The organism is Burkholderia sp. D-99 (genome assembly GCF_011605345.1).
Taxonomy (GTDB): domain Bacteria; phylum Pseudomonadota; class Gammaproteobacteria; order Burkholderiales; family Burkholderiaceae; genus Burkholderia.
Genome location: NZ_JAAOXM010000002.1, coordinates 1,254,603 through 1,366,010, shown reverse-complemented (window position 1 = coordinate 1,366,010; position 111,408 = coordinate 1,254,603). Strand labels below are relative to the sequence as shown.

At 67.8% G+C, this 111,408-nt stretch carries 103 protein-coding genes and 1 pseudogene (1 of these 104 cut by a window edge); 44 read left to right on the top strand and 60 right to left on the bottom strand.

Annotated features, from left to right (window positions below):
* Window positions 1–668, top strand: partial view of a heme ABC transporter ATP-binding protein gene (locus HAV18_RS13365; RefSeq protein WP_166956307.1) — the 3' portion only. It extends 154 nt beyond the left edge of the window; the window shows 668 of its 822 coding nt (coding positions 155–822); the start codon falls outside the window, past its left edge; it ends in the stop codon at window positions 666–668.
* A 111-nt stretch (window positions 669–779) separates the two neighbouring features.
* The gene (locus HAV18_RS13360; RefSeq protein ID WP_166956304.1) at window positions 780–1,166 is read left to right on the top strand and encodes a VOC family protein; all 387 of its coding nucleotides are present in this window, start codon (window positions 780–782) and stop codon (window positions 1,164–1,166) included.
* An 87-nt stretch (window positions 1,167–1,253) separates the two neighbouring features.
* Here HAV18_RS13360 and HAV18_RS13355 read toward each other — a convergent pair whose 3' ends face one another.
* Complete coding sequence (locus HAV18_RS13355) at window positions 1,254–1,865, bottom strand: trimeric intracellular cation channel family protein (protein WP_166956301.1); 612 nt, start codon at window positions 1,863–1,865, stop codon at window positions 1,254–1,256.
* An 8-nt stretch (window positions 1,866–1,873) separates the two neighbouring features.
* Window positions 1,874–3,982, bottom strand: coding sequence for a penicillin-binding protein 1A (locus tag HAV18_RS13350; RefSeq protein WP_166956298.1), 2,109 nt, complete (start codon window positions 3,980–3,982; stop codon window positions 1,874–1,876).
* A gap of 237 nt (window positions 3,983–4,219) precedes the next feature.
* Between HAV18_RS13350 and HAV18_RS13345 the strand changes: the two genes are divergently transcribed.
* Entirely contained in the window at window positions 4,220–5,014 is a 795-nt protein-coding gene (locus HAV18_RS13345) for an aminoglycoside phosphotransferase family protein (protein WP_166956295.1), read from the top strand.
* A gap of 526 nt (window positions 5,015–5,540) precedes the next feature.
* Here the strand turns inward: HAV18_RS13345 and HAV18_RS13340 are convergent.
* The gene (locus HAV18_RS13340; protein ID WP_166956292.1) at window positions 5,541–6,974 is read right to left on the bottom strand and encodes an aldehyde dehydrogenase family protein; all 1,434 of its coding nucleotides are present in this window, start codon (window positions 6,972–6,974) and stop codon (window positions 5,541–5,543) included.
* A gap of 118 nt (window positions 6,975–7,092) precedes the next feature.
* Between HAV18_RS13340 and HAV18_RS13335 the strand changes: the two genes are divergently transcribed.
* Window positions 7,093–8,019, top strand: coding sequence for a LysR family transcriptional regulator (locus HAV18_RS13335; RefSeq protein WP_166956289.1), 927 nt, complete (start codon window positions 7,093–7,095; stop codon window positions 8,017–8,019).
* A 151-nt stretch (window positions 8,020–8,170) separates the two neighbouring features.
* On the opposite strand, the gene HAV18_RS13330 is transcribed toward HAV18_RS13335, so the two are convergent.
* The 5 genes from HAV18_RS13330 to HAV18_RS13310 form a co-directional block, all read right to left on the bottom strand.
* Complete coding sequence (locus HAV18_RS13330; RefSeq protein WP_126226180.1) at window positions 8,171–9,007, bottom strand: bifunctional allantoicase/(S)-ureidoglycine aminohydrolase; 837 nt, start codon at window positions 9,005–9,007, stop codon at window positions 8,171–8,173.
* 868 nt (window positions 9,008–9,875) lie between these two features.
* Window positions 9,876–10,313: a hypothetical protein gene (locus HAV18_RS13325; protein WP_027790397.1), complete on the bottom strand. Its 438-nt coding sequence runs from the start codon at window positions 10,311–10,313 to the stop codon at window positions 9,876–9,878.
* Between the two features lie 378 nt (window positions 10,314–10,691).
* Window positions 10,692–11,351, bottom strand: coding sequence for an isoprenylcysteine carboxylmethyltransferase family protein (locus HAV18_RS13320; RefSeq protein ID WP_166956286.1), 660 nt, complete (start codon window positions 11,349–11,351; stop codon window positions 10,692–10,694).
* Between the two features lie 156 nt (window positions 11,352–11,507).
* Window positions 11,508–11,672 carry a hypothetical protein gene (locus HAV18_RS13315; RefSeq protein WP_166956283.1) on the bottom strand — a complete coding sequence of 55 codons (165 nt, stop codon included), beginning with the start codon at window positions 11,670–11,672 and terminating at the stop codon, window positions 11,508–11,510.
* Between the two features lie 260 nt (window positions 11,673–11,932).
* The gene (locus tag HAV18_RS13310) at window positions 11,933–12,352 is read right to left on the bottom strand and encodes an HIT family protein (protein WP_043181059.1); all 420 of its coding nucleotides are present in this window, start codon (window positions 12,350–12,352) and stop codon (window positions 11,933–11,935) included.
* Between the two features lie 297 nt (window positions 12,353–12,649).
* Between HAV18_RS13310 and HAV18_RS13305 the strand changes: the two genes are divergently transcribed.
* The gene (locus tag HAV18_RS13305) at window positions 12,650–13,825 is read left to right on the top strand and encodes a hypothetical protein (protein WP_208101910.1); all 1,176 of its coding nucleotides are present in this window, start codon (window positions 12,650–12,652) and stop codon (window positions 13,823–13,825) included.
* Window positions 13,826–14,017: 192 nt separating this feature from the next.
* Window positions 14,018–15,415, top strand: a complete 1,398-nt coding sequence (locus HAV18_RS13300; RefSeq protein WP_166956280.1) for a serine hydrolase — start codon at window positions 14,018–14,020, stop codon at window positions 15,413–15,415.
* A gap of 81 nt (window positions 15,416–15,496) precedes the next feature.
* Here HAV18_RS13300 and HAV18_RS13295 read toward each other — a convergent pair whose 3' ends face one another.
* From HAV18_RS13295 to HAV18_RS13270, 6 genes are all read right to left on the bottom strand, one after another.
* Window positions 15,497–16,120: a glutathione S-transferase family protein gene (locus tag HAV18_RS13295; protein WP_166956277.1), complete on the bottom strand. Its 624-nt coding sequence runs from the start codon at window positions 16,118–16,120 to the stop codon at window positions 15,497–15,499.
* 367 nt (window positions 16,121–16,487) lie between these two features.
* Window positions 16,488–17,987 (bottom strand): TIGR01777 family oxidoreductase, encoded by a 1,500-nt coding sequence (locus HAV18_RS13290; protein WP_166956274.1) that lies wholly within the window; start codon window positions 17,985–17,987, stop codon window positions 16,488–16,490.
* On the bottom strand, window positions 17,984–18,850 hold the full coding sequence (locus tag HAV18_RS13285; protein ID WP_166956271.1) for a thiol-disulfide oxidoreductase DCC family protein: 867 nt from the start codon (window positions 18,848–18,850) through the stop codon (window positions 17,984–17,986). The genes HAV18_RS13290 and HAV18_RS13285 overlap by 4 nt, the downstream gene beginning before the upstream one ends.
* A gap of 97 nt (window positions 18,851–18,947) precedes the next feature.
* Window positions 18,948–19,418 (bottom strand): DUF2269 domain-containing protein, encoded by a 471-nt coding sequence (locus HAV18_RS13280; protein ID WP_166956268.1) that lies wholly within the window; start codon window positions 19,416–19,418, stop codon window positions 18,948–18,950.
* Complete coding sequence (locus tag HAV18_RS13275; protein WP_166956265.1) at window positions 19,415–20,734, bottom strand: SDR family oxidoreductase; 1,320 nt, start codon at window positions 20,732–20,734, stop codon at window positions 19,415–19,417. Before HAV18_RS13275 ends, HAV18_RS13280 begins: the two co-directional genes overlap by 4 nt.
* Before the next feature lie 88 nt (window positions 20,735–20,822).
* Window positions 20,823–21,356, bottom strand: coding sequence for a GbsR/MarR family transcriptional regulator (locus HAV18_RS13270; protein ID WP_011353812.1), 534 nt, complete (start codon window positions 21,354–21,356; stop codon window positions 20,823–20,825).
* Window positions 21,357–21,516: 160 nt separating this feature from the next.
* Here HAV18_RS13270 and fabV point away from each other — a divergent pair, with 160 nt between their 5' ends.
* A complete protein-coding gene (fabV, locus tag HAV18_RS13265) occupies window positions 21,517–22,719 on the top strand; it encodes an enoyl-ACP reductase FabV (RefSeq protein WP_166956262.1) in 1,203 nt (400 codons plus the stop codon).
* 64 nt (window positions 22,720–22,783) lie between these two features.
* On the opposite strand, the gene HAV18_RS13260 is transcribed toward fabV, so the two are convergent.
* Window positions 22,784–23,488: an SDR family oxidoreductase gene (locus HAV18_RS13260; RefSeq protein WP_059523252.1), complete on the bottom strand. Its 705-nt coding sequence runs from the start codon at window positions 23,486–23,488 to the stop codon at window positions 22,784–22,786.
* 354 nt (window positions 23,489–23,842) lie between these two features.
* On the opposite strand from HAV18_RS13260, the gene HAV18_RS13255 reads away from it, so the two are divergent.
* The gene (locus HAV18_RS13255) at window positions 23,843–24,427 is read left to right on the top strand and encodes a TetR/AcrR family transcriptional regulator (RefSeq protein ID WP_166956257.1); all 585 of its coding nucleotides are present in this window, start codon (window positions 23,843–23,845) and stop codon (window positions 24,425–24,427) included.
* Window positions 24,428–24,503: 76 nt separating this feature from the next.
* On the opposite strand, the gene HAV18_RS13250 is transcribed toward HAV18_RS13255, so the two are convergent.
* Window positions 24,504–25,082, bottom strand: coding sequence for a hypothetical protein (locus HAV18_RS13250; RefSeq protein WP_166956254.1), 579 nt, complete (start codon window positions 25,080–25,082; stop codon window positions 24,504–24,506).
* Between the two features lie 282 nt (window positions 25,083–25,364).
* Here HAV18_RS13250 and HAV18_RS13245 point away from each other — a divergent pair, with 282 nt between their 5' ends.
* Entirely contained in the window at window positions 25,365–26,282 is a 918-nt protein-coding gene (locus tag HAV18_RS13245) for a DMT family transporter (RefSeq protein WP_166956251.1), read from the top strand.
* Between the two features lie 15 nt (window positions 26,283–26,297).
* On the opposite strand, the gene HAV18_RS13240 is transcribed toward HAV18_RS13245, so the two are convergent.
* Both HAV18_RS13240 and HAV18_RS13235 read right to left on the bottom strand, forming a co-directional pair.
* Window positions 26,298–27,083: a YhfC family intramembrane metalloprotease gene (locus tag HAV18_RS13240; protein ID WP_166956249.1), complete on the bottom strand. Its 786-nt coding sequence runs from the start codon at window positions 27,081–27,083 to the stop codon at window positions 26,298–26,300.
* A gap of 11 nt (window positions 27,084–27,094) precedes the next feature.
* The gene (locus HAV18_RS13235) at window positions 27,095–27,625 is read right to left on the bottom strand and encodes a GNAT family N-acetyltransferase (protein ID WP_166956244.1); all 531 of its coding nucleotides are present in this window, start codon (window positions 27,623–27,625) and stop codon (window positions 27,095–27,097) included.
* Between the two features lie 203 nt (window positions 27,626–27,828).
* On the opposite strand from HAV18_RS13235, the gene HAV18_RS13230 reads away from it, so the two are divergent.
* The 4 genes from HAV18_RS13230 (at window position 27,829) to HAV18_RS13215 (ending at window position 29,996) form a co-directional block, all read left to right on the top strand.
* The gene (locus HAV18_RS13230) at window positions 27,829–28,194 is read left to right on the top strand and encodes a helix-turn-helix transcriptional regulator (RefSeq protein ID WP_166956241.1); all 366 of its coding nucleotides are present in this window, start codon (window positions 27,829–27,831) and stop codon (window positions 28,192–28,194) included.
* Window positions 28,166–28,651 carry an SRPBCC family protein gene (locus HAV18_RS13225; RefSeq protein WP_166956238.1) on the top strand — a complete coding sequence of 162 codons (486 nt, stop codon included), beginning with the start codon at window positions 28,166–28,168 and terminating at the stop codon, window positions 28,649–28,651. Before HAV18_RS13230 ends, HAV18_RS13225 begins: the two co-directional genes overlap by 29 nt.
* A 119-nt stretch (window positions 28,652–28,770) precedes the next feature.
* Window positions 28,771–29,247, top strand: coding sequence for an SRPBCC family protein (locus HAV18_RS13220; RefSeq protein ID WP_166956235.1), 477 nt, complete (start codon window positions 28,771–28,773; stop codon window positions 29,245–29,247).
* A gap of 110 nt (window positions 29,248–29,357) precedes the next feature.
* Complete coding sequence (locus tag HAV18_RS13215; RefSeq protein ID WP_166956231.1) at window positions 29,358–29,996, top strand: 2-hydroxychromene-2-carboxylate isomerase; 639 nt, start codon at window positions 29,358–29,360, stop codon at window positions 29,994–29,996.
* Window positions 29,997–30,066: 70 nt separating this feature from the next.
* Here the strand turns inward: HAV18_RS13215 and HAV18_RS13210 are convergent.
* Window positions 30,067–30,195: pseudogene (locus tag HAV18_RS13210) on the bottom strand (LysR family transcriptional regulator); the annotation flags it as partial.
* A gap of 470 nt (window positions 30,196–30,665) precedes the next feature.
* Here HAV18_RS13210 and HAV18_RS13205 point away from each other — a divergent pair.
* Window positions 30,666–31,358, top strand: a complete 693-nt coding sequence (locus tag HAV18_RS13205) for a phosphatase PAP2 family protein (RefSeq protein WP_166956227.1) — start codon at window positions 30,666–30,668, stop codon at window positions 31,356–31,358.
* Window positions 31,359–31,458: 100 nt separating this feature from the next.
* Here the strand turns inward: HAV18_RS13205 and HAV18_RS13200 are convergent, their stop codons facing one another.
* From HAV18_RS13200 to HAV18_RS13190, 3 genes are all read right to left on the bottom strand, one after another.
* Window positions 31,459–32,118 (bottom strand): glutathione S-transferase family protein, encoded by a 660-nt coding sequence (locus HAV18_RS13200; protein WP_166956224.1) that lies wholly within the window; start codon window positions 32,116–32,118, stop codon window positions 31,459–31,461.
* A 125-nt stretch (window positions 32,119–32,243) separates the two neighbouring features.
* The gene (locus tag HAV18_RS13195; RefSeq protein ID WP_166956221.1) at window positions 32,244–33,314 is read right to left on the bottom strand and encodes an MBL fold metallo-hydrolase; all 1,071 of its coding nucleotides are present in this window, start codon (window positions 33,312–33,314) and stop codon (window positions 32,244–32,246) included.
* 124 nt (window positions 33,315–33,438) lie between these two features.
* Window positions 33,439–34,092, bottom strand: coding sequence for a peroxiredoxin (locus HAV18_RS13190; RefSeq protein ID WP_166956216.1), 654 nt, complete (start codon window positions 34,090–34,092; stop codon window positions 33,439–33,441).
* A gap of 292 nt (window positions 34,093–34,384) precedes the next feature.
* Here HAV18_RS13190 and HAV18_RS13185 point away from each other — a divergent pair, with 292 nt between their 5' ends.
* Window positions 34,385–35,290 (top strand): HTH-type transcriptional regulator ArgP, encoded by a 906-nt coding sequence (locus HAV18_RS13185; protein ID WP_021164296.1) that lies wholly within the window; start codon window positions 34,385–34,387, stop codon window positions 35,288–35,290.
* Window positions 35,291–35,616: 326 nt separating this feature from the next.
* Window positions 35,617–35,829 (top strand): DUF1059 domain-containing protein, encoded by a 213-nt coding sequence (locus HAV18_RS13180; protein WP_166956213.1) that lies wholly within the window; start codon window positions 35,617–35,619, stop codon window positions 35,827–35,829.
* A gap of 115 nt (window positions 35,830–35,944) precedes the next feature.
* Here the strand turns inward: HAV18_RS13180 and ltaE are convergent, their stop codons facing one another.
* The 3 genes from ltaE to HAV18_RS13165 all read right to left on the bottom strand — a co-directional run bounded on the left by ltaE (window position 35,945) and on the right by HAV18_RS13165 (window position 38,024).
* Window positions 35,945–36,958, bottom strand: a complete 1,014-nt coding sequence (ltaE, locus tag HAV18_RS13175) for a low-specificity L-threonine aldolase (protein ID WP_166956210.1) — start codon at window positions 36,956–36,958, stop codon at window positions 35,945–35,947.
* A gap of 156 nt (window positions 36,959–37,114) precedes the next feature.
* Window positions 37,115–37,684: a YMGG-like glycine zipper-containing protein gene (locus HAV18_RS13170; protein WP_166956207.1), complete on the bottom strand. Its 570-nt coding sequence runs from the start codon at window positions 37,682–37,684 to the stop codon at window positions 37,115–37,117.
* 13 nt (window positions 37,685–37,697) lie between these two features.
* Window positions 37,698–38,024, bottom strand: coding sequence for a hypothetical protein (locus HAV18_RS13165; protein ID WP_166956204.1), 327 nt, complete (start codon window positions 38,022–38,024; stop codon window positions 37,698–37,700).
* 512 nt (window positions 38,025–38,536) lie between these two features.
* Here HAV18_RS13165 and HAV18_RS13160 point away from each other — a divergent pair.
* From HAV18_RS13160 to HAV18_RS13150, 3 genes are read left to right on the top strand one after another with little or no spacing between them, the layout of a single operon-like run.
* On the top strand, window positions 38,537–39,949 hold the full coding sequence (locus HAV18_RS13160; RefSeq protein ID WP_166956201.1) for a cytochrome ubiquinol oxidase subunit I: 1,413 nt from the start codon (window positions 38,537–38,539) through the stop codon (window positions 39,947–39,949).
* Window positions 39,950–39,978: 29 nt separating this feature from the next.
* Window positions 39,979–40,986, top strand: a complete 1,008-nt coding sequence (cydB, locus tag HAV18_RS13155; protein WP_166956198.1) for a cytochrome d ubiquinol oxidase subunit II — start codon at window positions 39,979–39,981, stop codon at window positions 40,984–40,986.
* Window positions 40,958–41,137: a hypothetical protein gene (locus HAV18_RS13150; RefSeq protein WP_166956194.1), complete on the top strand. Its 180-nt coding sequence runs from the start codon at window positions 40,958–40,960 to the stop codon at window positions 41,135–41,137. Before cydB ends, HAV18_RS13150 begins: the two co-directional genes overlap by 29 nt.
* Before the next feature lie 152 nt (window positions 41,138–41,289).
* Here the strand turns inward: HAV18_RS13150 and HAV18_RS13145 are convergent, their stop codons facing one another.
* A complete protein-coding gene (locus HAV18_RS13145) occupies window positions 41,290–41,985 on the bottom strand; it encodes a hypothetical protein (protein WP_166956191.1) in 696 nt (231 codons plus the stop codon).
* A gap of 100 nt (window positions 41,986–42,085) precedes the next feature.
* On the opposite strand from HAV18_RS13145, the gene HAV18_RS13140 reads away from it, so the two are divergent.
* Window positions 42,086–42,991, top strand: a complete 906-nt coding sequence (locus tag HAV18_RS13140; RefSeq protein WP_243771618.1) for a LysR substrate-binding domain-containing protein — start codon at window positions 42,086–42,088, stop codon at window positions 42,989–42,991.
* Window positions 42,992–43,158: 167 nt separating this feature from the next.
* On the opposite strand, the gene HAV18_RS13135 is transcribed toward HAV18_RS13140, so the two are convergent.
* Window positions 43,159–43,353 (bottom strand): YqaE/Pmp3 family membrane protein, encoded by a 195-nt coding sequence (locus HAV18_RS13135; protein ID WP_059684201.1) that lies wholly within the window; start codon window positions 43,351–43,353, stop codon window positions 43,159–43,161.
* A gap of 154 nt (window positions 43,354–43,507) precedes the next feature.
* On the opposite strand from HAV18_RS13135, the gene HAV18_RS13130 reads away from it, so the two are divergent.
* Entirely contained in the window at window positions 43,508–44,644 is a 1,137-nt protein-coding gene (locus HAV18_RS13130) for a hypothetical protein (RefSeq protein WP_166956185.1), read from the top strand.
* A 78-nt stretch (window positions 44,645–44,722) separates the two neighbouring features.
* Here the strand turns inward: HAV18_RS13130 and HAV18_RS13125 are convergent, their stop codons facing one another.
* Window positions 44,723–46,396, bottom strand: coding sequence for an alkaline phosphatase family protein (locus tag HAV18_RS13125; protein ID WP_166956182.1), 1,674 nt, complete (start codon window positions 46,394–46,396; stop codon window positions 44,723–44,725).
* Window positions 46,397–46,712: 316 nt separating this feature from the next.
* On the opposite strand from HAV18_RS13125, the gene HAV18_RS13120 reads away from it, so the two are divergent.
* Window positions 46,713–46,937, top strand: a complete 225-nt coding sequence (locus HAV18_RS13120; RefSeq protein WP_166956178.1) for a hypothetical protein — start codon at window positions 46,713–46,715, stop codon at window positions 46,935–46,937.
* Between the two features lie 59 nt (window positions 46,938–46,996).
* Here HAV18_RS13120 and HAV18_RS13115 read toward each other — a convergent pair whose 3' ends face one another.
* Window positions 46,997–50,785, bottom strand: a complete 3,789-nt coding sequence (locus HAV18_RS13115) for a DUF748 domain-containing protein (protein WP_166956175.1) — start codon at window positions 50,783–50,785, stop codon at window positions 46,997–46,999.
* Between the two features lie 148 nt (window positions 50,786–50,933).
* Window positions 50,934–52,370, bottom strand: coding sequence for a DUF1254 domain-containing protein (locus tag HAV18_RS13110; RefSeq protein ID WP_166956172.1), 1,437 nt, complete (start codon window positions 52,368–52,370; stop codon window positions 50,934–50,936).
* A gap of 386 nt (window positions 52,371–52,756) precedes the next feature.
* Here HAV18_RS13110 and HAV18_RS13105 point away from each other — a divergent pair, with 386 nt between their 5' ends.
* The 3 genes from HAV18_RS13105 (at window position 52,757) to HAV18_RS13095 (ending at window position 56,548) form a co-directional block, all read left to right on the top strand.
* Window positions 52,757–52,957, top strand: a complete 201-nt coding sequence (locus tag HAV18_RS13105; protein ID WP_347814752.1) for a toxin HicA — start codon at window positions 52,757–52,759, stop codon at window positions 52,955–52,957.
* Complete coding sequence (locus HAV18_RS13100; RefSeq protein ID WP_166956166.1) at window positions 52,954–53,277, top strand: type II toxin-antitoxin system HicB family antitoxin; 324 nt, start codon at window positions 52,954–52,956, stop codon at window positions 53,275–53,277. Before HAV18_RS13105 ends, HAV18_RS13100 begins: the two co-directional genes overlap by 4 nt.
* Before the next feature lie 184 nt (window positions 53,278–53,461).
* Complete coding sequence (locus HAV18_RS13095; RefSeq protein ID WP_166956163.1) at window positions 53,462–56,548, top strand: heavy metal translocating P-type ATPase; 3,087 nt, start codon at window positions 53,462–53,464, stop codon at window positions 56,546–56,548.
* A gap of 396 nt (window positions 56,549–56,944) precedes the next feature.
* Here the strand turns inward: HAV18_RS13095 and HAV18_RS13090 are convergent, their stop codons facing one another.
* The 4 genes from HAV18_RS13090 to HAV18_RS13075 form a co-directional block, all read right to left on the bottom strand.
* Window positions 56,945–57,424 carry a GNAT family N-acetyltransferase gene (locus tag HAV18_RS13090; protein WP_166956160.1) on the bottom strand — a complete coding sequence of 160 codons (480 nt, stop codon included), beginning with the start codon at window positions 57,422–57,424 and terminating at the stop codon, window positions 56,945–56,947.
* Between the two features lie 166 nt (window positions 57,425–57,590).
* Entirely contained in the window at window positions 57,591–57,746 is a 156-nt protein-coding gene (locus HAV18_RS13085) for a hypothetical protein (RefSeq protein ID WP_006481665.1), read from the bottom strand.
* A 175-nt stretch (window positions 57,747–57,921) separates the two neighbouring features.
* Entirely contained in the window at window positions 57,922–59,697 is a 1,776-nt protein-coding gene (locus HAV18_RS39895) for a flagellar hook-length control protein FliK (protein WP_243771616.1), read from the bottom strand.
* Between the two features lie 92 nt (window positions 59,698–59,789).
* Window positions 59,790–60,488: an MgtC/SapB family protein gene (locus HAV18_RS13075; RefSeq protein WP_166956158.1), complete on the bottom strand. Its 699-nt coding sequence runs from the start codon at window positions 60,486–60,488 to the stop codon at window positions 59,790–59,792.
* Between the two features lie 114 nt (window positions 60,489–60,602).
* Between HAV18_RS13075 and HAV18_RS13070 the strand changes: the two genes are divergently transcribed.
* Complete coding sequence (locus HAV18_RS13070; RefSeq protein ID WP_166956156.1) at window positions 60,603–61,712, top strand: AGE family epimerase/isomerase; 1,110 nt, start codon at window positions 60,603–60,605, stop codon at window positions 61,710–61,712.
* On the opposite strand, the gene HAV18_RS13065 is transcribed toward HAV18_RS13070, so the two are convergent.
* Window positions 61,685–63,304: a methyl-accepting chemotaxis protein gene (locus HAV18_RS13065; protein ID WP_166956153.1), complete on the bottom strand. Its 1,620-nt coding sequence runs from the start codon at window positions 63,302–63,304 to the stop codon at window positions 61,685–61,687. The two genes, HAV18_RS13070 and HAV18_RS13065, sit on opposite strands and share 28 nt — an antisense overlap.
* A gap of 271 nt (window positions 63,305–63,575) precedes the next feature.
* On the opposite strand from HAV18_RS13065, the gene HAV18_RS13060 reads away from it, so the two are divergent.
* Window positions 63,576–64,019 (top strand): PaaI family thioesterase, encoded by a 444-nt coding sequence (locus HAV18_RS13060; protein ID WP_034181638.1) that lies wholly within the window; start codon window positions 63,576–63,578, stop codon window positions 64,017–64,019.
* A 93-nt stretch (window positions 64,020–64,112) separates the two neighbouring features.
* Here HAV18_RS13060 and HAV18_RS13055 read toward each other — a convergent pair whose 3' ends face one another.
* From HAV18_RS13055 to HAV18_RS13040, 4 genes are all read right to left on the bottom strand, one after another.
* Window positions 64,113–64,394 (bottom strand): type II toxin-antitoxin system RelE/ParE family toxin, encoded by a 282-nt coding sequence (locus HAV18_RS13055; RefSeq protein WP_166956151.1) that lies wholly within the window; start codon window positions 64,392–64,394, stop codon window positions 64,113–64,115.
* Entirely contained in the window at window positions 64,384–64,632 is a 249-nt protein-coding gene (locus HAV18_RS13050; RefSeq protein WP_166956148.1) for a type II toxin-antitoxin system Phd/YefM family antitoxin, read from the bottom strand. The genes HAV18_RS13055 and HAV18_RS13050 overlap by 11 nt, the downstream gene beginning before the upstream one ends.
* 137 nt (window positions 64,633–64,769) lie before the next feature.
* Window positions 64,770–65,828, bottom strand: coding sequence for a CaiB/BaiF CoA-transferase family protein (locus HAV18_RS13045; protein ID WP_166956145.1), 1,059 nt, complete (start codon window positions 65,826–65,828; stop codon window positions 64,770–64,772).
* A gap of 86 nt (window positions 65,829–65,914) precedes the next feature.
* Entirely contained in the window at window positions 65,915–66,682 is a 768-nt protein-coding gene (locus HAV18_RS13040; RefSeq protein ID WP_166956143.1) for an IclR family transcriptional regulator, read from the bottom strand.
* A gap of 134 nt (window positions 66,683–66,816) precedes the next feature.
* On the opposite strand from HAV18_RS13040, the gene HAV18_RS13035 reads away from it, so the two are divergent.
* The 7 genes from HAV18_RS13035 to HAV18_RS13005 all read left to right on the top strand — a co-directional run bounded on the left by HAV18_RS13035 (window position 66,817) and on the right by HAV18_RS13005 (window position 74,339).
* A complete protein-coding gene (locus HAV18_RS13035) occupies window positions 66,817–67,599 on the top strand; it encodes a crotonase/enoyl-CoA hydratase family protein (RefSeq protein ID WP_166956140.1) in 783 nt (260 codons plus the stop codon).
* An 80-nt stretch (window positions 67,600–67,679) separates the two neighbouring features.
* Window positions 67,680–68,900: a CaiB/BaiF CoA-transferase family protein gene (locus HAV18_RS13030; RefSeq protein WP_166956138.1), complete on the top strand. Its 1,221-nt coding sequence runs from the start codon at window positions 67,680–67,682 to the stop codon at window positions 68,898–68,900.
* The gene (locus tag HAV18_RS13025; RefSeq protein WP_166956136.1) at window positions 68,897–69,697 is read left to right on the top strand and encodes an enoyl-CoA hydratase/isomerase family protein; all 801 of its coding nucleotides are present in this window, start codon (window positions 68,897–68,899) and stop codon (window positions 69,695–69,697) included. The genes HAV18_RS13030 and HAV18_RS13025 overlap by 4 nt, the downstream gene beginning before the upstream one ends.
* An 86-nt stretch (window positions 69,698–69,783) precedes the next feature.
* Window positions 69,784–70,836 (top strand): porin, encoded by a 1,053-nt coding sequence (locus HAV18_RS13020; RefSeq protein WP_166956133.1) that lies wholly within the window; start codon window positions 69,784–69,786, stop codon window positions 70,834–70,836.
* Between the two features lie 10 nt (window positions 70,837–70,846).
* Window positions 70,847–72,169 carry an MFS transporter gene (locus HAV18_RS13015; protein WP_166956131.1) on the top strand — a complete coding sequence of 441 codons (1,323 nt, stop codon included), beginning with the start codon at window positions 70,847–70,849 and terminating at the stop codon, window positions 72,167–72,169.
* A 38-nt stretch (window positions 72,170–72,207) separates the two neighbouring features.
* Window positions 72,208–73,362, top strand: a complete 1,155-nt coding sequence (locus HAV18_RS13010; RefSeq protein WP_166956128.1) for an acyl-CoA dehydrogenase family protein — start codon at window positions 72,208–72,210, stop codon at window positions 73,360–73,362.
* Window positions 73,363–73,400: 38 nt separating this feature from the next.
* A complete protein-coding gene (locus tag HAV18_RS13005; RefSeq protein WP_166956126.1) occupies window positions 73,401–74,339 on the top strand; it encodes an alpha/beta hydrolase in 939 nt (312 codons plus the stop codon).
* Window positions 74,340–74,397: 58 nt separating this feature from the next.
* Here HAV18_RS13005 and prpF read toward each other — a convergent pair whose 3' ends face one another.
* From prpF to prpB, 4 genes are all read right to left on the bottom strand, one after another.
* A complete protein-coding gene (gene prpF / locus HAV18_RS13000) occupies window positions 74,398–75,591 on the bottom strand; it encodes a 2-methylaconitate cis-trans isomerase PrpF (RefSeq protein WP_166956123.1) in 1,194 nt (397 codons plus the stop codon).
* A 24-nt stretch (window positions 75,592–75,615) separates the two neighbouring features.
* Complete coding sequence (gene acnD, locus HAV18_RS12995) at window positions 75,616–78,213, bottom strand: Fe/S-dependent 2-methylisocitrate dehydratase AcnD (protein WP_166956121.1); 2,598 nt, start codon at window positions 78,211–78,213, stop codon at window positions 75,616–75,618.
* Between the two features lie 81 nt (window positions 78,214–78,294).
* Complete coding sequence (gene prpC, locus HAV18_RS12990) at window positions 78,295–79,467, bottom strand: 2-methylcitrate synthase (protein WP_166956119.1); 1,173 nt, start codon at window positions 79,465–79,467, stop codon at window positions 78,295–78,297.
* 115 nt (window positions 79,468–79,582) lie between these two features.
* Window positions 79,583–80,476, bottom strand: a complete 894-nt coding sequence (gene prpB / locus HAV18_RS12985) for a methylisocitrate lyase (protein WP_166956116.1) — start codon at window positions 80,474–80,476, stop codon at window positions 79,583–79,585.
* Between the two features lie 170 nt (window positions 80,477–80,646).
* On the opposite strand from prpB, the gene prpR reads away from it, so the two are divergent.
* Window positions 80,647–82,629: a propionate catabolism operon regulatory protein PrpR gene (gene prpR / locus HAV18_RS12980; RefSeq protein ID WP_166956114.1), complete on the top strand. Its 1,983-nt coding sequence runs from the start codon at window positions 80,647–80,649 to the stop codon at window positions 82,627–82,629.
* A 47-nt stretch (window positions 82,630–82,676) separates the two neighbouring features.
* On the opposite strand, the gene HAV18_RS12975 is transcribed toward prpR, so the two are convergent.
* Window positions 82,677–83,318 carry an ABATE domain-containing protein gene (locus HAV18_RS12975; RefSeq protein ID WP_166956784.1) on the bottom strand — a complete coding sequence of 214 codons (642 nt, stop codon included), beginning with the start codon at window positions 83,316–83,318 and terminating at the stop codon, window positions 82,677–82,679.
* A gap of 250 nt (window positions 83,319–83,568) precedes the next feature.
* On the opposite strand from HAV18_RS12975, the gene HAV18_RS12970 reads away from it, so the two are divergent.
* A complete protein-coding gene (locus HAV18_RS12970) occupies window positions 83,569–83,952 on the top strand; it encodes a VOC family protein (protein ID WP_166956113.1) in 384 nt (127 codons plus the stop codon).
* A 193-nt stretch (window positions 83,953–84,145) separates the two neighbouring features.
* Here HAV18_RS12970 and HAV18_RS12965 read toward each other — a convergent pair whose 3' ends face one another.
* Window positions 84,146–84,994 carry an ureidoglycolate lyase gene (locus HAV18_RS12965; protein WP_166956111.1) on the bottom strand — a complete coding sequence of 283 codons (849 nt, stop codon included), beginning with the start codon at window positions 84,992–84,994 and terminating at the stop codon, window positions 84,146–84,148.
* A 665-nt stretch (window positions 84,995–85,659) separates the two neighbouring features.
* Between HAV18_RS12965 and HAV18_RS12960 the strand changes: the two genes are divergently transcribed.
* Entirely contained in the window at window positions 85,660–86,481 is an 822-nt protein-coding gene (locus tag HAV18_RS12960; protein WP_166956109.1) for an IclR family transcriptional regulator, read from the top strand.
* 185 nt (window positions 86,482–86,666) lie between these two features.
* A complete protein-coding gene (locus tag HAV18_RS12955) occupies window positions 86,667–87,218 on the top strand; it encodes a hypothetical protein (RefSeq protein ID WP_039349620.1) in 552 nt (183 codons plus the stop codon).
* A 654-nt stretch (window positions 87,219–87,872) separates the two neighbouring features.
* Here the strand turns inward: HAV18_RS12955 and HAV18_RS12950 are convergent.
* From HAV18_RS12950 to HAV18_RS12930, 5 genes are all read right to left on the bottom strand, one after another.
* On the bottom strand, window positions 87,873–90,230 hold the full coding sequence (locus HAV18_RS12950; protein ID WP_166956107.1) for a GNAT family N-acetyltransferase: 2,358 nt from the start codon (window positions 90,228–90,230) through the stop codon (window positions 87,873–87,875).
* Between the two features lie 604 nt (window positions 90,231–90,834).
* On the bottom strand, window positions 90,835–91,134 hold the full coding sequence (locus tag HAV18_RS12945; RefSeq protein ID WP_166956105.1) for an H-NS family nucleoid-associated regulatory protein: 300 nt from the start codon (window positions 91,132–91,134) through the stop codon (window positions 90,835–90,837).
* Window positions 91,135–91,237: 103 nt separating this feature from the next.
* Window positions 91,238–91,510: a hypothetical protein gene (locus tag HAV18_RS12940; protein ID WP_166956103.1), complete on the bottom strand. Its 273-nt coding sequence runs from the start codon at window positions 91,508–91,510 to the stop codon at window positions 91,238–91,240.
* A gap of 61 nt (window positions 91,511–91,571) precedes the next feature.
* Window positions 91,572–92,099 (bottom strand): BON domain-containing protein, encoded by a 528-nt coding sequence (locus tag HAV18_RS12935; protein ID WP_166956102.1) that lies wholly within the window; start codon window positions 92,097–92,099, stop codon window positions 91,572–91,574.
* Window positions 92,100–92,153: 54 nt separating this feature from the next.
* Complete coding sequence (locus HAV18_RS12930; RefSeq protein ID WP_166956099.1) at window positions 92,154–93,632, bottom strand: sigma-54-dependent Fis family transcriptional regulator; 1,479 nt, start codon at window positions 93,630–93,632, stop codon at window positions 92,154–92,156.
* A 316-nt stretch (window positions 93,633–93,948) separates the two neighbouring features.
* Between HAV18_RS12930 and HAV18_RS12925 the strand changes: the two genes are divergently transcribed.
* Window positions 93,949–95,352, top strand: coding sequence for a GntP family permease (locus tag HAV18_RS12925; protein ID WP_166956096.1), 1,404 nt, complete (start codon window positions 93,949–93,951; stop codon window positions 95,350–95,352).
* A gap of 250 nt (window positions 95,353–95,602) precedes the next feature.
* On the top strand, window positions 95,603–95,866 hold the full coding sequence (locus tag HAV18_RS12920) for a DUF4148 domain-containing protein (protein WP_166956094.1): 264 nt from the start codon (window positions 95,603–95,605) through the stop codon (window positions 95,864–95,866).
* Between the two features lie 54 nt (window positions 95,867–95,920).
* Here HAV18_RS12920 and HAV18_RS12915 read toward each other — a convergent pair whose 3' ends face one another.
* A complete protein-coding gene (locus HAV18_RS12915; RefSeq protein ID WP_166956091.1) occupies window positions 95,921–96,286 on the bottom strand; it encodes a 5-carboxymethyl-2-hydroxymuconate Delta-isomerase in 366 nt (121 codons plus the stop codon).
* A gap of 73 nt (window positions 96,287–96,359) precedes the next feature.
* Window positions 96,360–97,955 carry a thioredoxin family protein gene (locus tag HAV18_RS12910; protein WP_166956089.1) on the bottom strand — a complete coding sequence of 532 codons (1,596 nt, stop codon included), beginning with the start codon at window positions 97,953–97,955 and terminating at the stop codon, window positions 96,360–96,362.
* A gap of 94 nt (window positions 97,956–98,049) precedes the next feature.
* Between HAV18_RS12910 and HAV18_RS12905 the strand changes: the two genes are divergently transcribed.
* The gene (locus tag HAV18_RS12905) at window positions 98,050–98,253 is read left to right on the top strand and encodes a hypothetical protein (protein WP_166956086.1); all 204 of its coding nucleotides are present in this window, start codon (window positions 98,050–98,052) and stop codon (window positions 98,251–98,253) included.
* Here HAV18_RS12905 and HAV18_RS12900 read toward each other — a convergent pair.
* Window positions 98,237–98,737, bottom strand: coding sequence for a GNAT family N-acetyltransferase (locus HAV18_RS12900; protein ID WP_166956083.1), 501 nt, complete (start codon window positions 98,735–98,737; stop codon window positions 98,237–98,239). The two genes, HAV18_RS12905 and HAV18_RS12900, sit on opposite strands and share 17 nt — an antisense overlap.
* A 574-nt stretch (window positions 98,738–99,311) precedes the next feature.
* Here HAV18_RS12900 and HAV18_RS12895 point away from each other — a divergent pair.
* The 3 genes from HAV18_RS12895 (at window position 99,312) to HAV18_RS12885 (ending at window position 103,337) form a co-directional block, all read left to right on the top strand.
* Window positions 99,312–101,651, top strand: coding sequence for a phosphocholine-specific phospholipase C (locus HAV18_RS12895; RefSeq protein ID WP_166956080.1), 2,340 nt, complete (start codon window positions 99,312–99,314; stop codon window positions 101,649–101,651).
* Between the two features lie 269 nt (window positions 101,652–101,920).
* On the top strand, window positions 101,921–102,190 hold the full coding sequence (locus HAV18_RS12890) for a hypothetical protein (protein ID WP_011353737.1): 270 nt from the start codon (window positions 101,921–101,923) through the stop codon (window positions 102,188–102,190).
* A 154-nt stretch (window positions 102,191–102,344) separates the two neighbouring features.
* Window positions 102,345–103,337 (top strand): DedA family protein/thiosulfate sulfurtransferase GlpE, encoded by a 993-nt coding sequence (locus tag HAV18_RS12885; protein ID WP_166956077.1) that lies wholly within the window; start codon window positions 102,345–102,347, stop codon window positions 103,335–103,337.
* A gap of 54 nt (window positions 103,338–103,391) precedes the next feature.
* Here the strand turns inward: HAV18_RS12885 and HAV18_RS12880 are convergent, their stop codons facing one another.
* The 7 genes from HAV18_RS12880 to HAV18_RS12850 all read right to left on the bottom strand — a co-directional run bounded on the left by HAV18_RS12880 (window position 103,392) and on the right by HAV18_RS12850 (window position 111,257).
* On the bottom strand, window positions 103,392–104,849 hold the full coding sequence (locus tag HAV18_RS12880) for an OprD family porin (RefSeq protein WP_166956074.1): 1,458 nt from the start codon (window positions 104,847–104,849) through the stop codon (window positions 103,392–103,394).
* 160 nt (window positions 104,850–105,009) lie between these two features.
* Window positions 105,010–106,029, bottom strand: coding sequence for an ABC transporter ATP-binding protein (locus HAV18_RS12875; protein ID WP_166956071.1), 1,020 nt, complete (start codon window positions 106,027–106,029; stop codon window positions 105,010–105,012).
* The gene (locus HAV18_RS12870; protein ID WP_166956068.1) at window positions 106,026–107,018 is read right to left on the bottom strand and encodes an ABC transporter ATP-binding protein; all 993 of its coding nucleotides are present in this window, start codon (window positions 107,016–107,018) and stop codon (window positions 106,026–106,028) included. The genes HAV18_RS12875 and HAV18_RS12870 overlap by 4 nt, the downstream gene beginning before the upstream one ends.
* 1 nt (window position 107,019) lies before the next feature.
* Window positions 107,020–107,922, bottom strand: coding sequence for an ABC transporter permease (locus tag HAV18_RS12865; protein WP_166956065.1), 903 nt, complete (start codon window positions 107,920–107,922; stop codon window positions 107,020–107,022).
* Window positions 107,923–107,935: 13 nt separating this feature from the next.
* Window positions 107,936–108,874: an ABC transporter permease subunit gene (locus tag HAV18_RS12860; RefSeq protein WP_027790317.1), complete on the bottom strand. Its 939-nt coding sequence runs from the start codon at window positions 108,872–108,874 to the stop codon at window positions 107,936–107,938.
* 11 nt (window positions 108,875–108,885) lie between these two features.
* On the bottom strand, window positions 108,886–110,496 hold the full coding sequence (locus HAV18_RS12855) for a peptide ABC transporter substrate-binding protein (RefSeq protein ID WP_166956063.1): 1,611 nt from the start codon (window positions 110,494–110,496) through the stop codon (window positions 108,886–108,888).
* Window positions 110,497–110,675: 179 nt separating this feature from the next.
* Window positions 110,676–111,257, bottom strand: coding sequence for a cupin domain-containing protein (locus HAV18_RS12850; RefSeq protein WP_166956782.1), 582 nt, complete (start codon window positions 111,255–111,257; stop codon window positions 110,676–110,678).
* Between the last annotated feature and the right edge of the window lie 151 nt (window positions 111,258–111,408).

Below are 111,408 nucleotides of genomic sequence, written 5' to 3'. Positions count from 1 at the left end.
CCGGCAGCGTCGCGCCGACCGGCGTGCGCGTGACCGGCGACATCACGCTGAACGGCGAGCCGCTCGCGCGCATCGACGCGCCGCGCCTTGCGTGCCTGCGCGCGGTGCTGCCGCAGGCTGCGCAGCCGGCCTTTCCGTTCAGCGTCGACGAAATCGTGCTGCTCGGCCGCTATCCGCATGCGCGGCGCAGCGGTGCGACGTCGCACCGCGATCGCGACATCGCGTGGCGCGCACTCGAACGCGCGGGCGCCGATGCACTCGTCGGCCGTGACGTCACGACGCTGTCGGGCGGCGAACTTGCGCGCGTGCAGTTCGCGCGCGTACTCGCGCAGCTATGGCCCGACGACGACGCCACGGAAAGCGGCCCGCGCTACCTGCTGCTCGACGAGCCGACCGCCGCGCTCGATCTCGCGCACCAGCACCGCTTGCTCGATACCGTGCGCTCGGTCGCGCGCGAATGGCGGCTCGGCGTGCTCGCGATCGTCCACGATCCGAACCTCGCCGCGCGCCACGCGGATACGATCGCGATGCTCGCCGACGGCACGATCGTCGCGCACGGCACGCCGCGCGACGTGATGACACCCGCGCATATCGCGCAGTGCTATGGGTTTTCGGTGAAGATGGTGGAAACCGGCGACGGTGCGCCGCCGGTGATGGTGCCCGCGTAGCGCGGGCGCGTGCCGCATGGGCATGGCGTCGCGCGACGTCATGCATGATCGACAGCAACGATTTTTACAACGCATCATTCGCGCTTCGCGCATCCCGTCAAGGAGACCCACGTGCCGCTTCCGATGACCCGCATCATCCTGTACGTCCAGGACGTCGCGTTGCTCAAGACGTTCTACCAACGGTATTTCGATCTGCCCGTCATCGAGGAAATCGAAAACGAGTGGGTCGTGCTCGGCGCAGGCACCATCGAGCTCGCGCTTCATCTCGCCGGCCCGGCGTTCCGCCACGCAGTCCCTGCCGATGCGAAAGCGCACGCGGAAACCAGTCACGTGAAGTTCGTGTTCTCGATCGGCCAGGACATCGGCGTGCATCGCAACCGGCTGGCCGGCGACGGCGTGACGGTGCGCGATCTCAAGCGCTATGACGGGTTCGCGTACACGCTGTACGACGGCATCGATCCGGAAGGCAACGTCTTCCAGGTGATGCAGGCCGACTGACGTTCCGGCCGGCCCGGGCGCTCACCCGAACGCCCGGGCCGGCGCCGCTCGCGCCGTCACCCGCCGCGCGGGTGGCGAGCCCCCTTCTCAATGCTCGAGGTCCGCCGCGCCGTACGTCCGCATCTTCCAGCCGAGCCGCACGGCGAGCATCCGCATCGAGAACCCTGCCGCCAGTGCGACAACCGTCGCGATGCCCGCATCGATACCGAGGTGCTGCATCCCGACATACAGCGCGCCCGTGACGAACGCGACGCTCGCATAGAGTTCCTCGCGCAGGATCAGCGGCATCTCGTTGCACAGCAGATCGCGCAGCATCCCGCCGCAGACACCCGTAATCGCACCGGCCAGCACGACGATGATGGGCGCGGTGCCCGTCGATGCACCGATGTCGCAGCCGATGATCGTGAAGGCGGCGAGGCCGATCGCATCGACGGTGACGAACAGCGTCTTCATTCGCGCGACATGCCGGGCGACCCAGGATGCGACGGTTGCCGCGACGAGCGTGATCACCAGATATTCGGGATGCGCGATCCAGCCGAGCGGATAGTGGCCGAGCAGCACGTCGCGCACGGTGCCGCCGCCGAGCGCCGTCACCGCGCCGACGAGCGCGAGCCCGAAGCGGTCCATCCCGCGCCGCATGCCCATCAGCGCCCCCGACATCGCTTCCGCGACGATCGCAATCAGATAAAGCGTATGCATGGTGCGCGTCAGTCGTCGGTACGAAACAGGTCGAGCACGCGTTCGCGCTCGGTCGCGTCGACGGCCGCGGGCATCGGCTCGTCGGATTTGCCGCTGCCGGCCGGTGCATCGGGGGCATCCGCCGTCGCCACACCGCCGCACGCGAACCGGCTGCGAATGTACGACGGCACGTCGGCCGTGCACGTGCCGCGCGTGTATTCGGCGTAGACGAAATCGCCGTCGACGAGCGCGACGTCCTGTGGCGGCGTCGCGTCCACCGGTGTACGTCCGTCGACGGCCGTCTTCATGTAGTCGAGCCAGACCGGCAGCGCCAGCGTCGCGCCGGTCGCACGCCCCATCGGACGCGGCGTGTCGTAGCCGAGCCACGCGACCGCGACGATGCCCGACGAGTAGCCGGCGAACCACACATCCTTCGAGCCGTTCGACGTGCCCGTCTTGCCGGCCGCGTCGTCGCGGCGCAGTGCGAGCGCACCGCGCGCGGTGCCGGCCTTCACGACGTCGCGCAGCATGCTGTCCATCATGAATGCGTTGCGCGCCGACACGACGCGCGCGCCTTCAGGCATCGTCGCCTCGTACATCGCGCCGCCGTGACGCTGCTTCACCGACAGGATCAGGCGCGGCTCCATCCGCGTCCCGCCGTTCGCGAACACGCTGTACGCGCTCGCGAGTTCGAGCGGCGTCACCGCGCCCGCGCCGAGCGCGAGCGGCAGCGACGCCGGATTGCGCTGCGCGTCGAAGCCGAAATGCACCGCGTGCTGCTGCACGTAGCGCGCGTCGGTGGCCTGCATCAGGCTGACCGCGACCAGGTTCTTCGAGCGCACGAGCCCGCGCCGCACCGGGATGAAGCCCTCGTAGTTGTTGGCGAAATTGCGCGGACGCCACGGCCGCGCGCCGGTTTCCTCATGGGTGAGCGTGCGCTGCGTATCGTCGACGAGCACGCCCGGGAAGTAGCCCTTCTCCAGCGCGGCCGAATAGACGAACGGCTTGAAACTCGAACCCGGCTGGCGATACGCCTGCAGCGCATGGTCGAACACGTTGCGGTTGAAATCCGCGCCGCCGACGAGCGCGAGCATGTCGCCGGTGGCCGCGTCGAGCGATACGAGCGCGCCTTCGAGCCCGTTGCGCGCGTCGCGCTTCGCGGCCGGCTGCCGGCTTAGCGTGCGCTGGAGCGCGGCTTCGGCCGCGCGCTGGTCGCGCATCGAGATCGTCGTCGTCACGTCAAGGCCGAGCGTATAGGCGTCGTCGTGAAAGCGCTCGACCATCATGCGGCGCGCACGTTCGGCGACGTACGGCGCGGCGACGATCCCCGGCGGCGGCGTGGTCGCGAGCGCGATCGGCGCGTCGACGGCCGCGCGGTACGTCGCGTCGTCGAGCTGGCCGAGCGCATGCATCCGCCCGAGCACGTAGTTGCGCCGCGCGGTCGCGCGCGCCGGATTGACGACCGGGTTGAACGCGGACGGCGCCTTCGGCAGCCCCGCGAGCACGGCCGCCTCGCCCGCGTTCAGCGCGTCGAGCGGCTTGCCGAAATACACGTTCGCGGCCGCTGCAAAACCGTACGCGCGCTCGCCCAGATAGATCTCGTTCATGTACAGCTCGAGCAGCTTGTCCTTGCTGTATTCGCGTTCGAGCTTGGTCGCCATCAGGATCTCGGCGAGCTTGCGGCTCAGCACCTTGTCGCGCGTCAGGTAGAAGTTGCGTGCGACCTGCATCGTGATCGTGCTGCCGCCCTGCCCCGGCTGCCCCGTTACGACGTTCGCGAACGTCGCGCGCGCGAGGCCACCGACATCCACCGCGCCATGCTGGTAGAACTTCGCGTCCTCGGCCGCGAGCAGCGCCTGCCGCATCAGCGGCGGGATGCGTTCGAGCGGCACGAACTCGCGCCGCTCGACGCCGTATTCGGCGAGCAGATCGCCGTCGCGTGAAAAAATCCGCAGCGGCAGCGCGGGACGATAGACGGCGAGGTGCTCGACGGACGGCAGTTGCGTCCAGATGCGCTGGATCGTCCATGCGCCGATGCCCGCGCACGCGAACGTCAGGCCGAGCAGCACGCCCGCGAGCGTGCGCCATACGCGGCGGCGGCGCGGCGGCGGCGGAGGGGATGCGGTGTGGTCGGTCATACGGGCTCCTTCTTCGATGCTGCGACGGCCGGCACGCAATAGGTGCCGACCGGTCACGAAAGGCGCGCATTGTCGAAGGGATCGCGCGAAACCGGAACATTCTTTAGCCAAAGTTTGGCTGGCTAAATTTTATTTAGGAAAGCGTGCCGCGGCCGGTCACGCCACACCTGCGACCGCGTGACGCACCGTCGGACGAACCGCGCTGCACGCGATCCGGTTCGCCTGTAGCATCGTGTGATGTTCGATCGATACCTCGGCCTGTGGGGCCTCGTACCCGACGGCGGCCCAATCCTGACCGCGAGCGGCGGTCTGCTGCCTGTCGTCTGGCAAGCACGGCCCGCGATGCTGAAGGTCGCCACCTGCGACGAAGAGCGTCGCGGCAACGCGCTGATGAACTGGTGGAACGGGCATGGCGCCGCGCACGTGTGGCGGCACGACGGCGACGCAGTCCTGCTCGAACGCGCGCAACCGGCACCGACGCTGGCCGCCTTGTCGGCATCGGGCCACGACGACGACACGATGCGCATCGCATGCAGCGTCGTCGCGCGGCTGCATGCGCATCACGCGCCGGGGCCGGTTTCGGTCGTGCCGCTCGACGACTGGTTCCGTTCGCTGCTGTCGGACGACACCGACAACGACGTGCTGCGCCGCTCGGCGGCGATCGCGCGTGAGCTGCTGGCCGGGCCTGGCGTCGACGAAGTCGTCCTGCACGGCGACATCCATCACGGCAACATTCTTCATTTCGGCGATCGCGGCTGGCTTGCGATCGACCCGAAAGCGCTGCGCGGCGATCGCGCGTTCGACTACGCGAACCTGTTCTGCAATCCCGCGCACGACATCGCGGTCGATCCGGTGCGCTTCGCGCAACGCGTCGTGTGTGTGGCCGAAGCCGCACAACTCGATCGCCGCCGGCTGCTGCAATGGATTCTGGCGTGGGCGGGCCTGTCGGCCGTGTGGCTGAGGGAGGACGACCTGCCGCCCGATACGTCGCTGGCGGTCGCGCAACTCGCCGCACACGCACTGGGCTTGTAGGCGCGCAACGCAGCAACATTTGCCAGTGGCCGTGCATCGTCTGGACGCGCCACATGCGTCTGTTCCGCCTCCGAGGCTTGCCATCACCGGCAGCGCCTTTTCACCTGCGACACGTGTGTGATGCAGCCGCATGAGATGCGCAACCGCCACTGCGCAACGTATAGGGGCGTCGAATGCGAGTGCCGGCTAACGCACCTCTGCTTGGGCTCCCGATCACCGGCGATACATGTGTGATGCAGCAGCATGAGAGACGCAAACGCCCCTGCGCGACGTACAGGGGCGTCGAATGCGAACGCCTGCTAAAGCACCGAGGCTTGGGCTCCCGATCACCGGCGATACATGTGTGATGCAGCAGCATGAGAGACGCAAACGCCCCTGCACAACGTACAGGGGCATCGAATGCGAGTGCCTGCTCACACGCCCCGGCTTGCGCTCCCGATCTCCTGCGATACATGTGTGATGCAGCAGCATGAGAGACGAAAACGCCCCTGCACGACGTACAGGGGCATCTAATGCGAGTGCCTGCTCACGCACCGCGGCTTGCGCTCCCGATCAGGGTCTTGGGCTCCAGATAAGCGCTGATGCCCCACCGGCCCATTTCCCGCCCCAGCCCCGAATGCTTGAAGCCGCCGAACGGTGCAAGCGGCTCATGGGCCAGCGTATTGACGAGCACCCGGCCGGAATCGATCTGCAGCGCCACGCGCTCACAACGTTCTGGGTCCTTGCCCAGCACCACCGCGCTCAGGCCGTAGCGAGTATCGTTGGCAATGGAGATTGCATCGGCATCGTCCTCGTAAGGGATGATGGTCAGCACCGGGCCGAAGATTTCTTCCTGCGCGATCCGCATCCGGTTGTTCGCCCGGGAAAAGACCGTGGGTTTCACGAACCACCCGGCGTGCAGACCTTCCGGCCGCCCCTCACCGCCCGCCAGCAGCACTGCGCCTTCTTCCTGCCCGATACGGATGTAGTGCTGCACCCGCTCCCATTGCTTCGCGCTGACCATCGGCCCGATGTCGGTGCCGGCATCGCGCGGATCGCCGGAGCGCACGTGCGCCACCGCCTGCGTGATCACCGCTTCGAATTCCGCGAGCCGATGGCGCGGCACCAGCACCCGCGTACCCGCGATGCATGCCTGGCCGCTGTTCATGAATCCCGCCTGCAGCACGAGCGGGACGACGGCTGCGAAATCCGCATCGTCGAGCACCACCGTCGGCGACTTGCCGCCGAGCTCCAGCGTCACGCGCTTCATCGTGGCCGCGCCGGCGCTCACCAGATGCTGGCCCACCGCCGACGAGCCGGTGAACGAAATCTTCGCGACATCGGGGCTGCGCGAAATCGCGTCGCCAACCACGTCGCCGCGCCCGTTGACGATGTTGAACACCCCCTTGGGCAAGCCCGCCGCATGCAGCGCCTCGGTGATGACCTGCGTCTGCATCGCACTCATCTCGCTGGGCTTGATGACCGCGGTGCAGCCTGCCGCCAGCGCGGTGGCCAGCTTGTTGCAGATGAACCCCGCATCGCTGTTCCAAGGCGTGATCAGGCCGGCCACGCCGACGGGCGTCATGATCACGCGGGCCGAGCCGGCCTGCTCCTCGAACTTGAACGTCTCCAGCGCGGCGATGGCCTGCCGGATGGTGTCGGCCGGATAGGTCGCCATCCAGCGGCCGCGCTCGACCGGCGCGCCGTATTCGGTCACGACCGCCTCCATCAGGTCGTCTTCCCGCGCGACGACGGCGTCGCGCATGCGCTCGAGCGCGGCGATCCGTTCTTCCCGCGTGGTGCGCGACCAGCCGGGAAACGCAGCCTTGGCCGCGGCGATCGCCCGCTCGGCATCCTGCGTGTCGCCGAGGCGAACCTGGCCGATCACCTGCTCGGTGCTCGGGTCGTGCAGGTCAAACCATTCGTCGCCGTGCGGCGTCACGAATTCGCCGTTGATGTAGATCTGTTCGATGCGTTGCATGGTGCGTACTCCTGTTCGCGTGTCCGACAAGCCGTCATGACACGCAGTCTAGGAAACCATTACTGTTCTGATAAGCTGCCTTATCGCTGATGACTCATCCCGAAAATCAGGACAATCGATGCACCGCACCGGAATGACCGAGCTGGAAGTGGTCCTGGCCGTCGCGCGCCGCGCAAGCTTTCGCGGCGCGGCGCTGGAGCTGGGCATGTCGACGACGGCGGTGAGCAGCGCCGTGGCCGGGCTGGAAGCGCGCCTGAAGGTGCGCCTGTTCAACCGCTCGACGCGCAGCGTGTCGCTGACCGATGCGGGCCAGCGCTACGTGGAGCGCATCGCGCCCGCGCTCGCCGAGATCACGAGCGCCGGCGAGGAAGCCGCCACCGGGCCCGGCACGCCGAGCGGCACACTGCGCATCAACGCGCCGCAGGGAGCCGCGCATCTGTTGCTGGGGCCGCTGTTCCATCCGTACGCGCAGCGTTATCCCGAGGTCCGCATCGACATCGTGAGCGAATCGCGCCTGATCGACATCGTCGCCGAAGGGTTCGACGCCGGCATCCGTCTGGCCGAATCGGTGCCGCAGGACATGATCGCCGTGGCGCTGTCGCGCGATATCCGCATGCTGGTGGTCGCCACGCCCGAGTACCTGAAGCGCCACGGCACGCCGCGCCATCCGCGCGACCTGCTCGAGCACCAGAGCATCGGCATGCGCATGTCCCACGGCGGCATCTATCACTGGGAGCTCGAACGCAACGGGCAGAAGCTGCAGATGGACCTGCCCGTGCGGTTCGCGCTCAATGAACTGGCCGCGATCAAGCAGGCGATCCTGTTCGGGCTGGGCATCGGCTTCATTTCCGAATGGTTCATCGACGAAGAGCTGAAGACCGGCGCGCTGGTGCCGGTGCTGAAGCCGTGGTGCCCGTCGTTCGGCGGGCTGCGGCTCTACTATTCGGGCCATCGCTTCGTGCCCGCGCGGTTGCGCGCGCTGATCGACCTGGCGCAGGAGCTGCGGCTGGTCGATGCACCGTTGAGCGAAGGACGTGCGGGTTGACGCACGGGGCCCGCGCCGTCATCCGGGCACGGCTGAGCTGCGGGCCTTGCAATCGACATGCGCACCCGGGCACCTCGTACAAACGCCGCGCAATGAAAAAACCCGCCGGCATGCACCGGCGGGCTTTCACATTCGACTGCCGACGCGGCGTTTAACGCGCCGGGTTCAGCGTCAGGTTCATGTGACGGTTCACGTCTTTGTACAGCAGGTAGCGGAAGCGGCCAGGGCCACCCGAATAGCATGCCTGCGGGCAGAACGCGCGCAGCCACATGAAATCGCCCGCTTCGACCTCGACCCAGTCCTGGTTCAGGCGATAGACGGCCTTGCCTTCCAGCACGTACAGCCCGTGCTCCATCACGTGCGTTTCAGCGAACGGAATCACGCCGCCCGGCTCGAACGTCACGATGTTCACGTGCATGTCGTGGCGCATGTCGCTCATGTCGACGAAGCGCGTCGTCACCCATGCGCCGTTGGTACCCGGCATCGGGATCGGCTCGACGTCCTGCTCGTTGGTCACGAAGGCTTCCGGCAGCGCAATGCCGTCGACGGCCTGGTAATGCTTGCGCACCCAGTGGAAACGCACCGCGGCATCGCTGACGTTGTGCAGCGTCCAGTCCGCACCCGGCGGAATGAACGCGTAGCCGCCCGGCTTCAGCGTGTGCTTCGTGCCTTGCAGCGTCAGTTCGGCTTCACCTTCGACGACGAACAGCACGGCTTCGGCGTTCTTGTCCTGCTCCGGCTTGTCGCTGCCGCCGCCCGGGTTCACTTCGACGATGTACTGCGAGAAGGTTTCGGCAAAACCCGACAGCGGGCGAGCGATCACCCACAGGCGCGTGTTCGTCCAGAACGGCAGCCAGCTCGTGACGATGTCGCGCATCACACCCTTCGGGATCACCGCGTACGCCTCGGTGAACATCGCGCGATCCGTCAGCAGATCGGTCTGCGGCGGGTGGCCGCCATGCGGCGCGTAATACGTTGTCTTAGACATAGTGCATCCAGGCAATGGGTTGGTCCGGCCCCGGGCTGCAACGGCATCGGGCGGCACGCACGCGCGTGGGGCGCGCAGGCGGCGGCGGGACATCGTTGCCGGGGTGGCTTGAAGGCGCACGCGCCTTCGTTCGGTCGGCCAGGCTTCGCGACGGGTTCGTCCGGTGCATCGGACGCAGCGGCCCATGCTTGTGGGGCCGGCGACCGGGCCGTGGCGCTCGCGTTCATGCGGCGAGGCGCGGCCTGCGGCACGGGTCGACGCCGTACGCGAGCACTGCCGACGATAGCGAAGTCGTTCGCAATCGACCAATTAAATGTTGCGATGGATTCCATTCGATTTTCCACTACCGGCCGGCACCCGCGATACGCGGTGAGGTAGCGCGGCGCGGCGGCCCGGCTATCCGGGAAAACCTGACGGGCGGGACAATGCGCACGGCCGCCAGGACGCTTGAAGCGCAGGCGAGTAACCGCCGCCGTTCCAGTCGCGCACGCGGGTCGCGATACATCTGGTTACGCAGATTGGAGGCAGCGACGCGTGCGAGGCTGCAAAGCCGCTCCGCGCCGATCATGCGCCGCCGTCAGGCCGGAACGGGCCAACGAGGTCGAACGTAACGCGAATGGGGTCGACGCTGCCCGGACGCATTCGGTCGCGAGAGGCGGTGTAGTCGGGAAACGGGGAAATACAGCGAGGAGGGAAACTTGCCTGCCCGTCGATCGGGTATCTGGCCGCGGCTGATGAAGCCGGAAAGCGTTCGCCGGTCTGGTCGGCGATGGCGGCCCGGCGGGCCGCCGGGCCGAATCTCGCGTCGGATGCCGACGCCGTCGACGCGACAGTGCGCCGTTCGCGCACCGTGCCGCGCCAGCGGCGATCAGTCCCAGTCGCGGTGGTGACGATGCTTGCGGTGGCGATAGCCACGATCGCCATGATCGCGTTCGTACGAGCTGCGCGACATGTTGCCGCCGAGCGCCGCGCCGGCGCCGCCGCCGACAGCCGCACCCAGCAGGCCGCCCGTGCGGCCGCCCATCGCGTTGCCTGCCGCGGTGCCTGCGCCGCCGCCGAGGGCGCCGCCGATGATCGCGCCGGTGCGCTCGCGACGGTTCGACGTCACCGCGCCACCCGCGCCGCCGCCGATGGCACCGCCGATCACCGAGCCCGTGCTGCCGCCGAGGGCACCGCCGACCGCTGCGCCGGCTACCCCGCCGAGCGCGCCGCCAAGCGCGTTGTTCATGTCACCAGCCAGGGCCGGCAGCGCAGTCGCGCCGGTCAGCGCGGCGACGACGAGAGCGGGGGCGATTTTCTTCCACATTCCCGTATTCTTCCTTGTTCGCAATCTGGTTATCGAAGGTCCGCTCGGTACGACGATCTGAATCGATCGACGTCGGGTCAGGCATTGTGCCGAACCGCGGACCAATTCATTTCAATGAGCTTGCGGCGAAGAATAGCACCGGTCCCACATCCTTGCCGTGGACATTCTGGTAACAAGTTGTTTACGAATAAGGGACCTGGAACGCCCGCGCCAGAATGCCCGCAAACCCGCGCCGGCATTGGCTCCACGGACTATTCGACCCGGCGGAAAGACTGGCCGCCCACGCGCGGCGTCGCACGTTTGCGACACACGTGGCAACACATCGGGCACGTATCGTGAGCGGACCCCGAAACGACGGCCGGGGAGCAATGAAGAGGGTCAGTACACGCCGGGCAGCAACCGCCAGGTTCGCGCGCAATACGCGTCGTACTCGGCGCCGAATTGCGCACGCAGCAGCGCCTCTTCGGAGCGGATGCGCGCAACGAGCGGCACCAACATCGACACGACCAGCAGCACGCCGACGCCCGAACGGAACGCGAGCGCCCAACCGACCGAATTGACGAGCAGGCCGAGATAGCTCGGATTGCGAATGCGGCGGTAGATGCCGTCGGTCACGAGCGTATGGCCCGACTGGATCGCGACGAGCCCGCTGAAGCGCTTGCCGAGTACGAATACGGGCCAGATGCGCAGCCCGCCGCCCGCGATGTACAGCGCGACGCCGGTCCAGCGCACCGCATCGCCGCCGAAGGTCCAGAAATCGAGCCGGTCGGTCAGTGCGGGCAGGTACGCCAGCAGGAGCCCGCTCACCCCGAACGCCGCGAGCACCCAGCGGTTGTCGCGGTTCTCGCGCTCGCCGCTGCTCAGGTTGGCTTCGGTGAACATCGCCGCGACGACCATCGCGAGTGTCGCGACGGCGACGACGGTCAGCGGCGGATGCGAGAAGAAGGCAGCGAACCCGCCGCTGCCGAGCACCGCAAGCCCGAGATAGACGAGCGTGGAGATGCCCGACAGGGCGGCGACCTTGCGGGTGACTGTCATGGTTGCCTCACCGGAATGCGCTTTCCTGTGAAGTATAGGAACCGCGCACACGTCGCGTAGCGCGCCGCCGTCATGCGGTGCGCGAATCCGCGCGCATCGTCCGGCGCAACGCGGCGCACCTGACCGATGCGGCCAGGGCCCGCGCCCGGTGCCGGATCAGCGGATACGGAAGTTGCCGCCGATCCCGACGCTGACGGGCGGCGCGTAATACGCCGGCGCATAGCCGTAGTAGGCCGGCGCGGGCGCGTAGCCGTACGGCGGCGCGATGTAGCAGCCGGACAGGCCGCCGATCAGGGCAAGCGTAATGAGAAGTCTGGACATGGCTCGATTCCCGGCGCGAAAGACGAATGGCACCTCGCGAAAGCCGCGCCGCCGCGGGATGCGCCGGCCGGCACGAAGAGGCAATCCGCCCTTCCTGTCGCTCGATGAAGCAATGCGCCGAGTCTAGCGCCGGGTGGGCCGGGCCGAGTTTCGCCGGCGGTTACACGTGTTACCTCGCATGACCGCCGAAACAGGCGATGGCGCGGCAGCCGGCGTGCCGTACCGCGCCATGCTGCGCCGCGCCGTGCGTAATCGATGCGTTACACGAAGCGCGCGCGAATGCGCTGCGCGAGCGCTTCGAGCGTCGCCGCGTCGGCGATCTCGCGCGCATGCATCCGCAACTCGGCACCTTCCCAGCGCGGGATTACGTGAAAGTGCACGTGCGGAACCGTCTGGCCGGCTGCCGCGCCGTTGAACTGGCCGATGAACACGCCGTCCGGCTCGAGCGCCGCGCGCACCGCCGCCGCGACGCGCTGCGTCATGCGGATGCCGGCCGCGGCTGCGTCGCCGGACAATTCGAAGATCTGCGCGGCCGGCTCCTTCGGGATCACGAGCACGTGGCCGTCGGCCTGCGGCATCAGATCCATGATCGCGAGCGTCGCGTCGTCTTCAGCGACCTTCACGCACGGCAGTTCGCCGCGCAGGATTTTGGCGAACGGGTTGTTGTTGTCGTAGGACATGGCGTATTCCGATGAGGGTTGGACCGGGAGAGCGGGAGAGCAATGCCGGACGATTATCGGCCGACGGCGGGTCGGATTTCAACTTGTCAGGCCGGGTCCGCCCTTGCGGCGAACAATGAACGCCGGTGCGCACGCAACGTGCTGTAACAGATTGGAATATCCGGCCGTCGCCATCCGTTCATTTCAAGCGCGGGTTCGCGCGACAACCGTACGACCGCGAACCCGCGCCGGACACCCGTCGGCTGCGCAGGCCGGCAGCCGGGATGACTGATCGCGATCATCAACCGGAGTCATGCCATGGACCCTCTCCCCTCCTGTCGTTCACCCGCCGCGACTATGTTCGCGGTTGATCCGCCCGTGCTCGCGCGCGCGCGGCGCACGCTTGCGCACACGCTATGCCGCGCGGCTTGCGGCGCCGGGCTGGTCGCGTTGTCGTCGGCTTTCGCGTGGGCCGGCGGCAGCGACATCATCTTGCCGACCGCGTCGGTCACCGCTTCGACCGTGCCCGCCAACGGCGATGTCAATCCCTACGGCATCGCGTTCGTGCCGCGCGGCGTGCCGACCTGGAGCACGCTGAAACCCGGCGACGTCGTCGTGTCCAACTTCAACGCGGCGTCGAACACGCAAGGCACCGGCACGACGATCGTGAAGCTGTCGCCCGGCAAGACGCCGGCGACGTTCTTCCAGGGCAGCAATCTCGGCCTGACGACCGCGCTCGCGGTGCTGCGCAGCGGCTTCGTACTGGTCGGCAACGTCCCGGCGCCGGACGGCAAGACCGTCGTCCCCCCGGGCTCGCTGCTCGTCATCGGCCCGCAAGGCAATCTCGTCAAGCAACTGGTCAGCTCGACGCTGCTCGACGGGCCGTGGGACATGACCGTGATCGATCGCGGCCAGCGCGTGACCGCGTTCGTCTCGAACGTCCTGAACGGGACGGTCTCACGCATCGAACTGGCGATCGGCAACGACGGTGTCACGATGCTGCCGGGCTCGCGCGTCATCGCGTCAGGCTACGTGAATCGAACCGATCCCAATGCACTCGTCGTCGGCCCGACCGGCCTCGCGTACGACCCGAACATCGACGTGCTGTATGTCGCCTCCACCGGCGACAACGCGGTGTTCGCGATCCAGAACGCCGCGTCGACGAATCGCAACAGCGGCGTCGGCCGGATGATCTACTTCGACGCAGTGCACCTGCACGGCCCGCTCGCGCTGGCGCTCGCCCCGAACGGCCATCTCGTGACCGCGAACGGCGACGCGGTCAACGCCGACCCGCTGCAGCCGAGCGAGATCGTCGAATTCACGGTGGACGGGCGCTTCGTCGCACAGATTCAGGTCGACTCCGTGGCGGGGGCCGCATTCGGCATTGCGTTCGGGCAAGGCAGCAAAGGCCAGCCGCAATTCGCGGCCGTCGACGACAACACGAATACCGCGACGGTCTGGACCCTGCGCTCCGACAACAACAACGCGCAGTGACGCGCCACTTGAACGGGCCGCGCGGGGCCCGTTCGACATCGGCGATCGACACATTCGATTCGCACACGCCGGGCAATCTGCGTGCCGTCGACGCCGCCCGGCATCGCAAGCCCTCGCGATTGCCACCGCCGGCCTGAACCTGCGACACTGCCGGTTCATGTTCTGCCTGCAGACAACCGAGGACGCCCGCGCATGACGATCCCCCTCAAGAAGCTGATCCTGCGCGGCGTCGCGCTCGCGGTCATCGCCGCGATCGGCTACACGGGCCACATGCTGTCCCGGCTCGCGCCGATCGCGACCGGCTATGCGGCGAAGGCGCTGTGTTCCGGCGTGTACGTATCGGGCCGCCCCGCCGCGTCCGTGATCGACGTCGACATCATGGCCGGCGTGCATCCTCTGCTGAAACTGGTACGCCCGTCGATCGATCCCGACCATCGTCGCGCCGTGGCGACCTTCGCCGGCTTCGCCGGGCGCGAAGCCGAGTTCCGGCCCGGGCTCGGCTGCACGCTCGCGATCGGGCCGTCGTCCGGCGCGTTGCCGGCCGCGCTGCCGCCCCTCCCCGATCCACCCGCGCAGCCCGCGCCGGCCACGCCGCCGGCCGGCATCGACGCGCAGAAGCTGCGGACCGCGCTCGACCGCGCGTTCGACGAGCCCGATCCGGCACGGCCGCGGCGCACGCGCGCGGTCGTCGTGATGTGGCGCGGCCAGGTGATCGCCGAACGCTATGCGCCCGGCTTCACGGCCGACACGCCGCTGCCCGGCTGGTCGATGACGAAGACCGTGACGGCCGCGCTGGTCGGCATGCTCGTCGCACAGCACAAGCTGTCGCCCGACGCGGCGGCGCTGCTGCCCGAATGGCGCGGCAGCGGCGATCCGCGTGCGGCCATCACGCTCGACGAGCTGCTGCGGATGACGAGCGGCCTGCAATTCAACGAGGACTACGACGACCCGCTGTCCGACGTCGCGTTGATGCTGTTCACGCAGCCCGATACCGCGCGGTTCGCATCGGCAAAGCCGCTCGCCGCGACACCCGGCACGCAGTGGTCCTACTCGAGCGGCACGAGCGCAATCATCGCGCGCGTGATGCGCGAAGCGCTGGGCGGGAGCGAGGACGACTACCTCGCGTTTCCGCGCCGCGCGCTGTTCGCGCCGCTCGGGATGCGCAGCGCGGTGTTCGAGCCCGACGCGTCCGGCACACTCGTCAGCCCGTCGTACATGTATGCGAGCGCGCGCGACTGGGCGCGCTTCGGGCAGCTTCTGCTGCAGGACGGCGTGTGGGACGGGCAGCGGCTGCTGCCGGAAGGCTGGGTACGCTACCTGACGCGCGCGACACCGCAGTCGGAGCGCCAGGAGTACGGCGCGCAGCTGTGGGTCAAGGTGCCGGAGCCGTTCAACGATCGCGATCCGCATGCGAACGCGATACCGGCCGACGCGTTTCATGCGGTCGGCCATGAAGGCCAGTTCGTGAGCGTGGTGCCGAGCCGTCAACTGGTGGTCGTGCGGCTCGGGCTGTCGCGGCCAGAAGCCGCGTGGAACCACGAGGCGTTTCTCGCGCGCGTGCTCGCCGCGGTGCCGGCGCCCGGCGCGTGACGGCGGGTACGTGGATCGATGAATCAGGCGTGAAGCGGCAGCGATTGCAACACAGCCGCTTCACGCGCTACCTGCCTGGGCTTACGGATTCGCGCTGCCCGCGTATTGCTTGAAGCCTTCGCGCGTTGCGAGACGTTCGATATAGCGCGACACCGCCGGGAAATCCGGATGCTCGAACGGCGTGCCGAACCAGCGGTTCACCGACAGGCCGATCGGAATGTCCGCGAGCGTGAACGTGTTGCCGGCCACGTACGCGCCCGTCGTTTCGAGCTGGGCGTTCAGCACGCGCATGTGCTTCGTCCAGCCTGCGATCGACTGCGCGATGCCGGCCGGATCCTGGTGATCGGGCGATTTGCGCACGAGGCCGAGGAACGCACCGACCCACGAGCGGTTCAGGTCCGCACCCTGCCAGTCGATCCATTGATCGACCCGCGCACGCGCCTGCGGCTCGGCCGGATACAGCGCATCGCCGCCGTAACGGTTCGCGAGGTAGCGAATGATCGTGTTCGATTCCCAGAGCACGAAATCGTCGTCCTTGATGACCGGCACGAGACCGTTCGGATTCAGCGCGAGATAGGCCGGATCATTGGTCGTGCGGAAGCCCGCGCCCCAGTCTTCCTGTTCGAACGGCAGGTTCAGCTCGGTGCACAGCCACAGCACCTTGCGGACGTTGATGGACGGGATCTTGCCGAGGATGTGCAGCATGCAGTCTCCTTGTGAGGTCGGATGCGGAGCATCCGGGGCGCACGACACGCCCCGAACGCATTCACGTCGAATTTATCAGGTTTGCTCCGAGAACCCTCGTCCTTTTCCCCTGGGGAACTTCCTTCGGGCTGCGGGGCGGGGAGTGAAGGGACTGTGGCCAAACTGCTGTTGAAAGTGCACGCGTGGGTTTGCCCCAAATGCGGGACGCCCCACGACCGCGCCATCGACATCGACGCAGCGCGTCACATTTTGGCCGCCGGACCAGCGGCGCCAGCCCATGGAGAAAGCGTAAGTCCCATGTCTCTTTGAGGCGATGTCGGGTCGCATCCAGTGAAGTCGGAATCGCCTTCTCTCAGGGGGAGCGTAGTCAAACACGACCACGCGGCAAACGACATGCCGTACGCGGAAAATCCGCGTGCGGCCGATTCGTCAGGTCACGCAGCGCGTGCTCGGCCGTCGGAAACCGGAACATGAAGCCGTCCTGATGCAGCCGCGCCGGCATCACGCGCTGCCCGTCCAGCAGCAGCTCGGCCATCTCGCCCATCGCGATGCGCAGCGGCGCGGCCGGCACGTGCAGCCAGGCCGGACGATGCAGCACCTTCGACACGACCTGCACGAACTCGCGCTGGGTCAACGGCGCGGGTGCGACCGCGTTGTAGACGCCGTGCATACTCGAATTCGCCATCGCGCGCGCGATGATCCGCAGCACGTCGTCACGGTGGATCCAGCTCATCACCTGCGTGCCGTCGCCGAACCGGCCGCCCATCCCGAAGTAATGCGGCAGCAGCATCGAACGCAACGCGCCGCCGGGCCCGAACACGAGGCCCAGCCGCAGCACCACCGAGCGAACGCCGTGGCGCTCGAGCGCCTGCGCGGACTGCTCCCACCGCCGGCACAGCTCGGACATGAAGCCGGTGCCGGCGCTGCTGTGCTCGTCGAGCCGCTCGTCGGAGGGACGCACGCCGTAGTAGCCGATCGCCGATGACTGGATCCACGTGCGCGGCTTGACCTCGGCGGTCTCGACCCAGCGCATCAGCGATTCCGTGACACCGACGCGGCTGGCGAGCAGCAACGCCTGCCGGCGCTTGCTCCAGCGCGCGCCCAGCACCGGCGCCCCCGCGAGATTGATGACCGTGTCGAAACGCTCGTGCGGCTGCAGTTGCTCGACGGACGTCACGCTGCGCACGCGGCCATGAAACTGGTAGGCCGCGCGCAGCGGATCGCGCGCCAGCAACGTGACCACATGCCCCGCATCGAGCAGCCCGTTCACGAGGGTTTCGCCGATGAAGCCGGTCCCGCCGGTGACGAGCACGTTCCCCGGCGGCTGCCCCGCGAACGGATTGGCGGCCGGCGCGCGTTGCGCGATCCGGCAGGCCGCGATCCCGTCGCGGATGCCCGATACCGTCACGCCGACGGCAAACACGCTCAACAACCCGCCGCGCCAGCCGAGATCGAGCGCCTGCAGCGCGGTCGGCTCGTGCGCCCAGACGGCCAGCTGCATCGCGATCATCCCGAACAGCGCGCCGCCGTTGACGGCCAGCAGCGTGTGCAGCACGCGCTCGGTCGCCGGCAGCTTGCGGCTCTGGTCCTCGACGACGAAATCCCACAACGTCAGACCCACCTCGACGACCACCACCGCCGCGATGGCCGCGACCCAGGCACCGTGAAAGGCGACGTTCGCGATCGACGCGAACACGAGACCGTAAAGCACGGAGCGCACCGCGTGAATCGCCAGCTCGAGCCGCGCGCGCGGGCTGTGCGGCAGATCCTGCGTGAGTTCGTGGTGATAAAGCGTATCGAATGCGCCCATCGCGCCCTGCACGATCAGCAGGTTGAGCGCCCAGTCGTAAGCAGCCAAGGTGTTCATACGGTGTCCCTCCTCCACAGCCAGACGAGTGGCGGCACCATCGCGACGAGTGCCGCCGCGTCGATCGCCACGTGGCCCGAGACACGGGCCTGCAATGAAAACAGCATGTCCTGCGGCGCCCAGATCAGCAGGCCGGCCAGCAGCCATCCCCACACTTCCCGCCGGCGCAGCCGGTTGCCGAGGTGGACGAGCGCCAGCATCCAGACCGACGCGCATTGCACCGTCGCACCGATCAGCGACATCCACCAGATCTGCTGCGCACGCGCCGGTTCGGGCGCCGTGCCCGCCCAGAAATGCAGCTCGATGACGCGGTGATACGCGTCGAGCCATGGCGTGCCGGCAACCCATGGAACGGCAATGCCGACGAGCAGGTGTGCGATCGCTGCGCCGTACATCCAGGTCACTACGATGCGTCGCGCGTCATCACGTGCGGGACGATCCGCCGTATGTTCGGCGGCACGGTCGCTGCCGCACGCCGCCCCGTCGCACGGTGCTTCGGCGTGATAGCCGAGCCAGCGCGAGACGGCATGCCGGTTGCGCGCGAAGCGGCGATACAGCGGCGCCAGCGCACTGCGCACGACCGGCACGCGAAGCAGCCGGACGAGCCAGCGGCGCCCGGTCAGCGCATGGGCGGCCAGGATGCTCTCCACACCGGTCAGCATGCGTCCGTCGGGCAGGCGCGCGTGCAGCTCGCGATTCAGCGCGGGCAGGTCGACGCCCAGCGGCGACGGATCGAAGCCCGGCCCGGCGATATCGACGAAAGCCAGCCGCTGCCGCGCGTCGCGGGCCCCGAGACGCCGTATCTGCGCGACGCATAACGGACATCGTCCGTCGAAGTACAGCACCAGTTCACTTGAGTCCATGATTCGTACTCCTTCTTGTTGTGGCTGGCATCATGAATCGATCCATTGACTGCATTCCGTTGCTTCGAACCGCCGCTCCCGTACGGCGGCGACACGCTTACATCGGCTTGACCACCATCAGGAAATAGATGGTCAGCATCGCGAAGAACGCCGGATAGCCGAGCAGTTCCCAGCGCTTCGCATAGCGCCAGTAGCGCTCCGGCAATGCGGCGGCGCCGTTCGCGTGAGCGAGCTTCGCCATCGCGGCCAGTTCGACCTGCAGCCACACGACCGGCAGCCAGCACGCGCCGGCGATCGCGTACAGCACGATCGATGCGAGCAGCCACGGCGTATGCCAGGGCCAGCCGGCCGTGTGCGCGAGCCACAGCCCCGAGGCCGGCTGGAAGATCACGGCCGGCGTCGTGAACCACCAGTCCGCGCGCACCACGAGGCGCGACACGGCCGCGATCGCGGGCACCGATTGCGTGCGGTTCGCGAAGAACAGGTAGAACGCGGTGCCGAACCCCGTGCCGACCAGCAGCACCGAGGACAGGATGTGAAGCGCCTTGATGACGAGATAGGTATTCATGCTTGTTCTTCTTCTGAAAAAAGGATCAACAGGATCGCGAGAATCGGCACGTTCTTGAGCACGGGCCCGAACGGTTCGGCGAGCAACCCCGGCATCGTGAGCGCGATGACGGCCGAGTACGCGACGATCAGCGCCGCTTGCGCAACCCACAGGCGGCGCGACGGCGCGGCGACGGTTGCGATGCCGAGCGCGAAGTCCAGCGCGCTGGCCGCGTAGAGCGCGATCAGCGCAGGCAGCCCCGTCAGATGTGCTGGCGCAAGCAGCGCGAGGCTCGCGGGCAGCGGATGGATGAACGCGCTGGCGATGGCCGTCCAGATCCACACGATCGCGAGCGCGCCGCGCAGCAACGGACGACGCCACATCGCGAGCGCATCGCGACGCAGCGCGGCGGCTTCCGTGCCGATGAAGCCGTCGATCCCGCGCGGCGGCCGGCCGAGCATGGCCGTGGCGGCGGCCGGATCGCCGGTATTCCCGCCTCGCAGCATCGTCCACGTGTCGCGCGTGAACATCGCGCCCGGCAGCACGCCGAGCAACGCGGCCGCCGCGCCGGCCAGCGGGCCCGGCAGCGTCACGCGGGCCGCCGGCGCAAACCCCAGCGCGGCACGGTAGCGGGCCAGCATCTCGCGGTATTCGACTTCGTCGGTGCCGACCACGTCGATCACCGGGCGGCCGGCCGCCGGCGCATCGCCCGGTTGCACGACGCACCGCGCGACGACTTCGGCGAGATCGTCGACGTGCACCGGGCGCAGCCGCTGATGGCCGCCCGCCGGCAGCACCTGCACGGGCAGGCTCGCGAGCATCCGGAAAAACCGCGCGGACGCGCCGGCCGTGCCATAGACGAGCGCGGGACGCACGATCCGGAAGTCGATCGGCAGCGTCTGCAGGAAACGGTCGGCGGCGTACTTGCTGGCGAAGTAGCGCGTGTCGCCGCGCTCGACACCGAGCGCCGAGATCTGGATCACGCGCCGCACGCCTGCGCGGCAGCACGCGGTAAAGAGTGCGCACGGCGCGGCGCGATGCACGGCGTCGAGCGTCGCGCCGCGCCGATCGGCGAGGATGCCGACCGCATTGATCACTACGTCGACGCCCGCGAGCCGCGCGAGCCACGCGTCGGGATCGATGTCCGTGGCGAAGTCGATCGCGACGTCGCTCGGGCCAACCGCATGACGCACGCCGCGCAGCACGCGATGGCCGCCGGCTTCGAGCTGCGCGCACAGTGCCCGCCCGATGAACCCGTTCGCGCCGCACACGAGGACAGTCATGCTGCGCGCCCCGGTGCGGCCATGCGGGCAAGTCGACGGCAAGACGGTGTTCATTTTCATCCTCTATTTACAGTTATTTCTGTACAAACAGAAATAACAACCCCGAAAAAAGCGGGCTGCCTGCCCGCATTGCGCGTCACGCTTACTTCGACGGCTTGCGCCTGACCGTCTGGCTGATCTTCGCGCCGATGCCGAGCGCCTTCATCAGCGTATCGGGCTTGAGCCGCAGCATCTCGTCCGACCAGGTCGTCAGCGTCTCGACGAACTGCAGCGTGTCGCGGATGCGCTGTTCGGTCTCGCGGCTCTCGTTGGCGATCTCCGGGTTCGTGAGGCAATCGCGCAGCACCGTGAGCGTCGGCTCGATCTCGCGTTGCCGCCGCCCTTCGACGATCAGCTTGAACAGTTCCCAGATGTCGGTCGACGTCTCGAAATGGTCGCGGCGGTCGCCCAGCACGTGCACGACCTTCGCCAGCCGCCACGCCTGCAGCTCCTTCAGGCTCGTGCTGACGTTGGAGCGCGCGACGTTGAGCGTCTCGGCGATCTCGTCGGCTGCGATCGGCCTTCCGGCCAGGTAGAGCAGCGCGTGGATCTGCGAGACAGTGCGGTTGACGCCCCACCGTGAGCCCATTTCGCCCCAGTGGAGAATGAATCGTTCGGCAATCGGTGTGAGTTCCATGCCGTGAAATTTAGGCATTTCAGTTATTTCTGTCAAGAGAGAAATAACCGGACGATCTGCCGGGTTCCGGCCGCGCCCGCCCGCGATCCGCCGCTTCCATTACAATGCGCGGGATTTTTCCGATTTCAGGCCGTTGCCGCCTTTCTCACTAGAGGTTTCCATGATCATCAAACCGCGCGTGCGTGGCTTCATCTGCGTGACGACTCATCCGGTCGGCTGCGAAGCCAACGTCAAGGAACAGATCGACTACGTGACTTCGCACGGCACGATCGCCAACGGCCCGAAAAAGGTGCTCGTGATCGGCGCGTCGACCGGCTACGGCCTCGCCGCCCGGATCTCGGCCGCCTTCGGCTCGGGCGCGGACACGCTCGGCGTGTTCTTCGAGCGCGCCGGCAGCGAAACGAAGCCGGGCACGGCCGGCTGGTACAACAGCGCCGCGTTCGAGAAATTCGCCGCCGAAAAGGGGCGCTATGCGCGCAGCATCAACGGCGACGCATTCTCCGACAAGGTCAAGCAGGTCACGATCGACACCATCAAGCAGGATTTCGGCAAGGTCGATCTCGTCGTCTACAGCCTCGCGGCACCGCGCCGCACGCATCCGAAGACGGGCGAAACCATCAGCTCGACGCTCAAGCCGATCGGCAAGACGGTCACGTTCCGCGGCCTCGACACCGACAAGGAAGTGATCCGCGAGGTCACGCTGGAACCGGCGACGCAGGAAGAGATCGACGGCACCGTCGCCGTGATGGGCGGCGAGGACTGGCAGATGTGGATCGACGCGCTCGATGAAGCCGGCGTGCTGGCCGACGGCGCGAAAACGACCGCGTTCACGTATCTCGGCGAGCAGATCACGCACGACATCTACTGGAACGGCTCGATCGGCGAAGCGAAGAAGGATCTCGACAAGAAGGTGCTGTCGATCCGCGACAAGCTGGCCGCGCACGGCGGCGATGCGCGCGTGTCGGTGCTGAAGGCCGTCGTCACGCAGGCGAGCTCGGCGATCCCGATGATGCCGCTGTACCTGTCGCTGCTGTTCAAGACGATGAAGGAAACCGGCACGCACGAAGGCTGCATCGAGCAGGTGTACGGCCTGTTCAAGGACAGCCTGTACGGCGCGACGCCGCACATCGACGAAGAAGGCCGCCTGCGCGCGGACTACAAGGAGCTTGACCCGCAGGTGCAGGCGAAGGTCGTCGCGCAGTGGAACCACGTGACGAACGACAACCTGTACGAGCTGACCGACTTCGCCGGCTACAAGACCGAGTTCCTGCGCCTGTTCGGCTTCGAGATCGCCGGCGTCGACTACGACGCGGACGTGAACCCGGACGTGAAGATCCCGGGCATCATCGACACCACGGTCTGACGCCCCGGCCCGCCGCTCACGCCGCGCGCGCAGCGCGGGTGGCGGGTTCGCGGTTCCGGCGGCGTCAACGCGGCGCCGGTTCTTCCAGATAGACGCCCGACGACAGCGTGGCCTTCACCTGCCGCGTGAACTCGTCGGTCGACACCTCTTCCTCCCCCGCTTCGATCGCTTCGTACGCCTGGCGCACGACGTCGGCCGGCGTCGCCTTCGGCACGTCGAGGCCCGCCGTCAGGTCGGTATCGATGAAGCCGGCATGCAGCCCGACGACCTGCGTGCGCTGCTCGCGCAGCGAATGGCGCAGCCCGTTGGTCAGCGCCCATGCGGCCGATTTCGACACGCCGTAGCCCGACAGGATCGGCCGGTTCACCCAGCTCGCGACGGACAGGATGTTCAGGATCGCGCCGCCGCCATGGCCGGCGAGGATGCCCGCAAATGCGCGCGACATCGCCAGCATCCCGAACACGTTGGTTTCGAAGTGATCGCGCAATGCGTCGGCCGCACCGTCGTCCGTCAGGCTGCCGAGCCGCGCGATGCCCGCGTTGTTGATCAGCAGCGTGACGTCGCGCGCCGCGTCGGCGGCCGCCGCGACGGCCGCCGGATCGGTCACGTCGAGCTTCACCGGCACGACGCCCGGCAGCGTCACGGTGGCCGGATCGCGCGCCGCCGCATAGACCTTGCGCGCCCCTCTCGCGAGCGCCTGCTTCGCGAACTCGAGCCCGAGCCCGCGATTCGCACCCGTGACGAACACCACTGCACCTTCGATCTTCATGATCCGTTCCTTTCGCATGATGGATCGCATGCGCGCCGGCTCGCCGCGCGCGTGAGATCCGGTGGAAAACCGGGCTGCCATTACGTACCGAACCGGTGCACCGCCGGCAGGCGGCACATCTCCTGCTGCCCGTGGCCCGGCGGCGCCAAAGACGCCGATCGATTGCCGTCCGATGTTCCGGCCGTGGCTTTGCACCCTCCGCCAAGTCGGCTACACTCGATGTCAATGTCGATCGCCATTGTCTTTGCAGTGCATTGTGTTCACGCAACCCGCCCATGTCAATGGTGATCGACATTGTGTTTTTCAATCGACGCGATCGGCAAGACGCGATCTACAAAAATCAGGGAGAGATCGATGGGCGTTTCAAGACAGCAGGCCGCAGAGAACCGGAGCGCGATCGTTGCGGCCGCCGAGCGGCTGTTCCGCGCGCGCGGCGTCGACGCGGTAGGACTCACGGAGCTGATGAAGGAAGCCGGCTTCACGCAGGGCGGCTTCTACAACCACTTCAAGTCGAAAGACGCGCTGGTTGCCGAGGTGATGGAAAAGGCCATGCAGGACCGCGCGGATTCGCCGAACGCCGGCAGTCTCGACGCGCAGGTGGCGTTGTATCTGTCTGCCGCGCATCGAGACAACGTCGAGGCCGGGTGCCCGCTGTCCGGTTTCGCGGGCGATGCGCCGCGACTGACCGATACGGCGCGTGCGCGCTATGCGCACGGCCTCGCCACCTATCTCGATCGGCTGGAACGGATGGTGGCCGTGGAAGGCGGGACGCCGGCGCAGACGCGTCGCGATGCGATCGCGGTCTTCAGCCAGATGGTCGGCGCGCTCGTGCTGTCGCGCGCGATCGCCGGTACCGATCCCGCGCTGGCCGACGAGATCCTCGCCGCAGGGCGGGACACGCTCACCGTAGAGCGCAATGATTCGGGCGCGCCGGCTTAGGCGCTTGGGCGCTTAGGCGCTTAGGCGCGTAATGGCGTGTCGGCTTGAGGGGCTGCGTTTCAGCGCCCTGCCCGCGCTATTCGACCGCCCGCGCGGCCTCCCACAGCGGCTGCCCGCCCAGCGCCGCATGCCACGCATCGAAACGCGCGCGCCACGCTTCGAACGGCTCCGCCAGCGGATGGCGCGGATCGTCACTGAGCGAATACGCCATCCCCTCGATCAGCCAGCGCGGCTTGGTCGCGACCGCCAGGTTGCCGAGCACTTCCGCCTGGCGGTGATGGATCAGCTCGTGCGCGAGAAAGTAGGTCTGCCAGCCGCGCGGAGCGACGACCACGCCGAAATTCCCGAGCGTCAGCGCCGCGCGTTGGCCGAGGCCGAAGGCATCGGCGCACGCGCGGGTCGAACAGAACACAACGCGCGGCGTTCCCTGAAATGCACCCACGGCTGCCGCCACGCGCGCATAGCCGCTGCGATAGAGCTGCCGCGCATCGCCGAGCTTCGCGGCATCGTCCGTGCAGATATCGGCGCTCGGGCACGATACGCCGGGGACCAGCGCGGGCGCGACGACGCGCAGCGGCTTGACGAGCGCATACGCGGCAATCGGCAGCGCGACGAGCAGGCCCGTGAGGGCGAAAGCGACATGGGAGCGTTTCATCGAGGCGGGGGTTCCGGGGCGTCCTGCAGAAATCTTCCTGCGTGAATATATCGGACTGGCGACGTCTCCGGCCCTGCCGGATTCCCGGACGGAGCCCGGCCGCCAGCCTGCGCTCGCCGCGAACGGGGGCGCCCCCGCGCTTGCCGTTGCGATCGGCCATTTTGTTGCAATAAAGACTTTTTGCGACCTAATTCCGCCCAAATAATATATTGGACGCATTACCGGGCGCACCGCATCCTTGCCCTCTGCCGGCTCGCAACGGCCGCACGACAAGGACAGGACATGAACGGAAACGAACGGCTCGCCGGTATCGGCTACGGATTGCTCGCAGCGCTCATCTGGGGCGGCTTTCCGGTCGTCACGCGCATCGGCGTCACGCACTCGGCCCTCGACGCCTACGACGTCGCGTTCATCCGCTTCATCGTATCCGGCACGCTGCTGCTGCCCGTCCTGCTGCGCCGCGGCCTCGGCACGCTGCGCCCGGCGTCGGTCGCGCTGATGGTGACGGGTGCGGGCGCGCCCTACATCCTGACCGTCGCGGCAGCGTTGAGCTGCGCGCCGGTCGGCTACTTCGCGCTGACGCCCGGCAGCATGATCGCGTTCACGGCGATCCTCGGCCGGCAGGTCGCGCATGAGCGGCTGAGCGCCGCGCAGGTCGCCGGCATCGTCACGATCCTGGCCGGCATCGCACTGGCCGCGTCCGATGCGCTGCGCGGCGCGATCGGGCTACCGGCCCTCGTGCTGTTCATCCTCGGTGGCCTGCTATGGGCCGTCTACAACGTGACGACGAAACGCGCCGCCGCCGGTGCGCTGCACGCGACGGCCGTCGTGTCGGTCGGCTCCGCGGTGCTCTACTGCCCGCTCTATCTGGCCATGCGCGGTGGCGCCGTGCTGCATGCGCCGGTCGCAGCCATCGCCACGCAGGCGATCTACCAGGGCGTGCTGATGTCGGTGCTGGCGCTCTACTGCTTCAGCCGGGCCGTCGTCGCGCTCGGCCCGGCGATCGGCGCGACTTTCGCCGCGCTGATGCCGCTCCTCGCCACGCTCGAGGCCATGCTGCTGCTCGGCGAACGGCCACACGCGCCGGCACTGGCCGGCATCGCCATCGTCACGGCCGGCATGGCCCTGAGCCTCGCCAGCCGGTGGCGATCGGCAGATGCGCGGGCCATCCGGCGGCCGAACCCTGCTGCAAACGGCTGAAACGAGCGCTGCCCATCAGGCGATGTGCTCCGTGCTCGCGCCTCCGGCACCCGTCGGCCAGCGGCTCCAGCGAATGCCCAGCAACAGGAGCACGGCGCTGCACGCGAACAGGGTCGCCTCGACCAGCACCGTATCGACATGCCAGTGCCGCGTCAGCAGCACGACGACGAGGTCGAACACGAAATGGAGCGCAATCGCATACGCCAGCCAGCGTTTCGTGCCACGCACGAACGTCTGCAGCACGATCAGCGACAGCCCGACATGCGCGGCCAGCGCGCTCGTGCGTTCAAGCAGCGCGAGCAACGGCGACGCGAACGTCATGCCGGAGAACTGCGACCCGACCAGCGACTGCACGCCCTCGGGCACCACGACACCCGCGTGCGCGAGCAGATAGACCGTGCCGAGCGCGAGAAACCCGACGCCGACCAGCAGCATCGCCTCCAACCCGCCGTGCCCGAGCCCGAGCATCACGGCAGTCGGCGCATCATGCCGCTTCGGCAGCAGATAGCGGAAGGCGACCCAGCGCCCGCATTCCTCGAAGAGCCCGGCCGTCAACGCCGCGAACACGAGCATCGGCAGGTGCCAGCGCGGATCGTGAGCGAGCCAGCGGTACAGCGGAATCTGCCACGACATGCGCAATACCGGCTGGAACACGAAGAAGGTCAGCATGCCGTAGAAAAACACGCGAAGCGGCACCTGCGTGCGGCGCCGCCACGCGGCTGCGAGCCACGCGGGCGCGAGCAGCGCGACCAGACCGGCCGCGAGCGTGAGGAACAGGAGCGCCGGGGCGACGGGATGCATCGCGCACCCTGCTATGCGAGTTGCTTGTGGAAATACGTCGTCGCGCAGAGCGCGCCGTCGGGCATCAACGCAAAGTTCGGCACGACGCCGACGCGCTGCCAGCCGGCCCGCTCGTACAGCCGCTCGGCGTCGCCGCCCGTCACGGTGTCGAGCACGAGCACGGTCTTGCCGGCGTCGCGTGCGGCCGCGTCGGCCGCCGCCATCAGCCGCGCGGCGACGCCCTGCCGGCGCGCGTGCCGCGACACGAGCATTTTCGCGATATCCGCGCGATGCGGCTGGTTCTCGGGCTGCGCGGTGACGACCTGCACGGTGCCGACGATCCGGCCGGCTGCGTCCTCGGCGACGAGCAGGATGCGCTCGCCGTTCGCGACGCCGTTGGCGACGCGGGTCCAGAACGCGACGGCGGTCGGCCGCTCGATCGGCAACATGAAGCTGACGGATGCGCCGCCCTCGACGCAATCGATCAGCACGTCGGACAGCGCATCGACGCAGGTCATCGCTTCGCCCGCGTCGACGCGGCGGACGGTAACAGATTCGGTCATGCCATCTCCGGTAATAGGTGGACCGCCCGCGCGGGTTCGGCGTGCGTCCGGATCGGAAAGAACACCGGCCGATCGTCGCGGCTCGCGCAACGGCAGCAGGCGCGCGGCAACGCCGCACCCGGTCGGCGCGTGTTACCGCCCCATCATCCTACGCGACGAAAATTTCCGTTGCATCGCCGTTCGCTTCTCCTACACTTAGCCACATGGCTAACTTTCAACCCGGCATCAGCGACGTCTTCCACGCCCTCGCCGATCCGACGCGCTGCGCGATCGTCGGCGCGCTCGGCCAGGGCGAGCGGACCGTCTCCGCACTGGCCGAGCCGTTCGACATGGCACTGCCGTCGTTCATGAAGCACGTCGCGGTGCTCGAGCGCAGCGGCCTCGTGCAGACCCGGAAAACCGGCCGCTCGCGCACCTGCGCGCTGGTCGGCAGCCGGCTCGCCGAGGCCGAGGCATGGCTCGCCGCGCAACGCGCGCTGTGGGAAGCACGATCCGATCGTCTCGTCGAATTCGTCGAACGCCGTCACCAGGAGGAGCAAGATGTCAGCCAGCCCCGTCGACCCCGCTGAAGCCCACGATCTCGTCATCACGCGCACGCTGCGCGCGCCGCGCCACGCGCTGTGGCGTGCGTGGACCGACCCCGAACTGCTGAAGCAATGGTGGTGCCCGAAACCGTGGACCACCGAAGTGCGCGCGTTCGACCTGCGTCCGGGCGGCGCCTTCCACACGTACATGCGCGGCCCCGACGGCGGCACGAGCGACAATCCCGGCTGCTTCCTCGAAATCGTGCCCGAATCGCGCATCGCGTTCACGTCGATGCTCGCGGGCGGCTGGCGGCCGCAGGCGCCGTGGATGGGTTTCACGGCGATCATCACGATGGCCGACGACGATGCGGGCAGCCGCTACGAAGCGCGCGTGATGCATCCGGACGCCGCCACGCGCGATCGCCATGAAGCGCTCGGTTTCTTCGAGGGCTGGAACACCTGCATCACGCAGCTCGACGCATTCGCGGCCGCACTGCGCTGAGCGCGGCCGGGTGTGCGGTCATTGCATGCCGCCTCGCACGCGCCTAGGATTCCTGAAGGAAGCATGACGACACGCCGGCCTCCGGCGTGCACCGTCGCGCGCGCTCCGCGGGAGGCAACATGTTGCACATGCACACGCATTCGACCCGGGTCAGCCGGCATCTGAACGCCCCGCGCGGTCGCGTCTACCGCGCGCTGCTCGATCCGCACGCCGTCGAGCAATGGAAGGTGCCCGACGGCATGACGTGCCGCGTGTATGCGTACGACGCGCGCGAAGGCGGCGCGCTGCGCGTGTCGCTGAGCTACGACGCGCCGTCGGCCGGCACCGGCAAGACCTCCGCGCGCACCGATACCTATCACGGCCGCTTCGTCACGCTCGTGCCGGACGAGCAGATCGTCGAGATCGACGTGTTCGAGACCGACGATCCGATGCTGCGCGGCGCAATGACGATCACGATCACGCTGTCCGACGAAGCGGGCGGCACGCGCGTGGACGCCGTGCACGACGGGGTGCCGCCCGGCGTGCCGGCCGCCGACAACGAGACCGGCTGGCAAATGGCGCTGGCGAGGCTGGCGGCGCTGGTGGAGGCCGGGTAGCGGCCCGTTCGCGCCGGTGGCGGGAATGCGGTGCGGCGGCGCGAAACGCCGGCGCGTGCGACACTGCTCCGCACCCGATCCATCCGGACCCGCAAGAGGAGACGCTCCCGATGAACGCCGCGCGCACCGCCACCTGGTATTTCGATTTCGTATCGCCGTTCGCCTACCTGCAGCAGGAACGGTTCGACCGGTTGCCGGCCGCCGCCGTGTTCGAGCCGCGGCCCATCGTGCTCGGCGCGCTGCTCGCACACTGGGGCCAGAAAGCACCGGCCGAAATCGCGGCGAAACGCGTCTTCACCTATCGCCACGCGCAATATCGCGCGGACAAACTCGGCATCGCGTTCCGGATGCCGCCCGCGCACCCGTTCAATCCGATCAAGCCGCTGCGCCTCGCGATCGCGATGGGGAATTCACCCGACGCGATCCGCCGGATCTTCCGGCATATCTGGCGCGACGGCGAGGACGTGTCGACGCCGGAAGGCTTCGCCGCACTTTGCGAAGCCGTCGGCTTTCCGGAAGGCGTGACGGCCGTCGAAGCCCAGCCGGTCAAGGACGCGCTGCGCGCGAACACCGACGATGCGATCGCGCACGGCGTATTCGGCGTGCCGACCTTCGAACTCGACGGCGACCTGTTCTGGGGCGAGGATGCGACCGACATGTTCGCCGACTGCGCGACGTCGCGCGCGTGGCTCGATTCGCCCGAGGTGCGCCGCATCAGTGCGCTGCCCGAAGGGATCCGGCGCGGCTGACGGCGCCGCCGCCGCCGGGCGACGCTCATGGTGCGTCCCGCGTCTCACGTTGCGCAACGCGCGACACGTGTCAGGCGTTGCGCCCTTCGACGAGCCCAGGCACGGCCTCGCGCATCATCGCGGCGAACCGCACGAGCCGCGACGGATAGAACTGCGCATGCGGGTAGGTCAGGTAGACGGGCAGCGGCGCGGCCTGCCAACGTCGCTGGCCGCGCTCGCCGTGCGGATCCGGCGCCACTGAATTTCCGCACCCACGCACATGGCGGGCAGGCCCACCGGGCTTGCCCGCCTTTTCTTTTATTTTCGATCGGTGCTCGCATGACGGTGCGCAGTCTGGCAGATTCGCGCGCATCCGGCGCGAGAAGCACTCATCCCGTGCAAGGTCCGCACCGGCCCGCACGATTGTCCAGTTCAACCAATTATTTTTGTAGCGGCCATGCGCATCGATGCAGAAACATCGGACGAATCGCATGCCCCCCCGCCGCGCGGCGCTCGCCCATCCGGCCCCACCGCACTGCCCCGTTTTATCAGGGGATTCCCGGTATTTTTTCGCATTTTCTTCGAAATAACGGGTGACATACTTGCCCCCCGTTGCGCTCCGGTGCGAGCGCGCTTCCAGATCCTGTCGGCCGCGCGTCATGCATCGGGCGTCCGCCGGGGTCGCACGACATGAACAATTTCGACACCACGATCCAGATATTCCTCACCCACATCACGTTCGGACCGCTGATGAATCACGCGATCCGCGTGATCGCGGGCCTGTACACGTTCAAGGGTTTCGTACTCATTCCCGTGCTGTGCTGGCTGTGGTTCCAGCCGGGCCCGAACCGCGAGCGGCAGCGCGAGCTGGTCGTCGCGACGATCGCGAGCGGACTCATCGCGCTCGCGTTCGGCCGGCTGCTCGCCCAGGTGCTGCCGTTCCGCGTGCGGCCGATCTACAACCCCGAGCTGCACCTGCACTTCCCGTCGGCAGGGCTGCGCGCGGCCACGCTGCAGGCATGGAGTTCGTTCCCGAGCGATCACGCGATGCTGTGGATGGCGATCGCAACCGGCATCTTCATCATCGCGCGCCGCATCGGCATCGTCGCGTTGCTGTATTCGGTCGTCTTCATCTGCCTGCCGCGCGCCTATCTCGGCTTTCACTACCCGACCGACCTGATCGCGGGCGCCGCGATCGGCATCGCGATCGCGTGGCTGCTGACGCGCGACGCGGTCCGCTCGCGCTTCGCGCCGCAGGTGCTGGCGATGATCCGGCGCTTCCCTGCGCCAGCCTATACGCTCGCGTTCCTGCTGTGCTTCGAGCTGATCACGCAGTTCGACGAACTGCTGACGCTCGCGCAGTCGGCCACCCACACGATGTAACGGGGAGACGCCGCGATGCTGCCGCAGTTTTCGTTTCGTCACCCCGGCACGCGATGCCGGCCGTGCGCGGTGGCGGCGCGCCGCGCCACACCTGCGCCGCTCAGTCGCGATCGGGCGCACCCAGCGGAAAGAACGAGCGATACGGCCGCGCCTCGTCAACCGCGCGCGCGAACGACGGCCGCGCCAGCAGACGCTTGCGGTACGCGATCACGTTCGCGAACGACGGATCGATCCGGTGCGTCCAGTCCGCATAGAACAGGAACGGCGCCGCGCCGCAGTCGGCGAGGCTGAAGCGGTCGCCGGCCGCCCATTCTCGATCCGCCATCTTCCTGTCCAGCCACGCATACGACGTGTCGAGCATCGCGCGCGCGTCGGCGACACCGCGCGCATCACGCTCGGCTTGCGGCCGCAACGCGTCGTGCACGACCTTCTGCTGCGGCGTCGACACGTAGTTGTCGAAGAAACGATCCATCATCCGCACCTCGAGCGCCGCATGCGGATCGTCGGGCAGCAGCCGCACGGGGCCCGGATGGTTCAGGCCGAGGTACTCGATGATGATGGACGCCTCGACCACGGTGCGGCCGGCATCGACGAGCACCGGAAAGCGCTTCAGCGGCCACAGCGCGGTCAGCTCCTGCATCGGCTTCGGATCGTCGTGCGCGAGCACGCGATACTCGAACGGCGTGCCTTTCTCGTACAGCGCGGTCAGCACCTTCTGGCAGTAGGACGAAAAGGGATGGGCGTAAAGGGTCGGCATCATCGTGCGGTCTCTCAGGGTTTCGGCGCCGCGTCATGCGGCGCCGCGTGATCGGATACCTTGACGACGAACGGCACCCGGCCGTTTCGACAGCGGTCCGGAAATTTTTTGTCGTGCGACTCGGGCCGTTACGACCGGCCGTCCATCACGACGCGCCCCTCGGCACGCCAGCGCAGCATCCCGCCGCCGAGATTCGCCACCGTATCGAAGCCGGCCTTCAGCAGGATCACCGTCGCCTGCGCGGATCGCCCGCCGGCCCGGCACACGGTCACGACCGGCCGGTCACGCGCGATCTCGCCGGCACGCGCGGCCAGTTCGCCAAGCGGAATCGGCGTCGCGCCGGGCAAGTGGCCGAGCGGGCCCGTGAATTCGTCCGGCTCGCGCACGTCGACGACCTGCACCGCCGGCAGATGATCCTCGAGCCATTGCGGATCGATTTCCCAGAACCCGGCGAACGTATAGACGAGCGGCGCCCAGTCGGGCGCCGCCTGCACGTCGGGCGCGTTCGCGGCGACGCCGCACTGCAGGTTGGCCGGCACCGCGACGTCGATCTGGCGCGGGTGCGCGAGCCCGAGGTTGCGCATGTAGCCCGCGAAATCGTCTTCGCTCAGATCGCCGCCGAGGCGCGGGTTGAAGCGCCGCTCCTCGCCGACGCTCGTCACCGTGAGCCCGCGATAGTCGTGCGCCGGATACAGCAGGCACGCGGCCGGCAGCGTGAAGAGCCGGCCGTGCACCGCACGATACAGCGCGCGCGGGTCGCCCTGCTGGAAGTCGGTGCGGCCCGTGCCGCGGATCAGCAGGCAATCGCCGGTGAACGCCATCGATTCGTCGTCGAGCACGAGGCTGATGCAGCCGCTCGTATGGCCGGGCGTTGCGCGTACGGTCAGGTAGCGTGTGCCGAACGCGCAACGATCGCCGTCGTTCAGGTAACGATCGGCGCCCAGCGCGCCGCTTGCGGCCGAGATCGCGATCGTGCTGCCCGTGCGCTGCTTCAGCAGCCACGCGCCCGTCACGTGATCGGCATGCACGTGCGTGTCGACGGTCGCGACGAGCCGCAGCCCGAGCTCGTCGAGCAGTGCCGCGTCGCGGCGCACCTGCTCGAACACGGGATCGATCAGCAGCGCTTCGCGCGACGCTCGGTCGGCGAGCAGATACGTGTACGTCGACGATTGCGGGTCGAAGAGTTGCCGGAAGATCATCGCGAAGTCGCTCCGTCGCTGGTTGATGCGTATTGTCCGGCCCGCGCCGCCGCCGTCACTGCGGCTGCCGCGCGGGCCACCCCGTCGTGGTCCTGCCCTGCCGGCATCCGGCCGGCACGGCGCGTCAGCCCGGCTGCTTCACGTAGCGCAGGTACGGCTTCAGCGTCCGGAAGCCCTGCGGATACTTCTGCTTCGCCGCATCGTCCGACACCGACGTCGGAATGATGACATCGTCACCGGGCCGCCAGTTGACCGGCGTCGCCACCGTATGCTGCGCGTTGAGCTGCAACGCGTCGAGCAGGCGCAGCACCTCGTCGAAATTGCGTCCCGCGCTCATCGGATAAACGAGCATCGCCTTGACCTTCTTGTCCGGCCCGACGATGAACACCGAGCGCACGGTCGCGTTGTCGACCGCCGTGCGCGCGCCGCCGCTCGCATTTGGATGAATCATGTCGTACAGCTTCGCGACCTTCAGCTCGTCGTCGCCGATCAGCGGATAGTTGACCGCGTGACCCTGCGTCTCGGCGATATCCGCCACCCACTTCCGGTGATCGCTGACCGGATCGATCGACAGCCCGATGATCTTGGTGTTGCGCTTGTCGAATTCCGGTTTGAGCCCGGCCATGTAGCCGAGTTCGGTCGTGCATACCGGCGTGAAATCCTTCGGATGGGAAAACAGGATCGCCCAGTGGTCACCGATCCATTCATGAAAGCGGATCGTTCCCTCGGTGGTCTCCGCGGTGAAATCGGGCGCGTCCTCGCCTAGTCGAATCGACATGTTCGTCTCCGTCAAATGGGAATCGTCACGACGCCCGCGCCGCGGCTTGCGCGCGACGCGCGATCGTCCACGCGCGAAGGGCAGGCATGGCACATGCCGGGTTCCGCGCGTTCATATAGCCTAGTTCAAAATGCGCGCGCTACCGGCATGCGGCGTGCGGCATGCGTCATACCCTGGCCGATTCCAACGACGAATGCGGCACGGCAGCACGATGTGTCGCGACCGGTCGCTGGCGCGGGCTGCCTTACACTAGCGGCTGTTCTCGTCTTACGTTCACAGGAATGCCACCGACATGTCGATGACGATCGATCCGAAGCAGGCCGCCGCGCTGCTGGCCGTCGCCGACACGGGCAGCTTCGAGCAGGCGGCCGTGCGCCTGCACGTGACCGCTTCCGCCGTCACGCAGCGGGTCCGCGCGCTGGAAGCGAGCCTCGGCACGCCGCTCGTGCTGCGCACGCGGCCGTGCCGCCCGACGGTGGCCGGGCAGCGCGTGCTGCAGCACCTGCGCCGCGTCGCACTGCTGCAGGCTGACCTGCAAAGCACGCTCGCGACCGAGCGCGAATCGCCGATCTCGGTCACGATCGCGCTCAATTCCGACAGCCTCGGCACGTGGTTTCTCCCGGCGCTGACCTCCGTGCTCGCGGGCGAGCGCATCCTGTTCGAGCTGATCGTCGAAGATCAGGACCATACGTTCGCGCTGCTCGAAAGCGGGATGGCGGTGGGCTGCGTGACGACCGAGCCGAAGCCGATGCGCGGCTGCCTCGCGACGCCGCTCGGCACGATGCGCTACCGGCTGCTCGCGGCCGCCGCATTCGCGGTGCGCTGGTTCCCGCGCGGGCTGAACCGCACGAGCGCGCGCAAAGCGCCCGTCGTCGCGTATTCGCGGCGCGATACGCTGCAGTCGTCGTTCCTGAAAGAGAAGTTCGGGTTGCCCGAGGGCGCCTACCCGTGTCACTACGTGCCGGGCACCCATTCGCACTTCGCCGCGGTGCGGCACGGGCTCGGCTACGCGATGGTGCCGGAGCCGCTGATCGGCGCCGCGCCGCTCGACGCGCAGGGGCTCGTCGATCTCGCGCCCGCGCATCCGACCGACGTCACGCTGTACTGGCACGCGTGGACCGTGCAGTCGCCGACGATGGCGTCACTGTCCGAACGCGTCGTCGAAGCGGCGCGCCGGCTGCTCGCGCCGCTGCCGTGACGCGCGGGTGAGCAGCACCGCCGATGCGGTGGGCGGTGGGCGGTGGGCGGTGGGCGGTGGGCGGTGGGCGGTGCGCGGTGCGCGGTGCGCGTCGGCGGTGCGCGGTGTGCGGTCTGCGGCACGCGGTCTGCGGCACGCGGTCTGCGGTCTGCGGTCTGCGGTCTGCGGTCTGCGGTCTGCGGCACGCGGCACGCGGCACGCGGTGTGGTACGCCCCGTGGCGAGAAACCCTGCCGCGCCGCCTATACTTTTTCCATCGGCCTCGCGAACGCGCCGCGCGGCCGATCACGCCAATCCGGCCGTTCCCTTTCCCGCAAGGAGAACATCATGTCCCGCCGCTATATCGATTGCCGCGAGTTTCCCAGCGCGACGCATTGCTCGGTCGCGATTTCCGCCGACTCCGACAACGAACTGCTGGAGGCCGCCGTGCAACACGCGGTGCTGGTGCACCAGCACACCGACAGCGCCGAACTGCGCACGCAACTGAAAGCACTGTTCCGCGACGGCACGCCACCCGCCGACGCACCGCGGCCAGCGTAATCCGCCGGCTCGCCCGATATCGACAGACGGATCGCCACGTCGCCCCCGTCGCCTCTTCGCTCCCTGCTTCGCGCCACATCGCGCCGGCGCCTCCCGCCGGCCGGCGCACTCCACCTTACGCGCGGCGCTGCGCGAAATACGCGCCGACCGCGTCGATGAAGGTATCGATGTCCGCGCGCGACACGTCGCAGTGCGTGACGAAGCGCGACGCGTACAGCATCTGCGTGAGGATCCCGCGCTCCTTGAGCCACGCCTCGAGCGGCGCGCAATCGGCTTCGGGGAATTGCGCGAACACCATGTTCGTCGCGTGCGACAGCACCTTCACGGCGTCGATGCGCGCGAGACCGGCCGCGAGATGCGCGGCGTTCGCGTGATCGTCCGCGAGCCGCTCGACGTTGTGGTCGAGCGCATACAGGCACGCCGCCGCGAGAATGCCCGACTGCCGCATCCCGCCGCCGAGCACCTTGCGCCAGCGCGCCGCACGCTCGATCAGCGCACGGTTGCCGACCAGCACCGAGCCGACTGGTGCGCCGAGCCCTTTCGAGAAGCAGATCGACACGCTGTCGAACGGTGCGCACAGCTCGGCGATCGAACGGCCCGACGCGACGGCCGCGTTGCACACGCGCGCGCCGTCGAGGTGCAGCGACAACCCGCGGCCGCGCGCGAACGCGGTGGCTTCCTGCACATAGCCTTCCGGCAACACCTGGCCGCCGATCGTGTTTTCGAGTGCGAGCAGGCGCGTGCGGGCGAAGTGATTGTCGATCGGCTTGATCGCCGCGGCGATCTTCGCGAGCGGCAGCGTGCCGTCCGGCGCGTTCTCGATCGGCTGCGGCTGGATGCTGCCCAGCACGGCCGCACCGCCGCCTTCGTACTTGTAGGTGTGCGCAAGCTGGCCGACGATGTATTCGTCGCCGCGCTCGCAATGGGCCATCAGTGCGGCCAGGTTGCTCTGCGTGCCGCTCGGGAAGAACAGGCCGGCTTCCTTGCCGGCCCGCTCGGCCGTCACCGCCTGCAGGCACAGCACGGTCGGGTCGTCACCCCATACGTCGTCGCCGACTTCGGCGGCAGTCATCGCGGCCAGCATTGCCTGGCTCGGACGTGTCACGGTATCGCTGCGTAAATCGATCATCGCTGAGTCCTGGGTAAACGCGGACCGGAACCGATGCGCCCGGCCCCGCCGAAACGAGACTCAGAGTGTACGCAATTCACGCAGCGTGTGTGTGCCGACGGTCGTGCCGCATCGCGCACTTGCACGCCATGCGGCACGACGCCGCCCGGGCCGCCGTCAGTAGCGCGGCGGCGGCGGCTGGACGCCAGCCGGCGGCATCGGCGGCGCCGCGCGCGGTGCGCCGCCGTATCCGCCACCGCCATATCCACCGCCACCTCCACTCCCTCCCCCCCCTCCGCCGCTCATCCCGCCCGGCACCGGCACGCGGTTGCCGGTCGCGTACATGCATTGCAGGTAGCCGTAGTCGTAGCGGCGCTGGATGTCGTAGGCCGAGCCTTGCGCGGCGCCGGCCCCGACCACGCTGCCCGCGAGCAGCCCCGCGCCGGCGCCGACGGCCGCACCCGTGCCGCCGTTGAACGCCGCACCGGCTGCCGCCCCGAGCGCGGTGCCGACGGCCGCGCTGCCGACCGCGCTCGCGGTCGATGCCTGCCCGGCGCTCACGCCGCCCGATTGCTCGAACGCGTATTGACGGCAGTTCGCATCGTCGGCGCGGAACTGGTCGAACGACTTGCCGGTGCCGGGCAGCGCCATCACGCTTGGCCCGGTCGGCATGTACGCGCACGCGCCGAGCAGGCCGGCCAGCGCCAGCGCGGCCGGCACGCGCAGCGGTCGAAATAGGGATTTCATCGTCGCGCCTCCGTCACTGCGGCCGTGCCGGCACCGATCGCCAGCCCGACTTGCAGGTCTTCACATGCGGGTAGTAATGCTTCGACGCGTCGCAGTAGTACCAGACGTTCGCGTCGCCGTCGTCCTGCGGCTGTCCCTGCTCGACGTACTCGGGCGGCGGCCCCGGGTCGACGGGCACCGCGACGACGGGCGGCGGATAGTAGTAGGGCGCAGGGACGACGGGGTAGTAATACGGGTAGCCGGGGCCGATATAGACCCCGACCCGGGCGGCATGCGCCACGCCGCCCGTCGCGATCGCCACTGCGGCCACCGCGCCCAGTGCGAGCTTCAATCCATTCACGTCACGTTCTCCGGCTGGTGGTTCGTCGATGCGAACCCGACACACCGAACGCTACGCCGCGTGCGATCCGTCATCCATTACGGGCGAGCGCGCCAATGTTGCGCGGCGTTACCAATGTGACAGACCCCATCGGCAGCGGCCCGCCGGCACGACTGCGCGCATTACGCGATAACGCACCGCAACGGTTCGGCCGCGCGCGGGCAACGTGTCGCGCGATGTCGCGCGGTCTCACGCAGCATTTGCGTCCGCATCGAACCGTTCCGATGACGCGACGCGCCATATTGACGCACGTGCGTCAGACCGCCACGCCACGGCTGCGCGCGCGGCAAACAGTCTTCTTGATACGAATCAACGATTTACCCCGGAATCGCGCGCGGCGGGCTGGACATCTGCGACGAGTTGGCGCATTTCGCGGTGCAACATCGCGGCCCATACTCCAGCCAACCCCGACGCCCGTCCGCCGGGGTCCGCCGGCACCCGTCGGCGGGTATCGTCAGCCTCGGTCAACTGGTATGGACACCGCTCTTTCGGCCCTCGATCTGGCCCGCCTGCAATTCGCGTTCACCGTCTCCTTTCACATCGTCTTTCCGGCGCTGAGCATCGGCCTCGCCAGCTTCATCGCCGTCCTCGAATATCGCTGGCTGAAAACCGGCAAGCAGTACTACAAAACCCTCTGCCTGTTCTGGTCGAAGATCTTCGCGGTCGCGTTCGGGATGGGCGTCGTCTCCGGCGTCGTGATGAGCTACCAGTTCGGCACGAACTGGTCGGGCTTCTCGAGCTTCGCCGGCGCCGTCACCGGCCCGCTGCTGATGTACGAGGTCATGACCGCGTTCTTCCTCGAGGCCGGCTTCCTCGGCATCATGCTGTTCGGCTGGAACCGCGTGAGCCCGCGCGCGCACTTCGGCGCGACGCTGATGGTCGCGATCGGCACGCTGATCTCGACGTTCTGGATCCTCGCGTCGAACAGCTGGATGCAGACGCCGCAGGGCTTCGAGATCGTCGACGGCCGCGTCGTGCCGACCGACTGGTTCGCGATCATCTTCAACCCGTCGTTCCCGTACCGCCTGTTCCACATGGCGATCGCCGCATTCATCGTCGCCGCGCTGGTGGTGGCCGCGACAGGCGCCTGGCACCTGCTGAAGGGCCGCCGCGACAAGGGCGTGAAGAAGATGTTCTCGATGGCGCTGTGGCTGCTGCTCGTGCTCGCGCCGCTGCAGGCCGTGATCGGCGACCAGCACGGCATCAACACGCTGAAGCACCAGCCCGCGAAGATCGCCGCGATCGAAGGGCTGTGGGAAACCGAGAAGGGCGGCACGCCGCTGAACCTGTTCGGCATTCCGGACATGAAGGCGGAAACGACCCGCTACGCGGTGAAGGTGCCGCACCTCGGCAGCCTGATCCTCACGCACAGCTGGGACGGCGAGATCCGCGGGCTGAAGGACTTCCCGCCGGAAGACCGCCCGAACTCGACGGTCGTGTTCTGGAGCTTCCGGATCATGGTCGGCCTCGGCTTCGCGATGATCGGCCTCGCGGCACTCGCATGGTTCCTGCGCCGCCGCGGCCGCCTGTATGAATCGAAGTGGTTCCAGCGCTTCGCGATCGTGATGGGCCCGACCGGCTTCGTGTCGCTGCTCGCGGGCTGGGTGACGACCGAAGCGGGCCGCCAGCCGTGGGTCGTGTACGGCGTGATGCGTACCGCGCATGCCGTGTCGCCGCTGTCGGTGCAGCAGGTCAGCTTGTCGATGATGACGTTCGTGATCGTGTACTTCCTCGTGTTCGGCACCGGCGTGTACTACATGCTGAAGCTGATGAAGGCCGGCCCCGCGCTGCCCGACGTGAAGCACGACGACACGCCCGACACGCGCCCCGACCACACCGCGCGCCGCCCGATGTCGGCCGTCGACGAACCGCTCGAGACCGTCTGAGCCCACCCTATCCGCACACGAGAAACCCTATGGACGTCACCGTAATCTGGGCCGCGATCATCGCATTGGGGCTCTTCATGTACGTCGTGCTCGACGGCTTCGACCTCGGCATCGGCATCGTCTTCCCGTTCTTCCCGGACGAGAAGGAACGCGACCTGATGATGAACACGGTCGCACCCGTGTGGGACGGCAACGAGACCTGGCTCGTGCTCGGCGGCGCCGGGCTGTTCGCGGTGTTCCCGATCGTCTATTCGACCGTACTGTCGGCGCTGTACCTGCCGCTGATCTTCATGCTGGTGTGCCTGATCTTCCGCGGCGTGTCGTTCGAGATCCGCGCGAAGGCACGGCGCACGAAGCAGCTGTGGGATCTCGCGTTCATCGGCGGCTCGGCCGGTGCGACGCTGTTCCAGGGGATCGCGCTCGGCGCGTTCCTGCAGGGCATCAACGTGAAGGACGGCGTATTCGCGGGCGATGCCTTCGACTGGCTCACGCCGTTCAGCCTGCTGACCGGCCTCGGCCTGCTCGTGACCTATGCGCTGCTCGGCTGCTGCTGGCTCGTCGCGAAGACAGAAGGCGACCTCCAGCGGCGCCTCCATCGCGTCGTGTGGCCGCTGACGGTCGTGCTGCTCGGCTTCATCGCGGTCGTCAGCCTGTGGACGCCGCTGCAGGATCCGGCCATCGCGCAGCGCTGGTTCGATTCGGGGCTGTTCTGGCGCCTGCTGCCGGTGCCGTTCCTGGTCGCCGGGTGCGCGGTATGGATGCGGCGCGCGGTGCGCGCCCGGCATGACATGACGCCGTTCGTGCTCGCGCTGGCGCTCGTGCTGCTCGGCTATGTCGGCCTGCTCGTCACGCTGTTCCCGTATGCGATTCCTCAGACGATGACGATCTGGGAAGCGGCGGCACCGCGTTCGAGCCAGACCTTCACGTTGGTCGGCGCAGCGGTTATCCTCCCGATCATCATCGCCTACACGACGATGGGTTACTGGGTATTCCGAGGCAAGGTGCGCCATGAAGACCAGCATTACTACCACCACTGATTCCACCGATCGCCAGCCCGATGCGCCGAAGCCGCGCATGCGCGGCTGGATGTGGTTCGTCGTCCTGTGGGCGGGCGGCGTGATCGGCGCCGTCACGCTCGGCTACGCGTTCAAGATCTTCATGAACCTGACGCTGTTTGCGGTGAAGTAGGCACCCACTGCGTTGCACGCCGGAGCGCATGCCGGATCCATTCCGCGCATCCCGCCTCCGGCGCACCCGCCTTCGCTGCCGGCGCGCTGCCGTGGCGATCGCCCTCCCCGGCAGTCACGCGCAGTGTCACAAGCCGGCGCGCACCCTCCCGCTCACCGTTCGCACTTCGTCGTGCACATCGCCTTGTCCACTTCCGTGAAGAACGCCTGGTAGTACTCGGGCTCCATGACGGTCTTGGTACGCGAATCGCCGGCGCTGTCCCACACCGTGCGATCGAATCGTGCACGCACGATCGCGACGTGCGCGTCCTGTCCCGCCCGAACCGTCACGATCGCGGCCACGCGTTCATGATCGGGCTTCGTCGGCAGCATCCCGATGCGCGCCTTCAGCGCGCCGCGCAACAGCTGACGCCACTTCGGGATCAGCGCGTCGCTGCGCCCCGCCTCCACCAGCCCCGAATCGCGATCGACCGTCACCGGCGCGTAACCCTGCGCGCGCAACGCGCCGGCCACCGCGTCGAGCATGCGCGCCTGCGTCGCATCCGCATAGCGGCGGTCGCTGAGCATGCGCAGCGTCTGCTGCTCGGTATCGGTCAGGTCGACTTCGGTCTGGCTCGAGCTGTAGCGCACCAGCGATCCACCGTTGCCGATCTGCCGCTCGTTCTCGGGTTTCGTCGCACATCCGGCCAGCGCCGCGAACAGTCCGGCACAGGCGAGCGCCAGCGCGCCACGGCCGCGCACGGACGGCACCGCAGCCGGGTAGCGCGTCGCACGCCGCGCCGCGCGGCGGAGGCGAATACGGTGGCGAATTCCGGTTGCCCGGGCGTCGGGTGGCGATATGATCGTCATCGGGGCGTTTTCTCCTGTCGGCGCCATGATAGGGAGGCGCCCCGGCCGCCACAAACGACATTTTTTGACCCACTGTGTAGCTTTTCTTCGCGATCTCACGATGCGCCGATTGCCGCCCCTGAACGCGCTGCGCAGCTTCGAAGCTGCCGGCCGCCTGCAGAGCCTCACCCTCGCCGCCGACGAGCTGAACGTGACCCAGAGCGCGGTCGCGCAGCAGATCCGCGTGCTCGAATCGTTCTTCGGGCAGAAGCTGTTCGAACGCGACGGACGCTCGTTGCGGCTCACGCCGCGCGCGCGGCATTACCTCGTCGACGTCGCGAGTTGCCTCGGCCGGCTCGCGCAGGCGACCGGGCAGATGTTCGAACCGGTCGACGGCCATCCGGTGCGGATCAACGCGTCGGTATCGTTCGCGCACGGATGGTTGCTCACGCAACTGGCCGCGTTCCAGGCCGAGCATCCGGACATCGACGTGCAACTCGTCACGACGCCCGACAACGAGCGCGACCAGATCGACGAAACCTGCGACATCGTGGTCCGCCGTTATACGCCGGAGCTGCGCCGCAAGGGGTTCGTGTCGCGGCCGCTGCTCGCGACCGTCGCGGTGCCGGTGTGCGCGCCCGGCCACCCGGTGCTCGAACAGGCGCGTACGCCGGCCGACTTGCGCAACGCGCCGCTACTGCATTACGCGGGCTTGCCGCAGGCGTGGCAATACTGGTTCCACCAGGCCGGCTCGGTCGTCACCGAGACGCTGCGCGGGCCGTTCTATCGTGAGTTCTTCCTGATGACCAAGGCTGCCGCGAGCGGGCTCGGCGTGTGCCTCGCGCCGCGTGCGGTCGTGCGCGACGACCTCGAGCACGGGCGGCTCGTCGCGCTGTTTCCGGAAGTCCACCTGGAAGGGCCGCCGTTTCATTGCCTGTATCGCGACGACGACGATGCGTCGCTGCGCACGTTCGTCGACTGGCTGTTCGCGCGGGCGGAGGCGCTGGAGGGGGTGCCGCCGGGATAGCCGGCAAGGCGCAGGGAAGCGGCAACCAGCGACGCAGCCTGACTGGGATGCGGATGCGCTGCCGTCGACCGGACAGATGCGCAGTCACGTCCTGCTACCTGTTCAGGCTCACCACACCGGGCTTCAATCCCGGTGTGCCGGATCTGCGGTTCGTCGCCCCGGGGAACCTACTTTTGCCCGCGCAGCGCCGCTTCGATCTTGCGATCGGTCTTGTACTGGCTCAGCGCATACACCGACCAGATCGCGGCCGGCAGCCAGCCGATGATCGTGATTTGCAGAATCAGGCAGATGATCCCGGCGATCGGGCGGCCGATCGTGAAAAACTGGAACCACGGCAGCAGCAGGGCAAGCAGAAGGCGCATGAACAAACCTCTCGGTGCGTCGTTGAACGGGTGATGCGTGGCGAATATGCCGGTACCGGCGACAGAATTCAAGCCGTCCGTCGCGATACCCGCCTGCTACACTCGCGCGTCTTCAAGCGAAGCATGACCAGAACAACAACGGAGAAAGAGGGCAATGAACACCCCGTCGTCACACCACGGCCACTCGCGGCCCGCCATCACGCACCCGAAGAAAGCCTGGCACCGCTGCGCGGCCGTCGCGCTCGCCGCCTTCACCGCCGTCGGCGTCGCGCACGCCGAAACGAAGCCGACGACGCGCTACGCGATCAACCTGACCGGCGACAGCGGCAGCGAAATACCGCTGAGCAACGAGCCCTACAGCTGGACCACACACGACGGCAAGGTGTTGGCCGAAGGCGTGACCGATGACAAGGGGCGCGCCGCCGTGGCACGGCAGGCAGGCGAGACGCACTACGTACTGGAGACCGTCAACACCCGCTGGATCTACACGGTCGACAACGCGTGCTGGGCGCGCCGCGACGCCGCCTTCGCCCGCTGCGCGAAGCTGACCGACGCCGTCAACCTGGTCGCGCAGCGCATGGCCGACGACGCGCGCGACGAACAGGCTGCCGCCGCCAAGCGCCGTGATGCCGCGCTCGCCCGTTACCGCGCGGCCGCGGCTGCCAACGACGACGAACTCGTATGGCTGGGCCCGCTGCCGGCCGAATGGTCGAGAGACGACGTTCAGAAACAGCTCGACGACGTGTACGGCAAGATCAAGCACGAGCTCGACAATCTCGGCGATACCGACATCGACGTGTCCCGCTTCGTGTGCAGGTCGCCCGACCAGATCGGCCCGGCACCGGACCAGCAGGCCGTGATCGACTACATGAGCAGCCTGCGCGAACCGGGCTCGACGACGCCCGCGCAGTGGACGGCGCTCGTCGAGGCCGCGCGCAAGGGCAACTGGCTCGCGCGGCTGCAGATCTTCGTCGCGCTCGGCTCGCGCCCGAAAGACGACCTCGTGTCGGTCTACCGGCGTATCCAGCTGATGGCGTGGCTGCAGGCGAACCACGTCGGTGCGCTGTACACCTACTACCTGGGCGAACTCGCCGCAACCGGCTATTTCGAAGGGCCGAGCCCCGGCGCCACGTCGCCGATTCCGTTGTATGCGGCGATGCGCGGCAGCTATGCGGCGATGAAACGCGCGGGCGATTCGCTCATGGCGCGGGACGAGCCGGACGTGCAGGCGATCGGCAAGCGCATGCACGATTGCGCGCTGCAGATGATGCCGGTGCTGTTCGCGAAGTAGACGCGGACAGCACCTCAGGCAGCACACAGGCAGCCCGCCGCGCGGCCGGCGGCGGGCAGTCCTACGGCGTCGCGTGGTTCAGCGACCGATACCGAGCCCCGGCAGCACGCCGGTGTTCTCGGCCACCACCGCATGCAGCAGACGCGGGTCGGCACCGAGCAGCCCGAGGATCGTCGGCGCGACCTGCTTCGTGCCGACGACGTCGGTCACGGTGCGCGCGCGATGGACGCCCGGATACGACACGAGCAGGCCGAGATGGCTGTCGTCCGGCGCGTTGCCGCCGTGCTCTTCGTCCTTCTTCGTGCTCGACGTGTAGATCACGCCCGGATTCGGCTGGACGATGATGTCCGGCGTGCGGCCGTTGGCCGGATCGCCGAAGCGCTCGGCGAGCGCCGCGCCGTACAGGATGTACGCCTGCGAGCCGTCCGCGCAGATCCCCGGCGCGTTGCAGCTCAGGTTCGCCTTCAGCGTCTGGACCACGGCCGTGCGCTGGTTGCGGTCGCGCAGCCAGATCAGGCCGACGTCGTCGGTCTGCACGAAGCCCGTGTCGACCAGGCCCGAACCGTCGTTCAGGTTGCCCGTCTTCGTGTTGTTCTGGCCAAAGTTGCCGTTCGGGTCGAGATAGTTGTTCGCTTCGAGCAGCTTCGTCAGCGTGTCGCCGTTCTTCACGAGCTTCGTGTGATCGGTCGGTGACTGGCCATGCTTCGACGTGACGATCACGGCCGTCGACGAATACAGGTTCGCCTGCTTCAGCGCCGCGACGATATGGCCGATCGAGTTGTCGACGTACGTGATCGCGTTCGCGACCTGCCCGTTCGGCGTGAAATTCGCGTCGAGATAGCCGCCGCCCGTCGCGACCGTCGCCTTCTGCGCGACGCTGAGCGTCTGGAAGTCGGCGCCGAACAGCGTCGGCACCGGCGCGCTCTTCGTGCCCGTCGAGTCACGGCCGTTGATCTGATTGATCAGCGCCTGCACGTGCAGGTTGTCGAAGCGCGCGGTGTGCGAATAGACGTCCGTGTAGTTCGTGCCCGTGGCCGGGTCGATCGAGTTGATCTCGGTGCGCGCGAGATCGTCGACGCCGGTGCCCGACGGCCCGTTCAGCCAGTCGTAGCCCCATGCGTGCTTGTCGGCCCACGCGGTGGTCGCGTTCGGGATGCCGGCCTTCACGGCCTCGAACACCGTGTTGGTCTTCACGTAGTTGTGCGGATAGACCGGCACGCACTTGCCGTTGACCTTCGCGTTCGGGATCGCCTGCGGATTGAATGCGCCGCCGCCGTTCAGATGGACCAGCGCGCCGCCGTTCTCGGCGTCGATGCCGGTCGTCTCGTCGAACACGACGTTCCAGCCCTGCTTGCCCGAGCAGCTCGTGTCGCCCGGCGCGTACAGGTTGCGGTCGTACGACACGTCGTAGAACAGGCCGGCCGTCTTCGGCGAGCCGCCGGTCACGAGCGCGGCGAGGCCCGGAAACGAATCCGACAGGCCGGGCGTATAGGCATTCGTGTACGTCACGCCGCTCTTCGCGAGCACCGCGATGTTCGGGCACGTGTTCGCGCCGACGCAGCGCGCGAGATCCTGCTCGTGCAGGCCGTCGACGCTGATCAGCAGCACGTGCTTCACGACACGGCTTGCGTGGCCGCGGTCCTCGCCCTGACTGTTGCCGTCCTGCTGCGCCGCGTGCGCGCCTGCGCCTGCGAGCGCCAGCGCGCCCGCCACCATCGCCACCAACTTCCGCTGCTTACCAAGGAAAGACATGATTACCCCACCTCATCGATTGATGTTGAACTGCGTGACTTGCCATCAGGCGCGCAAAATATCGCCGGATCGTGGGGCGCTCGCATGAAGCGGGGCTTTCTGTTTTCTGTCAAACGTAACCAATCGCAAGTGACACGAGCCGGTCGCAATGCAAGGTGGCCTGGCGCACGTTGCGACGGGCGCGCTCACCTGCGGGCACCGCGCCGGTGCATCGGTCAATTCGTCCGCGGCGTCACCCGCCGCGCGATTTTTTTTCCGGCTTGGCGCGCGACTATTGGCGTGTGATAAAGGGTTTTCCCTGACCCGGAGCACGAGTATGTCGACCCTGGAAGCCCTCCGGTTCGTGCTGGACGATGCACGCACCCCCGAAATCATTCGCCACCACGTCGTCGACGCGTTGCAGTACGCGTTGCGCAACTACGGACAGGTGTTCACGGCGAAGGAACTCGAATGGCTGGCGCAGTGGGACGACGCGCGTCTGCCGCTGGCCGCGAAGAAGGAATTGGGCAAGCGCGAAGAACCGGCGATCGCCGCGCGCTGAAGGAAGCACGCCGCCGCGCCCGAACGGAGGAACGGACGCAGCGGCGGCGGATGGCCTGCTTACTGCAGGCCGAAGTCGACGCGGGTGGTCGCGCCCTTGTCGTCGATGCCCTTCGCATCGAGCTTCGGCGCGACGACGAACACGCGGCTCGAATCGATCTTCCCGTCGAGGTACTGGCGCACGGCCTGCGCGCGCTGCTGCGCGAGCGCACGCAGCGCGTTGTCGTCGGCCGGCGCATGGTCGGCGAGCGCCTTCTTCATGTCGGCATCGGGCAGCGTCTTCTGCAAGCCGATCATGTTGCGCGGCTTCTTGAAGTCGGCGGCCTTGTACGCGCGCGTCAGGTACTTGCTGTACTCGGCCGGCTCGACCTTCACCGACATCGGGTCGATGCTCTCGCCCTGCCCGACCACGTCCTTCAGCTTCTGCTGGCGCACCAGCCGCTCGACGTACGCGTCGCCGAGGCCCGACGTGTCCTTCGCCGGGTCGACGCGGCCGATCAGGTCGAGACGGATCGACGGCTTCTCGGTCAGCATCTTCACGACGGTGTCGAGCTTCTTCTGCTGCGCATCGTCGAGCTGGTACGAGCCCGGCGCGAATTCGACGTAGCCGAGATCCTCGCCGCCGCTGCCGAACGCATGCGCGAGCAGCGAGAAGGGCGACGTGACGGCCTTCGCGATCAGGTTCAGCACCGCGCGCCAGATCAGCCCGCCGACACTGAACTCGGGATTCGACAGCGAACCCGACACCGGCAGGTTCACGTCGATCTGGCCGCGCGTGTTCTTCAGCAGCGAAATCGCGAGCTTCACCGGCAGCTTGGTCGCCGTGTCGTTCTCCACCCGGTCGCCGAACGTGAGCTGGTCGATGAAGATGTGGTTGTTCGCCTTCAGCTGGTCGTTCGCGAGCTCGTAGTGCAGGTCGACGTTGAGCTTGCCCTTCGTGATCGGGTAGCCCGCGTACTTCGCCGAATACGGCGTCAGGTTGGTCAGCTCGATGTCGTGTGCGGTCGCGGTGAGGTCGAGCGCCGGCTTCTCGATCAGCGGGTTCACCGAACCCTTGATCGAGATCGGCCCGTTGCCCGCGAGGTTCGCGGCGACGTCGACCGGCGCGGACGTCGTCGAATCCGTGCCGAACGCGCCGACCGTGCCCTTGATCGCGACGAGGTTCGCCGTGTAGTTCGGCTTGATGAAGTTGTCGGTGTACGTGACACGGCCGTTCTGCAGCAGCAACTCGCCGAAGTGCATCCGCACCGGGTTCTGCGGCGGCGTCGCGGCCTTCACGACGACCGTCGCCGACGCGGCGGCCGGCGCGGACGCCTGCTGTGCGGCCTGGGCGGCAGCCGGAGGCGTCATGCCCGGCGACAGCGGCACCGGCTCGCCCTTGCTCGCGTCACGCGTGAGCGACTGTGCGGGGCCCGATTGCTTCGCGACCACGTCCTTCAGGTTCAGGCGCCCCTGCGCGTCGAGCAGCACGCGGCCGTAGAAGTTCGAGAACGTCACGCGCGCGGCGTCGACGTCGGTGCCCTTCTCGTCGTAGTTCGCCTTCAGGTTCGTCAGCGCAAGCGAGCGCCAGCCCGCGAACGGGTCGGAGGTCGCCTTGTCGAGCATCCGCACGTCGACGAGCGCGACGTCGCCGCGATAGGTCGCGCGCGGCGCGTCCTTAACCTGCGCGAACGTCAGGTTGCCCTGCGCGTTGAGCAGCGCACTGGCGATCGTCGCGTTCAGCGCGCTGCCGAAGTACGGCTCGAATGCGGCCGCGTCGAGGCGGTTGCCGTTGATCTTCAGGCCGAGCTTCAGCGGCTGCGCGGTCACGTCGCCCGTCACGTTCAGCGAGCCCTTGCGGTTCAGCGTCGCCTTCAACTGCACGGGCAGCGGCTTGGTCATGTCGTCGCTGATCTTCTGCACCGACAGTTCCAGCGGCTTGATCGCCAGCTTCACCGGGCGCGGCGTCGACAGGTCGGTGAAGTTCGCGGACGCATCCTTCACGTTCAGCGCATCGATCCGGTAATGCCACGACGGCGCGGCGGCCTCGGCCTTGCGCGCGACCGTGCGCTTCGGCACCGACGCCTGTGCCGGTTCGGCCAGCGCCGCGAGGTCGATCTTGCCGTCCTTCAGGCGCTGCACGTCGAGCGCGAGCCCGCTGACGTCGACGCTCGCGATCTCCGCGATGCGTGTCGCCACGTCGACCTTCGCGATCTTCGCGCTTGCGTCGGGCAGCACGATCGCGGGCGCCTTCGCGTCGGGCGTCGCGATCTTCAGCGATTTCAGGCTGACCGTGCTGTCGGTGACCTGCGCGGCGAGCGGCGTCTTGCCCCAGTCGGCCGTCGTGTTGACGGTGGCGCCGAGCGTGCCGTCGAGCACACGTGCACGCGTGGCCTCGCCGAGGTATGGCTGCAGCGCCGGCAGCGCGAGGGCAGCGACCGTCAGCTTGCTGTCGGCCTGCTTCTCCGCGAGATTGAATGCGCCTTCGGCCGTCACGTCACCGCCGCGCGACAGCGACGTCGACAGCGTGTATTTCGCGGGCGTCTTGCCCTGCATCGAGAAACCGTCGAGCGTCGCGGCGAGCTTCGTGAGCGACAGCGCGGTCGGCGTTGCCGGCACGCGATCGTCGACGTTGACCGTGCCGCCGTCGATCGCAAAATGACGGATCGTCAGGTCGAGCGGCGGCGCCTCCTTCGCGTCGGCTTCGACCTTTGCGCCGCTGGCGGTGGCTTCTGCAGCGGCAGAAGCGCCCGCGGCGCCCGACGCCGCCGGCTTGCCCTCGGCGGCGTTCGATGCGGCCGGCGGCTGCGCGGCGAGCTTCTCGACGTTCAGCACGCCCTGCTTGTCGCGCGACAGGTCGACCACCGGCTGGTCGATCCGGATCTCGTCGAAGTGCATCGCGTTGCGCAGCGGCTCGAGGCTCGCCGCCGCGACATGCACGCCGCGCGCGGCGAACAGCGGCGCGGCCGCGTGGTCCGTCACCTTCGCGTCGTTCAGGTCGACGGTGCCCGATACGCGCAGCGCGGGCGTCTCGCCGCTCATCACGAAATTGACCTTGAGGTCGCTGCTCAGCAGGCCGCTCGTCACGGCCACCGGCAGCTTCGCCGGCACGTACGAGATCAGCTTCGGCACGTCGAGGCGGTCGAACTTCAGCGCGATCTCCGATTCGCGCGACTGCGCGAACGGCTTGGTCTTGCCGTCGATCGAGATCGGGCTGCCGTCGAAGCGCGCACGCAGCTTCGGCTCGACGAAGATGTCGGTCTTCGATGCCAGCGTCGCGATGTACGGAATGCCGAGCGTCCAGTTGTCGACGACGTGCTTTTCGTTCAGCAGACGATCGTCGAAATCGATCCGGCCGTTGTTGACCTGGATGTTCGACACCGAGAACTGCGTCGGCTTGCTTTCGGGTTTGGGCGACGGCGTCGAGAATTTCTCGATCAGGTCGGTGAAATTGAAGCGCTGCGCATCGTAGCGGACGATATGGAAGCGCGGCGAGTCGAGGCGGACTTCATTGACGATCGGCGCGCCGCGGAACAGCGACGACCACGACGGCCGCACGATGAGCTTCGCGATGTCGATGAAGTCGCCCTGCCCGCCTTTGTCGCCGAGATGGATGCCGTCGGCCTCGAGGTTCAGCGTGTAAGGGTTCAGCGCGATGCGCTGGATCGTCGCGGGCCGGTCGAGCTGCTGGCTCAACTGCTGTTCTGCGATATGGCGGATCAGCGGCGGCGCCGCGAAGAATCCGAGCAGTCCGAAAAGAACGAGGAAGATCAGCAGGCCGATGCCGATGCGCCGGGTCCGGCGCGAGCGTGCAACGCCACCGAGGGCATGGAGGGTCGAGGATACGGTTTCTTTGTCTGCGCTTGCCATGCTTGAATGCCTCGGGAATGGATGCCGGGCCGCACCGGAGAACCGGGCGGCCACGCACGCTATCCCGAAAGTATAGGCTCAGGAGGTGACGGTACGGGATTCGGGCGCCGTCGCGCCCGCCGGTCGGACAACGCCGCCGGTCATCCGTTCATTTCCGGACGACGACGGGCGGCATCCACGATCCGTCGCTCGCCTGCGGCTTCGGTGCGTACAGGCGCAACGCGAGTGCGAAATCGGCGCGCGGCGCCGGCAGCCAGTTGCCCGCATGCGTGCCGCCCGGCGACGCCGACACGACGACGTCGATCGAGCCGTCGTGGTTGCGGCGCAGCCGGTCGCGATCGCCGAGCGAGCGGCGCGCCGACCCGACGTCGGGCAGCGCGCCGTTCGTCGTATAGGGCGTAAGCGTCCAGAACGCACGAACCGGCGGCAGCGCGCCCGGCGCGAAATGCAGCACGTAGCGGTTCGCACCGTTCAGCGGATGGCCGTCGCTGTCGACACGCACGACCGCGAGCGTTTCGTCGTCGCGCGTCGCGGTGCCGAATTGCGTGTAGGCCGCGTACGCACGCAGCGTGTAGTCCTGACCGTACTTGCCGGCCGTATCGCCGATCCAGCTCCAGCCGTTCGCGTTCAGCAGGTTCGACGGCGGTGTCGCGAGCCGCGCGCGCGCCTCGGCGACGCCGGCCGTCGCGGCCGCGAGGCGGTCGCCCGTCCACAGCACCGGATAGCCGGCCGACACACCGATGTCGCCGAGCAACGCCTGCGCGTGCGCGTCGTCGGCCGGCGCCGGGTTGTCCTGCAGCGCCTGCGCGAAGCGCGCGAAGAACGCCTTCGGGTCGAGTGCGGCCACCTGCTCGGCCGGCGTGCCGCCGCTTACCGCCTCGGACGGCGCGCTGCCCGCATGGACCGCGACCGACGCGCCGCGCGCCGCGCCCGTGTAGACGGACAGCGGCACCACACGGATCGCGCGCTGCAGTTTCTTCACGTTCGTCAGGTCGCGCCCGCCGCTCGTCTGCAGCCGGACTTCGAGCCACGCGTTGGCCGACGGGACGTCGATCCGGACCGCGCCCTTCGGCAGCGTGCCCTGCCAGTCCTTCGCGACGAAGGCAATCGTTTGCGATCGCGCGCCGCCGCGTGCGCCGCGTGTGGCCACGCTCGACGACGACCACAGCACGTTCGTCCACATGTCGAGCGCGCGTGCGTCCCAGTAGCGGCCGCGTGTATCGGGCAGCGTGACGATCACCGGTTCGGCGGCGACGTCGAGCCAGCCGGTCGAGTCCAGCGTGTCGACGCCCGGCAGCGGCGGATTGACCGCGCCGATGGGCGGCAGCGCCTGCGCGTGACGCAGCGTGTTGAGCGGCGCCTGCCCCGGTTGCGCACCGTCACCGCCCGTCGCCGCCTCCTTCGCGACGTCCATCAGCACGAGCGGATACGCGTATACATAGGAGTCGGCGACTTCCGCGCGCATCCAGCCGGTTTTCCGCTGGATTGCGTCCGGTTGCGATGCACACCCCGCTAGCAACGCCGCCATGGCCAGCGACGCGCACACGCGCCGTAGGGCAACTGATTCCTGCTGGTTTTCAATCATCGATTACTGGCCGAATATCGTTCTTTTCAGTTAACGCCTTGTGCGACGCGCGAATGGCGAAATCAAGGCACCCCAGCCTGCCCGGATAACCGTTTTGCTACGGTCCATAACGGCGGGCGCTGATGTCAGGCCGGTATCATAGCGCCTACGGGCATCCCCTAATATGCCGAATAGCCGACCAAACGGTAGTGAATTGTCGACAGATTCGAAATAGTTCTGGTGATTCGCAACAAAATCAGAGATGCCCGGGCGACACACGCTCAAGCCGAAACAATCTCGAACGCAGGGGCCGGTTGGTCGATTGACGAATGGTGTCACTAATGACACCATTCGATAGGGCTAGCGTATGGAAGGTCCTCGAACTCATGAGGCGCGAGCCCGCGAACGTGCGATTCAACGACCTGTACAAGGTATGCGAGGTGCATTTCGGAGCGGCCCGCCAATCCGGTTCGAGCCATGCCATTTTCAAGACACCGTGGCAAGGCGATCCTCGCGCGAATATCCAGAATGATCGCGGGAAAGCAAAGGCCTATCAGGTGCGACAGGTCCTCGACGCGATCGATCGACTGAAGGAACAGAAATCATGACTCAAGACCACTTTACGTACCGCGTAACGTGGTCCCCGGAGGACGGGGAGCACGTTGGCCTGTGCGCGGAGTTCCCGTCTCTTTCGTGGCTCGACGCAACGCCGGAAGGTGCGCTGGCCGGTATTCGCCGGCTCGTCGCCGATGTCATTCGCGACATGGCCGCAAACGGAGAAAAGGTGCCCGAGCCGATCGCCGACCGCACCTACAGCGGTGAATTCAAGGTTCGCATCCCGCCGCAGGCACACCGCGCGCTGGTGATCCAGGCCGCCGAGCAGGGCGTCAGCCTGAATCGTCTCGCGAGCGCAAAGCTCTGCGCCTGATCGCGCAGTCGAGCGCAACGGCACGACCCGCCCGGATGTCGGTCTGACATCCGGGCGATTGTTTTTTCCGCGTTGTGACAACCTGTGTGTATCGGCATGCGCTGCCACCGCTTGACCTTCCCATTATGGGAATGTTGATACTGGATCCATTCGCGGCATGAGCCGCGCATTCAGGGAATCCGACATGACTGAATCACTTGCCTCCGCAGCGCTGCACACGATCGAGCTGAGCGTCGACGGGATGCATTGCGGCGGCTGCACAGGCCGTGTGCAACGGGCGCTGGCCGCGGTGCCGGGCGTCGTCGACGCGGCGGTCGACCTCGACGCGCACGCGGCGACGGTGACTGCGCAGGAAGCGGTCGACGCCGCACAACTCGTCGAGGCGGTCGGCGCAGCCGGCTACCGCGCCGCCGTGCGCGCACCGGTGCTCGAAGTCGCCGCGGCTGCGCATGCGCATCCCGTCGACGCATCGCCCACGCCGATGGCCGCAGCCGCTTCGACTGCCGGCCACCCGCTTCCGGCCAACCGCACCGTCGAACTCGATATCGACGGGATGACCTGCGCGTCGTGCGTGTCGCGCGTCGAAAAGGCGCTGGCGAAGGTGCCGGGCGTCACGCGCGCATCGGTCAATCTCGCGACCGAACGGGCTACCGTCGATGTCACGGCCGGCGTTTCCGCCGCACAACTGGTGGAAACCGTGAAACAGGCCGGCTACGGCGCGACGCCGACCGTAACGGATGCACGCTTCACCGCGTTCGCACCTTCCTCGCCTGCTGCGCCCGCCCCCATCGAACTCGATATCGACGGGATGACCTGCGCGTCCTGCGTTTCGCGCGTCGAGAAAGCGCTGGCGAAGGTGCCGGGCGTCACGCGCGCGTCGGTCAATCTCGCGACCGAACGGGCTACCGTAGACGCCGCGCCCGACATTACCGCCGCCCGGCTCGCCGAAGCCGTGAAACAAGCCGGCTACGGCGCGACGCCGGTTGCGGGCGCGGCCATCCCGCCAGCAGCGTCAACCGCCCCCGCCGATCTCGAATTCGACATCGACGGCATGACCTGCGCGTCCTGCGTCGGCCGCGTCGAAAAGGCGCTGGCCGCCGTGCCGGGCGTCGCACACGTTTCAGTCAATCTTGCGACCGAGCGCGCATCGGTGCACGGCGCAGGCGCCCTCGACGCCGCCACGCTGATCGCGGCCGTCACCACCGCCGGCTACCGCGCGTCGCTCACCGCCGCGTCGTCAGCCGGCACCACGGGCGGCGCTGACGCGCAACCGGCCAGCGCCGCGCAGGATCCCGATGCGCGCAAGCGCCTTGAAGCGATTCGCGAACGCGATCTGGTGATCTGGTCTGCGGTGCTGAGCGCGCCGCTTGTCGCGCCGATGCTCGTCGAGCCGTTCGGCATCCACCTGATGCCGAACGGCTGGCAACAGCTCGTGCTCGCATCGATCGTCCAGTTCGGCTTCGGCGCCCGCTTCTATCGCGCGGCCTGGCATGCGGTGAAGGCGCGCACCGGCAACATGGACCTGCTCGTCGCGCTCGGCACGTCGGCCGCGTACGGGCTGAGCCTGTGGATGCTGCTGCGCAACCCCACCGATCCCGGCCACCTGTATTTCGAGGCGTCGGCCGTCATCGTCACGCTGGTGCGCTTCGGCAAGTGGCTCGAATCGCGCGCGAAACGCCAGACCACCGACGCGATCCGCGCGCTGAACGCGTTGCGTCCCGACCGGGCCCGCGTCGTCGAGCACGGCGTCGAGCGCGACGTGCCGCTGGCGCAGGTGCGCGTCGGCACCCGCGTCGGCATCCGTCCCGGCGAGCGCGTGCCCGTCGACGGCCGGATCGTGTCGGGCCGCTCGCACATCGACGAATCGCTGATCACCGGCGAGAGCCTGCCGGTGCCGAAGGACGACGGCGACCCCGTCACGGCCGGCTCGATCAACGGCGAAGGCGCGCTCGTCGTCGAAACCACCGCGATCGGCGCGGAGACGACGCTGGCGCGCATCATCCGCCTCGTCGAATCCGCGCAGGCCGAGAAGGCGCCGATCCAGCGGCTCGTCGATCGCGTGAGCGAGGTGTTCGTGCCGGCCATCCTCGGCATCGCCGTGCTGACGCTGGTCGGCTGGCTGATCGCCGGCGCCGGGACGGAAACCGCGATCCTCAACGCGGTCGCGGTGCTCGTCATCGCATGCCCGTGCGCGCTCGGCCTCGCGACGCCCGCCGCGATCATGGCCGGCACGGGCGTCGCGGCCCGGCACGGCGTACTGATCAAGGATGCGCAGGCGCTCGAACTCGCGCAGCGCACCACCGTGATCGCGTTCGACAAGACCGGCACGCTGACCGAAGGCAAGCCGTCCGTGACGGCGTTCGAAGCCGTCGGCGTGCCGCATGACGAAGCGCTCGCGCTCGCGGCGGCGGTGCAGCGTCAGAGCGACCATCCGCTCGCGCGCGCCGTGGTCGCGGCGCACGACGCCGACGTTGCCGCGCGCGGCAGTGCGGTGCCGTCGGCAGTCGCGGCCGATGCGCGCGCGGTGGCCGGACGCGGTGTGGAAGCGCGGGTCGGCGGGCAATTGCTCGCGCTTGGCAGCACACGCTGGCGCGACGAGCTCGGCATCGCGGTACCGCCCGCGCTCGACGCCCGCGCGGCGGAGCTCGAACGCGCGGGCAACACGATCTCGTGGCTGATGCGCGCCGATGCGCCGCGCACGTTGCTCGCGCTGATCGCCTTCGGCGACACCGTGAAGCCGGGCGCCCGCGACGCGATCGCGGCACTGTCGGCGCGCGGCATCGCGAGCGTGCTCGTGACAGGCGACAACCGCGGCAGCGCGGCGGCCGTCGCGGCGTCGCTCGGCATCGGCGAGGTGCATGCGCAGGTGCTGCCCGACGACAAGGCGCGTGTCGTCGCCGAGCTGAAGCGCACGCACGGCGGGATCGTCGCGATGGTCGGCGATGGCATCAACGATGCGCCCGCGCTTGCCGCGGCCGATGTCGGCATCGCGATGGCGACCGGCACGGACGTCGCGATGCACACGGCCGGCATCACGCTGATGCGTGGCGACCCGGCGCTCGTCGCCGACGCGATCGACATCTCCAGACGCACGTACCGGAAGATCCAGCAGAACCTGTTCTGGGCGTTCGTCTACAACCTGGTCGGCGTGCCCCTCGCGGCGCTCGGATTGCTGAACCCGGTGATCGCGGGCGCGGCGATGGCGTTTTCCAGCGTCAGCGTCGTGACCAACGCGTTGCTGCTGCGGAGATGGAAAGGGCGCGCGCACTGAGGGGGGCGCGCGTGCAGGGCGGCCGAATGGTCGGATGGCGATTCGGCCGTCGGTGTTTGACGGTCGATGCTGGGTGCTGGGTGCTGGGTGCTGGGTGCTGGGTGCTGGGTGCTGGGTGCTGGGTGCTCGGTGCTCGGTGCTCGGTGCTCGGTGCTCGGTGCTCGGTGCTCGGTGCTCGGTGCTCGGTGCTCGGTGCTCGGTGCTCGGTGCTCGGTACTCGGTACTCGGTACTCGGTACTCGGTGCTCGGTGCTCGGTGCTCGGTGCTCGGCGTTCCGCGTTCGGCGTTCGGCGTTCGGCGTTCGGCGAGCAGGGAAGATCGGGAGACTGGCTGGTGCAGGTCGTCGGCGGCGGACCCGGTTGACCGCAAGTGACAGCCGAGCGCCGGCCAACTGATTCAGTCCTGAATGACCGGCTTGATCAAGGTCGTCGTGATCGGCGCGAAACCGCACGCACGATACAGCGCGCGGGCCGCAGCGTTGTGATTGAACACCGACAGCCCGATCTCGGTGACGCCGTACCGGCGCGCCTCGGCATCGAGTGCTTCGAGCGTGCGCGTGGCCCAGCCCTGACGGCGACGGGATGGATCGATGTCGAGATCGTAGATGAACAGCGTGCGGTTCGGCCCTTCGGGCACGATCGCGTACCAGAGGTCACCCACCGCGTCGCCGGTGGCGCCGTCGACGAGCACGACGAGGATCTGGCCGGAGGTACGCAAGCCGTCCGGAAGCAGCGTGTCGAAACAGGCGCGCGCACGGCTGGCCGCGTCTTCGACAGCATTTTGTCCGGATGAGACGAGATCGCGCGCGTAGCCGTCAATGGCTCGCGTGCGGTACGCGTGGAATTCGCTGGCCGTCATCGGCCGCATCTGCAGCATGGTCCGGTCACCGTGAACGGATTCGGACTTCCAGTGTAGCGGGACGGTCGCGCCGGCGCGCGATGCGGCGGCGGAAAACGGGCGGGCGCGGTGCTGCGGGCGCCGCGCTGAAAGCGAATCAGCGAATCAGCGAATCAGCGAATCAGCGAATCAGCGAATCAGCGAATCAGCGACGATACAGGACGATCGGCACGAGGTGCGCGCGGCGCACGCGCTCGGCTTCGGCACGACGCGCAGCGTACGAGTATTCGGCGTCAAGCGGCAGGTGGGGCGACACGAACAGGTCGTCGATCTTTTGCAGCAGGGCGAGGATGAAGCTCATGTGAGACTCCTGACAGATGTAGCTAGGGTTTTCCCTTAAACGGACTCTATTCTAAGGGTTTTCCCTGAACTCTGCCAGCGCACCGCATCAGTTTGCCGCATGCGCACGACGGCCGATCGCCGATGCAGAACGGCGATCCTTGCTCCGTCGGGCTTCCAGGATAGGGTCGAATCGATTAACGCGTGCGGCGGGGGCGCTTCGCGACGGCCGCCTCGCGATTCGCGTTGCGCTGAAGCCGGTCGACTTGCGACAGAAGCGCCTCGTGATGCTCCTCGAGCGTCATCAGCGTTGCCTGCTGCGTCGACAGATCGGCTGCCAGGCGATCGATCCGCTGCTGCTTCGCCGCCACGTCCTGCTTCAGGTGCGCGATCTGCCGCGTCTGCAACACCAGCGCGACGAGCCCGGCCAGCACGACGACGGCCAACGCCAGCAGCAGGCGGTTGACGCGGCGCATCTCGCGATCGGCCGCGCCCGTCAGGCCGTCCACGTCGCCCTGCAGCGCGGCGAGCCGGTCGGTCAGCGGGCGCAGATGCGTATCCGGATCGAAGGCCGGCGCGGCCGGTTGCGCGCGCTCCGCCGACGGCTTCGTGACAAAGGATGCAGCGGAAGTCACTGGCTGCGTGACAGGGGATACGGTGGCGTCGGCTCGCGGCACGGCGTCTGGGGCCTTCGCGAGGTTCGCCGGGTTCGCCGGGTTCGCCGTGTTCGCGGCGATTGACGGCTTGGCCGGCTGCGCCGACGTCTGCGGCTCGACCGTCGACACCGCGTCCGGTGCCGGACTCGACCCGGCCGGCTCTGGCGCCGTGTCGACGCTCGTCACGACCGGCGCAGATTGCTCCGGTGTCGCGCCGCTTGCCCCGGCAGCCGCCCGGCGTTTGCCGCCCGACGACGCACGACGCTCCTTCACGGCGTCGCCGGAGGATCGCCCTTCGCGGGATTTGACGACGGCGGCGACACCCACCTTCTCGACTTCACCGCCAGTCGCTTGCGTTTCGGTCACCTTCGCCGCTGCACCATCGGCCGCTTGCAGCTTGGTCGCCACCAACGTGACGGCGTCGACCGCAAGCACATCGGCGGCCTTCGCTGCGACGCCATCGGCCACGGGAATATCGCCCGCCTTCGCTGCAACACCATCGGCCACGGGAATATCGCCCGCCTTCGCTGCAACGCCATCGGCCACGGGAATATCGACCACCTTCGCTGCAACGCCATCGGCCAGGGGAATATCGCCCGTCTTCGCTGCAACGCCATCGGCCAGGGGAATATCGCCCGTCTTCGCTGCAACACCATCGGCCACGGGAACATCAACCGCCTTCGCTGCAATACCACCGGCCGGCGGGACATCAACCGCCTTCGTTGCAATACCACCGGCCGGAGGAACATCAACCGCCTTCGTTGCAATACCACCGGCCGGAGGAACATCAACCGCCTTCGTTGCAATACCACCGGCCGGAGGAACATCAACCGCCTTCGCTGCAATACCATCGGCCACGGGAATATCAACCGCCTTCGTTGCAATACCACCGGCCGGAGGAACATCAACCGCCTTCATCGCAACAGCACCAGAGGCTGGCACGACGTCGACGACTGCAACCTCCCCACCTTCCACGGCTTCCGCCTGTCCCGCCGCGGCTGACCTCTCCGGCGCGCCGAACCCGACCAGCGGAGCCTGCCGCCCGGAGGCCACATCGTCCGCGATATCGACCGCTGCATCGGCCTGCGCACCCGTTTCGTCGCGCGCCGCAACCGGCGCGCGCTCGCCTGGCTCGAACACCGGATCGCCGAACAGGTCGAGCGTTCGCTCGTCCCGCGACACGTCGCCGGCCGGCGCACTGCCGGACCGTGCCGTCGCCCTCGCGGACGTACTCCCCGCGGCAGCAGCCGAGCGCTGACGGGAACGGGCCGACGAACGATTGGAACGGGAACGAGGCGAGGAAACGGATTCGGTCATGGAGATCGGATAGCGGGGCCCGCGAACACGGAACCGGATGTCGAACGGAATCGGTGGTCGGCCATTGTCGCATGCCCCGTTGCCGATTCAGCCTATTCGTCGCCCGACAGCCCGTTGCCCTCTTCAAAGCGCGTCACGCCCTTCAGCACGCGCAGCTTGTCGCAGATCGCCCGGTATTCGAGTTCCGACACCCGCGCGAGCGCGATGCGCACCTCGTCGTGCTCGCCCGTGTCGTCGGCACGCTGCACGATGAACTGCTTCACGCGCGCGCTGTCGGGGCCGAGCGCCGCATGCAGCGAATCGAAGTTCAGCGAGCCGCTCACGACCGTCAACGCGAGCTGGCGGCGCTGCCGCACCGTGAAATAGCGGCGCTCGAGCGGCTTGATGCCGGCCAGGATGATCAGGATGATGATCGTCGCCGAAATCGACGCGACGTAGAGCCCGCCGCCCACCGCGAGGCCGATCGCGGCGACCGACCACAGGCTCGCGGCGGTCGTCAGCCCGCGCACGATCTCGCCGCGCAGCAGGATCGAGCCCGCGCCGAGGAAGCCGATGCCCGACACGACCTGCGCGGCGATCCGCGACGGATCGAGCACGATGTGCTCGCTGCTGCCGAGCACGTCGGCGAACCCGAACGCCGATACGATCATGATCAGCGTCGAACCGACACAGACGAGCATGTGCGTGCGCAGGCCGGCCGCCCACGACAGACGCTCGCGCTCGAAGCCGATGACGCTGCCGAGCGCCGCCGCGAGAACGAGCCGCATCACGAGTTCCAGGTTGCTCAGCATGCGATTTATCTCCTTTTTTGGTGCCGGCCGCGCGGAATGTTTTATCCTTGGCCCCGGCCGCGCCGATCCTCCGGGCCGCGCCGACACGTTTCGAACCCAGCGCTCAACCCCGTCATGTCCGTTTCCGACTCCGCTTCCGCCCAGGCCGCCCAGCTGCGCCACCATTTCGCGCACGTCGTCTTGCCGATCTGGCGGGGTTCAGGGTTCGACCAGACATTGCAGTTGCCGTTCGAAGCCGTCGATCCGGCCACCCACGCGCCGCTGCCCGTGACCCGTTATCGCGCAATGGCCTGCGCACGGCAACTGTTCGTGTTCGCGCAGGCCGGCGACACCGCGCACGCGGCCACGCTGTTCGACGCGCTGGACCGGCGCTTTCGCGACACGCGCCACGGCGGCTGGATCTACAGCGTCGACGCGCAGGGCGCGCCGCTCGATACGAGCAAGGATCTCTATACGCACGCATTCATCGTGTTCGCGTGCGCCGCGTGGTATGCGGCGTCGGGCGACGCCGCCGCGCGCAAGGCGGCCGAGGAGACCGCCGCGCTCATCCGGGACCGTTTCGCGCCGCGCCCCGGCGACGCGCTGCTCGATGCGGCGCGCCATGCCGATTTCTCGTCATCCGGCAGCGGGGCGCTGCAGAATCCGTTGATGCACCTGACCGAAGCGTGGCTCGCGGCTGCCGATGCATTCGGCGATGCGGCGTTCGACGATGCGCTCGCGCACACTGCGCAGGCCGTCGAGCGCACGTTCGTCGACGCGGCGACCGGCTGCGTGGCCGAGTTGCCGCTCGGCTCGGCAGACAACCGTTTCGAGCCCGGCCATCAGTTCGAGTGGTTCTATCTGGTCGATGCGGCCGGCGCGCGGCTCGCGCAGACCGGGCTCCCCGCCGCGCTGCCGCGCGCGTTCATGTTCGCGGAGCAATATGGCGTCGATCCGCAGACGGGCGGCGTCTGCGCGGCGCTCGACGCGCAGGGCGCGTGCGTCGACGGCACGCAGCGGATCTGGGCGCAGACCGAATACCTGCGCGCGCTCGCGACGCACGGCGGCACGCCGGCCTCCGCGCCGCTCGCGCGGCAGATCGAACGCTTCGCCGCGCGCTTCCTGCATCCGCGCGGCTGGTTCGAGTGCAAGACGGCTGACGGGCAGGTGTCGCGCGCCGACATGCCGTCGACGACGCCCTACCACCTCGCGACCGCCTACGCGGCGCTGCCGGCCGGTTCGTAACCCGTCCCGGCGAACGACGGCGCCGCACGCTCGCCGCGTGCGGCACGTCCGTCGCCCAGTTCGAACACCGACACCGCCTGCATCAGGTGCGCGGTCTGGTCGTTCAGCGACGCGGCCGCCGCCGCGACCTCCTCCACCAGCGCCGCGTTCTGCTGCGTGAGCTGATCCATCTGCGTGACGGCCTGGTTCACCTGCTCGATCCCGACGCTCTGCTCGACCGACGCCGCGGTGATCTCCGACATCGTCTGCACGACCCGCGTGATCGACGACGACACCTTCCGCATCGCGTCGCCGGCGCGCTCGACGAGCTCCGCGCCGCCGTTGATTTGCGCGACCGAATCCTCGATCAGCGCCTTGATCTCCTTCGCCGATTGCGCGCTGCGCTGCGCGAGCGAGCGCACTTCGCCCGCGACCACCGCGAAGCCGCGCCCCTGTTCGCCGGCCCGCGCGGCCTCGACCGCCGCATTCAGCGCAAGGATGTTGGTCTGGAACGCGATGCCGTCGATCACCGAGATGATCTCCGCGATCCGCCCCGAGCTCTGCGCGATGCCGCGCATCCGGTCGATCACGCTGTCGACCACGCCGCCGCCGTGGCTCGTCGCCTCGAGCGCCGCGTCGGCCAGCGCGCTCGCCGCGCGCGCACTGTCGGTGTTCTGCCGGACGGTTGCCGTCAGTTCCTCCATGCTCGCGGCCGTTTCCTCGAGCGACGCGGCCTGGGTGCCGGTACGTGCCGACAGGTCGGCGTTGCCGCCCGCGATCTCGCCCGCGCCGAGGTGGATCGCATCGGACGCGTGGCGCACCGTGCGCACGGTGCCCGCGATGCTCGTCTGCATCGTGGCGAGGCCGCGCAGCATCCGGTCGATCTCGAACACACCGCCTGCCCGCACGACTTCATCGAGCCGGCCCTGCGCGATCCGCTCGAAATGGCGGCCGGCTTCTTCCAGCGGCGCGACGACCGCGCGCCGCGCGGCCGCGTAGATCGCCGCGCTCGCCACGAGCATCGCCACCAGCAGCACGATGCCGACCGACTTGAACCAGAGCATGCCGCCGTCGATCGTGTCGAGCGCCGTGCGGCTCGATGCGCCGCCATAGTCGGTGAACCGGTGCAGCTCGGCGATATAGGCGTCCTGGATGCTCTGCGTCGGCTGGTCGAGGAAGGCCTGGATGTTGTCGGCGTCGAGGAACTGCACGAGTTCGCCCAGCGCGCCGCGCAGCGCGCGATAGCGCTCGGTGAGCGCCGCGACGCGCGCGCGGTTGGTTTCGTCGACCGGCTGCGCGGCCGTCAGCGCGGCGAATGCCTTGTCGGCTTCCGCGAGCGAAGCGCCGGCATGGCGGATGATGTCGTCCGGCTTCGGGCCGCCGCGCACCATCCGTGTGCCGGCGCGCGACAGGTTGATGCGCGCGTCGAGCAGCTGCTGGGTTGCCTGGCTCGCCGCACCGACCTGCGTGATCGCGACGTTCGACAGATCGTCGACGCCGCCGCGCGTCGACGTGAGCGCCCAGAAGCCGAGCGCCTCGATCGCGAACAGGAAGAGACAAAACACGGTCAACACGCCGAGCAGACCCGACGCGAGCTTGATTTTTCCGAACATGGGGGAGATTCCTGGAAAGCGGACGATGAGGCAATGCCCCGGCATTAGCGGCATTTCTTCGTCGGACTTTAGGAACGGACGGCGGCAAAGTTCGCGTTGCCCACGCATTCCCGCGGAATCGCCCGCAAACCGGGAGATCTTCGGTATTCGACGCAATAATCGCGTCGCATCGGGCCGGAATTCGCAGGAAACGCGGACGAATTTCCTTGCTTATCCGCAGCCCCCTTCCTAGAGTTCAGCGCAAGCGGGCACTCATTTCGAAGGAAGTTCGATGACCGACATCACGGATCACGCGCGCGGCGCATTGCGCGCGCAACCGTTCAGCATGCTGCTGGGCACGGAGCTGATGCATATCGGCGACAACGAAGTGTCGCTGTGTCTGCACGTGCGCGACGAACTGCGGCAGCAGCACGGTTTCGTGCACGGCGGTGTCATCAGCTATCTCGCCGACAACGCGCTGACGTTCGCCGGCGCGCTCGTGCTCGGCCCGCGCGTGATCACGGCGGAATACAAGATCAACTACCTGCGGCCGGCCGTGAACGGCACGCTCGTCGCGCGTGCGAAGCTCGTGTATGCGGGCCGGCACCAGGCAACCTGCCAGTGTCATGTGTTCGTCATCGACGGCGATCACGAGCGGCTCGTTGCGATCGCACAAGGCACGATCAACCGCGTCGGTGACGGCAAGATGCCGGATACGCCGGAAGAGACGGCCTGAAGCGATTGTCGGCACGCCGAACGACGTGCGTGAACTCGAAACCAATCCCCCGGCAGGGCAGCAAGACCGCGCAAATGTACAGCGCGTCCTGCTCTAACGTTTCATCGCGGCAAGATAGACGGCATCGCGCTCACGCTGCCCGACTGCGACGACGAGAACGACGACTTCCGCATCGCGCACTTCGTAGACAAGTCGGTAACCGACACTGCGCAGCTTGATCTTGTAGCGATCCGGGTGGCCATTCAGCTTCGCCGATGGGGTGCGAGGATTCTCGAGTCGCTCGGCGAGCCTGGTCTTGAATTGATCGCGAACAGTGCGATCGAGCTTCTTCCACTCCCTCAATGCAGGTTCGAGAAAGGCTAGTTCAAAGGTCATTCAGCTTGACCTTGACGACCTTCTCCTTGGCGCGCGAATCGGCCAATGCATTGTCTTCGATGTCTTCCAGACGTTCGACCATGGCTTCCCACGTCTTCGCCGGGATGCAATAGAACACAGGCTCGTTGTGATTCAGAATCGCGACCGGAAAGCCCTCGCCTGCCGCGACCGTCCCCATCGGGTCCCGTTTCAGCTCCGAAACGCTCGCGGTCACGCTGGCCAGAATGGTGTGAGGCATGTCGACTCCTTCTTCAACAAGGCATCGATCGTACTCCATTTGATGCGAAATTTAGCACCAAAATTAGCACCAATGGTATTCGCCGTTACTGCGTCGAAGCTCGGTTTTGCAAGCACAAGGCCGGATCGACTTGCACACTACGCCGGATCTGCCTCATCCCCCACCAGCGGCAAAAACCGCGGCGCCACGCGCGCCCGCACGTTCCCGTTCTCGTCAGTTCGATAGATCCCGCGTGCAACGTTGTGCGGATGCGCGGCCGCGTCGGCTACGCTCAGCAGCGGCGCGAAACACGCGTCGGTGCCTTCGAGCAGCGCGCGCCAGTGCGCGGACGGCTGCTGTGCAAACACGTCGGCGAAACGCGCCTTCAGCGCCGGCCAGCGCGCGCGGTCGTACTGCGACGCCGGATCGACGTCGGTCAGCCCGAGCCGTTCGACCAGCAACGCATAGAACGGCGGTTCGAGCGCGCCGATCGTCACGCATTCGCCATCCGCGCAGCGATATACGTCGTAGAACGGCGCATCGTGGAACAGGCTCGGCTGCGCGCCGTCGAGCTGCCCGTTCGCGCGTGCCCACAGCGCAAGCGAGCCGAGCATCGACACGATGTCGACGATCGCGCCGTCGACCACGCGCCCCGGCCCGCCACCGCGCACGTCGAACAGCGCGCAGACGATCCCGAACGCGAGGCCGAGCGCGCCGCCCGCATCGCCGACGACGGTCGGCGGCAGCCCCGGCCGGCCGTCGCGCGGCGCGGACAGCGACAGCAGCCCCGTCAGCGCGACGTAGTTCAGGTCGTGCCCGGCCGCGGCCGCGAGCGGGCCGTGCTGGCCCCAGCCGGTCATCCGACCGTACACGAGCTTCGGGTTGCGACGCGCGCAATCGTCGGGCCCGAGGCCGAGCCGTTCCATCACGCCGGGCCGCAAGCCCTCGATCAGCGCATCGGCCTGCGCGATCAGGTCGAGCGCCGCGCCATGGCCGGCCGGTGACTTCAGGTCGAGTTCGACGATCGTCTTGCCTTCGCGCAGCAGGTCACCGTCGCGGGCCTTCAACGCGTCCGGCGCGCTGGTGCGGCCGGCCGGACGCGCGATCAGCGTGATGCGTGCGCCCATCCCGGCGAGCATCCAGCCCGCGAGCGGGCCGGGGCCGAGACCTTCGAATTCGACGATGTGGATGCCGGAAAGCGGCGCGTTCAATGACATGGCGACCTCGCTGAAATACAGCCGGAACAGGAGCGGCGAAACCTCCCGATTCTATGCGAATGCCTGCGCGCGCCGGCCTCGTCCGGCTAGCCGGACGCCGCATCCGGGCGCTGCGCATCCAGCGCCTCCCGCATCGCCCGCACGATCGCGTCGCGACGCGCGTCGATCCGCTCGACGGGCCCGGCCACCCCCATCGCCAGCGGCAGGCCGTTCCAGCCGTCCGCGATCACCATCGAAATCATCGCGGCGCCCTGCGTGACCGTGTGCGCCGAATAGGAATAGCCGAGCCGGCGCGTCTGTTCGACCTTGTCGAGCACGACGTCCTCGTCGATCGTCCTGCCCGACTTCCCGATCCGGCGGATGCTGCGCGACACGAGCCGGCGGATCGTGCTGTCGGGCTGAAGGCTCAGCAGCGCCCAGCCGAGCCCCGACATGCACATCTCGCGACGCGTGCCGATCGGCGCATAAAACTGGATCGGAATCGTATGCGAGCCCTCGACCGCATCGATGTACTGCACGTACAGATCGCTCTGCACCGCGATCACGACCGCCTCGTGCGTGCGTACCGCCAGCCGCTTCGCGACGGCATGCCAGTGCCGCCGGCTGCCGGCCGCCGAATCGACCAGCGCTTCGCCGAGATTGACGAGCCGGGCGGTGGGCGCATACGCATGGGTCGCGTCGTCGTACGCGAGATAACCGAGCGCCTTCATGCTGGTCAGCAGCGCCGCCGCGCTCGACCCCGGATAGCCGCAGCGCGTGGCGATCTCGCGCACGCTCAGCGGCCGCTGCAATGCGCTGAAGAGTTCCAGCACCTCGAACACGCGCGCCGCGCTCTTGACCACGTTTCCGCTCATCCCGCCCTCTCCGCAGCTACCGGGACGGGCCTTCCACATACGTGGAACGGAATTTCCCGCCGCCAACCGTCGTGACGATACTAGGCTTCGGCCCGCGGCGTGAAGTCCCGCGGCACAGAACACACGGAGACACCATGGCAGCCTTTCTGATCCGTGAACGGCAGGGCCCGATCCTGACCGTCACGATGAACCGTCCCGAAACCCGCAACGCCATTTCGGACACCGATGCGATCGACGCACTGACCGAATGCTGCGACGACGCGAACCGCGACGAATCGATCCGCGTGCTGGTCCTGACCGGCGCCGGCACGACGTTCTCGTCGGGCGGCAACGTGAAGGCGATGCGCGCGTTCATGGAATCGGACCCGCACGATCTTGCCGCGATCCGGACCCGCTACCGCCGCGGCATTCAGCGCCTTGCGCAGGCGTTCCAGCAACTCGAAGTGCCGGCCATCGCGGCGGTCAACGGCCCGGCGATCGGCGCCGGCACCGATCTCGCGTGCATGTGCGACATCCGCATCGCTGCCGACCGCGCACGCTTCGCCGAGAGCTTCATCGCCCTCGGACTCGTGCCCGGCGACGGCGGCGCATGGTTCCTGCCGCAGATCGTCGGCGCCGCCGTCGCCGCGGAAATGTCGTTCACGGGCGATGCGCTGGACGCGCAAGCCGCACTGCGCTGCGGGCTCGTGTCGCGCGTCGTGCCCGACAGCGACCTCCTGGCACACGCACATGAACTGGCCGGCCGCATCGCCCGTCACTCGGGCACCGCGTTGCGCCTGACCAAGCGGCTGCTGCGTGAAGGCCGCCACACGAGCCTCGACACGTTGCTCGACCTGTCAGCGTCGTACCAGGCGTTCGCGCACGCGACGCCCGAACATCGCGCGGCGGTGAACGCGCTGTTCGCCGCGCGCGGCTGAACCCGCAACGCATCGCGGCCGTGCAGCCGGCGCGTGCCGGCCTGCCGGCCCATCACATCCACATCGAAGGAGACATCGTCATGACCAGCAGTAAGGAAGGCGCGCTCGCAGGCGTGCGCGTGGTGGACCTGAGCCGCGTCTATGCGGGGCCGTTCTGTGCGCAGACGCTCGCGGACCACGGCGCGGACGTCATCAAGATCGAACCGCCGCAGGGCGACGAAACGCGCGACTGGGGGCCCGCGATGCCGAACGGCCTTTCCAGCTACTACTGGGGGCTCAACCGCAACAAGCGCAATCTCGCGCTCGACCTGTCGCATCCCGACGGACGTGACGTGCTGTTCCGCGTGCTCGAAACGGCCGACGTGCTGATCGACAACTTCAAGCAGGGCACGCTCGAACGCTGGGGCATCGGCTACGACGACTACCTGCGCGAACGCTTCCCGCGCCTCGTTCATTGTTCGATCTCCGGATACGGCACCGACGGCCCGCTCGCGCGGTTTCCGGGCTACGACGCCGTCGCGCAAGGCCTCGCCGGCTTCATGTCGATCAACGGCGAGCCGGGCGGCATGCCGCTCAAGGTGCCGTTTCCGGTCGTCGATTTTGCGGCCGGCCTGAGCGCCGTGTCGAGCATCCTGCTCGCGCTGGTCGAACGGACGTGCTCCGGCCTCGGCCAGCACGTCGACATCGACCTGTTCAGCACGGCGCTGTCGATGCTGCATCCGGTCAGCACGAGCTGGATGGCGACCGGCGAGGTGCCCGTCGCGACCGGCAACGTGTACGGCGCCATCGCGCCGTACGGCGTCTATCCGTGCAAGGACAAGCCGGTCGCGACCGGCGCCGGCAACAACCGCACGTTCGCGCGGCTCGTCGACGCGCTCGGCGTGCCCGAGCTGGCGCGCGATCCGCGATTCGCGACCAACGCGCAGCGCGTCGCGCATCGCGACGCGCTCGACACGCTGCTCGGCCAGCTGACCGCCGAGCTGCGCGCCGACGACGTCGTCGAACGGTTGCTGCAGGCCGGCGTCGCGACAGGACCGGTGAATACCGTCGCGGATGCATTCGGCCACCCGCAGGCCGCGCGCAACGCGATGTTCGTCGACACCGACACGTACACCGGCGCAGGCATCCCCGCCAAACTGTCGCGCACGCCCGGCTCGATACGCCGGCCGCCCCAACCGTTCGCCGCCGATACGGACGCCGTGCTCGGCGCGTTCGGCATCGACGCGGCGCGCCGGGACGCGTTGCGGCAGGCAGGCGTGCTCCACGACACGCGCGCCGACGCCACCGGGAGCACGTCATGACCGCATCCGGCTCGTTTTCCTCGCTGACGGGCGACGACGCGCCGTCGATCCTTCGCAACGACGACGACGGCATCGCGTGGCTGACGATCCATCGCCCGCACGTCGCCAATGCACTGTCCGCCGACGCGATCCGGCGCCTGTGCGACGAACTCGTCACGCTCGACGATGACCCGTCGATCCGCGTCATCGTGATCCGCGGCGCGGGCGAACGCGCGTTCAGCGCGGGCGTCGATCTCGGCGATCCCGAGATACGCGGGATGCAGCCGATGCGCGGGCTCGCTCGCAACGTGCACGAGCTGATCCTCGAACTGCGCAAGCCGACGATCGCGGCAATCAACGGCCACGCCATCGGCGGCGGCTGCGAAATCGCGCTCGCCTGCGACCTGCGGATCGCCGCCGATCACGCGACCTTCGCGCTGCCCGAAGCGCGGGTCGGGATGGGTGCGAACTTCGCGAGCGTGCTGCTGCCGCGCATGCTGCCGCGCGCGATCGCGATGGAGCTGCTGTTCACGGGCCGCCGCTTCGACGCGGACGAGGCGCAGCGCGCCGGCTTGCTGAACCGCGTCGTCCCCGGCGCCGCGCTCGACGACACCGTGCGCGAACTCGCGCAGACGATCGCCGCGAACGCGCCGCTCACGATCCGCCGCATCAAGGAAACCGCGACGCGCAGCCAGGGACTGCCGGTGGCCGCCGCGCTGCGGCTGGACGTCGGCCCCGACGTCTACGCGAGCGAGGACCGGATCGAGGGCGCCCGCGCGTTCCTCGAGAAGCGCAAGCCGGTGTTCAAGGGACGCTGAACCCGGCACGCAAGGCCGCACCACGCGCGCAACCGCTCCCAGAACGCGGGCGCGCCACAAAAAAGACATGGAACGGAGACACCTTCATGCAACGGAAAGCACTCCTGATCGGCGCGTGCGTGCTGTGCGCCACATCGGCGCACGCGTCGTCAGTCACGCTGTACGGGATCGTCGACAGCTACGTCGAATTCGATCGCATCGGCAGCCTGTCGACCCTACGGCAAAGCGGCGGCGGCTCGTCGACGAGCCGGTTCGGACTGACCGGCGTCGAGGATCTCGGCGGCGGCACATCGACGAAGTTCGTGCTGGAAAGCGGCTTCTCGCCGGCCGACGGATCGTTCCAGGGCGGCACGCTGTTCTACCGGCAGGCCTACGTGTCGCTGCAAAACACGCGCTACGGCGACCTCCGGCTCGGCCGGCAATACACGCCCGCGTTCTACATCGTCTATGACGGCGATCCGTTCGGGCTCAACGAACGGCTGTCCCCGCTCGCGCTGCTCGCGACGTCGACGGACACGATCACGAGCAACACGACGCCACCGATTCCGCGCTTCAATCAGGCCGCGTCGTATCTGAGCCCCGACTGGAACGGCCTGCGCGTGATGGCCACGTACGGCTTTCCGACACCGAACGCGCTGTCCACGCAGGCCGGGCGCAACTACGGCGCGGGGCTTCAGTACCGGATCGGCGGGCTCTACCTCGGCGCCGGCTTCCAGGGCGACACGTCGGCCGGCAACCTGGCGCCCGTCGTCTCGCCGTCGACGACGCGCCACTACGTGTTCGCGGCCAACTACGCATTCGCACGCGTCAAGCTGTACGCCGCGTTTCTGTACGGCGTCGGCACGGCGCCGCACCTGCCCGCGTTCTCGACGGCGAGCGTCGGCGCGTCGATCAACGTCGGCGCACTCGATCGCGTGCTCGTCTCGGTCGTGCGCCGCGACGTGAAAGGCTCGGCGAACGACGCGACCGCGCTCGGCGTCGGCTACGACCATCCGCTGTCGAAGCGCACGTCGCTCTACGCGCGCTATCTGTACATGAAGAACGGCGGCGACGCCCGCAACACGATCGTCGTCGGCCTGCAGCCGCAACCGGGCGGCACCGAGCAGGTGTTCGCGCTCGGCATCGTTCACCGCTTCTGACGGAGTGCCCATGACCCCGACCCTTTCCACTCACCCGGCCGCCGTCGACGATCGTGCGACGCAGGCGCTCTACCGCCGGATCTCGCGCCGGCTGCTGCCGTTCCTGATCCTCTGCTACACGCTGTCGTTCATCGACCGGATCAACATCGGTTTCGCGCACGCGCAGATGGCCGCCGAACTGCACTTCTCCGACGCCGTCTACGGGCTCGGCGCGGGCATCTTCTTCATCGGCTACATGGCGTTCGAGATTCCGAGCAATGCACTGCTTGCGCGGATCGGCGCACGCAAGACGATTGCCCGGATCATGGTGCTGTGGGGGCTCGGCTCGGCCGCGACGATGTTCGTGACGACGCCCGCGCAGTTCTACGCGTGCCGCTTTCTGCTCGGCGTGTTCGAGGCCGGCTTCTTCCCCGGCATCCTGTTCTATCTCGGCGCGTGGTATCCGCCGCGGCAGCGCGCGAAGGCGTTCGCGCTGTTCATGACCGCGCTGTACCTCGCGGGACTGATCGCGGGCCCCGTATCGGGCGCCATCCTCTCTTACTTCGACGGCGCTGCCGGCCTGAGCGGCTGGCAATGGCTGTTCGTCGTCGAAGGGCTGCCGAGCAGCGTGCTCGGCCTCGTCGCGCTGCGCTTTCTCGACGACCGGCCGGACGACGCGCGCTGGCTGTCGGACGCCGACAAGGCCGCACTGCGCGCCGCGCACATCCACGCCGAAGCCGGCGCGCCGGACGCGAACACGGCACGGCCGCTGCTTGCGCACCGCGACTTCTGGCTGTTGTGCGCGGCCAATTTCGCGATCGCGGCAGCCGGCTACGCGCTCGTGTTCTGGATGCCCGTGATCCTGCATCGCGGCGGCCTGCATGGCGCGATGCAGATCGGCCTGCTATCCGCGTTGCCCTACCTGTGCGGCATCGTCGGCATGCTCGCGATGGGCTGGCGCACCGAGCGCCGGCGCGAATGGCGCGGGCACGGCGCAGTCGCAATGCTCGCGTGCGCGGCCGCGCTCGCCGGGCTGGCGAGCACCACCGGCACATCGCACCTGATGATCGCGCTCTGCGTCGCGGTCGCCACGCACGCCGCGGCATTGCCTGCGTTCTGGGTGCTGCCGGGGCTCGCGCTGCCGAAGCGCTCGATGGCGGTTGCGATCGCGGCGATCACGATGTCCGGCGCGATCGGCGGGTTCGCGAGCCCGTTCCTGATGGGCGTGCTCAACACGGCCACCGGGTCGATGCGCGGCGGCCTCTATTTCAACGCAGCGCTGCTGGCGGCCGGCGCCATCGCATTGCTCGGCACGCTGCGCACCCGCGCGGTGTCGCGCGCGAACGCCGGCTGACGGCATCGACCTCCCTTTTCTCACACACATCGACTCCCATGAATTTCGACCTTGAACTCGAACACCGGATGATCCGCGACCTCGTCGCACGTTTCGTGCAGGACGAGCTGATTCCGCTCGAAGCGGCGGTCATGGCCCGCGAGGCCGACGGCCAGCGCTTCGGGCTGCTCGACGAAGAACGCGCACACCTCGACGAGCGTTCCCGGCAGCTCGGCCTGTGGGGCCTCGACGCGCCGCTCGACGCCGGCGGCTCGGACCTGCCGGCCGTCGCGATGGTTGGCGTCAACGAAGCGATCGGTACGACCGTGACGCCGTACATCCTGCCGCCCGATTCACCGAACCTGCGGATGCTGTGCGAAGTGGCCGACGACGCGCAGCGCGCGCGCTATCTCGAGTCGTACGCACGCGGGCTCACGCGTGCCGCGATGGCGATCTCCGAGCCGGGCGCCGGCTCGGACCCGGGCGCGTTGTCGACGACGGCCGTGCGCGACGGTGACAGCTGGGTGCTGAACGGACGGAAGATCTGGATCAGCCACGCGCCCGAAGCCGACTGGACGATCGTGATGGCGCTCACCGATCGAAGCAAGGGCAAACGCGGCGGCATGTCGGCGTTCATCGTCGACCGCGATACGCCGGGCTTCGTCATCGAACGGCGGATTCCGATGATCGGCGGGCTGTCGACCTACGAAATCGTGCTGGACGACTGTCGCATTCCCGCCGCGCAACTACTGGGCCAGGAAGGTGCCGGCTTCGCGCCGATGCAGGCACGGCTCGCGAACCGGCGGCTGGAGATGGCCGCATGGTGCATCGGCCGCGCCGAGCGCGCGGTCGCGATGCTGTGCGACCATGCGAAACAGCGCAAGACCTTCGGCGTGCCGCTCGCGGAACGCCAGGCGGTCCAGTGGTGGGTCGCCGACGCGCTCACGCAGATCCACGCGTGCCGCCTCATGACCTACGAAGCGGCCGCGCGCGTGGATGCCGGGCAGGATGCACGCACGCAGATCTCGATGGTCAAGGTGTTCGCCACCGAAATGGCATCGAGCGTCATCGATCATGCGATGCAGACGCTCGGCGCGATGGGCATGACGAAGGAAATGCCGTTGCAGCAGATGGCCAGCGAAGCGCGGCTGATGCGCATCTTCGAAGGCCCGACCGAGGTGCATCGTTGGGTCATCGCGCGCAGCGTGCTCTGACCGCGGTGCACCGCCCACCTTCACGATGGAGCTACGCGTTGGACACCCTGCATCTCGTCGATCCTGAAATCCGCCCGCTGCTCGACACCTGGCCGACCGTCACGCTCGGCCTCGACAACCTCGCACAGTCGCGCGAACGCGTGCTGCCGCTGCCGCCGCCCGACCTTGCCGGCAGCACGCTCGAGCGCCGCACGGTGCCCGGCCCTGCCGGCGCGCCGGACGTCCCGGTCCTCGTCTACCTGCCCGACCATCAAGCGCCCCCGCTCCCGGCAATCGTTCACATGCACGGAGGCGGCTTTGTGCGCGGCAAGGCGAACGATCTCGAGGCGGTGCACCGGTCTCTCGTGACGCAGCTCGGCTGCGCGTTGATCTCGATCGACTACCGGCTCGCGCCGGAGACCGCGTTTCCCGGCGCGATCGAGGATTGCTACGCGGCGCTCGCATGGGTCTTCCGCCATGCCGATACGCTCGGCATCGACGCGGCCCGCATCGGCGTGGCAGGCGAGAGCGCGGGCGGCGGGCTCGCCGCCGCGCTGGCGCTGCTGGCCCGCGACCGCGGCGAATACCGGCTCGCGTTCCAGCATCTGGTCTATCCGATGCTCGACGATCGCACCTGCACGCGCACGCCGCATCCACATGCCGGCGAATTCGTCTGGCACGCGGCCAACAACCGGTTCGGCTGGACCTCGCTGCTCGGTCACGCGCCGGGCATCGACGGCGTGTCGCCATACGCTGCGGCTGCACGCGCCACGCGGCTCGACGGCCTGCCGCCCGCGTTCCTGTCGGTCGGCTCGCTCGACCTGTTCCTCGATGAAAATCTGGACTACGCGCAGCGCCTGCTCCGCGCGGGCGTGCCGACCGAACTGCACGTGCTGCCCGGCGGCGTGCACGGTTTCGACATCGTGCCCGGCGCACGTGTGTCCGAAACGGCGCGCCGACTGAGCCACGACGCGCTGCGCCGCTTCCTGCACGGCTGACTGAAACGACGCGGGCGGCCGAAGCCGCCCGCATCTCCATCGATACCGCCAGCAACGATCAGAACGCGTCGCCCGGCACCCGCACCCAGCCTTCCATCAGCACGCGCGCGCTGCGGCTCATGATCGCCTTCGTGACGGTCCACTCGCCGTTCTCCTGCTGCTGCGCTTCCGCGCCGACGCGCAGCGTGCCCGACGGATGGCCAAAGCGCACCGCGTTGCGTTCGCCGCCGCCCGCCGCCAGATTGACGAGCGTGCCGGGGATCGCCGCGGCCGTGCCGATCGCGACCGCCGCCGTGCCCATCATCGCGTGGTGCAGCTTGCCCATCGACATCGCGCGCACCAGCAGGTCGACGTCGCCCGCGTTCACGCGCTTGCCGCTCGACGCAACATAATCGGCCGGCTTCGCGACGAACGCGATCTTCGGCGTGTGCTGCCGCGTCGCGATTTCATCGAGCGTATCGATCAGGCCCATGCGCAGCGCGCCGTGCGCGCGGATCGTCTCGAACTTCTCGAGCGCCTTCGCATCGCCGTTGATCGCGTCCTGCAACTCGGTGCCCGTATAGCCGATCGCTTCCGCCTCGACGAAGATCGTCGGGATGCCCGCGTTGATCATCGTCGCCTTCAGCGTGCCGACGCCCGGCACCGCGAGATCGTCGACGAGGTTGCCGGTCGGGAACATCGACCCGCCTGCGCCTTCTTCCTCCGCGGCCGGGTCCATGAACTCGAGCTGCACCTCGGCGGCCGGGAACGTGACACCGTCCAGCTCGAAGTCGCCCGTCTCCTGCACCGCGCCGTTCGTGACCGGCACATGCGCGACGATCGTCTTGCCGATGTTCGCCTGCCAGATCCGCACGGTCGCGACGCCGTCGCGCGGCACGCGCGCCGGATCGACGAGCCCGCCGCTGATCGCGAACGGGCCGACCGCCGCCGACAGGTTGCCGCAGTTGCCGGTCCAGTCGACGAATGCCTTGTCGATCGAGACCTGGCCGAACAGGTAGTCGACGTCGTGGCCGGGCCGCGTGCTCTTCGACACGATCACCGTCTTGCTGGTGGACGACGTCGCGCCGCCCATCCCGTCGATCTGCTTGCCGTACGGATCGGGGCTGCCGATCACGCGCAGCAGCAGCGCGTCACGCGCGGCGCCCGGCGCCTGCGCGGCGTCCGGCAGGTCCTGCAGCCGGAAGAACACGCCCTTGCTGGTGCCGCCGCGGATATAGGTCGCGGGAATCCTGATTTGAGGAATATGAGCCATGTCTGTGTTCCCGTTGTGCGCCCGTCAGGCCGCCTGCGACGATTCGAGGAAGTCCTGCGCGAAACGCTGCAGCACGCCGCCCGCTTCGTAGATCGACACTTCCTCGGCGGTATCGAGCCGGCACGTCATCGGCACCTCGACGCGCTCGCCGTTCTTGCGGTGAATCACGAGCGTCAGGTCGGCGCGCGGCGTGCGCTCGCCGATCACGTCGAAGGTCTCGGTGCCGTCGATGCCGAGCGTCGTCCGGTTCGTGCCCGGCTTGAACTCGAGCGGCAGCACGCCCATCCCGATCAGGTTCGTGCGGTGGATCCGCTCGAAGCCTTCGGCGGCGATCGCCTCGACGCCCGCGAGCCGCACGCCCTTCGCGGCCCAGTCGCGCGACGAGCCCTGGCCGTAGTCGGCGCCGGCCACGACGATCAGCGGCTGCTTGCGATTCATGTACGTCTCGATCGCTTCCCACATCCGCATGACCTTGCCTTCCGGCTCGACGCGCGCGAGCGAGCCCTTCTTCACCGCGCCGTCGACGACCGCCATCTCGTTGATCAGCGTCGGGTTCGCGAAGGTCGCGCGCTGCGCGGTCAGGTGGTCTCCCCGGTGCGTCGCGTACGAGTTGAAGTCTTCTTCCGGCAGGCCCATCTTCGCGAGATATTCGCCGGCCGCGCTGTCCAGCAGGATCGCGTTCGACGGCGACAGGTGGTCGGTCGTGATGTTGTCGCCGAGCACCGCAAGCGGGCGCATTCCTTGCAGCGTACGCTCGCCGGCCAACGCGCCTTCCCAGTACGGCGGACGGCGGATGTACGTGCTCTGCGCGCGCCAGTCGTACAGCGGCGCCGCGCGCTCGCCCGCATCGGCGCTACGCGCGAACATCGGCTCGTAGACCTTGCGGAACTGCTCGGGCTTCACGCTCGACGCGACGATCGCATCGATCTCCTCGTCGGTCGGCCAGATGTCCTTCAGCGTGACGGGCTTGCCGTCCTGATCGTGGCCGAGCACGTCCTTCTCGATGTCGAAGCGGATCGTGCCGGCGATCGCATACGCGACGACGAGCGGCGGCGATGCGAGGAACGCCTGCTTCGCGTACGGGTGGATGCGGCCGTCGAAGTTGCGGTTACCGGACAGCACGGCCGTCGCGTACAGGTCGCGATCGACGATTTCCTGCTGGATCTTCGGGTCGAGCGCGCCCGACATCCCGTTGCAGGTCGTGCACGCGAACGCGACGATGCCGAAACCGAGCTTCTCGAGTTCGGGCAGCAGGTTCGCTTCTTCCAGATACAGTTCGACCGCCTTCGAGCCCGGCGCGAGCGAGCTCTTCACCCACGGCTTGCGCACGAGGCCCTTCGCGTTCGCGTTGCGCGCGAGCAAGGCCGCGGCGATCACGTTGCGCGGGTTGCTGGTGTTCGTGCAGCTCGTGATCGCGGCGATGATCACCGCGCCGTCGGGCATCTCGCCCGCCTTCTCTTCCCACTGGCCGGCAATCCCGCGCGCGGCGAGATCGGACGTCGGCAGCCGCTTGTGCGGGTTCGACGGGCCGGCCATGTTGCGCACGACGCTCGACAGGTCGAACGTGAGCGTGCGCTCGTATTGCGCGTTGGCGAGCGTATCGGCCCACAGGCCCGCCGCCTTCGCGTAGGTCTCGACCAGCTTCACCTGCTCGTCGCTGCGGCCGGTGAGGCGCAGGTAGTCGGTCGTCTGGCCGTCGATGAAGAACATCGCAGCCGTCGCGCCGTATTCGGGCGCCATGTTCGAGATCGTCGCGCGATCGCCGAGCGTGAGGCTCGCCGCGCCAACGCCACGGAATTCCAGGTACGCGCCGACCACCTTTTCCTTGCGCAGGAACTCGGTCAGCGCGAGCACGACGTCGGTCGCGGTGATGCCGGGCTGGCGCTTGCCGGTCAGCTCGACGCCGACGATGTCGGGCAGGCGCATCCACGACGCGCGGCCGAGCATCACGTTCTCCGCTTCGAGGCCGCCGACGCCGATCGCGATCACGCCGAGCGCGTCGACGTGCGGCGTGTGGCTGTCGGTGCCGACGCAGGTGTCCGGATACGCGACGCCATCGCCGCTGACCTGGATCACCGGCGACATTTTCTCGAGGTTGATCTGGTGCATGATGCCGTTGCCCGGCGGGATCACGTCGACGTTCTCGAACGCCTTCTTCGTCCACTCGATGAAGTGGAAGCGATCCTCGTTGCGGCGATCCTCGATCGCGCGGTTCTTTGCGAACGCGTCCGGATCGAAGCCCCCGCATTCGACCGCGAGCGAGTGGTCGACGATCAGCTGCACGGGCACGACCGGGTTCACCTTGGCCGGGTCGCCGCCGCCGTCGGCGATCGCGTCACGCAGGCCCGCGAGGTCGACGAGCGCCGTCTGCCCGAGGATGTCGTGGCACACCACGCGCGCCGGGAACCACGGGAAGTCGCGTTCGCGCTTGCGCTCGATGATCTGCTTCAGCGAATCGGCGAGTGTCGCCGGGTCGCAGCGGCGCACGAGGTTTTCGGCGAGCACGCGCGACGTGTACGGCAGCGTGTCGTAGGCGCCGGGCGCGATCGCGTCGACCGCGGCACGCGCGTCGAAATAGTCCAGCGACGTGCCGGGCAGGGGTTTGCGGTTGGCGGTATTCATGATGTGGGGCGGGAATCTGGGTATGACGTTCCACGCGCGCCGGCGGCCCGCATCACGGGTGCCGGCATGCGCGGCGGGCGATCAGCGCTTCTCGATCGGCACGAACTGCAGGTCTTCCGGACCGGTGTAGTTCGCGCTCGGGCGGATGATCTTGTTGTCGACGCGTTGCTCGATGATGTGCGCGCTCCAGCCCGACGTGCGCGAGATCACGAACAGCGGCGTGAACATCGCGGTCGGCACGCCCATCATGTGATACGACACCGCGCTGAACCAGTCGAGGTTCGGGAACATCTTCTTCGCGTCCCACATCACCGATTCGAGGCGCTCGGCGATGTTGAACAGCTTCACGTCGCCCGCTTCCTTCGACAGCTTGTGCGCGACGCCCTTGATCACCTTGTTGCGCGGATCGGAGATCGTGTAGACCGGGTGGCCGAAGCCGATCACGACTTCCTTGTTCTCGACGCGGCGGCGGATGTCGGCTTCCGCGTCGTCCGGCGAGCTGTAGCGGCTCTGGATCTCATACGCGACTTCGTTCGCGCCGCCGTGCTTCGGCCCGCGCAGCGCACCGATCGCGCCGGTGATCGCCGAGTAGATGTCCGAGCCCGTGCCCGCGATCACGCGGCCCGTGAACGTCGATGCGTTGAATTCGTGTTCCGCGTACAGGATCAGCGACGTGTGCATCGCCTCGACCCACGACTTCGACGGCGTCTTGCCGTGCAGCAGGTGCAGGAAGTGGCCGCCGATCGAGTCGTCGTCGGTTTCCGTCTCGATGCGCTTGCCGTTGTGCGAGAAGTGATACCAGTACAGCAGCATCGAGCCGAGCGATGCCATCAGGCGGTCGGCGATGTCGCGCGCGCCCGGCAGGTTGTGGTCGTCCTTCTCCGGCAGCACGGTGCCGAGCACCGACACGCCCGTGCGCATCACGTCCATCGGGTGCGCGGACGCCGGGATCTGCTCGAGCGCCACCTTCAGCGCGCTCGGCAGGCCGCGCAGCGCGCGCAGCTTGGTCTTGTACGCGGCCAGTTCGGTCAGGTTCGGCAGCGTGCCGTGCACGAGCAGATGCGCGATTTCCTCGAATTCGCACGATTCGGCGACGTCGAGAATGTCGTAGCCGCGGTAGTGCAGGTCGTTGCCGGTCTTGCCGACCGTGCACAGCGCCGTGTTGCCGGCCGTCACGCCCGACAGCGCCACCGACTTCTTCGGCTTGAATGCGCCTGCGGCGGCCGGTGCTGCTGCGTCTTTCGTCTCGCTCATGTTTCTGCTCTCCAATGTGTATCGGGGGTGTCATGTCCGCCGGGCGCGGCACGGGTGCGCGCGGCCCGGTTTCATGCAAAGCGTTCCGGGAACCGTGCCCGGCGCGCGGGCCGCGTTACTTCTTGCCCTGCGCGAACAGCTCGTCGAGCTTGCGCTCGTATTCGTGATAGCCGAGGAAGTCGTACAGTTCGGCGCGCGTCTGCATCGTCGGCACGGCCGCCTTCTGCGTACCGTCGCGGCGCAGCGTCTCGTAGAAGTTCAGCGCGGCCTTGTTCATCGCGCGATACGCGCCGCAGCAGTACAGCGCAATGTCGACGTTCGCCTCGCGCAGTTCGTCGAGCGTGAACAGCGGCGTCGAGCCGAACTCGGTCAGGTTCGCGAGGATCGGCACCTTCACGGCTGCCTTGAAGCGGCGGTAGTCGTCGAGCGACTTCATCGCTTCCGGGAAGATCATGTCCGCGCCGGCTTCGACATAAGCGATCGCACGCTCGATCGCGGCGTCGATCCCTTCGGCGGCGGCGGCATCGGTGCGCGCCATGATCACGAACTGGTCGTCGGTACGCGCATCGACCGCGGCCTTCACGCGATCGACCATTTCGTCGGTCGGCACGACTTCCTTGCCCGGACGGTGGCCGCAGCGCTTCTGGCCAACCTGGTCTTCGAGGTGCACGGCCGCGACGCCGGCCTTGATGAACGAGCGCACCGTGCGCGCGATGTTGAACGCGCCGCCCCAGCCCGTATCGATGTCGACCAGCAGCGGCAGGTCGGTCGCGTTGGTGATCCGGTTCGCGTCGATCAGCACGTCTTCCATCGTGCTGATGCCGAGGTCGGGGATCCCGAGCGAGTTCGCGGCGACGCCGCCACCCGACAGGTACACGGCCTTGAAGCCGACAGCCTGCGCCATCTTGGCCGCGTACGCGGTGATCGCGCCGACCACCTGCAGCGGCTGCTCGGCCGCGACTGCCGCGCGGAACTTCGCGCCGGCGCTCTGAAGATGCGTATTGCTCATGAACGGCCTCCTGATGGAATGCCCGATAACAGCAAGGACCGGGCCAGCTCGCGGAACGTCGCTAACCCACTGATTCTTAAGCAACCGGCACGGGCGATGCCATGCCCGGCGATTTCAATTCGGCAATCTCATGTTTCAAAAATGAAATCGCGCGCGCATAATCGACCGCCATGGACCTCTCCTCGACCAAGCCCGTCGGCCCGGCCGATCGCGCGGCGCGCCCGCGCATCTGGGCGATGGGCATCAGCCGCCTGCGCGATCTCTTTCGCGAGATCGCCGGCGAATTCGACGAACGCGCCGACGTGCGCATCGTGACGCGCGCCTATGAGGATGCGCTCAGCGCGATCGCGGAGGCCGGCACCGCGCGGCCCGACGTGATCGTCGCGGCCGGCTCGAACGGCGGCTTCCTGAAGACGCGTGCGCAGGTGCCGGTGGTGGTGGTATCGCCGACCGGTTTCGACGTGATGCAGGCGCTCGCGCGCGCCCGGCGCGACGCGTCGCGGATCGCGCTCGTCAGCGCCGGGGAAACGCCGCCGGAAGTGCGCCGCTTCGTCGCCGCATACGGCCTCGACGTGCAGTTTGCGTCATATCAGTCCGCGCAGGAAGCGGAAGCCTGCGTGCACGAGCTGCGCGACCGCGGCATCGAGACGATCGTCGGCCCCGGCCTCGTCACCGATCTCGCGGCCAGCGCAGGCATGGGCGCGGTGTTCCTGTATTCGCATGCGTCGGTGCGCAAGGCTGTCGATACGGCGCTCGAAGTCGCGTATGCGACACACGCCGAGGCGTTCCGCCGCCAGCGGCTCGACAACCTGCTTCAGCACCTGCGCGACGGCGTGGTCGCGCTCGACGCGCGCGGCCGCGTGGAGGCGATCAACGAGCGGCTCGCGTCGGCGCTCGGGGTCGAACCCGCGGCGGCCGTCGGCCGCGCGCTCGTCGACCTGCGGCCCGAGCTGCGCACGCTGCGCGGCGAGGACGGCGACGCGCTCGCGACCGTGCGCGGCGTGCGTTACGTCGTGCATCGCGGGCCGCTCGTCGATCGCGGCGTCACGTCGGGCAGCGTGCTGACGTTCCAGGAGTCGCGTGCGGTCGAACGGCTCGACCGCGCGCTGCGTTCGCAACCCACCACGCAGCAGTTCGCGGCGCGCTACGCGCTCGACGACGTGGTCGGCGCATCGGCGCCGATGGCGCGCGTGCGCGATCTCGTGCGCCGCTACGCGAAATCCGACGCGACCGTGCTCGTGCTCGGCGAAAGCGGCACCGGCAAGGAAATGATCGCGCAAAGCCTGCACGCGCTGTCCGCGCGGCGCAGCTACCCGTTCGTCGCGGTCAACTGCGGCGCGTTTCCGGAAGCGCTGCTCGAAAGCGAACTGTTCGGTTATGAGGAAGGCGCGTTCACCGGCGCGCGGCGCGGCGGCAAGACCGGCCTGTTCGAGGCCGCGCACCGCGGCACGCTGTTTCTCGACGAGATCGGCGAGATGCCGCCGTCGCTGCAGAGCCGGCTGTTGCGCGTACTGCAGGAGCGCGAGGTGATCCGCCTCGGCTCGACCGAGCCGATCCGCATCGACGTGCGCGTGATCGCCGCGACGCACCGTCCGCTGCTCGCGGCCGTCGAGGCCGGCACGTTCCGCGCGGATCTCTATTACCGGCTCAACATCCTGAACGTCGGCCTGCCGCCGCTGCGCGAGCGCGCAGCCGACATCCCGGCACTCGCGGCCACGCTGCTCGTGCAGGCCGCACGCCGCGAGCCGCGCCTCGCCGACCGCCTGCGCGACGCCGCCGATGCCGCGCGCGTGCTCGGCGCGACGCAGGCCACGCTCGCGCGCTACCGGTGGCCCGGCAACGTGCGCGAACTGCAGAACGTGATCGAGCGGATCGCGGTGGAACTCGCCGAAGAAGCCGATGAAAACGATCCCACGGCCGCGTGCGGCGCGCTCGATCCCGACGCGCTTCAGGCGATCGCGCCGGAGCTGTTCGCGGCGCCACCCGACGCGGCCGACACCGACGATGCGCAGACGCTGCACGCGCGCCGCCGCCGTGCGGAAGCCGACGAGATCCGCGCGGTGCTCGACGCCTGCGGCGGCGACCGTGACCGCGCGTGCGCGATGCTCGGCATCAGCAAGACGACGCTGTGGCGGAAGTTGTCGGCGAAATAAGCAGGGTGGCTTCGACGCGCCGGCGCGCGCCTGGCTGAAGCGGCCCGTCACTCGGCCTTGTGATAATGGCGGTACGCCTTCGCGCGATTGCCGCACGACGACATCGAGCACCAGCGGCGGCTACCGTTCTTGCTGTCGTCGATGAACAGCCACTGGCAGGCGTCGTTCGCGCAACGCTTGACCTTCGCGAGCCGCGCACCGCCGAGCAGGTCGATCGCCGACCACAGGACCGGGCTCAGCAGCCCGGCCAACGTCGCGCCCCCCTCCCCGATCCGCCACGCATATCCGCCGTCGATGCGCGCCAGCGCGACGCGCGGCGCCGCTTCCGCGAGAAAGCCGCCGAGCAGCGCCAGATCGTCCGCGTGCGGCTCACGCTGCTCGGCCTGCGCATGAAAGAGCCGATACAGCGCCTCGCGCAGCGCGAGCGCGCGCGCGAGCGTCGCCGGCTCGTCACCCCTCTCCCGTACGCGACACGCGTCGGCCAGGCCGGCCGGTACGCCCGCCTGCTCGCGGCACCACATGAACAGGTCGTCCAGCGTCCCGAAGGTCTCCGTCGGCGCGTCGGTGCCGCGCCAGTACAGCGTGTTCGCGAAATCGATGCTCAGCGTTTCCGGCGGCGCCGGAATCAGGCAGTCCGTCGTGACGGAAGGTTGCATTTTGGTCATGACGCGATCGTATCTAACCATCATGCCGGTTGACAAGCATCCGGACGCTTTCTAACATAACCAGCATGGTGGTTAAAAACAGGTTCGCTGCACTGCGCCCTTTCAGCTCAAGGAGACACAGATGATCGATCGCCTTTCCTTCGGAGTTATCCACAACGACCGCAGCCGCGCGTTCCACGACAGCACGCTCGGCGCGCTTCGCTACAAGCGACTGGCATGGTGCTTGTAGGCAGGTTGCCGTACTGACGTCCCATTCAGTTCAAGGAGCCCACAGATGATCGATCACCTTTCCTTCGGCGTCGCCCACATCGGCCGCAGCCGCACGTTCTACGACAGCACTCTCGGCGCGCTCGGCTACAAGCGTCTATATAGCGACGACGGCTCGATCGGCTACGGCGAGACCGAACCGGTACTGTGGCTGCAACACGCGGCTCGCCCCATCGCCGCCGACCTCGACTCGGGGCTGCACCTGTCGTTCAAGGCCGCGTCGCCCGTCGAGGTCGACGCGTTCTACCGCGCCGCGCTCGAGCACGGCGGCCAGGACAACGGCGGGCCCGGCAAGCGCGAGCACTACGGCCCCGGCTATTACGCCGCGTTCGTCGTCGATCCCGACGGATACCGGCTCGAAGCCCATTGCGAGCTCGACAACGTCGTCTGATCCGGTTCGTACGGACGCGAGTGAACGACAAGGGCCCGATTCCGCATCGCGCGGAATCGGGCCCTTGTCCTTGTCGTTGCTGCATCGATGCCTGGTTCGCGACGGCCGCCGCAGGCAAGCACGCCAATGACCGGACGGCGCGGCCGGGTTGCGGTTGATTGCACCCGCGATCCGGCCCGCGCCGGGCACATGCTTATTGCGCGTTGCGCGTGCTTTGCAACTGCTCGCCGAGCCCTTCGACCCCGAGGCGCACCGTCTGGCCGGCCTTCAGGAACACCGGCGACGGCTTGATGCCCATCCCGACGCCCGGCGGCGTGCCGGTCGTGATCACGTCGCCCGGCTGCAGCGTCATGCAGCTCGACAGATAGGCGATCAGCTGCGCGACGGTGAATACCATCGTGCGCGTGTTGCCGTTCTGATAACGATGGCCGTCGATTTCGAGCCACAGGTCGAGACGCTGCGGATCGGGCACCTCGTCACGCGTGACGAGCCACGGACCGATCGGGCCGAACGTGTCGAAGCCCTTGCCCTTGTCCCACTGGCCGCCGCGCTCGATCTGCCACTCGCGCTCGGACACGTCGTTGACGACGCAGTAGCCCGCGACGTAATCGAGCGCGCGCGCTTCGTCGACGTCCTTGCAGGTCGCGCCGATCACGACGCCCAGCTCGACTTCCCAGTCCGTCTTGACCGAACCCTTCGGGATGTCGATGCCGTCGTTCGGGCCGCAGATCGAGCTCGTCCACTTGCCGAACACGACCGGCTCCTTCGGTACCGGCATGCCGGCTTCGGCAGCGTGATCGGCATAGTTCAGGCCGATGCCGATGAACTTACCGACCTGCCCGACGCACGCGCCGATGCGCGGCTCGCCCGACACGAGCGGCAGCGTGGCCGGATCGATCGCGCGCAGCCGCGCGAGACCCGCGTCGGACAGCACGTCGCCGGACAGATCCGGCACATGCGCGGACAGGTCGCGAATCCGGCCGTCCGCGTCGAGAATGCCGGGCTTTTCCTGGCCGGACGGGCCATAGCGAAGCAGTTTCATCGTGCTCAACCTCTGTAGTCGAATGGGACAGGATACCGGCCGACGCGGCCCTTCACAGCCGCGCGCCGGACTGATTGTCGATCGTCGATTGCACGCGCCGGCGCCGCATCCGGCATGCCGTTCGACGTGCAAGGGTCGCGCGGGCGCAGCGATCGTGACACCGCACGGAAGTACGGTGCGCATCGAACGGGCGGCCGCCGGTCTGCGCATCGGCGACGACGGCCCGGCACCCGCGACATGGTCCGGCCCGTACCGGCCGGCTTCACGCGCAGCCGCACCGTCGCTGGCCCGCCAGTCTTTGTACCATCGGCCGCGCGCCATGAAATGACGCGCGACGGATACCGACTATTGGTGCGCCCGCGGACGCTGCGGCGCAGCATCGCGGGCGGCACCACAGCCCGATTTCCTTTCGACAACCTTGAACCGGTGCCACCTGTCATGAATACCGGGTATTCGGAGCTTCCCTGTCATCCTGAAAGCGAATCGATCCGTTCTTGTCCGGTAACGATCGGTAAAAAGACGCTGCATTGCACACTAAATGTTTGTTGTTAAGCTCAAACGGATGGCGTTCGTCGCCACACGCGGGCCCGACACAAGCGAGTTGCAGAATCGGTCAGCGTGCGTCGCCAATCGATCAACGGCAATCCCCCAACCTCACACCAACAATGCAAACAACCAACGACCTGCTTCCCGGCTGCGACGCTCGGGAATCGATGGGCGCAATCGACCGCTATCGTGCACCCGCGCTCGACAAGGGTCTCGACATTCTCGAACTCCTGTCGGAGCAGAAAGAAGGCCTCACCCGCACCGAAATCACGAAGGAACTCGGCCGCAACGCGAGCGAGATCTACCGGATGCTCGAACGCCTCGTCGCGCGCCGCTACGTGATGCGCTCGACCGGCGGCGACCGCTACTCGCTCAGCCTCAAGCTGTTCTCGCTCGCGCACCGGCATCCGCCGATGAGCCGGCTGATCGCCGAGGCCTTGCCGCCGATGCAGCGCTTCGCCGACGCCTCCGAGCAGTCGTGCCACCTGTCCGTCCTCGATCGCGGCAACCTGCTCGTGATCGCGCAGGTCGACGGGCCCGGCCCGTGGGGCGTGTCGGTCCGGCTCGGCTCGCGCGTCGGGCTCGCCGATACGGCATCGGGGCGCGTGATGCTGTCGTTCCAGGGCGCCGAACAGCGTGCGCACATGCTCGCCGAGCACCGCAAGGTCAAGGGCGAAGCGCCGCTGAACGAGCAGGAACTCGCGTACGCGTGCCAGTCCATCCGGCAGGCCGGCTACCTGCGCCAGGACAGCCGCCAGGCGTACGGTGTGACCGACCTGACCGCGCCGATCCTCGGGCCGTCCGGCCATGCGATCGCGGTGCTGACCTGCCCGTACATGCGCCGGATCGATGCGCACATGGCGCCGTCGGTCGACGCGGTCGTCGAAGGGTTACGCGACATCGCCGCCCATCTGTCGATGTGCCGCGCCGAAACCTGCTGACGCTGCTGACACGCAGGCGCGTCGGAACGCACCGGGTACGGCGCCATTGCGTCGATCCCGGTCGCACACAACCACGCCGATGCGGGGCGCGACGCACGGTGCCATATCGGGCGTCCACGGCGCTACGCTAAAATAGCGGCCCTCTCAAAAACTACGGCGGCCGGTTGTCGCGGCCGTCGTGTCCGATGGATGTCATGGCCAAACTTCTGAACGATCAAGAATTCCAGCGTTTCTCCGAACTTCAGCAGAAGCAGGCAAGCTTCACGATCACGCCCGAGGAGGCGGACGAACTGCGCGATATCGTCGCGCGCGCGCAGAAGAAGCGCGACGATCGTACGGCCGCGATGCAGGCGATCGAGAGCTATATCGAGCAGTTCGACATCACGCCCGACGAACTCTTCTCGCCCGAGCAGATCGGCGACGCGGCCCGCACCTACGGGCTCATCACGGCGACCAAGAAGGAACGCACGCTGCCGCCGTCGATCACGTTCAACGGCAAGCCGTACCAGTGGACCAAGACGCTTCCGGACGACGTGCGCGGCGCGCTGTTCGAGGCATTCACGTCCGGCGAATCGGTCAAGCGCTTCATCGCGATGCCGAAGGACACCGCGCGCTGTGCACTGACGATCGCCCGCCTCGAGCGCGAAACCGGCGCCGTCTATGCCGATCCGCACCTCGAGGAACTCGCGATTTCGCGCGACCAGGTGAACGACGCGGCGTCGAAACTCGCTGCCTGAATGTAACCGCGGGCACGGTTCATGCGTGCCCGCCCCCTGCGTGACGCCGGCCCTGGCCGGCGCTGCGCTTGCGCGAGCCGTCCGTCCGGATGCTCCCGAAAAGCCTCACCTTGACGTCCCGCAAGCCCTCACCCACGCCTCCCGAAAAAGCTCACCAAGGCTCCTGAAAACCCTCACCCAAGTCTCCCGGATGTCCTCACCGGCACTTCCCGTAGCCCCTCACCGATGCGCCCCGCAAAGGCTCACCGACACCTCCCGCAGATACTCACCGGCAACTCCCGGGAAGGCTCACCGAGTGCTCCCGTATCGGCTCACCCCAGCCCTCCCGAAGAAGCTCACTGCCGGCTCCTGAAAAGTCTCACCTTTTGGGCAAATTCGAATTTTCGAGGCTGGAATACGGCGGTAAATGCGTGTGGACACCTCGTGGAAAACTGCGACGCGGGTCGGATATCGCGGCCCGCGATACGCGTGTCGCGGGGCCATATGTGCGTCGATATTTCCGTCGCGAACGGGCACCGACACGTTCGCGGTTGCTTCACGCGCGAGACCGGTTCGAATGCTCTGCATTCCTGACTTAAAACATCTGCAACATGCCGGAAGGCCGGGGACATCGACTGCATGCAACGTCTCCGGGCGTCGGGCCGCCGACGGACGCTACGGCTGCAGCTTCATCCTGAAGCCCACGACGCCGGGCTCCTCCGTCGTCGACACGGCAAAACCGCACGACTTCGCAAGCGAGATCATCGCCGAGTTTTCGCGTAGCGCCTCGCCGATCATCCACGCCGTTCCGCGCGAGCGCGCATAGTCGATGATCCGGGCCATCATCAGCCGGCCAAGCCCCTTGCCCTTCTGATCGGGTCGTACCGCGATCGCGAACTCCGCCGTCTCGTTGTCGGGATCCGCCACCGCGCGCACCACCGCGAGCGTGTGGTCGCGCCCCGACACATCGGTGAACGACACGATGAAGGCCATCTCACGGTCGTAATCGATCTGCGTCATGCGCGCCACCTGCGAATGATCGAAGCTGCGCACCGCACCGAAGAATCGCATCCGCAGATCGTCCGGTGTCATCGCGCCGAGCAGCTCGTTGTGCGCGGCCTCGTCTTCCGGACGAATCGGGCGGATCGTCACCGTTTCGCCGCGCCACTCGAGCGTCTGCTCGAGGTGGCGCGGATACGGCATGATCGCGAGCCGGCTGCGCCCCGCGGCCAGCGTGATGCGCGGTGCAATCACTTGCGCACCGTCGGACCGCACGCGCAGCGTGACGGACATCGCGACGACTTCACGCACGTCGCAGACGACCTGCGACAGCGCCGTCAACGCGTCGAGCGTCGGCTCGACGGGTGTGCTGCGCGCATACGGCGAGCGTTCCATCACCGCGCGGGCGAGCACGGTGTTCAGCGGCGGCAGGCCATAGACGACGAACGGCGCCGATACGCCGTCCGCGGGCGGCACGGCATAGCGAAACACCGGGCCGAAGTTCGAGTCGTCGTACATGTCGACCGTGACATCGACGACTTTCGTACCGGCCGGCTCGATGGCCTGCTCATCCTGCAGGCCGAAATGGGACAGCCAGCGCAGCGCGGCTTCGCCGGTCAGCTCATGCTGGCCGGCTTCGACCATCCGGCGCGCGTCGGCCTGTGCGGACGCAACGCACTCGGCCGGCTGCGACGGCGTGCCCTCGGGCGTTTGCATCAGCAGTTGCCGCCCGAGGTTGTAGTCGACGAGACGCGCATACGCGCGTGCGAGCCGCTGCGGCGTGGTGTGCACGGGAATGCCGTTCGCATGCAATGCGTCGCGCGTCGCCGCGTCGACCGCGCCGAAGAAACACGCGAGGATGCCTCGATGCGCGTACTGCCGCGCTTCGATCAACGTGTGCGCAACCGCATCGGCTGGCGCGCTGTGCGAAGTCGAATGGACGACGAACAGTGGGCCTGTTTGCGGGAACGGCGCGAGCGCCTTGACCGCCGCGGCAAAATGCTCGGGGCGCGCATCGTCGCCCAGCGTCAGCGGATTGCCGGGCGATGCGAGATGCGGCAGCGCGGCCGACACGGCCGACGTGGCAGCGGGCGACCAGTCGGCCAGCATGACGCGCACTTCGGCCACCGCATCGACCGCGAGTTTCGCGACGCCCGCATCGCTCGTCACGAGCGTGGCCGCGCCGCGCGCCGTGACGCGGCCGACGCCGAGCGTCTCGATCTCGTCGAGCAGATCGTCGAGCGCATCGACACGCACCATCCCCGCGCGCTGGAACGCTGCCGTATAGAGCGCGTCGCCGGGATCGGCGCGGCCGGTGCGCAATGCGAGCACCGGCTTGTTGCGCGCGGCCGCGCGTGCGGCCGACATGAACTTGCGCGCCGCGCGCACGGTATCGAGTTCGAGCAGGATCGCGCGCGTGCCGGGGTCGCTCGCGAGATAGTCGAGCACGTCGCCCGCATCGACGTCAGACTCGCTGCCGAGCGCGACGACATGCGAAAAACCGAGGCCCCGCGCATCGGCCCAGCCGAGCACCGCGTTCGTCAGCGCATTCGATTGCGACACCCACGCGACGCCGCCCGATCGCGCCGTATAGGCCGGCGCGCCGAAATGGGCATGCCGTGCGGGCGACAGCACGCCGAGGCTGCCCGGCCCGACGATACGCAGCACGAACGGCTTCGCCGCCTTCAGCGTGCGATCGAGCGCGGCGCGATCGGCGTCCGTGCGCGCCTCGCCGACGATCACTGCCACGCGCGTGCCGAGCTCGCCGAGCTTGCGCACGATACCGGCCCAGGTCGCGGGCGGCGTGCAGATCACCGCAACCGACGGCGGCGCGGGCAACCGGTCGACATCGGCAACAACCGCATGCCCGTGCAGGTCACGATACTTCGGATTGACGGGCCACACGGGCCCCTGGAATGCTCCGTCGAGCACGCGCGACCACACCATCGCGCCGATACTGCCCGCGCGCGACGACGCGCCGACGACCGCAACGGACTTGGGCTGGAACAAAGCATCGAGATGGCGAACGGTCACATCGGCTCCCTGCGATAACGAAAGACGACCCGATCGGCCTGCGGCACGGACAGTGCCATACACCGATCGACGCGAACCCCAAGCATAGGCGAAGCGCATGCGGCTGCCTATATGCCGAACGGCCGACTATTCGACACACGTCAACGCTCGCACCATGGGCCTGTAACACGAGCACGGAAGCCATCGCCACGCGCCGGGCGTACACATTCGCTCGGCGCGCGCGGTGCACGCATGCGGTGCGGTGCTGCGTCCGCTTCGTCAAAGGTGAGGATTTACGGGAGCCATGGTGAGTATCTTCGGGAATTGCACGACGCCACGCGCAAACACGCGAAAGGTGATCGGAATTCGCGGCACGCGTGCACCGCGAGAATGGCGCGAACCAATGCGCCCGTGCGGTGCCATTGCAGCGCTGTTTACCGGAATTCGCCGCGATATGCCGCCGAATCGCAGCGAATTCGCAAAACGGGATCCGTTAATTGCGCGGCGTCGCTGTTCAATACGCGGTCGGGAATCGCGCCGGGAATGCACAAAAACAAAACGGTGCGACGGCCGCAGGGCCGTTCGCACCGTCAGTCGGCACGCGAAAGGTGAGAATTTTCGGGAGTCAGTCCTTGATCAGGAAACGCTCGCGATTCTTGCCGAGCCACGTCGGCGAGCGCCCACGGCCACTCCACGTTTCGCCCGTCTTCGGGTTCAGGTATTTCGGCGGCGACGTACGCTTCGGCTTCGCGGCAGCAGCGGCCGCCCCTGCCGGACGAAACCCGAGCTCTTCCGGCGTAATGTCGTATTCCTCGATTTTCGCGCGGATATCGGCAATCGCGTCGGCAATCGCCTTTTCGCGTTCCTTGTCGATCTTTTGCTGAAGCCGTTCGAGCTGCGCGGTCAGTTGCCTGTAGGTCGCCATATGGATGGGACTCCGTGAGTGTTATTCGTGAAAAATAGATGACTCTCAGCAAACAGAAAAGCGCTTCGCCCGATCGTGGTCTCCTCAGCCGGTTATCTCGAGATCAATAACCGCTCTTCTTCTTGCACGCGAAGAGAAGATTTCGCGTGGCGTCATCGGTCGATTGCTGAAGCACTTCGAAATCCCCGTTGCAGATCGCCCGGGCATTGTCCGTGCAATTGCTCCAGTCGTTGCCGGTGCATTGCACCTGGGTAGTCGGACGCCCGTCCGAAGTGAACAGCGGCGCGCTACCGCCACACCCGCCGAGCCCTGCAACGAGAGCCAACACGACGGCCGCCCGAGGCCACCGACAGACCGACGCAAGCATGTGTTTCATTGTTCTTCCCGTCAACCTTTTTTTGAATGTCGCGAGTATGCCATGCGCGGCCCTTCCGCCGTCAGTTCGGCATACGACCGGGTTGTCCGCGCGCCTTGTACGGCAAGCGCTTGCGCGGATCGTCGGTGATGCGAACGAAAACCTGCTCGACGTCCGGAAGCGCCTCGAGTTCGCGTTGCAACGCCTGCCGATCGAACGCCGTATCGGCACATCCTTCGACGTAAATGAAACGCCGCTGCACGGTGATCCACAGGCTCGTGCCATGCAGCCGATCGGAGCCGGCGAAGTGCGCCTTCACGGCGTCGGCGATCGGTGCGTCATACATGTAGGAGTTCGGCTTCGTGCAGCGGTGCGCGAGCCAGCAGGTGGTGCCGCGTTCGGCACGGTAATGGGCATCGTCCGTCATCTCGGCACGGGTCATCCACGGGCCGAGCGGCAACGGGCATTCGGCCACGTCCTGCGACAGCGCGATGAACGGATCGTTGTACCAGTTGCGCCGCGCCTCGGGCGCGTCGGCGTCGCCGGACTGCGCGAGCGCGGAGGTCGCCAGCACCATGGCCAGCCACCCTGCGATGCCGATCCGTTTCATCGTGATCTCCTGTTCGATGCGTCACGTCCGGCCGCATCGGCTTTGCCGATCGGCCTACCGGTCGATGCCCAGCGCGGCCAGCTTCTTGTACAGCGTCGCGCGGCCGATCCCGATGCGCGCGGCCGCTTCCACCACCTTCCCGTCGCAGGCCGCCAACGCATCGGTCAGGAACTGGCGCTCCCACGCCGCCAATGCATCGGCATACGATGCGGCCGGCGCAGCAGGCACTTCGCCCGCGCGCCGCTCGACCGGCGACACGGCCACCGGCTGCGCCGGTGCTGCGCCGTCCGTCGATACTCGCACCGGCCCAAGGAACTGCGCGAGCGCACACGCATCGATCACCGAGCGGTCCGACAGCATCAGCGCGCGTTCGAGCGTATTGCGCAACTCGCGCACGTTGCCCGGCCACGGATACGCACACAGCATCTGCAACGCATCGTCGGTCAGCTCGCAATGGGCAGCGCGCCCGTGCTGCGCGGCCAGTTCCTCGAGCGTTGCGTAGACGAGCGCCGCGATGTCGGATGCACGCTCGCGCAGCGGCGGCGCGTGGATCGTCAGCACGTTCAGCCGGTAATAGAGATCAGCGCGGAAACGCCCGGCCGCGACCAGCGCCGGCAGGTCGGCGCTCGTGGCAGCGATGATCCGGACGTCCGCGCGCACGATCCGGTTCGAGCCGACCGGCTCGAATTCCTTGTCCTGCAACACGCGTAACAGCTTGCCCTGCAGCGGCAGCGGCATGTCGCCGATCTCGTCGAGAAACAGCGTCCCGCGATCGGCCAGTTCGAACTTGCCGATGCGCCCCTTGCGGTCGGCGCCCGTGTACGCACCGGGCGCCGCGCCGAAGAATTCGGTTTCGAGCAGCGTGTCGGGAATCGCGGCAACGTTGACGGTCACGAGCGGCTGGAGTGCGCGCGCCGACGCCGCGTGGATCGCGTGCGCGAGCAACTCCTTGCCGGTGCCCGTCTCGCCGAGCAGCAGCACCGGCGAATCGACCTGCGCGGCACGGCGCGCCTGGCGCTTGGTTTCGAGACTCGCGGCGCTCGTGCCGACGAAACTCGCGAACGTGTATTTCGCGCGGCGCGCCTGCGCGAGCGAACGCTGCGTCGCGATCAGTTGCTGCTGAAGCTGTGCATAGCGGGAAAAGATCGGCGTGAGCGTCTTCAACTGATCGAACAGCGCGAAGCCGATCGCGCCGACCGTCTCGCCCGCCTCGTTCTTCAGCGGCAGGCGCGTGACGACGAGCGGCTCGCGGCCCGTCTCCATGATGTCGAGCAGGATCGGCTGCCCGGTCGACACGACCTCGCGCATCAGGCTGTTCGGGATCACGGCTTCGCAGTCGAGGCCGACGGCCTGTTGCGGATCGGCAAAACCGAAGCGCGCCGCATACCGCTCGTTCATCCACACGACGCGTGCATCGCGATCGACGACCACGGTGCCCGCGCTCGAATCCTCGAAGGTCCGGAACAGCGACTCGGCGGCGCGCCGCAGCACGTCGCCGTAGTTGACGGGCAGGCGGGCCCAGTCGTTCATCATCGTGTCTTCGTCTCCGTGTATTTTCGACCGGCTGTCTCCGGAACGAGACGGATTATCTCACTCTGGAGACACGCCGCAATGCGTTGTCCGGGAATGCCCTGCCCGATTCCACGGGCTGGCCGGACGGCCATTTCGTCTCTGGATGGAGACGTTTTATGTAGAATCGTCAGACAACGACCGGCGCGGGCCCGCCGGTTTCCGGCGGACCCATGTCCGGCGGCGCAATCCGGCCGATGGCACGAAACCTGCACGAACCTGAGCTGGTCCGCGGCGCGCCGCGCGATCGAACAACAACCAAAGCCATTAGGAGACTCCCTTGTCTTTCGTGATCGTCCTCGCCGCGCTGGCGTTCCTGATGTTTGCCGCGTATCGCGGCTACAGCGTGATCCTGTTCGCGCCGATCGCCGCGCTCGGCGCGGTGCTCCTGACCGAACCCGCCGCCGTCGCACCGGTCTTCTCCGGCATCTTCATGGAGAAGATGGTCGGATTCGTCAAACTGTATTTCCCGGTGTTCATGCTCGGCGCGGTGTTCGGCAAGGTGATCGAACTCTCCGGGTTCTCCGAGTCGATCGTCCACGCGGCGATCCGCTACATCGGCCGCTCACGCGCGAATGCGGTGATCGTCGCGGTGTGCGCGCTGCTCACCTACGGCGGTGTGTCGCTGTTCGTCGTGGTGTTCGCGGTCTATCCGTTCGCGGCCGAACTCTATCGCCAGAGCAACATCCCGAAACGGCTGATGCCCGGCGCGATCGCGCTCGGTGCGTTCTCGTTCACGATGGATTCGCTGCCGGGCACGCCGCAGATCCAGAACATCATCCCGACCACGTTCTTCAAGACAACCGCCTGGGCCGCGCCCGCGCTCGGCACGATCGGCTCGCTGTTCATCATCGTCGTCGGCCTCACGTATCTCGAATGGCGCCGCCGTTCGGCGATGGCAAAGGGTGAAGGCTACGGCACGTCGCTCGTCAACGAACCGGAGCGCGTCGAGACGAAGTCGCTGCCGCACCCCGCGCTCGCGATCCTGCCGCTGATCCTCGTCGGGGTGTCGAACTTCGCGTTCACGAAGCTGATTCCGCAGTGGTACGGCGCCGCGTCGTACACGGTCGCGCCGGAAGTGCTGCCCGGCGTGCACGCGCCGGTCACGACGTCGATCAAGACCGTCGTCGCGATCTGGTCGGTCGAGGCTGCACTGCTGCTCGGTATCGTGCTGGTCGTGCTGACCGCGTTCAAACGCGTCAGCGGGCGCTTCGCGACCGGCTCGAAGGCTGCCGTCGCCGGTGCGCTGCTCGCCGCGATGAACACCGCGTCGGAATACGGCTTCGGCGGCGTGATCGCCGCGCTGCCGGGCTTCCTCGTCGTCAGCGATGCACTGAAGAGCATCCCGAACCCGCTCGTCAACGCGGCCGTGTCGGTCAGCTCGCTCGCCGGTATCACGGGCTCGGCATCGGGCGGCATGAGTATCGCACTCGCCGCGATGTCGGATCTGTTCATCAAGGGTGCGCAGGCCGCCAACATCCCGCTGGACGTGCTGCACCGGGTCGTCGCGATGGCGAGCGGCGGCATGGACACGCTGCCGCACAACGGCGCGGTGATCACGCTGCTCGCGGTCACGGGCCTCACGCACCGCGAATCGTATCGCGACATCTTTGCAGTCACGATCATCAAGACGCTCGCGGTGTTCTTCGTGATCGCCGTGTACTACACGACGGGGCTCGTGTAATCCCCCCGCGCGGCGGCCCGTCTCCGGGCCGCTGCCCGCCGGCCACGTCGCTGCGGCCGGCTTCTCTCCCCGCTCCCCCTCCCCCTTTGCCGAGCGCCTTCCAGGGGCTCGCGCCCGCCGCTCATTGTTGTCTTCGGCAGAACACTAAGTTGGGCGCAGCGGCATTTTTCGCGCGTCGGGCGAGGCCTACACTGCTTTCGACGGTCACCGCATGCGATCGGTACCGTCGAAAACATGGAGGTACCCGCTCATGAACCCGCTGATCCGCACAATCGCCCTCGCGGCCGCATTCGCCGCCCCCGTCGCCGCTCAGGCGCAAGCCAGCCCGCCGCTCACGCGCGCCGAGGTTCATTCCGAAGTGGTTGCACTGAGAAAAGCCGGCTTCCAGCCGAGCGACTGGTTCTACCCTGCCAGCATCCAGGCCGCCGAGGCGAAGATCGCCCGGCAGCAAGGTGCGCCGCAGGCCGTGGGCGCCGGCTACGGCAATCGCGGCGCGTACTCCACGGGCCAATAGTCGGGTTTCGAACTTGCGGGCGGCGCTCGCGTCAGGGCCACGTTCCCGGCCCGGTCAGCGCGGCTCGATGCTCGCTTTCGCGTAGGACTCGCGCTCCAGCTCAAGTATTTCCGCGCACAGTTGCAGGTGCGTGCCGGGCGGCGCGACGACGTGCCGCTTCAGTTCCGCCAGTACCTGCTCCGAGAATTCGCGCTTGACGTCAATCGACCGGCCGCTCAGCACCGCGAGCTTCGCGTGGACAAACGCGCGCGGCGCCGGCGACGTGCCGACCGCGAATGTATCGAACCGCTGCGCGCGGCTCTTGATATCGAGCTCGTCGAAATGGCCGGACGCGGCAAGCGCGGCATTGAGCGCGCGCAGTGTCGCGCCAGCGTCGAACCCGTCGAGGTTCGCGGAATATTCGAGCGTCAGGTGGGGCATGGTGTCGGTGGCCTCGTTGGTATCGGGAAAAGCGCCGGCCGGCATCCCGAAAGCCCACGCAGCGCCACCGGATCTATGCCTTGACTGGCTGGATCAGGCGCTCGCAGGCGCTTGCCTGCGGATCGCCGGCAGGCAGTTTCCCACAGATGCCGTCGAACTGCTTCGCGATCGACCTGACCGAGGCATCGTGCGCGCCGCTGCCACGCCAGCGGTTCAACTGCGTGACGACCTTGGTCAACGCGCGCAGGTTCGCGCCGTAGAACGCGTCCCGCGTCTTGTCGGCCTGCGCGAGCACGCTCGCGGCGATCCCTTCGATGCGCGCCGAATCGTCCGGTGCCAGTTCGACCGCATTCGCAAAATAGGTCGCGCCCCAGCGCAGCTTCGTCGCCGGCCCGCTCGCCGCGTCGTATGCCTTGCGGTACCAGTCGAGCGCCGCGGCCTTGTCGCCGCGCGCCTTCGCATTCGCGGCCAGCCCGGACATGAAGTAGTACGGCGTGGATGAACGCGGCAACTCGGCCTTCAGCAACGCCTCCGACTCGTCGTACAGCCCCGCGTCGGTCAGCGTGTCCGCGCCTTCGCTGACGAGTGCCTGCCGCTCGTATGCATTCGCGGCGCCCTGCACCGACGCGGCGATCTGTTTGCGCGCCGTGTCGGCCAGCGCCGGCGCGGCAAGCGGTGCACCCTTGCGTGCATCGCCGCGCGCGAGCAGCACGCGGCCGTGCAGCGCCATCAGCCGGTCGATCGAAGACAGCGTGGTGTCGGTCGACAGGCGCGCAAGCGCCGCGTCGTACGCGCCGCGCAATTTCGCGCGCGGCGCGTCGCCGCCGCCGAGATACGCGACCACGCGCGCGGGCGCTGCGACCAGTACGTCCGAATCGGCCCGCGACCATGCCGGGTCCTGCAACACCGTGCGCAGCGAATCGGCAAGCGCCGTCTTGTCCAGCGCGCCGGCCTGCGCCGGATCGTCGGACGCGGCGACCACGGCCGACTTCAGCGCGAAGCGCGCCGATTCGGCCTTCGCGCCGGCCGCCCGCGCGCGTTGCGCGAGCGACTGCAGCGTCTCGGCGACGCGATCGGCCGGCACCGGCAGCGCGCCGTCGGTGTCCCACGAATAGTCGGCCAGCAGGCGCCATTCGTCCGGCGTCAGCGACGCACCGTTCTTCAGCGCGGTCGCGAGCGTCTGCCGCACCGGATGCGCGGCCGTCATCCCGAGCGACAGCGCCTGCATGTAGCGATCGAGATCGGCTTCGCCCGGCAGCCGCGTCACTTCGGTGCCGTCCGGGCGGAACAGGATCATCGTCGGATAGCCGTGCACCTTGAAACGCTCGCCGAGCTTCTGCGCGCTTTCGGTATCGCCGTCGAGATACACGGGCACGAAGAACGACGAGCGGGTCTTGAATGCCTGCTGGCTGAAGATCGTCGACTTCACCTGGTTGCACGACGGGCACCACACCGCGCCCCAGTAGAGCAGCAGCGGCTTGCCGGTGCGCTTCGCCAACGCGAAGGCGGCGTCGACGTCGCCGTGCTGCCACGCGATGCCGGGCGGCAGGTGCGCGCCGTCAGGCGACGCGCTCGCCACCGGGGCGCCCGTGGGCGTGGCAGCGGCAAACGCCGCACCCGCGGCGGCGAACAGGCAGGCGGCAGTCAGATTCCGGAGAGCGGTTTTCATCGAAGCGGGTCCGTTGAAAGAGGCGGTTGCGGGAAGAGTTGTCGTGCGAAGCAACGACCTGAAGCGACGACCATGAAGCGAGGTTCATGAAGCGATGAAGCGCACCGACATGCGGCGTGGCGCAAGCCGGCGTGCGTCGATGCATGCCGCGCGCATCGACGCGGAAACCGCCAACGCCAGCCGAAGCAGCCGGCAAATCCTTCAACGATACGACCCGCGCAGCCGGCGGGAAACGAACGAATTCTTGAATGAATATGACGCGCGACATCGTCGCCGCGCGTTCACTCCCGGCCCTTGATCCGCGCCATGTGATACACGGATGCATGCACGCCGTCACGCAATGCATAGCCCGGCGATTCGCCCTCGATCCGGAAGCCGTGCTTCTCGTAGAGCGCGATTGCCGCGCGGTTGTCGGTGAACACGGTCAGCTCGAGACGCGTGAGGTTCAGCCAGCCTTCCGCGAGATCGATCGCGGCAGCGAGCAGCCGGCTGCCGATGCCGCGCCCGTGCCGGGTCGCGTCGACCATCATGCCGAGCCCCGCCGCATGGCGCCGGCGCGGATTCGGTTCGAACTCGAGGCCGAGATGGCCGACCACCTCGCCGTCGATTTCGGCGACGAGGCTCGCGCCGCGCTCGTGCGCGTTTGCGAGCCGCTTCTGCCATTTCTCGAACGATGGAAACGGATACTGCAGCGTATACATGTACACCGCGGGGTGCGCGGCGATCTGCCGGATCGCGTCGACGTCGTGTGTCTCGCTGTGCCGGATCTTGATGTCGGTCATGGGTGGGCCGGTTCCGAAAAGTCGCGCCAGCGGCGCGGGCTGCGCACATGCGCAGCAACGGATCGAGCTTATCCGATTTCACGCATTTGAAACATGGCCGTCATGCGATGCCGTTGCACCCGCAACGACAGGCGATCGCGCTACCGCGCCACGAGCAGGAAAAATCCGACCGGCCCCGCAAACGGAAATCGGTAATTCCTTACCCGCTTCCGTCACGCATTGCTTCCCGATCAATCGTTGCGCACGCAACGTCACGCGCGCGACATGCGATGTCATGTCTTCATCACGTCGACGTCACGTCGTCTCCCTAGACTGGGCGCCGCCCAACCCGGCATGCACCGGGCCGGTGTGTGCCGACGTCCCGGCCCGCGCATCACGAGCGCGCGTCGCGCAGGTTCGCGGCAACGGCCAACGCATCCGCGCGACGCCACGCATCGCGCGCGACGCACGCACTTCCGACACGCACGGCCGATGCACCCGACCGCCCATGCCGCGCGAATCGTCCCAGGGGGCGACGCACGGGCGCCTCCAGTCGAAGTCACGAACGCTCCCATCATCACAGGATCCGAACGCCATGACATCACGCCGCAAATTCCTCCAGCAGACCGCCACTTCCGGCCTCGCCGCCGCCGCGCTTGCCGCGTTTCCGCCGAGCATCCGCCGCGCGCTCGCGATTCCCGCGTTTCACGAAACGGGAACCATCAAGGACGTGAAGCACGTCGTGCTGCTGATGATGGAGAACCGCGCATTCGACAGCTACTTCGGCACGTTCAAGGGCGTGCGCGGCTACGGCGACCGCTTTGCCGTGCCGTCGCCGAACGGCCGCAACGTGTTCTACCAGACGTACACGAAGCCGACGCCCGCCGCCACCGTCACGCCGTATCACCTCGACGCGAGCCAGGGCAACGCGCAGCGCGCCGGCGGCACGCCGCACACGTGGGCCGATGCGCAGGCCGCCTGGGACCATGGCCGGATGAATCGCTGGCCCGACGCGAAGACGCCGCTGTCGATGGGCTACTACGACGCGGCGGAAGTCCCGTTCCAGCGCGCGCTCGCCGACGCGTTCACGCTGTGCGACCACTACCACTGCGGGATGCACACGGGCACGATCGCGAACCGCCTGTTCTACTGGAGCGGCACCAACGGCCCGAACGGCATCAGCCCGGCCGACGGCAGCCGCGTGAAGATCGCCGCGCTGAACAACCAGTTCAACGGCGGCAACGACATCGGCCCGTCGAGCCAGGGCTGGACCTGGACCACCTACGCCGACCGGCTGCAGCAGGCCGGCGTGAACTGGAAGGTCTACCAGAGCCTGATCGACAACTTCGGCTGCAACGAGATGATGAGCTTCCGCCACTGGCGCGCGGCGATCGAGCAGATGCCGCCCGCGCGCCGGCCTGCCTACGTTGCATCGACCGACATCACGCAGCCGGTGACGGCGGCCGGCGCGTTCTACGATCCGGCGATCGACGATCCGCTGAGCCCGCTCGCGAAGGGGTTCGGCAACACGATGCCGTACGGCTTCCTCGAAACGTTGCGCGACGACATCCGCAACGGCACGCTGCCCGAAGTGTCGTGGATCATCCCGCCGTCCGTGTACAGCGAACACCCGGGGCCGTCGAGCCCCGCTCAGGGCGGCTGGTACGTGCAGGCGGTGCTCGATGCGCTGACGGCGAACCCGGAGGTGTGGAGCAAGACCGTGCTGCTGGTCAACTACGACGAGAACGACGGCTTCTTCGACCACATGCCGTCGCCGGCCGTGCCGTCGCGCAACACCGACGGCACGCTCGCGGGCGGCCATACGCTGCGGGACGCCGACGTCGCCGCCGAGTACCACGACTTCACGCCGGCCACGTCGAGCCAGCCGGCGATCGACGGCCGCCCGTACGGCCCGGGCCCGCGCGTACCGATGTGGATCGTGTCGCCGTGGAGCCGCGGCGGCTGGGTCAATTCGCAGGTGTTCGACCATACGTCGACACTGCTCTTCCTCGAAAAGCGCTTCGGCGTCGCGGAGCCGCAGATCAGCGCGTACCGCCGCGCGGTGTGCGGCGACCTGACGAGCGCGTTCAACTTCCGCTCGCCGAACAACGAGCCGCTGCCGACGCTCGCGGGCCATACGACGAAAAGCCAGGTCGACGCGCTGAGCGCCGCGCAGCAGGCCGCGCCGAAGATCGTGCCGCCGGCCGCGCCGTCGCTGCCCGCGCAGGCGCCCGGCGTGCGCCCGTCGCGCGCGCTGCCTTACGAATTGCATGCGAGCGCGCGTGCCGATGCCGGCACCGGCACGCTCACGGTGAAGTTCGCGAATACGGGCCGCGCCGCCGCCGTGTTTCACGTCTATGACAAGCTGCACCTCGACCGCCTGCCGCAGCGCTACGTCGTCGAACCGGGCAAGGCGCTGCACGGCGACTGGGCTGCGCGTGCCGACAATGGCGGTAAATATGACCTGTGGGTGCTGGGCCCGAACGGCTATCACCGCCGCTTCACCGGCGACCTGAGCCGCCTGGCCGGCGCACGCGCGCCTCATCCGGAAGTTCGCGTCGGCTATGCGGGTGCGAGCGGCAACCTCCACCTGAAGCTGCGCAACCACGGCGGCGGCACGGTGCGCTTCACCGTGAAGTCGAACCAGGTCTACGGGCCGCTGTCGGGCCGCGGCACACACGACGATCGCGGTCATGGCCATGGCAACGACGACGGCAACAGCCAGGGTCACGGCACCGGTACCACGTGGACGGTCACGGTGCGCGCCGGCGACCAGGCCGAACTGCACTGGAAGCTCGACACGACCGGCCACTGGTACGACTTCATCGTCACGGCGGACAGCGACGCGAGTTTCTCGCGCCGCGTCGCCGGCCGCGTCGAAACCGGCCGCCACTCGGTCAGCGACCCGGCGATGGGGCTCGCCGACCGCTTCTGATGCCGCCGCGGCGACACGCGTCGCACCGCGTGTCGCCGAGCGCGCCGGTCCGGCCGCGAACGCTGCTCAGGCGCCGGCCGCGGCGGCGCCCGATCCGGCGCAAACGCCCGCCCCGCGCGGCTCAAACATCAGAAGGATCCCTGGTTCATCCCTCATTTCACCTCACGAAAATGCTCCGAATTGCGGCCCGTTCGCGTTAAACTGCGGCAAGCTGTATTCAACAAAGACATCTTCGCCACTACGGCATCCACGATACGAGGATACGTTCGATGCGCACTACCGGCTCATCCGGGGCAATGACCCTGCTCACCGAACACGACCCGGCCGACGGCCGCGAACTGCGCTCGCTCCGGCTCGAGGCAACCGGCGACGGCAAGAGCGTGCTGCTGATCGAGATCGACGAACGCAAGCCCGGCATCCACCGTGAAGTCCGCTACGAGATCACGCCGGCCGAACTGATCGCGGCGATCCGCTCGCACGGCGCCGAGCTGCCCGGCGAAAACCACGGCGCCGCATCGCTCGCCCGCACCTCCTCCTGATTCCGAACGGTGAGCCGCTCGCAGCGTGCCGGCTCACCAACATCCCCCTGCCGCCTTCAGGCGCTTTCCGTCATTCCCGCTGTTGTCTTGAAAAAGGCCGATAATCGGCCCATCTGCGTTTTCTGCCCACGCATGTCCTTTTCGGCCAGCCGTCATGCTCCGTGACCTCGTCGCCCAGTACGGGCCGCTTCTCGTCTTCGCCAACGTGCTCGCGGCGGCCATCGGCCTGCCGGTGCCCGCGATGCCGACGCTCGTGCTGTTCGGTGCGATGTCCGCGATGCATCCCGAGATGATCGGCTCGCAACTGGTGACGGTGGTGGCGCTGTCGGTGCTCGGCGCGCTGATCGGCGACACCGTCTGGTACGTCGCCGGGCGCCGTTACGGCGGCACGACGCTGAAGACGATCTGCCGGCTGTCGCTGTCGCGGGATACCTGCGTGAGAAAGACCGAACGCTTCTTCGGCCGCTACGGCGTGCGCGTGCTCGCGGTCGCGCGCTTCATTCCCGGGTTGTCGCTCGTGTCGGTGCCGATGGCCGGTGCGCTCGGCACGCGCTACCGCACGTTCGCCGGCTACGATGCACTCGGCGCCGCACTGTGGACGATCGTCGGCCTGGTGGCCGGGCTCGTGTTCTACCGGCAGATCGACTGGCTGTTCGCCGGCGCGAGCCACCTCGGCCGCGCTGTGCTGCTGGTCATCGTCGCGCTGCTCGCCGTGTATGCGGCCATCCGCTGGATGCGCCGCCGCGCGCTGATCCGCCAGCTCGCCCATGCACGGATCAGCGTCGACGAACTCGACCTGCTGCTGCGCGACACCACCGCGCCGGTCGTGCTCGACGTGCGCTCGCCCGAGCACCGCAAGCTCGACCCGTTCACGATTCCCGGCGCGCAATTCGCGGACGATCGGCAGATCGGCGACATCGTCGCGCGCTATCCGCTCTCGCAGAAGTTCGTCGTGTACTGCTCGTGCCCGAACGAAGTGACGGCCGCCCTGATGGCGAAGCGCCTGCTCGACGCAGGCTTCACCGATGCGCTCGCGCTGCGCGGCGGCCTCGACGCATGGCGCGATACGGGCCGCCAGCTCACGTCGCTCGTGCAAGACATGCCGGCCGCGAACGATCCGGTCGCGGGGCTGCACAAGCCGGCCTGATCGTTTCGATCGCAGGCCGGCCGTGCGATGCGGGGGCGCCTGCGCCCCCTTCGATCAGAACGCGTGCAGCGGCAGGTTCACGACCAGACGGTACTCGCGGTTCGTCGCGTCCGAGTAGTGTGCCGAACCGTTGTGCCACATCGCGATGAACGTGACCTTCGTATCCTTCAGCTTGCCGCTCTGGAACGTGTACGACGGGATGAAGCCGAACTCGTGGTGACGGCCCTGCACCGGCGCGCCGTTGCTCCAGTAGATGCTCGACTTGCTCGGGTCGTTCGCCGCGCCCGCGCTGCCGTCCGCACCCCAGCCCGTCACGCCCCAGACCATCGCCTTGAAGCCCGGCAGGCCCGCTTCCTTGCCGTAGAACGTGTAACGCAGCTGCAGCGACTTCTCGTGCGGCGCGTTGTAGTCGACGTCCATCGAGTTGGTCAGGAAGATGCCGTTCGTTTCGTTCAGGTAGTCGAAGAACTGGTCGCCGAGCACCTGCTGGAAACCGAGCAGCAGCTCGTGCGGGCCGTGCTGCGCGGCCACCGACAGGCTGTATGCGTTGTTGTCGATCTTGCCCTGCAGCGCATCGCCCGTGTCGTGCGTCGAGTAGACGTTGCCGAAGCCCGTCCACTTGATCGTCTGCGGGCTGCCGATGCTGTGCTTCACCGACGCGTAGTACTGGTGCCACACGTCGTCGGCCTGGTTCGCGTACAGCGCGACTTCGCCGTTCGGCGAGTAGTCCCACGTGCCGCCGACATACGACAGGCGATTGATGCGCGTGCCGCCGTATTGCGTCGTCAGGTTGGTCAGCGTCGTGTGACCGCGCGCGTTGGTCTTCGTGAAGCTGCCGGCCTCGAGCATAACGTTCTTGAATTCATTGCTGACGATCGTCGTGCCGAGGAACGTCGGCGGCAGCGCACGGTTGTCGTGCTGCTCCATGAACGGGTTGTCGACGGCCTGCAGACCGTACTTGATCACCGTGTTCGAGATGCGCGCCTTGATGTCGTAGATGCCCGGATAGGCCCACGCGAGCTGGTTGCCGCCGCCGCCGCCCTTCGCGATGTGCACCATGCTGCCGGCGCCCTGGCCGCCATCGAGCTTCAACGCCGCATACAGCGATGCGTCGAAACCGATACCGATCAGGCCCGTCGTGTAGCCCGACTCGAAGTTCGCCATCGCGCCCTGCACCCATGCGTGGCGATGCGGGCCGCCCTTGCTATCGAGCACGTCCGAATAGTTGCGGAACAGGAAGTCGAGATGGCTGTCGGCAATGAAGCCCTTCGACTTCGACTGGGCCGACGGCTCATCGGGCGGCGTGACGGCCTGGGTCGCTTCGGCATTGACAATGGCGTTCTGTGTCGGTGCGCCCGTGCCGTTGGCCGGTGCGGCCTGTGCGACCGTCAGCGGTGCGGGGGCCGCGTCGTCGGCGTGCGCGACGCCCGTCAGCGAGACACCGGCGAGTGCCGGCAGCCCCCATGCAAGCAGCATTTTCGATGCCGTCCCGATCGTCTTCTGTTTTTTCATCGTAATTCTCGTCTTGTGTTGATATCGTCCACGCCGGTTGCGATCCGCTCCCGGCCCCCCGGCGCGCCCGGTTAAGGACGCGCCTGTACCCGCGGCGCGAAGATCGTTCGCGCCGCACCTACCCCTGTTGACCTGCCTTGGTTATGTTTGCTGCGTCACTTCACGCCACACCCGCGCGGATGCACGCGACACACGCGGCCGACCCCTGCCGAACTTCCGGCAGCGGCACGTCCTGCGCGCACGCATCGATCGCAACCGGGCAGCGCGTGCGGAACGCACAGCCGGACGGCGGGTTGAGTGGCGAGGGCATCTCGCCCGCCAGCAGCATCGGGCGGCGAGCACGCTCGCGCGCCGGCTCCGGCGTCGGCGCCGCATCGAGCAGCGCCTTCGTGTACGGGTGTTGAGGCACGCCGTACACGTCATGCCGCGTGCCGAACTCCATCACGCGGCCGAGATACATCACGAGCACACGCTGGCTGATCGCCTTAACCACGGCGAGATCGTGTGCAACGAACAGATAGGACAACGACAGTTCGCGTTGAAGATCGCGAAGCAGGTTCACGATCTGCGCCTGGATCGACACGTCGAGCGCCGATACGGGCTCGTCGCAGATCACAAGCTTCGGCTCGCCGATCAGCGCGCGTGCGATGCCGACGCGCTGGCACTGTCCGCCGGAAAATTCATGCGGATAACGCAGCAGGTGATGCGCGTTCAGGCCGACGCGCTCCAGCATCGTGACCACACGGCGGCGTACCTCGGCGCGGCCGAGGCCGGCCCGGTGCGTGACGAGCGGCTCCGCGACGACCTGTTCGATCGTCATGCGCGGATCGAGCGACGCGAGCGGATCCTGGAAGATCATCTGCACTTCGCGCCGCATCGTGGAGCCGCGCAGGTGATCGGGCGCCACCGCTTCGCCGCGCCATTTCACGGCGCCGGCCGTCATCGGCACGAGGCCGATCAGCGCGCGCGCAAGCGTCGACTTCCCGCAGCCCGATTCGCCGACGAGCCCGACGGTCTCGCCGCGCTTCACGTCGAACGACACGCCGTCGACGGCGCGCAGCGTCCCCTTCGGCGACCACGGATAGCCGCCGAGCGGCACGCGGAAATGCACTTTCAGACCCTCGACGGACAGCAGCGTGTCGTCCGTCGCGCCGGCATTGCGGCGTTCATTGACGCTCATCGCAGACCTCCCGTCAGATCGGCCACGGGCCGGTGGCACGCGCGCACCGCGCCCACGGCGCCATAGGTTTCGAGCGCAGGGCGCGCCGCGCCGCAGCGTTCTTCCGCATACGTGCAGCGCTTCGCGAACGCGCAGCCGGCCGGCGCGCTGCCGGGCATCGGCGGATTGCCGGGAATCGCGACGAGCGGCGCATCGTCCGCGTCCGTCAGGCGCGGCAGCGCGTTGAGCAGGCCGATCGTGTACGGATGCGACGGCGCCGCGAAAATCGATTCGGCCGGCGCGTATTCGACGGTGCGGCCCGCATACATGACCATCACGTCGTCCGCGAGGCCCGCGACCACGCCCATGTCGTGCGTGATCAGCACGATCGCCGTGCCGCGCTCGCGGTTCAGTTCGCGCAGCAGGTCGATGATCTGGGCCTGCACGGTCACGTCGAGCGCGGTGGTCGGCTCGTCGGCGATCAGGATTTCCGGCTCGGACAGCAGCGCCATCGCGATCATCACGCGCTGGCGCATGCCGCCCGAGAACTCGTGCGGATACATGCGGATACGGCGCGCCGCGTCCGGGATACGCACCGATTCGAGCGCCTCGATTGCGCGCTTCGTGGCTTCCCGGCGCGACAGCTTGCGATGCAGCTGCAGCGTCTCGGTCATCTGCCGCTCGATCGTCAGGAACGGATTGAGCGACGTCATCGGATCCTGGAAGATCATCGCGATCCGGTCGCCGCGCACCTTGTTCAGCGCGCGCCCGTTCATCTCGAGCAGGTTGTCGCCGCGATAGCGCGCGGCGCCGGTCGTCGTGCCGTTGCCGGCCAGCAGGCCGAGCAGCGCCATCACGGTCTGGCTCTTGCCCGAGCCCGATTCGCCGACGATGCCGAGCGTCTTGCCGGCTTCGAGCGAGAACGACACGCCGCTCACGGCGTCGACCGGCGGCGCGTCCTTGCGCGTGAAGCGCACGCCGAGGTTGTCTACTTCAAGCAGTGCACCCATTTCAGCGATCCTTCGGGTCGAGCGCGTCACGCAGGCCATCGCCGACGAAGTTCACGCAGTAGAGCGTCACGCACAGCATGACGGCCGGGGCCAGCAGCAGCCACGGCATCGATTCCAGTTTCTGCGCGCCGTCCTGGATCAGCACGCCCCAGCTCGTCATCGGTTCCTGCACGCCGAGGCCGAGGAACGACAGCACCGATTCGGTCAGCACGATGCCCGGCACCGAGACCGTCGCGTACACGACGACCACGCCGAGCAGGTTCGGCACCACGTGGCGCAGCACGATCGATGCCGGCGACACACCGATTGCGCGCGCCGCATCGACGAACTCGCGGCTGCGCAGCGACAGCGTCTGGCCGCGCACGACACGCGCCATGTCGATCCACGAGAACGCGCTGATGGTCAGCACGACCAGCATGAACGAGCGGCCGAACAGGGTCATCATCAGGATCGCGATCAGCAGGTACGGGATCGCGTACATCATGTCGACGACGCGCATCATCACGGCATCGGTGCGGCCGCCCGCGAAGCCCGCGGTCGCGCCCCACGCGACACCGAACAGGCCCGACACGAGCGTGCCGAGCACGCCGACCTCGATCGATACGCGCCCGCCGATCAGCGTGCGCACGAGGAGGTCGCGGCCGAGTTCGTCGGTGCCGAACCAGTGCTGGTTGGCCCAGGTCGGCGGCAGGCTGATCGCGCCCCAGTCGCTCGCGGCCGGGTCGGCGGTCAGCAGCCACGGGCCGACGAAGCACGCGATCGTGATCAGCGCCAGCAGGACGAGGCTGAACACGGCCGCGCGGTTGTGCAGGAAACGGGCGAACGCGAGCGAAAGCGGCGAGCGCGAACGCGGCGGCGTGTCGGTCTGCACGGGCAGGCCGACGACAGGAGTAGTCGGAGTCATCGCGGTGCCTCGCTCAATAACGGATGCGCGGATCGAGCCACGCGTACGCGAGGTCGACCAGCAGGTTGAACAGCACGGCGCAGACGGTGGTCAGCACGACGAGACCGAGCACGAGCGTGTAGTCGCGGTTGATCGCACCGTTCACGACGAGTTGGCCAAGGCCCGGCAGCGCGAACACCGATTCGGTAACGACGGCCGCGGTGATCGACGAGATGCAGACCGTGCCGACCAGCGACACGACCGGCATCAGCGCCGGCTTCAGCGCGTGGCGCAGCACGATCGTCGAGCCCGGCAGGCCCTTCGCGCGCGCGGTGCGGATGTAGTTGCTCGACAGCGTCTCGATCATCGAGCCGCGCATCACGCGTGCGAGCAGCGACATGTTGATGAAGGTCAGCAGCACGATCGGCAGCAGCCGGTACTGCCAGCCGCCGTCGCCCCAGCCGCCCGCCGGCAGCCAGCCGTTACCGGCCGACGTCTTCAGCAGGATCGCGAAGATCCACACCAGCACGGGGCCGAGCACGAACGGCGGCACGACGTTGCCGATGTTGCCGATCAGCATCACGATGCGGTCGATGAAGCTGTCGCGGCGCACGGCCGCGACGGTGCCGAGCAGCACGCCGAGCCCGATCGAGATCGGGATCGACAGGCCGCCCACGCCGAGACTCACCGGCAGCGCCTTGCGCACCAGGTCGTTCACCGACCAGTCGACGTAACGGAACGACGGACCGAGATCGCCGTGCAGCAGCGCGTTCAGGTACATCAGGTACTGCTTCCACAGCGGCTGGTCGAGGTGATACTTCGCGTTCAGGTTCGCGAGCGTCGCCGCGGACAGCTGCTTTTCCGTATCGAACGGGCCACCGGGCGTCAGGTGCAGCAGCAGGTAGCAGACGGTGACGACCGCGAGGATCGTCGGCACCGCCCACAACGTACGCCTCAATGCGTAGGCCAGCATGATCGCTCCGCTCAGTGCTTGATCACGTACATGTCCTGCGAAGCACGCATGTCGATCACGTTCTTCAGCGAGTAGCCACCGACGTACGGCTTCACGAGACGGTCGGCCGAGTACTGGAACAGCGGCACCATCGGCGTGTCTTTCAGCGCGAGGTCGTGTGCCTGCGTGAGCAGCGCGGCGCGCGCCTTGTCGTCGAGCTTCTGGTTGCCTTCCTCGACGAGTGCGTCGGCCTGCTTGTTGCAGTAGCCGACGGTGTTCTGCGCGCTGCCGCAACGCAGCAGGTCGAAGAACGTCATCGCGTCGTTGTAGTCGGCGAACCAGCCGTCGCGCGCGATCTGCACCTTGCCGTCATGACGCTGCTTCATCAGCACCTTGAACTCGACGTTCTCGAGCTTCGTGTCGATGCCGAGCTTGGTGCGCCATTCGGACGCCGCGAACAGCGCGACCTTCTTGTGCAGGTCGTTGGTGTTGTAGGTCAGCGTGAACGACAGCGGCTTCGCGTCCGAATAGCCGGCCTGCTTCAGCAGGTCCTTCGCGGTCGCGACACGCTTGGCCATCGGCCACGACGCCCAGTCCGGCGTGAACGGCTGCACGCCCTTCGTGCCGTTCGGCATCAGGCCGTACATCGGCTTCTCGCCGGCCTGCGTGAGCTTCTGGGTCAGCACGTCGCGATCGAGCACCATCGACAGCGCCTGGCGCACGCGCTTGTCCTTCAGTGCCGGATCGCTGTTGTTCAGGTAGTAGTAGTACGTCGCGAGCTGCAGGCCCTGGCGCAGTTCGCCGCCGAACTGCTTGCTGACCTGCTGGAAGATCCCCGACGGGATCGAGTAGCTGTAGTCGATCTGGCCGGCCTGGTACATGCGCATCGCCGTCTCGTCGCTCTCGATCGGCAGGTACGTGACCTTGTTGATCACGACCTTCGGCGCATTCCAGTATTTCGCATCCTTCGAGATCACGATGCGGTTGTTCGGCTGCCAGTCGACGAGCTGGTAGGCGCCGTTGCTGACGATGTTGCCCGGGCGCGTCCACGCGTCGCCGAGCTTCGTCACCGTGTCCTTGTTCACCGGCGCGAGCGGCACCATGGCCGTCAGCTCGGGGAAGAACGCGACCGGCACGTCGGTCGTCACTTCCAGCGTGTACGGATCGACGGCGCGCACGCCGAGCGTCGACGGCGCGGCCTTGCCCGCGATGATGTCCTTCGAGTTCTTCACGAACTCGACGAGGATCGTGTACTTCGAGCCCGTCTTCGGATCGACGAGGCGCTGCCATGCATAAACGAAATCGGCGGCCGTCACCGGCTGGCCATTGCTCCACTTCGCGTCATGGCGAAGCTTGAAGATCCACGTCGTCGGCGTCTTGCGTTCCCACGACAGCGCGACACCCGGGACGATCTGGCCGGCTGCGTCGATGCGCGCCAGCCCTTCGAACAGGTCGAGGCCGATCGTGTTGCCGGTCCACGACTCGATGTGCGCGGGGTCGAGCGACTCGACTTCGGCGGGCACCTGGCGCGTCAGGTCCTGTTGAGGAGCGAGCGCGACGTTCGACGGAACGGAAACGGCGTGGGCGACAGGCGTCAGGGCGAGCGCGGCCAGCACGGCCGACATGGCATGCAAGGATTTCATCGTGGCAGTCTTGAGAAGGGTTGTTCGGTGAGCGTCGCGCGGCGGATGCCGCGGCTTACGCGTGAGACGCTGACGGGTGCAGCGATTGAGGAGGCCCGTGATTCTCGTATTGCATTTTAGTATTCCTTACGTTTCTTTCGACAGGTATTCCGTCTTCGAAACGAAGGAATACCTGTGCGTTAGAACAGCCTCGGTGTACCGACCCAGACCACCACCGACTCGATCTTCGCGGTGTTGGCCCAGCTGTGCGGGACCGTCGACTGATAGTGCGAGCTGTCGCCGGCCTGCAGGACGAACGTCTTGCCTTCCAGCGTCAGCGACACTTCCCCTTCAATCACATACAGGAACTCCTCTCCTGCATGTGTCGTCACCTCCGACCGCTTCTGCCCCGGCGGCATCCTCACGAGGATCGCCTCCAGCTGGCGCCCTTCGGATACGTTCGTCAGCCTCGCGAACAGGTTCGCCGAATCGGCGAACCCGAAGAAGCGCAGCTGCTCGCCTCGGCAAACCGAGCGTTCCTCGCTCGGCGTATCCACAAAGTACTGCACCGTCACACCGAGCGCGTGCGCGATACCGGCCAACGATGTCAGCGACGGCGACGCGAGCCCGCGTTCGACTTGAGACAGAAACGGCTTCGAAATCCCCGCGGCGGTAGCGGTGTCGTCGAGCGTGCGCTTGAGTCGTTGGCGCAACGCGCGAATCTTGCTGCCCAGAGCGGCGGCAGCGTCTGCAGCCCGCGAGTTTTCAGTGGGGGGAACCATAGCAGGCCGAAAAGTGATCGTCAAAAAATGTTTGATGGAAAATAACTAAGTTAGAACGATATAGCTTAGTCTTCGGGTTCGCATACGTCTTCGATGTTGAGCCCGGTGCACTAAACGGGACACGAAGCGAGCGAAATGACGCGCTATCTTG

Excerpts from the sequence above, each read along its gene's own strand:
- HAV18_RS13355 (WP_166956301.1), bottom strand. The coding sequence starts at position 1,865 with ATGCATACGCTTTATCTGATTGCGATCGTCGCGGAAGCGATGTCGGGG.
- HAV18_RS13350 (WP_166956298.1), bottom strand. The coding sequence starts at position 3,982 with ATGACCGACCACACCGCATCCCCTCCGCCGCCGCCGCGCCGCCGCCGC.
- HAV18_RS13345 (WP_166956295.1), top strand. The coding sequence starts at position 4,220 with ATGTTCGATCGATACCTCGGCCTGTGGGGCCTCGTACCCGACGGCGGC.
- HAV18_RS13340 (WP_166956292.1), bottom strand. The coding sequence starts at position 6,974 with ATGCAACGCATCGAACAGATCTACATCAACGGCGAATTCGTGACGCCG.
- HAV18_RS13335 (WP_166956289.1), top strand. The coding sequence starts at position 7,093 with ATGCACCGCACCGGAATGACCGAGCTGGAAGTGGTCCTGGCCGTCGCG.
- HAV18_RS13330 (WP_126226180.1), bottom strand. The coding sequence starts at position 9,007 with ATGTCTAAGACAACGTATTACGCGCCGCATGGCGGCCACCCGCCGCAG.
- HAV18_RS13325 (WP_027790397.1), bottom strand. The coding sequence starts at position 10,313 with ATGTGGAAGAAAATCGCCCCCGCTCTCGTCGTCGCCGCGCTGACCGGC.
- HAV18_RS13320 (WP_166956286.1), bottom strand. The coding sequence starts at position 11,351 with ATGACAGTCACCCGCAAGGTCGCCGCCCTGTCGGGCATCTCCACGCTC.
- HAV18_RS13315 (WP_166956283.1), bottom strand. The coding sequence starts at position 11,672 with ATGTCCAGACTTCTCATTACGCTTGCCCTGATCGGCGGCCTGTCCGGC.
- HAV18_RS13310 (WP_043181059.1), bottom strand. The coding sequence starts at position 12,352 with ATGTCCTACGACAACAACAACCCGTTCGCCAAAATCCTGCGCGGCGAA.
- HAV18_RS13305 (WP_208101910.1), top strand. The coding sequence starts at position 12,650 with ATGGACCCTCTCCCCTCCTGTCGTTCACCCGCCGCGACTATGTTCGCG.
- HAV18_RS13300 (WP_166956280.1), top strand. The coding sequence starts at position 14,018 with ATGACGATCCCCCTCAAGAAGCTGATCCTGCGCGGCGTCGCGCTCGCG.
- HAV18_RS13295 (WP_166956277.1), bottom strand. The coding sequence starts at position 16,120 with ATGCTGCACATCCTCGGCAAGATCCCGTCCATCAACGTCCGCAAGGTG.
- HAV18_RS13290 (WP_166956274.1), bottom strand. The coding sequence starts at position 17,987 with ATGAACACCTTGGCTGCTTACGACTGGGCGCTCAACCTGCTGATCGTG.
- HAV18_RS13285 (WP_166956271.1), bottom strand. The coding sequence starts at position 18,850 with ATGGACTCAAGTGAACTGGTGCTGTACTTCGACGGACGATGTCCGTTA.
- HAV18_RS13280 (WP_166956268.1), bottom strand. The coding sequence starts at position 19,418 with ATGAATACCTATCTCGTCATCAAGGCGCTTCACATCCTGTCCTCGGTG.
- HAV18_RS13275 (WP_166956265.1), bottom strand. The coding sequence starts at position 20,734 with ATGAACACCGTCTTGCCGTCGACTTGCCCGCATGGCCGCACCGGGGCG.
- HAV18_RS13270 (WP_011353812.1), bottom strand. The coding sequence starts at position 21,356 with ATGGAACTCACACCGATTGCCGAACGATTCATTCTCCACTGGGGCGAA.
- fabV (WP_166956262.1), top strand. The coding sequence starts at position 21,517 with ATGATCATCAAACCGCGCGTGCGTGGCTTCATCTGCGTGACGACTCAT.
- HAV18_RS13260 (WP_059523252.1), bottom strand. The coding sequence starts at position 23,488 with ATGAAGATCGAAGGTGCAGTGGTGTTCGTCACGGGTGCGAATCGCGGG.
- HAV18_RS13255 (WP_166956257.1), top strand. The coding sequence starts at position 23,843 with ATGGGCGTTTCAAGACAGCAGGCCGCAGAGAACCGGAGCGCGATCGTT.
- HAV18_RS13250 (WP_166956254.1), bottom strand. The coding sequence starts at position 25,082 with ATGAAACGCTCCCATGTCGCTTTCGCCCTCACGGGCCTGCTCGTCGCG.
- HAV18_RS13245 (WP_166956251.1), top strand. The coding sequence starts at position 25,365 with ATGAACGGAAACGAACGGCTCGCCGGTATCGGCTACGGATTGCTCGCA.
- HAV18_RS13240 (WP_166956249.1), bottom strand. The coding sequence starts at position 27,083 with ATGCATCCCGTCGCCCCGGCGCTCCTGTTCCTCACGCTCGCGGCCGGT.
- HAV18_RS13235 (WP_166956244.1), bottom strand. The coding sequence starts at position 27,625 with ATGACCGAATCTGTTACCGTCCGCCGCGTCGACGCGGGCGAAGCGATG.
- HAV18_RS13230 (WP_166956241.1), top strand. The coding sequence starts at position 27,829 with ATGGCTAACTTTCAACCCGGCATCAGCGACGTCTTCCACGCCCTCGCC.
- HAV18_RS13225 (WP_166956238.1), top strand. The coding sequence starts at position 28,166 with ATGTCAGCCAGCCCCGTCGACCCCGCTGAAGCCCACGATCTCGTCATC.
- HAV18_RS13220 (WP_166956235.1), top strand. The coding sequence starts at position 28,771 with ATGTTGCACATGCACACGCATTCGACCCGGGTCAGCCGGCATCTGAAC.
- HAV18_RS13215 (WP_166956231.1), top strand. The coding sequence starts at position 29,358 with ATGAACGCCGCGCGCACCGCCACCTGGTATTTCGATTTCGTATCGCCG.
- HAV18_RS13205 (WP_166956227.1), top strand. The coding sequence starts at position 30,666 with ATGAACAATTTCGACACCACGATCCAGATATTCCTCACCCACATCACG.
- HAV18_RS13200 (WP_166956224.1), bottom strand. The coding sequence starts at position 32,118 with ATGATGCCGACCCTTTACGCCCATCCCTTTTCGTCCTACTGCCAGAAG.
- HAV18_RS13195 (WP_166956221.1), bottom strand. The coding sequence starts at position 33,314 with ATGATCTTCCGGCAACTCTTCGACCCGCAATCGTCGACGTACACGTAT.
- HAV18_RS13190 (WP_166956216.1), bottom strand. The coding sequence starts at position 34,092 with ATGTCGATTCGACTAGGCGAGGACGCGCCCGATTTCACCGCGGAGACC.
- HAV18_RS13185 (WP_021164296.1), top strand. The coding sequence starts at position 34,385 with ATGTCGATGACGATCGATCCGAAGCAGGCCGCCGCGCTGCTGGCCGTC.
- HAV18_RS13180 (WP_166956213.1), top strand. The coding sequence starts at position 35,617 with ATGTCCCGCCGCTATATCGATTGCCGCGAGTTTCCCAGCGCGACGCAT.
- ltaE (WP_166956210.1), bottom strand. The coding sequence starts at position 36,958 with ATGATCGATTTACGCAGCGATACCGTGACACGTCCGAGCCAGGCAATG.
- HAV18_RS13170 (WP_166956207.1), bottom strand. The coding sequence starts at position 37,684 with ATGAAATCCCTATTTCGACCGCTGCGCGTGCCGGCCGCGCTGGCGCTG.
- HAV18_RS13160 (WP_166956201.1), top strand. The coding sequence starts at position 38,537 with ATGGACACCGCTCTTTCGGCCCTCGATCTGGCCCGCCTGCAATTCGCG.
- cydB (WP_166956198.1), top strand. The coding sequence starts at position 39,979 with ATGGACGTCACCGTAATCTGGGCCGCGATCATCGCATTGGGGCTCTTC.
- HAV18_RS13150 (WP_166956194.1), top strand. The coding sequence starts at position 40,958 with ATGAAGACCAGCATTACTACCACCACTGATTCCACCGATCGCCAGCCC.
- HAV18_RS13145 (WP_166956191.1), bottom strand. The coding sequence starts at position 41,985 with ATGACGATCATATCGCCACCCGACGCCCGGGCAACCGGAATTCGCCAC.
- HAV18_RS13140 (WP_243771618.1), top strand. The coding sequence starts at position 42,086 with ATGCGCCGATTGCCGCCCCTGAACGCGCTGCGCAGCTTCGAAGCTGCC.
- HAV18_RS13135 (WP_059684201.1), bottom strand. The coding sequence starts at position 43,353 with ATGCGCCTTCTGCTTGCCCTGCTGCTGCCGTGGTTCCAGTTTTTCACG.
- HAV18_RS13130 (WP_166956185.1), top strand. The coding sequence starts at position 43,508 with ATGAACACCCCGTCGTCACACCACGGCCACTCGCGGCCCGCCATCACG.
- HAV18_RS13125 (WP_166956182.1), bottom strand. The coding sequence starts at position 46,396 with ATGTCTTTCCTTGGTAAGCAGCGGAAGTTGGTGGCGATGGTGGCGGGC.
- HAV18_RS13120 (WP_166956178.1), top strand. The coding sequence starts at position 46,713 with ATGTCGACCCTGGAAGCCCTCCGGTTCGTGCTGGACGATGCACGCACC.
- HAV18_RS13115 (WP_166956175.1), bottom strand. The coding sequence starts at position 50,785 with ATGGCAAGCGCAGACAAAGAAACCGTATCCTCGACCCTCCATGCCCTC.
- HAV18_RS13110 (WP_166956172.1), bottom strand. The coding sequence starts at position 52,370 with ATGATTGAAAACCAGCAGGAATCAGTTGCCCTACGGCGCGTGTGCGCG.
- HAV18_RS13100 (WP_166956166.1), top strand. The coding sequence starts at position 52,954 with ATGACTCAAGACCACTTTACGTACCGCGTAACGTGGTCCCCGGAGGAC.
- HAV18_RS13095 (WP_166956163.1), top strand. The coding sequence starts at position 53,462 with ATGACTGAATCACTTGCCTCCGCAGCGCTGCACACGATCGAGCTGAGC.
- HAV18_RS13090 (WP_166956160.1), bottom strand. The coding sequence starts at position 57,424 with ATGCTGCAGATGCGGCCGATGACGGCCAGCGAATTCCACGCGTACCGC.
- HAV18_RS13085 (WP_006481665.1), bottom strand. The coding sequence starts at position 57,746 with ATGAGCTTCATCCTCGCCCTGCTGCAAAAGATCGACGACCTGTTCGTG.
- HAV18_RS39895 (WP_243771616.1), bottom strand. The coding sequence starts at position 59,697 with ATGACCGAATCCGTTTCCTCGCCTCGTTCCCGTTCCAATCGTTCGTCG.
- HAV18_RS13075 (WP_166956158.1), bottom strand. The coding sequence starts at position 60,488 with ATGCTGAGCAACCTGGAACTCGTGATGCGGCTCGTTCTCGCGGCGGCG.
- HAV18_RS13070 (WP_166956156.1), top strand. The coding sequence starts at position 60,603 with ATGTCCGTTTCCGACTCCGCTTCCGCCCAGGCCGCCCAGCTGCGCCAC.
- HAV18_RS13065 (WP_166956153.1), bottom strand. The coding sequence starts at position 63,304 with ATGTTCGGAAAAATCAAGCTCGCGTCGGGTCTGCTCGGCGTGTTGACC.
- HAV18_RS13060 (WP_034181638.1), top strand. The coding sequence starts at position 63,576 with ATGACCGACATCACGGATCACGCGCGCGGCGCATTGCGCGCGCAACCG.
- HAV18_RS13055 (WP_166956151.1), bottom strand. The coding sequence starts at position 64,394 with ATGACCTTTGAACTAGCCTTTCTCGAACCTGCATTGAGGGAGTGGAAG.
- HAV18_RS13050 (WP_166956148.1), bottom strand. The coding sequence starts at position 64,632 with ATGCCTCACACCATTCTGGCCAGCGTGACCGCGAGCGTTTCGGAGCTG.
- HAV18_RS13045 (WP_166956145.1), bottom strand. The coding sequence starts at position 65,828 with ATGTCATTGAACGCGCCGCTTTCCGGCATCCACATCGTCGAATTCGAA.
- HAV18_RS13040 (WP_166956143.1), bottom strand. The coding sequence starts at position 66,682 with ATGAGCGGAAACGTGGTCAAGAGCGCGGCGCGCGTGTTCGAGGTGCTG.
- HAV18_RS13035 (WP_166956140.1), top strand. The coding sequence starts at position 66,817 with ATGGCAGCCTTTCTGATCCGTGAACGGCAGGGCCCGATCCTGACCGTC.
- HAV18_RS13030 (WP_166956138.1), top strand. The coding sequence starts at position 67,680 with ATGACCAGCAGTAAGGAAGGCGCGCTCGCAGGCGTGCGCGTGGTGGAC.
- HAV18_RS13025 (WP_166956136.1), top strand. The coding sequence starts at position 68,897 with ATGACCGCATCCGGCTCGTTTTCCTCGCTGACGGGCGACGACGCGCCG.
- HAV18_RS13020 (WP_166956133.1), top strand. The coding sequence starts at position 69,784 with ATGCAACGGAAAGCACTCCTGATCGGCGCGTGCGTGCTGTGCGCCACA.
- HAV18_RS13015 (WP_166956131.1), top strand. The coding sequence starts at position 70,847 with ATGACCCCGACCCTTTCCACTCACCCGGCCGCCGTCGACGATCGTGCG.
- HAV18_RS13010 (WP_166956128.1), top strand. The coding sequence starts at position 72,208 with ATGAATTTCGACCTTGAACTCGAACACCGGATGATCCGCGACCTCGTC.
- prpF (WP_166956123.1), bottom strand. The coding sequence starts at position 75,591 with ATGGCTCATATTCCTCAAATCAGGATTCCCGCGACCTATATCCGCGGC.
- acnD (WP_166956121.1), bottom strand. The coding sequence starts at position 78,213 with ATGAATACCGCCAACCGCAAACCCCTGCCCGGCACGTCGCTGGACTAT.
- prpC (WP_166956119.1), bottom strand. The coding sequence starts at position 79,467 with ATGAGCGAGACGAAAGACGCAGCAGCACCGGCCGCCGCAGGCGCATTC.
- prpB (WP_166956116.1), bottom strand. The coding sequence starts at position 80,476 with ATGAGCAATACGCATCTTCAGAGCGCCGGCGCGAAGTTCCGCGCGGCA.
- prpR (WP_166956114.1), top strand. The coding sequence starts at position 80,647 with ATGGACCTCTCCTCGACCAAGCCCGTCGGCCCGGCCGATCGCGCGGCG.
- HAV18_RS12975 (WP_166956784.1), bottom strand. The coding sequence starts at position 83,318 with ATGATGGTTAGATACGATCGCGTCATGACCAAAATGCAACCTTCCGTC.
- HAV18_RS12970 (WP_166956113.1), top strand. The coding sequence starts at position 83,569 with ATGATCGATCACCTTTCCTTCGGCGTCGCCCACATCGGCCGCAGCCGC.
- HAV18_RS12965 (WP_166956111.1), bottom strand. The coding sequence starts at position 84,994 with ATGAAACTGCTTCGCTATGGCCCGTCCGGCCAGGAAAAGCCCGGCATT.
- HAV18_RS12960 (WP_166956109.1), top strand. The coding sequence starts at position 85,660 with ATGCAAACAACCAACGACCTGCTTCCCGGCTGCGACGCTCGGGAATCG.
- HAV18_RS12955 (WP_039349620.1), top strand. The coding sequence starts at position 86,667 with ATGGATGTCATGGCCAAACTTCTGAACGATCAAGAATTCCAGCGTTTC.
- HAV18_RS12945 (WP_166956105.1), bottom strand. The coding sequence starts at position 91,134 with ATGGCGACCTACAGGCAACTGACCGCGCAGCTCGAACGGCTTCAGCAA.
- HAV18_RS12940 (WP_166956103.1), bottom strand. The coding sequence starts at position 91,510 with ATGAAACACATGCTTGCGTCGGTCTGTCGGTGGCCTCGGGCGGCCGTC.
- HAV18_RS12935 (WP_166956102.1), bottom strand. The coding sequence starts at position 92,099 with ATGAAACGGATCGGCATCGCAGGGTGGCTGGCCATGGTGCTGGCGACC.
- HAV18_RS12930 (WP_166956099.1), bottom strand. The coding sequence starts at position 93,632 with ATGATGAACGACTGGGCCCGCCTGCCCGTCAACTACGGCGACGTGCTG.
- HAV18_RS12920 (WP_166956094.1), top strand. The coding sequence starts at position 95,603 with ATGAACCCGCTGATCCGCACAATCGCCCTCGCGGCCGCATTCGCCGCC.
- HAV18_RS12915 (WP_166956091.1), bottom strand. The coding sequence starts at position 96,286 with ATGCCCCACCTGACGCTCGAATATTCCGCGAACCTCGACGGGTTCGAC.
- HAV18_RS12910 (WP_166956089.1), bottom strand. The coding sequence starts at position 97,955 with ATGAAAACCGCTCTCCGGAATCTGACTGCCGCCTGCCTGTTCGCCGCC.
- HAV18_RS12905 (WP_166956086.1), top strand. The coding sequence starts at position 98,050 with ATGAAGCGCACCGACATGCGGCGTGGCGCAAGCCGGCGTGCGTCGATG.
- HAV18_RS12900 (WP_166956083.1), bottom strand. The coding sequence starts at position 98,737 with ATGACCGACATCAAGATCCGGCACAGCGAGACACACGACGTCGACGCG.
- HAV18_RS12895 (WP_166956080.1), top strand. The coding sequence starts at position 99,312 with ATGACATCACGCCGCAAATTCCTCCAGCAGACCGCCACTTCCGGCCTC.
- HAV18_RS12890 (WP_011353737.1), top strand. The coding sequence starts at position 101,921 with ATGCGCACTACCGGCTCATCCGGGGCAATGACCCTGCTCACCGAACAC.
- HAV18_RS12885 (WP_166956077.1), top strand. The coding sequence starts at position 102,345 with ATGCTCCGTGACCTCGTCGCCCAGTACGGGCCGCTTCTCGTCTTCGCC.
- HAV18_RS12880 (WP_166956074.1), bottom strand. The coding sequence starts at position 104,849 with ATGAAAAAACAGAAGACGATCGGGACGGCATCGAAAATGCTGCTTGCA.
- HAV18_RS12875 (WP_166956071.1), bottom strand. The coding sequence starts at position 106,029 with ATGAGCGTCAATGAACGCCGCAATGCCGGCGCGACGGACGACACGCTG.
- HAV18_RS12870 (WP_166956068.1), bottom strand. The coding sequence starts at position 107,018 with ATGGGTGCACTGCTTGAAGTAGACAACCTCGGCGTGCGCTTCACGCGC.
- HAV18_RS12865 (WP_166956065.1), bottom strand. The coding sequence starts at position 107,922 with ATGACTCCGACTACTCCTGTCGTCGGCCTGCCCGTGCAGACCGACACG.
- HAV18_RS12860 (WP_027790317.1), bottom strand. The coding sequence starts at position 108,874 with ATGCTGGCCTACGCATTGAGGCGTACGTTGTGGGCGGTGCCGACGATC.
- HAV18_RS12855 (WP_166956063.1), bottom strand. The coding sequence starts at position 110,496 with ATGAAATCCTTGCATGCCATGTCGGCCGTGCTGGCCGCGCTCGCCCTG.
- HAV18_RS12850 (WP_166956782.1), bottom strand. The coding sequence starts at position 111,257 with ATGGTTCCCCCCACTGAAAACTCGCGGGCTGCAGACGCTGCCGCCGCT.